This window comes from Rhizobium sp. Root274 (genome assembly GCF_001429245.1).
Lineage (GTDB): Bacteria > Pseudomonadota > Alphaproteobacteria > Rhizobiales > Rhizobiaceae > Allorhizobium.
Map to the genome: position 1 here is coordinate 398,530 of NZ_LMJE01000008.1, position 113,711 is coordinate 512,240.

Genomic DNA, 113,711 nt, shown 5'->3' on the forward strand with positions numbered 1-113,711 from the left:
CGCCTGCATCATTTTCCAGGCCTCGCCAAAAGCGGCGACGCTGCCACCCCAGGTGCGAAAGGTCTTGGCGGACAAGGAATGACCCGTGATCTGGGCGAGATAGGCGTTCAGCCGGCCGGAATCGATCCGGTGCAGGCTACCGTCCCGGTCTCGCCAGGAAAACAGGTCACGGCCAGGCAGGTCGGCGATTTCTTCAAGGATTTTCTGCAGGCGGGGATGGCGCAGCTTGCGGCGCACACGCTTGCCGCCCTTGGCGGTGAAGCTCAGGCGGATGCCGTCCTGTTCGAAGGTGAGGTGCCGCTTCTGCAGCGTCGTTGCGCCATAGGTCTTGTTTTCCTCGACATAGGTGCGATTGCCGACGCGCATATAGGTGACGTCGAGAAGGCTGACGAGCGCGGACAAGAGAAAGGGCGTTTCCTGTGTCCGGTCTTCGAGGTCGCGCAAGACCCGCCGGCGGATGATCGGCAAGGCGTGGCCGAAGGTGACGAGATCGCCGAATTTGCGGGTGCTGCGCCAGGAGGCCCAGTCTGCGTGGTAGCGATATTGCTTGCGACCCCGGGCATCGAGCCCGGTCGCCTGGAGGTGGCCCCTCGGCTCCAGCGAAATCCAGACCCGGTCATAAGCGGGGGGCAGGGCCAGGCGCCGAATCCTTTGGAGAATCGTATCGTCCGTAAGCCTTGTTCCATCCGGAAGATGGTAGGAAAATCCCGCGCCTCTGCGTCGGCGCGATATGCCCGGCATATTGTCTGTGGTGTAGACGAGGCCGATCTCTTCAAGTTCGGCCCGATCTTCGGGAAGCGGGTTTAACGGCTGCTCGTCGTCAGGGTTACGCATCAGCCGACCGGACTGTCGGTGCCCATTTCGCCGAGTTCGCGGCGAAGCTGCTGGCGCGCGCGGCTGAGACGACTTTTGACCGTTCCCACAGCGCAGCCGCAAATCTCGGCCGCATCTTCGTAACGCTCACCCAGCATGACGATCAAAACCAGCATTTCGCGGTGATGCTCGGGAAGACGATCGAGCGCACGGCGCACTTCATCGGCCTGGACAGTCCATTCCTGGGTTGCTTCCGTGGTCAGTCTGGCGCTGACCCCTTCGGGAAGGCCGATGGTTTCACGACTGCTCTTCTTGAAACGGGTGCAGAAGGTATTGCGCATGATGGTGAAGAGCCAGGATTTCAACCGCGTGCCCGGCTCGAATTTGTCGAGATTGGCGAGCGCTTTGGTCAGCGTTTCCTGGACGAGATCGTCGGCCTCTTCGGGCTTTGGGCAAAAGGTGCGCGCAAAGGCCCGCAGCGCCGGAATGAGTTCCACGACTTCGGACTGTGCGGCAAGCTCGGCTCTGCGTGTGCGGGTGTTCAAGTCACACTCCTCCAATGGTACTGGACGCCGCGGTGCCCGCCGAACCTTCTGAAATGGCCATCGGCCCAAACAGCAGGGGGGTGGACACGACCGGCAGGCATGGCGATCAGCTTCGGCTCACGAACTTGGAAAAACGGCTCAGTTTGCCGTCTGCCGTTCGATCCTGGTGCAGAAAGGCCAAGTCGCTCTTCTCAAACACCGAAAAGAAGTCATCCCATTCCATCGGCTCCAGGTTTTCCTCCTGTTCGCCGAAATCGACGCGAAGAATTCCGCCTTCGCCGCTATCCTTGACGCGTGACGGCGTACCCTCTCGCTCCTCGATCCAGCGGCGGATCTCCTCATGATCCGTAGTCTGGTTTGCGCTGCTCATGGTTGCCTCGTGCTGAAAACGCTCCTGAATTTTCGTCACATCAACGTGTGGTCGTGGCGACAGTTCCCTCAATGAGGTGCTTTTTCAAAGGGAACATCTCTCGTCAGGCGGTGTTTGCTTGTTCATTCGCGGAATGAAAGGACCTTGCATGGCGCATCTCGAGAACGCAGACGGACAGGGGCAGCTGCTGATAGGCGAGCGTCTTTCGCCGGTTTCCTATCATGTGACCGTAGAAGAAAGAGACGAGCAGCTGGTCGCCAAGGTAAACCTCCAGGCGCCTCGCGACTGGTTGATCAAACAAGGTTTCAAAAAACGGGCGACGCTTGTGCGGGCCTCGGGTGATCGCGTCGAAGTTCTGCACGACGGCGAAGTGGATGTTGCGGATAGCTTGAGCATCGTGCTTGAGGCCGATGATCTCGTCTATGCGCGTGCGGATGCATTGCTGGACGCCTTCCCCGAACTGGAACTGAGCAGCGACGCCGCGGAGCGCATAAAAAAGGTCGGGTCTAAAGATCCGGACAGCACCGATTGACGTAGAACCCGAGGACGCCGCAGTTCTATACTGCGCGCCCATCAGATGCATGCTTATCGGAGAAACAGATGTCACAATCAGCGGGAAGCTCTATCCCTGGCAGGCGCGACCGGACGGGCGGTATCGTGCGGGACAAGCTCGATCTGCTGATGATCGAGCTGGAGCGGGAGAAAGTCCCGCAAAACCTCGTCGACCTTGCGCAGGATCTGCAGAAGGCCCTGGACGAAAAGTTTCCGAAGGAAGATTAAGAGCCGGGAACCTTTCAGGCTACCGCCGGTTGGCAACGGTACAAGCCCTCTCACACTGAGCGAGGTGTTCCGATGACCGATCTGTTCTGGCTGATGGCGGTAACGCTGGGTCCTGTCATTCTCGCAGGTGCCATCATCTATGCGCTGATGCGGCAAAGGCGTCTTCGACCAGATGAACAAAGACGCAGTGATGCTGCGGCTAGAGAACTCTACCAGCAGGACGAAAATGCCGATACACGGCATCTCGGAGGACGCTCGTGACAAGGCCTCGATCAGGTAAATGTGCCGTCGGTCGGGTTATAACGCTTGCCCTTGGCAAGCATGGCGAGCTCAACAAGTTCGTCCTCGTCCCGCACCCCGTTCTCCACGAGATAGAACAACAGGGCCGTGGCGTTTTCCTGCCCAGGTCCTTCTAACACCACGGATGCGCCGTCATTGATGCGGCTGACAGCACGCTCGACGATATTGGCCGCATCAGCCTTCAAGCCGGAAGATCTTGGAGTCATCGCATTCCCTCCAAATATCTGCTGGCTCAATCGGCACGCGTTCGCCAGCATGGTAAACACATGCTCGACGTAAAGGGCAACGAATGCAACCCCAGATTCGCACAGGGAACTTTTTGCTGACGCAATGGTGATCCCGACGCGATTCGAACGCGTGACCCTCAGATTAGGAATCTGATGCTCTATCCTGCTGAGCTACGGGACCACTCCCTCCTCCATACAAAAGGCCGACGGGCAAGCCAAGCGGTTTTCCGCGCAAGGCTGCAGCCGTCTGGTTTTTGATCGGCGTCATCGGGGCAGGCGCTGTTCGGCGAGGCGCACCCAATAGGAGATACCGGCGGCCAGGATATCGTCGTTGAAATCGTAAGACGGGTTGTGCAGCCCCGCCGTGTCGCCATTGCCGATCATGATATAGGCGCCAGGGCGCGATTGCAGCATGAAGGCGAAGTCTTCGCCGGCCATGCTGGGGTCTACCTCGGTGTCGACTTCGTCGGCACCGACCACATCGATCGCAGCCCTGGCAGCATATTCGGTTTCCTTCGGATGGTTAACGGTCACCGGGCAGTTGCGCTCGTAGTCGTAGTCGACCTCAGCGCCATGTGCCGCGGCGATCCCAGCGGCCAATTCGCCGATCCGCCGTTCCGCAAGATCGCGAACCTTTTCGTCGAGTGACCGCACGGTGCCGGAGATGAAGGCCTCTTCGGGGATGATGTTGTGCGTGGTGCCGGCATGAAACTGGGTGACGGACACGACGACGGAGCGCAGCGGATTGGCGTTACGCGCCGCAATCGTCTGCAGCGCGGCAACGATCTGCGCGCCGATGACGATCGTATCGGTCGTGTTGTGTGGCTCAGCCGCGTGGCCGCCGCGGCCGGTGATCTTCAGGGAAAACTTGTCGGGGGCTGCCATGATGCCGCCCTTGCGAATGGCGAAGCTGCCGGCCTTCTTGCCCGGCATGTTGTGCATGCCATAGACTTCGGCGATGTCGAAGCGCTCCATCATGCCGTCTTCGACCATGGCAAGCGCTCCGCGCCCTCCTTCTTCGGCCGGCTGAAAGACGACCGCGACGCGGCCCGCGAAGTTCCGGGTTTCCGCCAGGTGTTTGGCTGCACCCAGAAGCATGGCCATATGTCCGTCATGGCCGCAGGCATGCATGCGACCTGGTGTTGTCGAGGCCCAGGGCTTCCCTGTAATCTCTTCGAGCGGCAGGGCGTCCATGTCGGCTCGCAGCCCGATGGTCGGGCCCTTGGCCGTGCCCTCGATGATCCCCACCACGCCAGTGCGACCAATGCCGGTGACGATTTCGTCGACGCCAAATTCGCGGAGCCTCGCCGCAACGAAAGCAGCGGTTTCTTCGACGTCATAGAGAATTTCGGGATTGGCATGCAGATGGCGACGCCACTCTGTGGCCTCCGACTGGAGTTCGGAGGCACGGTTCAGTATCGGCATTGTGTTGTCCTGGACGCTTTCGATCACATGATTGTCGGGCCCGAATGTGCGCCTTTCAATTGACGTATTCAATGGGCTTTGCCATTGCTTGCACTTCCATGGCATCGCAGTGCCAGCACCCCTCACCATCGAATATGAGGTTTCAACCGTGTCAACGAAGTGCCCGGGCAGGTTTTCCGCCAGAGCAGCCCTCGGTAAATTGGCCGTCGCCGCAGCCCTTGTCGCCATTGCCGTCCCGAGTGTCGCTGCCGCCAATCCGATCGTGGTGGTGGATGTGGCGAGCGGTCGGGTGATTGCGCATCAGGAAGCCTTCCGCAAATGGTATCCGGCTTCGCTCACCAAGCTGATGACGGCCTATGTGACCTTCCAGGCGATCCGCAGCGGAAAGGTATCGCTCGATACCGTCGTCGTGATGAGCAGACATGCCGCCGACCAGCCGGCCAGCAAGATGTATTTCAAGCCGGGCTCGAAGCTGACGCTCGACAGTGCCCTGAAGCTTTTGCTGGTGAAGTCGGCCAATGACATTGCTGTGGCGATCTCCGAGACCGTCGGCGGTACGGAAGGGGCATTCGTCGCGCGGATGAATGCCGAGGCGCAGCGGCTCGGCATGAGCTCCAGCCGTTTCATCAATCCAAACGGATTGCCGGGCAAGGGGCAGTACACGACCGCCCGGGATCTCGCGCTGCTTGCCGCCGCCATCCGCCGCGAATTCCCGGAGCATGCCGGGTATTTTTCGCTCGAGGGGGTGACGACCGGCAAGAAGGACTACCCGAACTACAATATGCTGATCGGCCGCTTCCCCGGGGCTGACGGAATGAAAACTGGCTTCATCTGCGCCTCCGGCTTCAACCAGGTTTCGTCTGCAACGCGGAACGGCCGCACGGTCATCTCCGTCGTGCTGGGTGCCGACAGTCTTGGCGCGCGTGCCGATATCTCTGCCGATCTCCTGCAGAAGGCCCTGACGACGAATACCGCCGGCAACCGGCTGGCTGCACTCGCCCCCTATGGCGAGGGCCAGGACCAGGTCGCCGATATCAGCGCCGACATCTGCAACCCGAAGGCGGCCGCCGTGCGCAGCGAAGGCCGCGATGAGGCGGGGCGGATGAAGCTTCTGTCCCCCTATATCCGAGAAATGGACCACCCGCCGGTCATGAGCTTTGCCGGATTGATCCCCGGCAGCACGCCGGTTGATTCGAAGAAAGTGCCAGTCGGGGAGATCGCCAATGTGCCAATCCCCAAGCCGCGACCGAATATGTAAAGTGATGTCATGACGCTTGAGCGCATCCCCGTCTCCATCCTCACCGGCTTTCTCGGAGCGGGTAAGTCGACCCTCTTGAACCGGCTCCTGAAGGATCCGGCGATGAAGGATGCCGCCGTCATCATCAACGAATTCGGCGAGGTCGGGATCGACCATCTGCTGGTCGAGGCCTCCAACGACGCCGTGGTGGAACTGGCCGACGGCTGCCTGTGCTGCACGGTGCGCGGCGAACTCGTGGATACGCTTGCTGAACTGATCGACGGCATGCAGACGGGGCGGCTGAAACCCTTGTCGCGGATTGTCATCGAAACCACCGGCCTTGCCGATCCGGCCCCCGTCATGCAGTCCGTCATGGGTCATCCGGCAATTGCCCAGCATTTTGATCTCGATGGCGTCGTCACGGTGGTCGACGCGGTCAACGGTCTGGCGACGATCGACAACTTTCCCGAGGCCTATCGTCAGGTGGCCGTTGCCGACCGGTTGATCCTGACCAAGAAAACGCTCGCCGATGCCGAGACGATCGACCGCGTCACGGCTCGGCTGAGGGCGCTCAATCCGCGCGCGCCGATCACCGATGGCGACGAGGAGGATGCGGCGCATGCCTCGATCCTGATTAACGGTCTCTACGACCCCGGCAGCAAGATACCGGACGTCGATCGCTGGCTGCGCGACGAGATGGCGGCGGCCGACGATCATCACGATCACCACCACCATGATCATGGGCACCACAACCACGACGCCCACGCCCATGATCATGGGCACGGGCATCACCATCACGCCCATGACGTGAACCGTCATGGCGATCAGATCCGTTCTTACTCCATCGTGCATGACCAGCCGATCGATCCGATGGCGATCAACATGTTCATCGACCTGTTGCGCTCGACCCACGGCGAGAAGCTCTTGAGAATGAAGGCGATCGTGGCGCTCACCGATCGGCCGGACCGGCCGCTCGTGCTGCATGGGGTGCAGTCGATCTTCCATCCGCCGGTCCGCTTGCCGGCCTGGCCCGAGGGCTCCGACCGCAAGACGCGACTGGTGTTGATCACCAAGGATCTGTCGGAAGATTATGTGCGGGATCTGTTCGGCGCCTTTACGGGCAAGGTCGCAATCGACCGTCCCGACCGCGCCGCCATGACCGACAATCCGCTGTCGGTGCCGGGCTTCAAGTTCTAGGCAATCTCTACCTTACCCTTGCGGATGTGGAAACGGTGACCGGTGTCGATCTTCTCCTGGGAGAGAAGGTCGTGGCCGTCCTCGTTGCAGAGATGCGGGATGTCGATGCCGGCGAGCGGATCGCTGGTTTCGATCAGCAGTTCCTCGCCCGGCTTCATGTTCGCCAGCCTGCGCCGGGTCTTGAGAACCGGCAGGGGGCATTTCAGCCCCTTGAGATCGTAAAGATCGGCGTCGGTCATTCCGACTGCCAGAGCATCCAGAAAGGTTTCTTCTTCGCCGGCGCCTCGGGGGCAGCAGCCGTCACCGGTGGCGGTGCCAGCGGGTTCGGCTGCGGCACAGGGATGTTGCTCGCCGTCTGGGTGCCAGTGGGCTCAGCGCCCGGGGTGGCCGTTGCCGCCGGAGCCGTTTGCGCCGTCATGGGCTGGTTCGTCACCGGTGCCGCATTGCCGGGCGTTGACATCGGGGCGGCTGCCGCATTGTCCGGCGTGTTATTGGCCATGCGGTTGATCGCAGCTGCGCCATCGGGCGCTGCCAGCGTGGCTGGATCGACGTCGTCGATGTCGAGCAGCTTGCCGGCCTTGAGCGCCGAGCCGGTCGGGGCAAAGGCGAGGTCCTTGGCGCGGGAGCGGCGGAGGTCCGCGACCAGCGCTTTGCGCTCGGCTTCGGTCGGGTCGTACCAGATCTTGCCGTCGAACTTCTTCATGGCCTTGTCATAGGCCTTGTCATAGGCGGCATTGTAGCCGGCCATGGCCATTTCGAGTGCCGGCGGCGTCGACATCGGCGGGCACGCGGCCTGGGCGTTGAAGCTCTTGCCGTCGGCAGGCATCTGGTTGAAGACGTATTTCTTCTCGCAGACATTCACTTCCGGCGGGCGCTTTGTCACTTCGAACTGGTCGTAGCCAACCTTCAGCATCTTCCAGAATTCGATATGCTGGCTGTGGCGGTGGCGCGCCATGTTCTCGGCCGTCATGCGGAAGGGGAAGGCCTGCAACTGGATCGAGGTCTGGCCACCCTTGAAGGCATCGCGGGCAAAGGCATAGATCTCGAGGATCTGCGCGTCCGTCATCGAATAGCAGCCGGACGACGAGCAGGCGCCATGGATCATCAGGTTCGTACCGCTGCGGCCATTGGCCTGATCGTAGCGGTTCGGGAAACCGGTGTTGATCGCGAGGAAATATTTCGAATTCGGGTTCAGGTGATAGGGCGTCAGGGGATAGAAGCCCTCGGGCGCCTGACGGTCGCCTTCCTTGACCTTCGGGCCAAGGCGGCCGGACCAGGCGCAGATGTCATAGGATGCAATCAGATCGAAGCGGTTGTTCGTCTTCGCCTTCCAGACCTCCAGCTTGCCCTCTTCCTTGAAGATGCGCAGCATGATCGGCGAATTGCGCTCCATGCCCTTCTTCTGGATCTCTGCCAGAATCCGGCCGGGCAGTGGCTGCTCGACCTTGTTGGCGACCTTGGGCGTATCGTAGGTCGCACTTTCCAGCGTGTCATTGCAGCCTGCCAGGGCAGCAGCGAAAACCAGGAGCAGGGCCGTTGATGTCAAGCGCATGCGCAAACGCTCTTTCCAGAACTGATGGACAGGCTCAAGGAGCCCGGGATCAATAGTTTATAATGTCTTTCTTCACAAATTATAAACCACCGGAAACCGGTAGGCCTCACCCGCCTTCTGCCGCTATGGCGGCAAAACGGCGGAGTGATGGCAAAAAGCCTGCAGCGTCAGAGATTTCGGCCGATATCGAGGAATTTCTGCCGGCGGTCGGTGCGCAGCTTGTCTCCCGATTGCGCGGAGAGTTCAGTGAGCGCCGTGAAGATCACGTCGCCCGTGGCGTTGATCACCTTTTCCGGGGCGCGATGGGCGCCGCCGACCGGCTCCTGAATGATGCCGTCGATGATGCCAAAGCCCTTCAGGTCTTCCGCCGTGATCTTCATGCTGGTCGCGGCTTCCTTGGCGCGGGTACTGTCGCGCCAGAGAATGGAGGCCGCCCCTTCGGGCGAGATGACGGAGTAGATTGCATGCTCCAGCATGTAGACGCGGTTACCGGTGGCAATCGCAATCGCGCCGCCCGAGCCGCCTTCGCCGATGACGACCGAGATCATCGGGACCTTGAGGCCGAGGCACATTTCGGTGGAGCGGGCGATGGCTTCCGCCTGGCCACGCTCTTCGGCACCAACGCCCGGATAGGCGCCTGCCGTGTCGATCAGCGAAATCACCGGCAGGCCGAAACGGTCGGCCATTTCCATGACGCGGATTGCCTTGCGATAGCCTTCAGGACGGGGGCTGCCGAAATTGTGCTTGATGCGCGACTTGGTGTCGTTGCCCTTTTCCTGGCCGATCACGGCGACAGGCTGACCACGGAAGCGGGCGAGGCCGGCCTGAATGGCGGCGTCCTCGGCAAACTTGCGGTCACCGGCGAGCGGCGTGAATTCGGTGAACAGCGCTTCGGCGTAATCGACGAAATGCGGACGCTGCGGATGGCGCGCGACCTGCGTCTTCTGCCATGCGTTCAGCTTCGAATAGATCTCCACCATCGCCTCGTCGACGCGGCTTTCCAGCCGGCTGATCTCTTCCGAGGTGTCGATGCTCTCGTCCTCTTCCGCGATCTTCTTCAGTTCGCGGATCTTGGCCTCGAGGTCGGAGATGGGTTTTTCGAAGTCGAGATAATTATGCATGAACTCCGTTCCGATCGTTCGTCCCTTAGCGCTTGCCGCCCGCAGGAACCGGCTTTGCCGGTCCTAATCGGGGTTTTTGGCCTGTTTTGCAAGGGGGTGATGTGTTTGCACCAGTTGCTGCAGCCGCTCATCCAGCACATGCGTGTAGATTTGTGTCGTGGAAATGTCGCTGTGGCCCAGCAGTTCCTGCACCACGCGCAGGTCCGCGCCGTTGCCGAGAAGATGGCTGGCAAAGGCGTGGCGCAGCACATGCGGCGAGACGGCTGCGGCCGATAATCCCGCCCGGATCGCCAGATCCTTCAGCTCGCGTGCAAAGACCTGGCGAGGCAGATGCCCTTCCTTTGACGCTGCCGGAAACAGGAAGGGGCTTGCGGCATGAACAGGATTTTCCGCCCGGGTCGCGCCATAACGGGCCAGTGCCTCGATTGCCGTGCGCGACAGCGGTACCAGCCGTTCCTTGTTGCCCTTGCCCTTCACCACAAGGAAGCGCCCCTCCTGCGTCAATACCTTGGCCGGCAGTGACACGAGCTCGCTCACGCGCATGCCGGTGGCATAAAGAAGCTCCAGCAGCGCCAGCCGGCGAATGCGGGCCGGCTGATCAGCCCCCTCCAGCCGGCTTTCCTCCTCGGCGAGCTTAAGCATGCCGCCTACATCCTCGACGGTCAGGACCTTCGGCAGGGAGCGTGCCTTCTTCGGCGCATCGAGGATCGCGGTCGGGTCGTCGCCGCGCAGATTTTCCGCATAGAGAAACTTGTAGAACTGCCGCATGGCTGACAGCCGGCGTGCCTGGGACGTCGGCTGGAAGCCGCGGCGGGAGAGATCGGCGAGATAGGCGACCAGATCGTCGCGGCTGGCATTTCCGACTGAAACCTTCCGTCCCGACAGGAAGGAGGCGAGGTCTTCCAGGTCGCGCTCATAGGAGGACAGCGTGTTGGCGGCCGCACCCCGCTCGGCGCTCAGCATTTCGAGAAAGGCGTCCACACGGGCCCGGCTCAGATCCGACACGCCTTCCTCCTTTTCGCTATTCGACGGGATTGATGCGCTCGGAAGGAATGCGCACCGTCACATCCCGTTCCCTCGGCTCGACAAAGACGGCGAAGGACCACATCGTGACATAGGCGATGCCGACGATCGTGGCGCAGAAGAAGAGAAATCGGAAGAGGGTTGGCATCGGCAGTCCTTCGGGCTCGCTTTGCCTAGATAGGGAGAAGCGAGCGCAAGATGCAAGGGCGGGACAGCATGGCCCGTTTGCGGCCTACGGCTTGACGCTCGCTCCCTATTTGTCAATAGGTCATGAAACAGTTGCGAATAGGCCGATGACCGATACGATCCTCCACCTAGCTCCCTCGCCCGGTGAGCGCGCCAAGGCAGCGCTCGGTCGCCGCAATCTGGTTCTCGTCGGGTTGATGGGGGCCGGCAAGTCGGCGATCGGGCGGATCGTCGCCCAGCAGCTCGGGCTTCCTTTCATCGATACCGACACCGAGATCGAGCGCGTCTCGCGCATGACGATCCCCGAACTCTTCGCCGCCTATGGCGAAGAAGAATTCCGGGCACTGGAAACCCGCGTCATCAAGCGGTTGATGCGTTCTGGTCCGCGCGTGGTCTCGACCGGCGGCGGCGCCTTCATCAACGACAAGACCCGCAAGCAGATCGAACGCGGCGGCCTGTCGGTCTGGCTGAACGCTGATCTCGAAGTGCTCTGGGAGCGCGTCAACAAGCGTGACCATCGGCCGCTCTTGAAGACGGAAAACCCGAAGCAGACACTCAAGGACCTGATGGACAAGCGATATCCCATCTATGCACTGGCCGATGTTACGGTGCAGTCGAGGGATGAGCGCAAGGAGGTGATTGCCGGCGAAGTGCTTGCCGCTGTCATCGATCATATCGGTAAGGACGAACGGAAATGACCAAGCTCGAAACCTCGGAACGCCTGGTGCATGTGCCGCTGGGCGAGCGCTCCTATGACATCCTGATCGGGCCGGGCCTGATGGCGCGGGCCGGTGGCGAGATCACGAGCCGCATTAAGGGCCGTCGTGCCGCCATCGTGACGGATGAGAATGTCGGCGCGCGTTATCTCGACGGTCTGATGGACAGCCTGCAGACTGACGGCATCGAGGCCGTCTCGGTGACGCTTCCCGCCGGCGAAAAGACCAAGAGCTTCGACAGCCTCACCAATGTCTGCGACGTGCTCTTGGAAGCGCGCATCGAGCGCAACGACACCGTGATTGCGCTCGGCGGCGGCGTCATCGGGGACCTCACCGGCTTTGCCGCCGGCATCGTGCGTCGCGGCGTGCGTTTCGTGCAGATCCCGACCTCGCTTTTGTCCCAGGTCGACAGCTCAGTCGGCGGCAAGACCGGCATCAATGCCCGCCAGGGCAAGAACCTGATCGGCATCTTCAACCAGCCGGATCTGGTGCTCGCCGATACCGATGTGCTCGACACGCTGTCCGAGCGCGAATTCCGCGCCGGCTATGCGGAAGTTGCCAAATATGGCCTGATCGACAAGCCCGACTTCTTCGAATGGCTGGAGGCCAACTGGCGTGAGGTCTTTGCCGGGGGCGCCGCCCGAATCGAGGCCATCGCGGTATCCTGCCAGGCAAAAGCCGATGTGGTGGCCGCTGACGAGCGGGAAAACGGGCGGCGCGCGCTGCTCAATCTCGGCCATACCTTCGGCCATGCGCTGGAAGCGGCGACGAAATATGACAGCAGCCGGCTGGTGCATGGCGAAGGCGTGTCGATCGGCATGGTGCTCGCTCACCGCTTCTCGGCCCGCATGAACCTCGCCAGCCCCGATCTCGCGGACCGTGTCGAGGCCCATCTGCGCGAAGTCGGCCTGCCGACCCGCATGGACGAGATCCCAGGCGAGTTGCCCCCGACCGAGGTGCTGATGGATGCCATTGCCCAGGACAAGAAGGTCAAGAGCGGCAAACTCACCTTCATCCTGACGCGCGGCCTCGGCCAATCCTTCGTCGCCGACGACGTTCCGGCCTCCGAGGTCGAGCGGTTCATCGAGGAGATGCGCACGTCATGATGGAATTCCAGGCATTCCTGTCGAACCTGTCGGATTACTGGCTGACGCTTCTCGCCATTCTGGCGCTGATCTGTGCCTCCGCTTTCTTCTCGGGTGCGGAGACGGCCCTCACCGCCACGTCCCGGGCCCGCATGCACGGGCTAGAGGTCAATGGCGATACGCGCGCCGGCCTGGTCAATTCGCTGATCGAACGGCGCGACCGGCTGATCGGGGCGCTGCTGATCGGCAACAACCTCGTCAACATCCTCGCGTCCTCGCTCACCACCAGTCTCTTCCTCGGCTTGCTCGGAGATTCCGGCGTGGCGATCGCCACGATTTTGATGACCGTGCTTCTGGTCATCTTTTCGGAAGTCCTGCCAAAGAGCTGGGCGATCTCGACGCCCGAAAGGTTCGCCCTGTTTGTCGCGCCTGTCGTCAGGCCTTACGTGGCGATCGTCGGCCCCCTGTCGAGCGTGGTCAACTGGATCGTGCGCAAGCTGCTCGGCATCTTCGGCGTCTCGATCTCGGGCGAAGCCTCGATGCTGTCGGCCCATGAGGAACTGCGCGGTGCGGTGGCCTTGCTCCACCGAGAGGGCAGTGTCGTCAAAGCCGACCGCGACCGGCTCGGTGGCGTTCTCGATCTCGGTGAACTTGAGGTCTCCGACATCATGATCCACCGCACGGCCATGCGGGCCGTCAATGCCGATGATGCGCCCGAGGTCGCCATCCGCACCATTCTTGAAAGCCCCTATACGCGCATGCCCGTCTGGCGCGGCACCACCGACAACATCATCGGTGTCGTGCATGCCAAGGACCTGATCCGGGCACTCGCCGAACCCAATGTCGAGCCGCAGGATCTAGATATCGTCAAGATCGCGCAAAAACCCTGGTTCGTGCCCGACACCACCAATCTCAAGGACCAGCTCAACGCCTTTCTGCGCCGCAAGACGCATTTCGCCGTCGTCGTCGACGAATATGGCGAAGTGCAGGGCGTGGTGACGCTGGAAGACATTTTGGAGGAGATCGTCGGCGACATCTCCGACGAGCACGATCTGGAAATCCAGGGCGTGCGCCAGGACAGCGACGGGTCGATCGTGGTGGATGGCGGTGTGCCGATCCGCGACCTCAACCGCGCCATGGACTGGCAGTTGCCGGATGAGGAGGCAACCACGATCGCCGGCCTGGTCATCCATGAATCGAAGACGATCCCGGAAGAGCGCCAGGCCTTCACCTTCTACGGCAAGCGTTTCATCGTGTTGAAGCGGGAGAAGAACCGGATCACGCGTCTGCGCATCCGGCCGCTTGAGACGGCCGAAACGCAGGCCTGAACCCGGTCCGGGCTGTTACCAACGGGTGGCTTCGCCGGGCGCCGCAGGCTCGATCGCCAGCGCATGCAGCCCGGCGTCGATTTCCGGCTTCAGCAGATCGTTGACGGCCCGGTGGCGTGCGAGCCGGGTCATTCCGGCGAAAGCATCCGAGACGATCCGCACGCGCATATGCGTCTCGCCGGTGCCGGTGATGTCGGGCTGATGGCCGGCGTGATGGGCGCTTTCGTCGATCACCACGAGCCGTTCCGGTGCAAAGGTCTCGGTGAGTTTTGCTTCGATCCGGTCGCGGAGGGACATGGGAAATTCTCCTGGGCACTGCTTCGGCCAAAGCCCCACAAAGCGCTGAACATTCCCGTTTGTCAATTCTTGCCGCGCCCCCGCCGGCGCCCCATAATTACGGCATGAAACTCGACTCGAAATACTTCGATCCGATCCGCACCAAACGTCGGCGTGCGGCGGAGCCGGAAAAATCCGATCCAACCTGTCAATGGGACGGCTGCAACAAGCCGGGGGCCCATCGCGCGCCCGTGGGTCGCCATGCGGAGGGGCAGTTCTTCCTGTTCTGCTTCGAGCATGTGAAGGAATACAACAAGGGCTATAACTACTTCTCCGGTCTCTCGGACAACGAGATCGCGCGCTACCAGAAGGAAGCGATTACCGGCCATCGGCCGACCTGGACCGTCGGCGTCAACAAGGCTGCCAAATCGAGCCCGATCCACTCCACGATGCGTTCCGGATCGGCTGCGTCACAGGCGCGCATCAAGGATCCTTTCGGCTTCGTGCAGCAGGGTCGGGGCGGAGCCTCGCGCTATCAGGCTGCGGACCGGAAACTGAAGACGCTTGAGGCAAAAGCGCTGGATACGCTTGGACTTACCGTCAGCTCCACGCCCACCGACATCAAGACCCGCTACAAGGAGCTTGTAAAAAAACACCATCCTGACGCAAATGGCGGAGACAGGGCTTCCGAAGAGCGTTTTCGCGCTGTCATTGAAGCCTACAAATTGTTAAAGCAGGCCGGTTTCTGTTAGTCCGAACACACAAGCAGCGATGAGATGCGGCCGGTCGGTGGCGCCCGGCATGGAGAAACGATGAGCAAAATTGAACTTGATATTACCAATCTCCCCGACACCACCGTGTCGGTGCGCGAGGTCTTTGGTATCGACAGCGACATCCGGGTGCCGGCCTATTCCAAGGGTGATGCCTATGTGCCGGACCTCGATCCGGACTATCTTTTCGACCGTGAAACCACGCTCGCCATTCTTGCAGGTTTTGCCCACAATCGCCGCGTCATGGTCTCCGGCTTCCACGGTACCGGCAAGTCCACGCATATCGAGCAGGTCGCTGCCCGCCTCAACTGGCCTTGTGTGCGCGTCAACCTCGACAGCCATGTCAGCCGTATCGATCTCGTCGGCAAGGACGCCATCGTTCTGAAAGACGGCAAGCAGATCACCGAATTCAAGGACGGCATCCTGCCTTGGGCCTATCAGCACAATGTGGCACTCGTCTTCGACGAATACGATGCCGGCCGTCCGGACGTGATGTTCGTCATCCAACGCGTTCTGGAATCCTCGGGCCGCCTGACTCTGCTCGACCAGAGCCGTGTCATCCGTCCTCATCCCGCCTTCCGCCTGTTTGCCACCGCCAACACGGTCGGCCTCGGCGATACCACCGGCCTCTATCACGGCACGCAGCAGATCAACCAGGCGCAGATGGACCGCTGGTCGATCGTGACCACGCTGAACTACCTGCCGCATGACAAGGAAGTCGATATCGTCTCGGCCAAGGTGAAGAGCTTCGGCGCCACGGCCGAAGGCCGCGACACGGTCTCGCGCATGGTGCGCCTTGCGGATCTGACGCGCGCCGCCTTCATCAATGGCGATCTCTCGACCGTCATGAGCCCGCGTACCGTCATCACCTGGGCCGAAAACGCCGAGATTTTCGGCGATGTCGCCTTCTCCTTCCGCGTCACCTTCCTCAACAAGTGTGACGAGTTGGAGCGCACGCTGGTGGCCGAGCAGTATCAACGCGCCTTTGGCGTGGAACTCAAGGAAAGTGCGGCCAATATCGTGCTTGGCGCATAAGGACTGAACAGCATGGCAGTGCGGGGCGACAATTCGAAGGCCAAGGCGGGCGGCGTGGTGGACATGGAGCCGATGCGCCGTGCCATCACGGGCTGCGTGCGCTCGATTGCGGGCGATCCGCAGGTCGAGGTCGCCTTTGCCAATGAACGCCCCGGTCTCGCTGGCGAACGCATCCGCCTGCCGGAACTGTCGAAGCGCCCGACCGCGCATGAACTCGCCGTCACCCGTGGCCTCGGCGATTCGATGGCGCTCCGGCTCGCCTGCCATGACCAGAAGGTGCATGCCACCATGGCGCCGCAGGGTGCCGATGCTCGAGCGATCTTCGATGCGGTCGAACAGGCCCGCGTCGAGTCTCTCGGCTCGCTGCGCATGCCGGGTGTGGCCTCCAACATCCAGTCGATGAACACCGAGAAATATGCGAAAGCCAATTTCTCGACGATCAGCCGCCAGGAAGATGCGCCGCTTGGCGAAGCCGTTGCTATGCTGGTGCGCGAGAAATTGACTGGTCAGAAGGCGCCGGAGAGCGCCGGCAAGGTGCTCGATCTCTGGCGCCCCTTCATCGAGGACAAGGCCGGTGCCGATCTGGACAACCTCGCCTCCGTCATCGAAGACCAGCAGGCCTTTTCCCGCGTGATCCGTCACATGCTCTCGTCCATGGAAATGGCCGAGGACATGGGCGACGAGGAGGAGCAAGGGGAAGACGATCAGTCGACCGACGAGGAGCAGCCGCGCAGCGGCGAGCAGGAGCAGGAAAGCGCCGAGGAAGAAGCCGGCCAGGATTCCGCACCTGCCGAAGACAGCGAAGCCTCGCAGGAGCAGCTTGAAGACGGCGAGATGGACGGCGCCGAAATCTCCGAAGAGGAGATGTCGGACGAAGGCGACGACGACAGCGAAACGCCCGGCGAAATGCGTCGTCCGGCGACCCCCTTCGACGATTTCAACGAGAAGGTCGACTACAAGATCTTCACGCAGGATTTCGACGAGGAAATCACCGCCGAAGAGCTTTGCGACGAGGCCGAGCTCGACCGTCTGCGCGCCTTCCTCGACAAGCAACTCGCGCATCTGCAGGGCGCCGTCGGCCGGCTTGCGAACCGCCTGCAGCGCCGCCTGATGGCGCAGCAGAACCGCTCCTGGGATTTCGACCTGGAAGAGGGCTATCTCGACCCGGCACGGCTCACCCGTCTGATCATCGACCCGATGCAGCCGCTCTCCTTCAAGAAGGAGAAGGATACCAAGTTCCGCGATACGGTCGTGACGCTGGTCATCGACAATTCCGGCTCGATGCGCGGCCGCCCGATCACGGTCGCCGCCTCCTGCGCCGATATTCTGGCACGCACGCTGGAGCGCTGCGGCGTCAAGGTCGAGATCCTGGGCTTCACCACCAAGGCCTGGAAGGGCGGCCAGAGCCGCGAATCCTGGCTGGCCGGTGGCAAGCCGCCGGCACCCGGTCGCCTCAACGACCTGCGCCATATCATCTACAAATCGGCGGACGCCCCCTGGCGCCGTTCCAGGCGCAATCTCGGCCTGATGATGCGCGAAGGCCTGCTCAAGGAAAACATCGACGGCGAGGCGCTGATGTGGGCGCATAACCGCCTGATCGGGCGGCGCGAGCAGCGCAAGATCCTGATGATGATCTCGGATGGTGCGCCGGTCGACGATTCGACGCTGTCGGTCAATCCGGGCAATTATCTCGAACGGCACCTGCGTGCGGTCATCGAGCAGATCGAGACGAAGTCGCCGGTCGAGCTTCTCGCCATCGGTATCGGCCACGACGTCACGCGCTACTATCGCCGCGCCGTCACCATCGTCGACGCCGACGAACTGGCAGGCGCGATGACCGAGCAGCTCGCCTCGCTGTTCGAGGACAAGGCATCGGGTGGCAGCGGGCGGCGCCTGCGTGCCTGAGCCGGGCCGCCTTCATCGTTTTACGCTTCGACTGGCAGCAAGCGCCTGTGTGATCCTGCTGGCAGCCTGCACCGCACCGGCGGAAATCTCTGCCGGTGATGTCCTCGCCATACCCGTCGACAGCACGGTTATCTCCAGTCTCGACGGCATGACGTCGGCGCTGGGTGGTGCGCCGCGTCTGGAGCAGGGGCTGACCTTCGTCGGCGGTCTCGAACTCTCTTCGCCCGAACCCCTGTTCGGAGCCTTCTCATCGATCCGCTTCCGCGACAGGGAACACTTTCTCGGCGTCTTCGATACCGGCTATTTCATCGAGGGGCGCATCACCCGCGATAGCGCTGGTCGCCTCTCCGGCGTCGCCGATGTCAGGCTTGCGCCCCTGCTCGACGAGGAGGGCCATGTCAGCCCGTCGAAATATCTGGTGGATGCCGAAAGCCTCGCACTCGATGGTGATCGCGCCTTTGTCGGCTTCGAGCAACGTCACCGCGTCGTCGCCTATTCCCCGCTCTCCGATCTCGGCAAGGCCCGTGCCTCGGCGCCCCTGCCGCTTCCCTTCGACGTCAGCAACCTGCGCAGCAATGGCGGCATCGAAGCGCTGGTGCTCTCGCCGCCCGCAAGCCCGTTTGCCGGCGCGATTCTCGCGCTCTCGGAGAAGAGCGTCGACGAGAATGGCAACAATTATGCCGGCATCCTCTCCGGTCCCCTTCAGGGCGAATTCCGGGTCAAGCCGCATGATGGCTTCGAGATCACCGACGGTGCCTTCCTGCCGAATGGCGACCTGCTGCTGCTGGAGCGCCGCTTTTCCATCGCCACTGGCGTCGGCATGCGCTTGCGGCGGATCGAAGGCGACACCATCCGCCCCGGCGCCGTGGTCGATGGAAAGGTCATCTTCGAGGCGGATAACCGCTCGCAGATCGACAATATGGAAGGCATGGACGCCGTTGTCGCCGAGGACGGCTCGGTGCATCTGATCGTCGTGTCGGATGACAATCATTCGATCCTGCAGCGCACGCTGATGCTCGAATTCCGGTTGGTGCAGTAAAACTGTCGCGCCAAATGCAGCCAAAGAAAAAGGCCAGGGCCATATCCCGGCACTGGCCTTTCTTCATGTCGATATGCCGTGTGCTTATGCCGCGCGCTCGACCTGCGGCATCGGCCGCAGCACGCTCATCAGAGCGCCATAGGGCAAGAGCATGACCACACCGATCAGCATCTTCACGCTGAAGTCAGCCATCGCCCAGGAGATCCAGCGCGGTGCTTCCGCGGTCATCACGCCGAGGATCGGGGCAGCTGCAATGGCGAAATCGTCATTCGGCCCAATGAAGCCAAAGACCGGGGCGAAGGAGAGCGAGAAGAAGATCACCGTGTCGAGAACCGAGCCGATCACCGAACCCATCAGCGGCGCCTTCCACCAGGACTGACGGCGCAGCCGGTTGAAGACGGAGATGTCGAGCAACTGGCCGACCAGAAAGGCCGAGCCGGAGGCGACAGCGATGCGCGGGGTTGCCAGCAGAACGGAGAGGATGACGCCAGCGATAAAGCCGACAAAGACCACCTTGCGGGCCGCCGTCGGGCCAAACTGACGGTTGGTGAGATCCGTGACGAGGAAGGCGACCGGATAGGTGAAGGCGCCGAAGGTCAGGAGATCGGCGAGATTGATGCCGGCGAGCGTTCCCTCGAGCGGAAACTGCACGAGGAAGTTCGAGGCGACGACGACGGCCGTCATGAGCAGGCTGTAGGCAAGGAAATAGCGTGCGTTCAGCATTTTTTATCCTGGGTGATGCCACCAGTTGGAGGGACAATACTGTTTGATCGGGAGGCATCTTAGCGGCCACTCGTGCCGCGCGTCATGCTCCCAAACGAAAAGGCTTGCCCGGATGCCCGGCCAAGCCTTGCTCGTTCATTGCCGATAAGCTGCTATTACGCGGCTTCGGCGGTCTTCTTGGCAATCTGGCGGCGCAGCAGACGGGCGCGCATGCTCAGTTCGTTTTCAGAAGCCTTGAGAAGGAAGGCGTCGAGGCCACCGCGATGCTCGACCGTGCGCAGGGCAGCAGCCGAAACGCGCAGACGGAAACGCTGGTTGAGCGCGTCCGAGATCAGCGTGACGTCGCACAGGTTCGGCAGGAACCGGCGCTTGGTCTTGTTGTTCGCGTGGCTTACATTGTTGCCCGACTGGACGCCCTTGCCGGTCAATTCGCAACTGCGGGACATGGTACACCTATTGTTTTTCTAGGCCATCGCATCGCTACCGGGCAAATGCCGGTGAGGCAATCCAACAGCGTCTGATTGGAAAGTTGCGGTTCTATAGTCAGTGAGAACCGGCCCGTCAAGCCAAACCTTGGATTTTCCGGACTGTCGCGCCGTCTTACGTTATTTTGTTGCCACAGTCCAACGGCAAGGATGTCCTTGTCCAATGCCCGAGCTTCGGCATTCCCCCCGACATGGAGATGGTGTCCTTGCGTCGATCCGGCCTCGTTGTCACAGCTGCCCTCGCCTTCGTCTCGCTCTTGCCTTTTGCACTTAAAGGAGAGGCGGCCGATTATCATTACGATACCGCCTACAGCGTGTCGCTCGGCATTCTGCCCATCGCGCGGCTGACATTCCGCACGGAGGTGAAGGACGATCGCTACGAGATTTCCGGCCGCTTCCGGTCCTCGGGCCTCGTCGATGTGGTGCGCGAGATCTCGGCCGACAGCAGTGTCTCGGGTCTCTTTGCGGGCAACCGATTCCAGCCGGAGCGGTATCGCCTCGACTACAGGAGTGGCAGCAAGAAAAGCCGCTACACCATCACCTATGCCGATGGCGCCGCCGTCGAGACCAAGGTGGAGCCGCCGCCGAAAGCGCGGCCAATATCCTGGGTGCCTGTTACCGATGCCAATCTGAAATCGGTGCTCGACCCGATCGGCGCGCTCCTGATCCCCGGCGATGCCGATGTCTGCTCGCGCACGCTGCCGATCTATGACGGTGAAAGCCGCATGGATCTCGTGCTCTCGCCCGGTGGCACCGCGCCCTTCAAGGCCGGCAAGGCAAGCGGCGATGCGGTCGTCTGCTCCGTCCGCTATGTGCCCATCGCCGGCTACAAGAAAGGCCGTAAGGATATCGAGTATCTGAAGTCGGTCGAGGGCATGGAGATCTGGTTTGCCAAGACGGCGACGTTGAAGCTATATGCTCCTGTTTATGCCAAGATCCCGACCCGGTACGGAACGGTGCATGTCTCGGCCGAAGCGTTCGACGGATAAGAGGGGGGCAGACCCCGCATATAGGGTATGTGCATGAAGGCCAGGGCGACGCTGATCGGTTTCACCGCCATCCTGATGTGGTCCATCCTCGCCTTGATGACAGCCGCTTCCGGAAAGATGCCGCCGTTCCAGCTCTCGGCCATCACCTTCGCGATCGGCAGCCTGCCCGGTATCCTTCTGTTCATCGTCAGGCCCGAACGCCTCAAGACCTTACGCCAGCCGCCTAAGGTCTGGCTTGCCGGTGTTGGCGGGCTGTTCGGCTATCACTTTCTCTATTTCACGGCCCTGCGGAATGCGCCGCCGGTCGAGGCGGGCCTGATCGCCTATCTCTGGCCGCTGCTCATCGTTGTCGGATCTGCCCTGCTGCCGGGTGAAAGGCTCGACTGGCATCATATCGTCGGTGCCATCGCCGGGCTCGCCGGGACGGTGTTGATCGTTTCCAAGGACGGCCTCGCCTTCGATCCGACCTATAGCCTGGGATACGCGGCCGCTTTCCTCTGCGCCTTCACCTGGGCTGCCTATTCGCTTGTCAGTCGCAAGTTCGAGGCCGTGTCGACCGATGTCGTCAGCGGCTTTTGTCTCGCCACCTCCATCCTGTCGCTCGCCTGCCACCTGGCGCTTGAGACGACCGTCTGGCCGGAAGGTCCATCGCAATGGGTCGCCGTTATCGGCCTGGGCCTGCTGCCGGTCGGGCTTGCCTTCTACACCTGGGACTATGGGGTGAAGAACGGCGACATCCAAATTCTCGGTGCCTCCAGCTATGCGGCGCCTCTGCTCTCGACCCTCAACCTGATCATTTTTGGGTTCGGCGAGTTTACGACCACTATTGGCCTCGCATGCGTGCTGATCACCGGTGGCGCCGTGCTCGCGGCCAAGGATATGGTCTTCCGCAAGAAGGACGCCAACAGCTAGACGGGAGACGCCATGGGTGGTGCGACCGGCATTCTTGCGCTTTCGGTCGCACTCGGCACCAGCTATCTCTGGATCCTGCCGCGCGAGAAGACGGTCGTGCGCGCAATCTGGAAAACACTGCCCGTCCTGCTTCTCTCGGTTTACGCGCTCGCGGTCGATGCTCCCGTGCTGCTCGCAGTTGCTCTTTTTCTCGGGGCGCTTGGCGATCTTTCACTCGCCTTTGATGGCGATCCCGCCTTCATCCGGGGCGTCGCCGCGTTTCTGCTGTCGCATGTCGCCTATGTCGGACTGCTCGCCGGTTTTACCCAGCCGGCCCTTGCCCTCTCCGAACCCTGGCGCATCCCGGCGGCCCTGGTCGTGGCCGGTTTCACCTGTGGTGTGCTGGCACGGATCTGGCGACCCGCCGGCCGCATGGCCATGCCGATCGGAGCTTATGTGCTCATCTTCATGGTGCTGGTGTGGCTCACTCTGGGGCTCCCCGATCCACTGGCCTTTGTCGGGGCCACCCTCTTTATCTTCTCGGACGTGATCCTCACCATCCGCAAATACTGGACGGGTCCGGATCATCCGATCGATCGGCTGGCGTCCTATGTGGTGTGGATCAGCTATTTCGCCGCCCAGGTGATCCTTACGGTCACCCTTTCCCGGCTCTGACGGCGATCAGCGACCGGGCGCCCAGCCGGGCGGGGCCATCTCGAAGACCGAAAAGTCGAAACCGGGCGCCACCGTACAGCCGACCAGCGTATAGTCGCCAAGGCTTTCCGCCGACTGCCATTCGTCCGCCTCGATAATCGCCTGCGGACGCTCGCCGGCGAGGAGGCCCGGACCGAGTATCACGGTCTCCTGCGTCACGCCGTCCTTCGAGCGATGGAGCGCCAGCGGCGCGCCGGCATAATAGTGCCAGGCTTCCGACGCGTCCTTGACCTTGTGCCAATGCGAGCGCTCGCCGGCCTCCAGCAGGTAGTAGATCGCTGTCGAATGGCCGCGTTGCCCGCCATTGGCATCGCGGAATGTCTCGACATACCATCCACCCTCGGGATGGCGCTGCATGCCGAGGGCTTCGATGATATCGGCTGCCTGCATCAGAAATTGTCCTTGCGCTTGCGGATCTCGGCAAAGACTTCGTCATTGGCCGCCGTTTCCATGCCGAGCGTCTTGCGGATGTCGGGATCTGCGGCGCGCAGGAAGGGATTGGTCTCTTTTTCCAATCCGATCGTCGTCGGAATGGTGAAGTCGCCGCGCATTCGCTGGGCCTCGATCACCTCCGCCCGGGTCTTCAGCCGCGTGTTATCGGGGTCGACGGTCAGTGCGAAGCGGGCGTTCGAGAGGGTATATTCGTGGCCAAAATAAACGATCGTCTCGTCGGGAAGCTCGGCGAGTTTCTGCAGCGAATGCCACATGTCCATGGCCGAACGCTCGAACAGTCGGCCGCAGCCCAGCGCGAAGAGCGTATCGGCGGCAAAGAGCAGCATGTCTTCGGGCAGGTAATAGCAGATATGCCCGGCGGTATGGCCCGGCGTCTCGATCACGCGCACGGGATGGGTGCCGAACATGAACTCGTCACCATCATCGACGGTACGGTCAATGCCGGGTATGGCAACCGCTTCGTTGCGCGGGCCGATGATCTCGCAGCCATAGGCTTCTTTCAGCGCAAGGTTCGCTTCGACATGGTCGCCGTGATGGTGGGTCGTGAAGATATGGGTGATCTTCCAGCCCCGTCTTTCCGCCGCGGCCTGGATCGGCGCCAGTTCCGGTGCGTCGATGCAGGCCGTGAGCCCGGATTCCGGGCAATGCAGGAGAACGCCAAAATTGTCGCTTCGGCACAGAAAGACCTCGATCTGTAGTGATTTCATTGTTGTACCGTTTCTTGTCCCGCCTCTTTGGCGCAAATGTACCTTGTTGCGCCTTGAGTTCCAATCGTCGGCTGTTAACAATACCGCTATGCATGCGGATATCGTCGAACTACGCCAGTTTTATTACACCATGCTCGGGCGTGTGGCGGAGCAATCGATTGCAATGGCACTGTCCTCCGTCTGGGCGCGGTTGCCGCAGGAGCGTCTGGTCGGCCTCGGCTATTGCATTCCCTTCCTCGAGCGCTTCCGTGGCGATACCGAACGCACCATGGCCTTCATGCCGGCAGGGCAGGGCGCCGTGAACTGGCCGGTCGGCGAGCCCTCGGCCACAACGCTCGTCTTTGAAGAAGAGCTTCCGCTGCCGGATAGTTCCGTCGATCGGGTGCTGATGGTGCATTCGCTGGAATTCGCCGAGAACCCGCGCGAGACGCTGAAGGAAATCTGGCGCGTGTTGGCGCCCGGAGGACGCCTCGTCATCGTCGTGCCGAACAGGCGTGGAGTCTGGGCTCGCATGGAGCACACGCCCTTTGGCTCGGGTCGGCCTTATTCGCGCGGCCAGCTCACGGCGCTCTTGCGCGAGACGAATTTCACGCCGGGTGCATCGGCCGAAGCGCTGTTCTTTCCGCCGTCCAAGATCCGCGCGATCCTTCGCCTGCGGCGTGGCTTCGAGCGCGTCGGTCGGATCCTGTGGCCCGCCTTTTCCGGCGTCATCGTCGTCGAGGCGCAGAAGCGGCTCTATCAGGGGCTGCCGGTTGCCTCGCGCGCCTCGCGTCGTGTCTTTGCACCGGTTCTCGCTCCACAGGGCATCCCGACGGCGCGGAGCCGCCCCGACCCGTCCTAATCGGCCCAACCGGAGCTCGACCGAACGGTCCGATCGCCTCGACAAACGGCCGTTTCCGTTTTATTGCCAGCCCAGTGAAGGGCGCAGGCTTCCTCTGTGTCCTCAACCGCGCATTCATGGAACTCCGCTGATGTCTGAAATCCTGTTCGATCGCATCGCTCTGATCGGTATCGGCCTGATCGGCTCCTCGATTGCCCGCGACATCAAGAAATATGGGTTGGCGCGCGATGTCGTCATTTCGACCCGCAGTGCCGAGACGCTGAAGCGGGCGGAAGAACTCGAACTCGGAACGGCCTATACGACATCCGCGGCGGAGGCGGTGAAGGACGCCGATCTCGTCATCGTGTCGGTCCCGGTCGGCGCCTCGGAAGCGGTCGCTGAGCAGATCGCGCCGCATCTGAAAGCGGGCGCTATTGTTACCGATGTCGGCTCGACCAAGGCCTCGGTCATCGCCCAGATGGCGCCGCACATGCCGGAAAATGTCCATTTCATTCCCGGCCATCCGCTCGCCGGCACCGAAAAGTCCGGCCCCGATGCCGGCTTCTCCGGCCTATTCAAGGGACGCTGGTGCATCTTCACGCCTCTGCCGGGAACGGATCAAACAGCCCTCGAGCGCCTCAGCACCTTCTGGAAGGCGCTGGGCTCGATGATCGACGAAATGGACCCCCAGCATCATGACAAGGTTCTGGCCATCGTTTCGCATCTACCGCACATCATTGCCTACAACATCGTCGGCACGGCGGATGATCTGGAAGCAGTGACGGAATCCGAAGTCATCAAATATTCGGCTTCGGGCTTCCGCGACTTCACCCGTCTTGCCGCCTCGGATCCGACCATGTGGCGCGATGTCTGCCTGCACAACAAGGATGCGATCCTCGAAATGCTGGCGCGCTTTTCTGAAGACCTTGCCTATCTGCAGCGGGCGATCCGCTGGGGCGAGGGCGACAAGCTCTTCGAACTTTTCTCGCGCACGCGCACCATTCGTCGTTCGATCGTCCAGGCGGGCCAGGACGTCGATTCGCCGGACTTCGGTCGCCACGCGCTCGACAAGTAAGCCGTTCAGAGCGGCGGGAGCTGGCCGAGCGGGATGAAGCCGAGCATGGCCACCCCGTTCTGGATGGTGACCTCGGCGGACCCGTCGTCGCGGCCAAGCGTCAGCACGCGCAGAACTTTGGCGATGTCATCAAAGGTGTCGCGCTTGTCCGGGAAGGCGGTCTTCAGCGCGTCGCGCCAGGCGCGGATCTTTTCGATTTCGATGCGGATCGAGCCGGAAATCAGACCGTCGTCGCCCACGGAGAATGGCCCGCTCAGCGTCAGCACACGCCCTTCGCCGAGGTCGACCACCATGCGGCGAAGTTCCCCCTTGGTGCCGTAAAGCTGCTGCCGGTGGGCAAGGCGGGGGTCGAGCAGCCCGCCGCGATCGACAAAGGTCGTATCGAAACTGGCTGAAACGGGCGGCAGCGCGATGGCGGTTCCGTCCACGGTCACGGCCGCGTCGCGGGTCAGGGCCGCATAGTCGAGATTGCCGTCATTCTGGCGCACATGGGTTTCCAGATGTGGCGTCACCACCTCGACCTGCTGGTTGGTTACGGTGGAGGTGACCCTGGTGCGAAGGTCGCTCCATTCCATCGAGCTGCGCTGCAGGCCGGTGAAGCCGGCACGGAAGCTTGAACGGAGGTCGCCCCATTCGAGCACAGCGTTGAAGCCGAGCGCGGAGCGGACTTCTGCCGGGCCATCCATCTCCCAGACCACATGGCCGGGATCGTAGACTTGTGCTGCGGCCCTGATGGGGCCTGACGAAGCGGAGATGCCCTGGAAGTTGTCGTCGAAGGACAGGCGGTCGCAGTTCAGCCGGAAGCGGAAGGGATAACCGCCCATGGTGGCATTGTCGCAATTGGCGGTCACGCCAGCCGGATTTCCGCCGGAAAAGAAGCCTGTGATGCGGGTTCGCAGAAATTCTGCGGCATAATACCAGGCGACGCTATAGACAGCGATGAACAGGACGATCAAAACGCCGAGCAGGAGCACCTTGCGACTGGTCGGGCTTTGCGGCGCTGTCGACGGCATGGCCATGGAAGTCTCCTCGCTGCGACGTTTCTATTTATGGATTGGCCTGGGATATGGACGAATTTTGGGTCTTTGGCTACGGCTCGCTGATGTGGAACCCGGGCTTTCCCTATGAGGAAAGACTGACGGCGCGTCTTGCCGGCTATCGGAGGTCTCTCTGCGTGCGCTCCTATGTCCACCGTGGCACGGAGGAGCGCCCCGGTCTAGTGCTCGGTCTTGACCGTGGCGGCTCGTGCAAAGGCGTGGCTTTCCGTGTGTCGGCGCCGAACTGGGAGGAGACCCTTGGCTATCTGCGCGAGCGGGAACTGGTCACCAGCGTCTATCTCGAACGCTCGGTGCGTCTCGTGCTCGGTGATGGACGCGAGGTTTCTGCGCTCACCTATGTGATCGATCGCACCCACCCGCAATATGCCGGCAATGTCAGCGTGGAAGAGGCTGCCCGCGTCGTCCACGGCGCCGTCGGTCGCTCGGGCGCCAATCCGGTCTATGTCGCCAATACGGTTGACCACCTGCGCGAACTGGGCATTCGCGACCAGTGGCTGGAAAGTGTCATTGCGGCCATCGCCACCCTCGACCGGGCCGACTGACAGCCTCAAACCTTTGGCGCGGCACCCAGTTCCTTCAGCCGCTGCACGGCCGTCGGCGGCAGGGGCAGGTCCGGATTGTCGCGCGCCGTCTGCACCAGGAGTTCGTCGCTCGCCTGTTCCAGATCGTGCATCAGCTTGTCATGGAAGGCGTCCGGATCCATCCCTGGCTGGATCGGCGGCAGGATGCGCACGGTGAAATGGCCGGGAAAGCGCAGGAACTTGCGGCGCGGCCAGAACAGGCCGGGATGCATGGCCACAGGCACGACCGGAACATTCAGGTCGCGGTAAAGCCTCGCGATGCCATACTTGTATTCGGGTGCTGCACCCGGCGGGCGACGTGTGCCTTCCGGATAGATGATCAGCTGGCGGCCGGTCGCCATTTCCATCTTGGTGCGCTCGATCACCTGGGCCATGACCTTGCCCTTGGCGCCGCGGTTGACCGGGATCATCCGCTGCTTGGCAATGTACCAGCCGAAGATCGGAATCCAGGTGAGCTCACGCTTGAGGATATAGACCGGATCGTCCAGCCAGGGCAGCAGCGCATAGGTGTCCCAAAAGGACTGATGCTTCGGCGCCAGGATGTAGCCGCCCTTCGGAATGTTCTCCAGCCCCTCCACGGTGAAGGTGGTGCCGACGATCGTCTTCATCAGCCAGTGGTTGGCTTTCGCCCAGCTCTTCGGAATGAAGTAGGCGCGCTTGCGCGGAAGCAGGAAGTAGATCGGCGACAGGACAATCATCCGAAGGATGAGGTTCGCATAAAAGGCAGTGTTGAACAGGATGGACCGGAAGGCAATCATGAAGGGGCTCTCTCGACGTGCAGGTCGTGCTTAGACCAAAAGCGTCGCTAGCAAAAGCCGCCTCACTGTCAGGAGTTGCGGCCAGATTCGGTTATTTCTCCGTCGGGCCGCAGTCCCTTGTCGCCACTCCAGCCGACAAGACCCCTGACATAGGCGATGATGGTCTTGCCATATTCGAACAGCATCGTGCGCATGGCATCCGGCTCGCTGTACCAGGCTTTGGTCTTGAGATCGGAGGCAACGACCGGATAGCCGACGAATTCCGTCCCCGGGTCGCTGCGGCGCAATTCCATCAGACTGCGGGCAAGGTGATAGTTGCTCGTCACCACCAGAACGGAGCGGTAGCCCTTGTCGCGGATCCACGATGCCGTTTCATTGGCATTGCCGATCGTGTCGATCGCCGAATAGCCGATGTCGACGCAGCACTCGAAAATGTCAGGCGAGGTTCGGGTTGCCCTGCGGATCTGCCCGGCTGTCGTCTGCGGATTGACGCCCGAGATCAGCAGCCGCTTGCCATAGCCGCGTTTCAACAGATCGATGGCCTGTTCGATGCGCTGATAGCCTCCGGTCAACACGACAATCGCATCGGCCTTTGCCACCTCCGGCGGTCGCAGGTTGGTGACCTGGTCGGCAAAGACGAGAAAGCCTGCAACGATCATCGCGATCCCCAGCAGGACGAGGATGCCGCCATAGCGCAGCACGCGCCGGATGATGCCGCGGCGCGCAAACAGGCCGGCGCTCGGGCCGGGGGCCGCGCCGTGGCTGAATGGCTCGTTCTGCGGCTCGTGTCGCGTCATCCGCTCCATGGTGTTCGTGCGTGAGTCGCCGGCATGTCCCACACCGAACAGGCGGCTTTAAGGCGAGTCAACATGTGAGATGTCATCAATCATCCAGCAACCCGTCGGTGCGGGATGGGTCGGACCGGATGAGGTCGATCTCGTAGATAGTCCGCATGACGGTGATCCGTGCCGTCACCGTCGTCAGAAGGGCAATGACGATCATGGTTGCAAAGATGCCGAGATAACCGGTCCAGCCGATGGTGAAGGTGCCGAAGAGAGCCGTTGCCTGATCGCTTTCCGGGGTGGCCAGCGACCGGCTCTGCCAGAAACTCGCGAGCGCGAACAGAGCGGCTGCCAGAATACCGCCGGCGGCCGCCCCCTTGAGGCTGATCTTCAGGAAATGCTTCTGGAACTCCTGCGCCACGAAACTGCCCTCGGCGCCGACGAAATGCAGCACCTCGATGATGTGGCGATTGCCCGAGAGTGCGCCGCGCGTGGCGAACACCACCGTCAGCACCATGGCTGTAAAGACGAGGATAAGCACGCCGGCGCCAATCAGCACCGTCGTGTGGGCCATCTGCACCAGTCGGTTCACCCAGGTGCGGTGGTCATCGAGGAAGGCCTGCGGGACCTCCTCCTTCAGAAGCGCCCGCATCGCCTCGAAATCAGGTGGGTTGGTCTCGTCGATCGTGACGACGATCAGCCGGGGCACCGGCAGGTCCTCAAGATTGAGGCCGGTGCCGAGCCAGGGCTCGAGCAGGCGGGCCGTTGCGCTGTCGTCCATGATCTGGCCGTCGCGCGTGCCGACGAAAGTGAGCGCTAGATCCCGCGCTTTGACAAGGGCTGCCCCCATGTCCAGCCCATCTTCCGGCTTGATCTGGATGGTGATCTCGCGGGAAATCTGGCTTTGCCACCCGGTCGCCGTGGCGCGTACCATCGAGACGGCGCCGAGCGTCAGGCAGGCGAGAAAGGCCATGATGGCGATCACCACCATCAGCGCATTGCCCTGAATGTTCGAGGGCGGCAGGATCGGCGCCGTCGGCCTCACCGTCATCTCGACGCGGCGCTTGGGCTGTTTCGGTTCCGGCTGTGCGCGCTCATTCATAGATGTCGAGCCGCCCGTCGGTGAGAATCATGCGCCGCGCATCGACCTGATCCATCAGGGCCAGATCATGGGTCGCGATGATCACGGCAGTGCCCAGCCGGTTGAGTTCCAGGAAGAGGCTGAGCAGGCGCCGCGCCATCGGCGGGTCGACATTGCCCGTCGGTTCGTCGGCGAGCAGGATTTCCGGCCGGTCGATCAGCGCACGGGCAATCGCCACGCGCTGCTTCTCGCCGCCCGAAAGCACCGGCGGCAGCACGTTGATGCGCTCGCCGAGCCCCACCCATTTCAAAAGTTCGATGACGTCCTGGCGGTAGCTCTGCTCCTCCTTGCCGCGAACCCTGAGCGGCAGCGCCACATTCTCGTAGGTCGTCAGGTGTTCTAGCAGACGAAAATCCTGAAAGACGATGCCAACACGCCGGCGCAGCATCGGAAGCTCGGCGCGGGGAATGCGGGTGATATCGCGGCCGAAGCTGCGGATCAGCCCGCGCGTCGGCTGCAGCGACATGAACAGTAGGCGCAGCAGCGTGGTCTTGCCCGCACCTGATGGCCCGGTCAGGAACTGGAACGACCCTTTCGGCACGTCGAAGGTGAGGTCGCGGAGGATCTCCGGTCCCATCCCATAACGCAGGCCGACATTTTCGAAGTGGATCAAACGCTGTGCCCAGTCTGCGATGTCTGAGGGTGGGGCTCGTAAACGAGGATCGTCAACGGCCGGTAAACGCATGCCAGGAAAGCGGCCCTGAAGGCCCGTCTTTTCGAAGCATTAACCATTTGAATTTACGTCTGGTGTGGATTCGTTTCAACCGCCGAGTTTCGGAGTGCCCGATTTTGGCTGTGCGAAAGGTCTGACCCATGCGTGCATTCCGTCAGCAGTCGCAGGCTGCCACTCCCGAGGCGGACCTCCTGCCGCCGGACCGCGCGCGACGGAAGTTCGATCGCAGCCCTGTCAGACCCTCGGGCGCCGATGTCATCGACGCCCAATTTATCGTGGTGCGGGATGTGCGCACATCGGCACCACGGCCCGTCATCAGCGAAAGCATCTCCCCTGTCGGCGATCTTCAGGCGCGGCTGCGCGCTGCCTTCGTCACTGTGGAAACGCGGCTGCAGCGGCTGTCCGAGGTTTCCTTTGCGCTCGTCGTAGCACTCGCCTTCGTCGCGATTTTCTCGCTTGCCGGTCATCTGGCCTTCGGCGGCTCGGGGCATCCGGACCTTGATGCCCGGCCGCTCGATCTCACCCATGTGAACCTCACGCCGCAGGACAGGAACGGCATGCGGGTGCTGCTGATCAGCGCGATTGTCGAGAACCGGACGGATCGCGAGGTTGCGCTGCCGCGTGTCCGGGCCGATCTGCTCGTCGGCGGCCAGATCATTGCCAGCACCTATATCGAGCCGCCCGTCGCCTCGCTCGAAGGCGGCCAGAGCCGCGGTCTTGCCGCAAGACTTCAGCATCCCGGGGGAAAAACCCCGGAACTGCGCCTTTCCTTCGAAGATGCGGGTGCCTGATCTATTCGACTGTGCTAAGTGCAGTGCCTTTCCGGCGGAGCTTGCCGGGTGAGGCCATTTCCGGCCCGGCATCAAGGAGACCGCCATGCCCGTCGTTCGCGGAAAGAACATCGAACCGCTTTTCACGCCCGAACAAATTGACGCCCGCAATCGCGAGCTGGCCACCGAGATCATGAAGGGTCCCTGTGATGACCTCCTGGTCATCTCGGTGCTCAAGGGCTCCTTCATCTTCGCCGCCGACCTCATTCGGGCGTTGCATCACGTGGGCCTGGCACCGGAAGTCGAATTTATCACCCTGTCCAGCTATGGCACAGGCACGGTGTCGCAGGGCGTGAAGATCATCAAGGACATCGACAGTGACGTGAAGGGTCGCAACGTCCTCCTGATCGACGATATTCTTGAGTCCGGCCGCACGCTCCTGTTCGCCAAGGAACTGATGTATGAACGGGGTGCCGCAAACGTCACCATCGCCGTGCTTCTCGACAAAAAAGTGAAGCGAAAAGAACAGTTTGAGGCCGATTATGTCGGTTTCGAATGCCCCGATTACTTTGTCGTCGGCTATGGTATGGACGTGGCCTATGCCTTCCGCGAACTGCCCTTCGTTGGCGTCGTTACCGGCGACGCCTGAGCGTCCCAAATGGACACGCTGCGCCTCGCGACCGAAGAGACTTGTTAACCATGGCGCCGGACAGAGGGTCCGGCGTTTACCACTCGACAAGGAAGATCTGGTGATTTGCCTGCCTGAACAATGAATCCATGACGGAGGCAGATCTCAACCATGGCGCGAATTCTCATCACCGAAGACGAAGACTCGCTTCGCTCCTTCGTCGCCCGTGCGCTCCGTCTGGACGGTCACGAGACCCATGAAGCCGCCGATGGCGCCGAAGGCTTGGAGAAGCTCTCCGAAGGTCCTTACGACCTGCTGCTTTCTGATATTCGCATGCCGGTCATGGACGGCATCGAGCTTGCCCATCGCGCCTCTTCCGATTTCCCCGACCTGAAGATCCTGCTGATGACCGGCTATGCCGAACAGCGCGAGCGCGCCGATGATCTCGCCTCGAAGATCATCGATGTCGTGTCGAAACCCTTTGCACTGCCGGAGATCCGCAGCGCCGTTGCTCGGGCGCTTGCTGGCTGAGGCCCTTCCCAGATCACCGACCACGGGATTGCCGCCTCGTTCAATAAAACGCAGGCGGCATTCTTTTGATGGGCACGGGGCAGGGCGCTCCGTTCTTCACCTTCACTGAATATCCAGCAACCGCTCGAGATACCGTCGCTCGATCTCGGGGCTGGAGTTTTGCCCAAGCTTCTCGCGGATCGCCTCCAGAATTTCGCGGGCGCGCTGCACGTCGATCTCGTCAGGCACTTTCACGCGCTCGCCGAAGTCAGGACCATTGGTGGCGCGCGGGCGGCCGAGGGGGTCGCGGTCGTTCTGGTTGCCCCGACCCTGACCCATCTGCTGTCCCTGACCCTGCTGGCCCTGCATCGCCTGCATCATCTGGTTCATCATGTCGCGCGCACCCTGGCGAAGTGCTTCCATGGCGCGGCCCTGGCCCTGCACGGCGCGGTCGCCCTGGCTCTTGCCGAGCGCGTCGCCCGCACCTTCCATTTCCTGCTGGGCCTGGCCAAACCCCTTGCCCGGTTTCATGCCGAGGCCTTTCAGCCCCTCCTGCAATTCGCCGAGCTGCTTGCCGAGCCCCTCCTGCTGTTCACGCAACTGCTTCAACGCCTCGCGCAACTGCTCTGCCGTCATGCCATAGAGATTGGGCTGCGCCCCCTGCTGTCCCTGTTGGCCTTCCTGCCCCTGTTGACCCTGCTGGCCCGGATCCTGCTGCTCTCCTTCGGCACCTTCTTCACCCTGCTGCGGGTCGCCGCGCTGCATGCGGTCGCGCAGTGCCTGGTCGAGGCGGAAGGTCTCGTCCATCAGCTGCTGCTGCTGCTGCATGATCTCGCCCAGCTTGTCGATCTGACGGCGGGCCTCGCTGTTTTCCTGCTGCTGGCCCTGTTGCGGTCGTCCGGCCTGGAGATTGTTCATCATGCGCTGCAGTTCGGAGAGCAGTTGCTGCGCCTGATCGCGATTGCCGGACCGCGCAAGGTTCTCCAACTGGTCGAGCAGGTTGTCGAGGTCTTTCTGGCGCAGCGTGTTCTGCGCGTTCTGCTGCTGCTCCCCGCTCTGGTTTTGCATGCGTTGGGCGAGTTCCGAGATGAAGTCGTTCATCGCGGCGCGCAGCTCGTCCATCAGCTTCTTGATCTCTTGATCAGTCGCCCCGTTCTCCAGCGCATCCGCCAGCGCCTGCTGGGCGTCGCGCAGCCGTTTTTCTGCAGTGGAGAGCTCGCCATCCTCGATGCCGAGCGCGATTTCCCAGAGATAGTCTGCCGTGTCCTTCAGCGATTCTTCGCCTTTGGCCTGAGCCATGCGGGCGCGGGCACTCTCGATCAGCAGGAAGTGACCGAGATTGGGGATGGTCTCGTCGGCGCGGATCACCAATGCTTCATTGAGCGCGATCGCCTGCGGTATCTCCCGGGTGTCGAGCGCAAAGGTCTGACGCTGTTCGGCCACGGCTGCTGCCAGCGGCTCGGCGAAATTGCGCGTGGGCAGCACCATTTCGACCGGTTCGCTGCGGCCCGTCTGCCCGGCACCATCCGTCGCCACCAGCGTGATCTTTACCTTGCTGCCAGCGAGAGGATGTTCGGTGATGTTGCGGCTGGCGACACTCTTCATGTCACGGGCATTGTGGCGCGGCAGATCAAGCTTGTAGTCCGGCAGCGGATAGAGCGGCTTTACGTCCGCCTTTGCCTCGACCGGCACGATCTCGGCATGGGCCTTCTGCAGGCCGTAATCATCCTTGGCCGTGAAGGCGATCTCGAGCGCCCCGTTCAGCGCCCGGCGCGGCTTGCCGTCAAAGGCGATTTCGGGCGCCTTGTCCGGCGTCACGCCGATCGTCCACTGGCGATCTGCCACGCGCAGCTGCCCGGCCTCGGCAAGGTCCAGCTCATGCGTGCGGGCTGCCTGGGGCGTAGTCGTGGTGCCAATCGGGGCAGAGGCAGCCTGAGGAGCTACCGGCGGTGTTGCCGGTGCTGTCACCGCGCCGGTCCCTGCCGCCTTCGGATCGCTCGCTGCAACCTCGACCACCGTGCCATCACTCTGCTTGACGAACAGCACCTTCTCATCCGTCGCGCCGCCGCTGATGCGCACGGTCATCTTGGAATTCTGCGGCACGACGATGCCGGATGTCTGCGTGCCCAGCCCCGACAGGAAAACCGGCGGCTGGCCGGTATAGGCCGGCGGCGTGATCCAGGCATCGATGCGGATCGCCGGCTGCTCCGTCACCGTCACATGGCGCCGGAAAGCATCGGCGATCGTGCCGGCTCCGTTCGAGCCGGAATAGGCAAGTGCCGTCACAAACAGCAGAGCCGGAATGGCGCGCAATGCATAGCGATCGTGGCGCGCGAGATCCGGCTGCGGCAGGCCGGCATCGAGAGCGGCGATCCGCTCGGCCATGCGCCGCTGGTGCTCCTGCCAGAGAGCCCGGGCAAAGGGCGTATCGGCGGCGAGCGCGTCGTCCTGCACCGCGACAGGCTGGTGCGGCAGTCCGTTGCGTTCCTCGAGCAGCCGGTCGGCTTCACGGGCCGTGGGCAAGGACAGGCGGAGAAAGGGCAGGAAGGAGGCAACAAAGGCAAAGATCAGCAGGAAGACCAGGCCGAGGCGCAGGATCTCAGGCAGTTCGCGGAACACGCCGAACCAGGCAAGCGAGACGAAAAGCGCTGCGATGCCGAGGATCGGCAGGAAGAGCGGCAGGATCCGTTCGGCGAGAAGCACACCCCGGGCCAGAACGCGTTTCACCCCGACGCGACGCGCGAGCGCCGGGTCGCGCTGCAACGCACCTTTCCGCTGGCTGGCCGGGCGGGAAAAGATCATCCGTCAGGTCTCCGAGAGCGCCGCCGATATGTTCGGGCTCGTGACACCAGAAGATAGCAGTCTTTGTGGCGAAGACGAGGGCGGGCAGGCGTCAGCGCCGCTTTTTCCCGCCCCATCGCTCAATTGTGAAGGATCAGGCCAGCCAGTCGGGCACGGAATCCAGCGCAATCAGATCCTCGTAGCTCGGGCGCTTGCGAATCACATGGAATTCGTCGCCCTTCACCAGCACCTCTGGAATGAGCCTGCGGGTGTTGTAGGTCCCGGCCTGGACCGCGCCATAGGCGCCGGCCGAACCTACGGCCATCAGGTCGCCCGGCTTCGGCTTCGACATTTCCCGGTCGAGCGCCAGGTAGTCGCCCGTCTCGCAGACGGGCCCGACGACATCCGCCTTGATGCGCGGCGCGCTTGCCGCCTGCAGCACCACCGGCTTCACTTCGTGATAGGCTTCGTAAAGCGTCGGGCGGATCAGGTCGTTCATGGCTGCGTCAACGATGACGAAGGTCTTGTCGCCGCCGTCCTTCACATAGATGACTTCCGTCACCAGAATGCCGGCATTGCCGACAATCAGGCGCCCGGGCTCGGTAACGATGCGGCAGTTCAGGCTCGACAGCTGGTCCTTGACGATCCGGGCATAGGCGTCCGGCTCCGGCGGCGGGTTGTTGTCGTCCTTGTAGGGAATGCCAAGGCCACCACCGACATCGACATGGTCAATCGAATGGCCATCGGCGCGCAGGTTCTCAACCAGCTCGCGCAGGAGGCGGAAAGCATCCTCGAAGGGCTGCAGATCGGTGATCTGGCTGCCGATATGCATGTCGATGCCGGAGACCTGGATGCCCTCCAGGGTCGCAGCGCGGGCATAAACGGCGCGGGCGCGCTCGTAGGAAATGCCGAACTTGTTTTCCTTCTTGCCGGTCGAGATCTTGGCGTGGGTCTTTGCATCGACATCCGGATTGATGCGGAAAGAGACATACGCCTTCTTCCCCGCCTTGATGGCGCGCTGGTTCAAGACTTCCAGTTCCGGCTCGCTCTCGACATTGAAGCAGTAGATGCCGACTTCGAGGCCCAAATCCATCTCGCTCAGCGTCTTGCCGACGCCGGAGAACATGATGCGGTTGGCCGGGATGCCGGCAGCCAGCGCCCGGCGCAGTTCACCTTCCGAGACCACGTCGACGCCTGCGCCCAGCTGCCCGAGCGTCTTCAGCACCGCTTGGTTGGAATTGGCCTTCATCGCATAGCAGACCAGCGCATCGACGCCGTCGAAGGCTTTGGCGAAGACCTTGTAGTGACGCTCCAAGGTGGCAGTCGAATAGCAGTAGAAGGGTGTGCCGACCGCACGTGCGATTTCGGGGATGGACACGTCTTCGGCGTGAAGAACGCCGTCGCGAAAGTCGAAATGGTTCACGGATTGAGCCCTGTCACAGAAGCGGGTCGAGGAGGAAGGGCTTGTCGGCCACAGGCGCTACCTTGCTGTCGCGCTTGTTCTGCTGGTCGACCGGCGTGCTCGGCAGGTCGAGGTCGCCTTTGCGGCCGCAGGCGGACAGAGCCAGCGAAGCGGCCAGCAGCAGAGAGAGCGTGAGCGTCGTGCGTTTCAGCGAATTCACCATGACCCGGTCCATGAAGATATTGTTGTGCTAGCGTGTACAGAAAAAAGGGGCGCTTGTGCACCCCTGATCTCGTGATGTGTCCTGCAAGTGCCGGTGATCGGTTGTCTTGACCGGTTGCCCGGATCAATTGCGCGCCCGCCACCAGGCAATCTGCTTTCTGACTTCCGACGGTGCCGTGCCGCCAAAGCTCTTGCGGCTGGCAACGGAGGCTTCGACAGTCAGAACGTTGAAGACGTCCGCCGTGATCGCGGCATTGATGCTCTGCAAGTCTTCCAGTGAAAGTTCTGCCAGATCGCAGCCCTTCTTCTCGGCCATGGCGACTGCATTGCCCGTCACATGGTGGGCGTCGCGGAAGGGTAGGCCTGCTTCCCGCACCAGCCAGTCGGCCAGATCCGTCGCCGTCGAGTAACCGGAGCCGGCAGCGGCCTTCATCTTGTCGGTACGGATCGTCATGTCGGTCACCATGCCGGTCATGGCGGCAATCGCAAGTTCCAGGCTTTCGGCGGCGTCGAAGACCTGCTCCTTGTCTTCCTGCATGTCCTTGGAATAGGCGAGCGGCAGGCCCTTCATGACGGTCAGAAGCGCGATGAGGGAGCCGTTGATGCGACCGGTCTTGGCGCGCACCAGCTCAGCTGCGTCAGGGTTCTTCTTCTGCGGCATGATCGAGGAGCCGGTGGAGAAGGCATCCGACAGGCGGATGAAGCCGAATTGCGGCGTCGACCAGATGACGATTTCTTCGGCGAGGCGCGACAGATGCACGGCAGCGATCGAAGCGATCGACAGGAATTCGAGCGCGAAGTCGCGGTCGGAGACGGTGTCGATCGAGTTGCGGGTCGGCTCGCGGAAGCCGAGTGCCTGTGCCGTCATGTGGCGATCGATCGGATAGCCGGTGCCGGCCAGCGCAGCCGCCCCGATCGGGCTTTCGTCCAAATGCTCGATCGCATGGCGCACGCGCTGCCGGTCACGGCCGAACATCTCGACATAGGCCATGCAGTGATGACCGAAGGTCACCGGCTGGGCCGTCTGGAGATGGGTGAAACCTGGCATCACGGTGTCGGCATGCTCTTCGGCGCGGTTGAGGAAGGCCGCAATCAGGCCCGACAGAGCAGTTTCCGTCTTCTGCAGCTCTTCCTTCACCCAGAGGCGGAAATCGAGCGCCACCTGATCGTTGCGCGAGCGGGCCGTGTGTAGGCGGCCTGCCGCCGGACCGATCAGCTCGGCAAGGCGTGCCTCGACGTTCATATGGATGTCTTCGAGCTTGCGCGAGAAGGTGAACTGACCGCTTTCAATCTCTGACAGGATCGTGTCCAGCCCGTGAAGGATCTTGTCTTTATCTTCGCTCGAGATGATGCCTTGGTGCGCCAGCATGGTCGCATGCGCCTTTGAGCCGCGGATATCCTGGGCGTAAAGCTTCTTGTCGAAACCGATGGAGGCATTTATCTCCTCCATGATCGCCGAAGGGCCGGAGGCAAAGCGTCCGCCCCACATCTGGTTGGAGGATTTGGTGTCGTTAGAGCCCTCGGCCATGGAATGCCCGTCCTGGAGAATGACATGACAGACAAAAGACGTAGCGGTCTCTTCTCTACCAAGCTGGTTGCGATCGCGGCGGTCGCCGGCATCGTCGCCGGCGCGGCTGCGGTATACGTGAGAGAGACCACGTCTGGCAATGCCGAGACCGCGCAGAATGCAGGGCCCTGCGCGGGTTCGCTCAACAAGGCGCGGGCGCTCGAACCCTTCTTCAAGGGCGATGTCGCGGCCATGGTGCCGATTGATGCCCCGCAGGCCATCGAGGGCCTCACCTTCACCGACGCGTCCGATAAGGCCATGAGCACCGCCGACTTTGCCGGCAAGACCGTTCTCGTCAACCTCTGGGCCACCTGGTGCGTGCCCTGCCGCGAAGAAATGCCGGCGTTGAACGGCCTGCAAAAGGACCTCGGCAGCGACCGCTTCCAGGTGGTCGCGATCAACATCGATACGGGCGACGCCGAAAAACCGAAGGCTTTCCTGGCAGAGACTGGCGTCGACGCGCTCGGCCTCTACCGCGACGCCTCGATGGGGGTGTTCAATACGCTCAAGAAACAAGGCCTCGCCTTCGGCCTGCCGGTCACCCTGCTTGTCGACGGCAAGGGCTGCCTGCTCGGCCACATGAACGGCCCGGCCGCCTGGGACAGCCCGGACGCCAACGCGCTGATAACGGCTGCGACCGGCGCCTGAGCGCACGCCTCTGGACTGAGCCCAAGGTTGCGATATTCTCTCTGTGGTTGTGCGGCATAAGCAGACGCGTTCTACCAGGCGCATCGGAGAGGATTGGCCACTCCGACCAGGGCGATGGCCTCGCGTGCAACTGGAGTGTGAGCTATGTGACCAAAACCATTTAGCGTCACGTTTACGATACGGAAAACCCGCACAGGCTGGCAGGCTTGCGTGCGGGTCATCTTCTTAAAGTAAACCAGAGGGGCGGGCGAAAGCTCGCCTCTCACTCCATCAATATACTCTTCAATGCCCTTTCGGCAAGCTATCCGCGCTTATCGCGTCGGCACCGGCACGTCGCCCCGATAGTCGTAGAAGCCGCGGCCGGACTTGCGACCCAGCCAGCCGGCCTCGACATATTTGACCAGCAGCGGGCAGGGGCGGTATTTCGAATCCGCCAGGCCGTCATGAAGCACTTGCATGATCGACAGACAGGTATCGAGGCCGATGAAATCGGCGAGCTGCAGCGGTCCCATCGGATGGTTGGCGCCGAGTTTCATAGCCGTATCAATCGCCTCGACCGAACCGACGCCTTCATACAGCGTATAGATCGCCTCGTTGATCATCGGCAGCAAGATGCGGTTGACGATGAAGGCGGGGAAGTCTTCGGCCACCGTAATCGTCTTGTCGAGTGAGGAGACGAAGGTTTTCGCCGTCTTGAAGGTCGTCTCGTCGGTCGCGATGCCGCGCACCAGTTCGACGAGCTTCATCACCGGCACCGGGTTCATGAAATGGATGCCCATGAAGCGCTCCGGTCGATCGGTCGCCGAGGCGAGCCGGGTAATGGAGAGCGACGAAGTGTTGGTTGCAATCAGCGCTTCTGGCTTCAATACCGGGCAGAGTGTCGCGAAAATCTTGCGTTTGACGGTTTCGTCCTCGGTCGCCGCCTCGATGACGAGGTCGGCTGCGGCGAGGTCGTTGACGTCGGACGAGCCGGAAATCAAGGCCAGCGCTGCCTTGCGGTCATCATCGGAAATCTTGCCATTGGTGACCTGGCGGGCAAGGTTGCCGTTGATGGTGGCAAGCCCCGCCTCGATCCGCTCCTTGGACAGGTCGTAGATCGTGACCTTGTAGCCGGCAGCGGCGGAGACCTGTGCGATGCCGCAGCCCATCTGGCCGGCACCCACGACACCCACATTGCTGATCCTGTCCGTCATCGCGTGTCTCCTCACCCGTTATCTGTGTCGCTGCCGACAAAAATGCCGGACCCGCTCATCGCGGACCCGGCTGATTGATAGACCGCAAAGGGTTCTTTGACCAGTCCTTTCGCAGCTGCGAGATGGCGCTCAGAGCGCCTTCTCGAGCTCCGGCAGAGCTTCGAAGATGTCTGCGACGAGGCCGTAATCCGCGACCTGGAAGATCGGCGCTTCCTCGTCCTTGTTGATCGCGACGATGACCTTCGAGTCCTTCATGCCGGCGAGGTGCTGGATGGCACCCGAGATGCCGCAGGCGATATAGAGCTGCGGGGCAACGACCTTGCCGGTCTGGCCAACCTGCCAGTCGTTCGGCGCATAGCCGGCGTCGACGGCGGCGCGCGATGCTCCGACGGCGGCACCCAGCTTGTCGGCGACGGGCAGGATCACTTCCTGGAACTTTTCCGAGGAGCCAAGCGCACGACCACCGGAGATGATGATCTTGGCGGAGGCCAGTTCCGGACGATCCGAGGAGGACAGGGCGTCTGAGACATGGCTGGAAACGCCAGGGTTCGCCGCAGCCGAGACGCTTTCGACGGCAGCAGATCCACCGTCACCGGCGGCCGTGAAGGAGGCCGTGCGGACCGTGATGACCTTCTTCGCATCCGTCGACTGGACGGTCTGGATGGCGTTGCCGGCATAGATCGGGCGCTTGAAGGTATCGGCCGACACCACTTCGATGATTTCCGACACCTGCATGACGTCGAGCAGCGCTGCCACACGCGGCATGACATTCTTGCCGACCGAGGTCGCTGGCGCGATGATGGTGTCATAGGAGCCGGCGAGCGAGACGATGAGCGCTGCCAGAGGTTCTGCGAGACTGTTGCCGAGCGACGCGTCGTCGGCGAGCAGAACCTTGGAGACGCCTGCAAGCTTGGCAGCAGCGTCGGCCGCAGCCTTGGCGCCAGCGCCGGCCACCAGCACATGCACATCGCCGCCAATCTTCGCGGCAGCCGTCAAGGTCTTTGCGGTCTGCTCGGAAACGGTCGCGTTGTCGTGTTCTGCGAGAAGAAGAATAGCCATTTTATGTTTCTCCTGTCCGTTCCGCTTACAATACGCCGGCTTCGTTTTTCAGCTTGTCGACCAGTTCGGCCACCGTCTTCACCTTGATGCCCGCCTTGCGGCCACCCGGCTCCTCTGTCTTCAGAACCTTGAGGCGCGGCGCGATATCGACGCCGAAGTCGGCAGGTGCCTTCTTGTCGAGCGGCTTCTTCTTCGCCTTCATGATGTTCGGCAGAGAGGCATAACGCGGCTCGTTCAGGCGCAGGTCCGTGGTCATGACCGCCGGCAGCTTCACATCGATGGTCTGCAAGCCGCCGTCGACTTCGCGGGTCACGGTTGCCTTGTCTGCGCCGAGCTCGAGCTTGGAAGCAAAGGTCGCCTGGCCCCAGCCCATCAGGGCTGCCAGCATCTGGCCGGTCTGGTTCGAATCGTCGTCTATCGCCTGCTTGCCGACGATGACGAGGCCCGGAGCCTCGGCCTCAACCACGCCCTTCAGGAGCTTGGCGACCGCAAGCGGCTCGACCGTTTCGTCCGTCTCAATAAGAATGCCGCGATCGGCGCCCATGGCGAGGGCGGTGCGGATGGTTTCCTCGGCCTTGGCAGGTCCGATCGACACGACGACCACTTCCTCTGCCTTGCCGGCCTCCTTCAGGCGCAGGGCTTCTTCGACGGAGATCTCGTCAAAGGGGTTCATGGACATCTTCACATTGGCGAGTTCGACGCCGGAACCGTCGGGCTTGACGCGGATCTTGACGTTGTAATCCACAACCCGCTTGACTGGGACGAGTATCTTCATGGGTTCCTTCCTTCAAATCTTCCGCCGGAAAATGCGCTCAAATGCGCTCCGCCGTTTGTCGATTGGCGACATCGATACGCATTTTTCGTCCAAACACAACGCTCGACACCGAATGCCAGTCTGTCGCGACAGGAATAATTGACGTTGACGTTCACGTCAATAAGTCTGGCGGCGATCGAAGGTCACCGTCCCCAATGCGTCACCTTGCGCGGTGCTTCTCCCGATGCCGTGCCAGCGCCCGCCTGAGGGGCTCCCTCCGGATCTGTGCCGGTGGTTTCGGCCTCGGTTGTCCCTCCGGGGCGCATGCGTGTCGGAAAGGCGGGTCTCTCGCCCCATGGGCCCGACACCCTGTTGTCGACCGGCCGCGCCACATGCTCCACGGCTCTCGGTGTGACAATGCTGCGGTCGAACAGCGGCACGCCCGGGCGTCGCAAAACGAGTACCAGCAAGGCGCCCGCCAGAATGCCGCCGACATGGGCGCCCCAGGAGACATTGCTGTCGCCGTCGACGACCAGCATGACGAATTGCTGGCCAATCCAGAACAGCAGCGGAATGAAGGCCGGTAGCGGCAGCGGAAAACGCATCAGCACCAGTACCCAGACCCGGACCTTCGGATGCAGCATCACATAGGCGGCCACAACGCCCGACACGGCTCCCGATGCTCCGATCAGTGGCGCTTGGCTCACAGGTGACACCAGCCCATGCACCAGCGCCCCCGCCGCCGCACAGGCGAGATAGAAGAACAGAAACTTGAAGTGCCCCATCGCGTCCTCGACATTGTCGCCGAAGACCCAGAGGAACAGCATGTTCGAGCCGAGATGCAGCCAGCTGCCATGCAGAAAGGCATAAGTGATGTAGGTCGCGCCTTCCGGCACCAGCACCAGCGACGGATCAAGCGTGGCGCCGCCGAGCAGGATCGCGGGAATGAAGCCCAGCCCGTAGACGCCAAGTTCATAGGCCGCATCCGGAACAATGCTTGCCAGCGCATAGGAGATCACATTCGCCGCGATCAGCCCCAGCGTCACATATTGCCGCCGGATGTGCTTCAGTGCGTTTCGGTCATGCAGGGGAATGAACATCGCGCCTCATCGGGTTGGGTCGGGAGAAGCTAGCGCAGGTTGGGGTGCGGGGACAGGGTTGGAACGCGAAGAGGTGACGCAGGTTGCAACAGAATTCACGGTTGGTGCATTTAGCGGAGGTTTCGGGTGTGCTGTCTCTCACCCACAGTCCTTACCTCAACTCGTAATACAAATCTCGCCCATCGGGATTGAACCCCCTCGATCAGAGCGATCTTCCATTGCCGACAGCCATACTTCGAAGCAAATCCCGGCGTCCGTGCCTCGCGATGCTCATAGATCCGCCGCTCGAGATCGGACGTCACACCGATATAGAGGGTGCCGCGCTTGTGGTTGGTGACGATGTAGACAGATCCCGCCATGCGTGCAGTGTGCTTGTGCCGGGATCCTCGGGTCAAGCCCGAGGATGACGGAGTGTGGGGGTAGCGACCGGTATCCTCTCCTACCGTCTTCATCCCACGACGCCTGGGGAGGATACCCTCATCTTCCCAAGAGGTCGTCATCCTCGGGCTTGACCCGAGGATCCAGACACATGCTTTCTCAGGCCAGACAGTCACGCCAGACTGCCCCACTTCCCGAAAGTGGGGATGAACTTTGCCATTTTTCGCAACAGATTCAACAAAACCCCACGAATCTCATCCCCCACCCTTTCCCCGCTCGTACACTTGTCCCCGTCCCGCCCTCGGATACACCTGACGATGCGATGTCAGGCGAGGCGGGGCCGGCGCCGGGGTGGAGCACTGTCGCAGGTGCAAGACCCCGGCCCGCTGCAACGGTCTCCCTCCGGACGTGGGGCTGGAACGAGGGGTTGGCGGTCGGATGCCGCCAAACCTGGATACCCCGATCGGAAGGACGTGCCTCAGAGGCACACAGACAAGGCGCCAATGCTGTCGCGAACATCCAGACAATCCGGCGGGAACCTCCCGGGCCACCGGCCAGGCTCTGGCAGAACACTCTTCGGAGCAGACTGCTGCAGCCGGACCCGCGCCCGGTCAATCCTGGAACGCAAGTTCCAAGGACCGTCGCCGCCTTGCCAGAGGGACGCATGCAGCGGGAAAAAACGCCGAACGAGGCGCCGGAAGGAGCCACATACAAATACTTAGACAGGTTGCTTCTGGCGCCTCGTCCGAGACAAGTTTGACCCACCCGGAGGGAGATGATCCCGACCGGCGGCGACGCTTGGGGTATTTGACAGTATCAATATGTCGGGTTGCCAGGCCCCGCGAGTTTGCCGACACGCTGGCAGATCCTCGGGACAAAGCCCGAGGATGACGATTGCGGAGAGGAAGGGTATCCTCCGCAAGCGTCGCAACACTCTGAAACGCCGGCGGGGGACACTGGGCCCACCCCACATGCCGTCATCCTCGGGCTTTGTCCCGAGGATCTGCCGAGGGTTCGTTCCGCACTTGGGTGATGGTGGACAGCTCAGCATGAGCCCGAGCGGAAGCCGCCGCATCCGCCTCTCCCCCCTTGCGGGGGCGAAAGCGAAATCGAGGAATTAGCCCGATCAGGGCTAAACCTCAAATTCCCAAGAGGGGGGCTCGGTGAGGGAGTGCCAACAAAACGCTGCCCCTCTCTTGGAAAATCTGAAGTTTAGGCGGCTTGCGCTCGCCTAAGCCTTCGATTTTCCGTTCTCCCCCGCAAGGGGGAGATAGGCCCTGCGCAAGGCGCTTAACTCTACCTATTCTTCCCAGGCACCCACAAAATATCCGCCCGGCCACCATCATTCGCATGCCGTGCCGCCACGAACAGGAAATCCGACAACCGGTTGACATATTTCAGCGCCGGCTCACCGACCTCTTCGCCGTCAAAGCGGGAGAGTTCGACCATGATGCGTTCGGCGCGGCGTGCGGTGGTGCGGGCAAGGTGCAGGTAGGCCGCCGCTGGCGTGCCGCCGGGCAGGATGAAGGATTTGAGCGGGTCGAGCTTTGCGTTCAGCTGGTCGATTTCCTTTTCGATCCGGTCGACCTGGGCTTCGATGACGCGGAGCGGCTCGTAGGAGAGAACCTCGCCCGTCTCCGGCGCGGCAAGATCGGCGCCGAGATCGAAGAGGTCGTTCTGGATGCGCAGAAGCATCGCGTCGAGCTCGGGCATCTCCGCCGTATGCAGCCTTGCAATGCCGATCGCCGAATTGGTTTCGTCGATCGTGCCATAGGCGTCGACGCGCAAATCATGCTTCAGGCGGCGCGGGCCGGTGACCAGCGCGGTGGTGCCGTCGTCGCCGGTGCGGGTATAGATTTTGTTGAGCTGGACCATGCTCAGCGTCCCCCGCCGGTCAGCCACAGCGTCAGCATGATCAGCGCAATCGCGATCGCCTGCAGCACGATGCGGGCCTGCATCAGCTTGTTGGAGGTGTTGCCGTCGCCGCCCTTCATCATGTTGAAGAGGCCTCTGATGAGGACGAGGGCGACAAGCCCCATGACGATGATGGCGAGGACATAGGTGAATGTGGACATGAGATCGGAATTGCCTTTGTTCGTCGCCGGTCAGTCCAGCGAGCGCATCAATCTGTAGAAGAGGTCGGCCGGCAGCCAGCGCTTGAGCAGGGCCCCCTGTTTTGCCGGCTTGGTCACGAGATAATGTGGGCGGGCACGCGTGGCGGTCAAGGCGTGGATCAGGACTTTGTAGACGGCGTCCGGCCCCAGTTTGTGGCGGTTCACGGGACCTGTGCCATCAAGTCGCGCCAGCTGGCGACGATAATCCTCGGCATGGACTGAGTTGTCGAGGTCAATCGCCTCTCGGATATGCGAGAGCGCATTGGCGGTGAAGCGGCTTTCGATCGGTCCGGGTTCGATCAGACTCACCTGCACGCCGGAGCCTTCAAGCTCCATTCTGAGCGTCAGCGACAGGCCTTCGAGCGCAAATTTCGAGGCCGTATAGGCGCCGCGCCAGCGATAGGGGACAATGCCGAGGATCGAGGAGCATTGCACGATCCGGCCTTGCCCTTGCATGCGCATTGCCGGGATGACCCGGCGCGTCAGCTCGTGCCAGCCAAAGAGATTGGTTTCGAACTGGGCTCTGAGCGCCTCTGTCGGCAGATCTTCGACGGCCCCCGGCTGGCCATAGGCGCCGTTGTTGAACAGCGCATCCAGTCGTCCGCCGGTGCGCTCGAAAACGGTGGCGACCACGGCTTCGATGCTGTCAGGATCGGTGTAATCCATGAGCAGCGCCTCAATGCCCTTTGCCTCAAGTGCGGCTAGATCCTCTGTCTTTCGCACCGTTGCAAAGACCCGCCAGCCGTCGCGCTTCAGGGCCTCTGCGCAATAGGCCCCGATGCCGGACGAGCAGCCCGTGACGATGATGCTTTTCACCTTCGACCTCGACTTTCCTGTACAAATGGCCCCCGGTTTCCCATATTCGCCCGCAGCTTACAATCGGAGCTGTTGCAATCGCACCTGGCCGTCAGAGGAGACTGGATGCCGACTTTCTTTCGCAGGCTCTACCACGTCACTTTCGATGCGCTCTGGCATTTTTCCCTGGATGACGGCTGGGCGATGGCGAGCCATGTGGCGCTGTCGGCGATCCTGGCGCTGTTTCCCTTCCTGATCTTCGGCACGGCGCTTGCCAGCTTCCTCGGCGCCGACCAGTTTGCCGAGACGGCGGTGCATCTGATCTTCGACACTTGGCCTGAAACGATTGCCAAGCCGTTGTCCGATCAGGTGGTGCAGGTGCTGACCATTCCGCGGGGTGGACTTTTGACGGTGTCGGTGCTGGCGGCCGCCTATTTCGCCTCCAACGGCGTGGAGGCATTGCGCATTTCGCTCAACCGCGCCTACCGCGTGACGGAGACGCGGCCCTGGTACGTGACCCGGCTGGTCAGCTTCGGTTTTGTACTCGGTGCCGTCATCGTGCTCGCCGTGATCAGCCTGCTTTTGGTCGCGGTGCCGGTCGCACTTGCCTTTGCCGAGCGCTATTTTCCGCTGCTCAAGAACTTCCTGCTGACGGTTGCAAACTGGCGCATCTACGGCACGGTCGCCTTTCTGGTGGTGGGCCTGATGGTCTTTCACCTCGGTCTTCCGGACGGTCGGCGACGGGTCATCGATGTGCTTCCGGGCGTGCTTCTGACCCTGGTGCTGTGGCTCGTCGGCGCGCTGGTCTTCGGTTATTACATCGGCACCTTTGCCAATTATGCCGCCACCTATGCCGGTCTCGCCTCGATCATGGTGGTGCTGGTGTTTCTCTACATGGTGAGCGCCATCTTCATCATCGGCGCGGAGTTCAACGCGGCGCTGATGAAATTCCAGGTAGTGCCGGTCAAGGGCCAGCCGGATGTCGGGATCTCAAATCCCGACCATGGCGCGGATATCTGAGGGTGTTTTTCCCTCGGCGCGAAGGCTCGCCAGCGCCGTGTCGCCGGCACTCTTCGACAGCTTGCGGCCGTCGGGTCCCAAGATCAGCCGGTGGTGGTGGTAGACGGGTTGGGGAAGGCCGAGCAGGTCCTGCAACAGGCGGTGCACCGAGGTCGCGTGGAAGAGGTCGAGGCCGCGCACCACGTGGGTGACCCCTTGTGCCGCGTCATCCACGGTGACGGCGAGGTGGTAGCTTGCCGGCGCATCCGAGCGCCAAAGCACCACATCGCCCCAGGCGGCGGGTTCGGCAGCGACTTCGCCCCGCTCGCTATCGCCGGTTTCCTGCCAGGTAAGCGGATGTCCGACGGCCGCAAGCGCCTTTTCCATGTCGAGGCGAAGCGCATGGCGCTCGGTGGTCGCGAACTTATGTGCCTGCTCTTTCGCCGATAGATGGCGTTCGTCGGTCGGATAAAGTGGCGCGCCATCCGGGTCGCGGGGCCATGCGGCACCCCGCGCTTCGACGTCCGCGACCCTCGCCTTCACCTCACCCCGCGTGAGGAAGGCCGGGTAGACGAGACCACGGGCGATCAACTGATCGAGGGCTGCGCGGTAGAGATCAAAATGCTCCGATTGCCGTCGCACCGGGCGTTCATAAACAAGGCCCAGCCAGTCGAGATCGGCGAGAACGCGTTGTTCCAGCTCCGGCGTGCAGCGCGTGAGATCGATGTCCTCGATGCGCAGCAGCAGCCGGCCGCCGGTTTCCGACGCCATCTGCGCATTCAGCAGGGCCGAGAGCGCGTGGCCGAGATGAAGCCGGCCGTTGGGGCTCGGCGCAAAGCGGAAGACGGGGATTTGACGCGGTGCTGCGGCCATGGTTTTCCTTCGCATGACGTGCAGATGAGGAAAAGGGGGGCGCGATGATCATTCGCAACGAGGCGGATCTGGCGGAAGGCCTCGGCATCCTGCTTGAGCGGGATCCTCGGCTGCTGCCGATCGCAAAGGGCTGCGGTGCGCTGCCGCTCCGGCTGTCGCCGCCGGGATTTGCCGGGCTCGCCTCGATCATCGTTTCGCAGATGGTATCGCGGGCGAGCGCCGATGCGATCTGGCGGCGGATGACGGCGGTGCTGGGCTTGAGGCCGACAGCGGAGGATTTTCTGGGGCTGCCGCCGGAGGTGATTGCGACCTTCGGCCTGTCCCGCGGCAAGCTCGTGGCGCTGGAGGCAGCGGCGAAGGCCGATCTCTGCGGACCGCTGAGGCTCGACGAACTGGCGGTTTTGCCGGCCGGGCAGGCGATGGCGACGCTGACGGCGCTGAAGGGGGTGGGGCCGTGGACTGCGGAGGTGTACCTGATGTTCTGCGGCGGCCATCCGGACATCTTTCCGGTCGGGGACGTGGCTCTCAGGATTGCCGTCGGGGCGGTGTTCTTTGGCGGCGCGCGGCCGCAGCCTGAAGCGGTCGCCACACTGGCGGAGGCGTGGGCGCCGGTGCGCTCGGTCGCGGCAAGGCTGTTCTGGGCGCATTATGCGGGGCTGACGGGCAGGGTTGCCCTGCCGCGCTGATTGGCCGACCGCCTCGATGTTCGCCAGCCGGAAAGCCTGGAAAACAAGGGGCCTCGACTTCCTGAACAGCCGCGATAAAGCGACGCGGCGCATCCTGAAAATTCAGGCTTCACAATGCTGTAACAACGGACCTAATATAGAAGGGCAGATGCCGAATCGATCAGGAGTACGCCTTGACGATTGCAGTTTCTCCCCAGGCCCTGCCGGCGCTCGTTCTGAATGCCGACTATAGGCCACTGAGTTATTATCCCTTGTCGCTCTGGTCCTGGCAGGACGCGATCAAGGCGGTCTTCCTCGACCGTGTGAACATCATCGCCGAGTATGAACATTCCGTCTGCTCTCCGAGCTTCTCGATGCGGCTGCCGAGCGTGGTCAGCCTCAAGACCTATGTTCAGCCGACGCGGAACCCGGCCTTTACCCGCTTCAATGTGTTCCTGCGCGACAAGTTCGAGTGCCAGTATTGCGGCTCGCCCGACGACCTGACCTTCGACCATGTCATCCCGCGCGCCCATGGCGGCGAGACGACCTGGGAAAATGTCGTGGCGGCCTGCTCGCCCTGCAATCTGCGAAAAGGGTCCAAGCTGCCGAAGCAGGCGCAGATGTTCCCGCACCAGAAGCCCTACCGGCCGACGGTGCAGGACCTGCACAACAACGGACGGCTTTTCCCGCCGAACTACCTGCATGAAAGCTGGGTCGACTATCTCTACTGGGATACCGAACTCCAGCCGTAAGAAACCGACAGCCTGGGCTTTGCCTCAAGGCCGGCCCCGTGACCGACCGGCAGCTTGCACCGCCGGCCGCGTTTGCCGCTTATGCCGCCCGCTTGCGGACAAGGCCCCAGATCGCCAGAGCGGCGAGCGCTGCACTCGTCAGAACGTTCCAGCCGGCGAAGGAGAGGCCAAGCACCCTGAGCGTCGCTTCCGTGCAGGACGGCGCCTTGGTGGCGTTCAGCGCATCGAGCACATTGACCGGCGTGTCGCCGCCGGTGGCGCCGATAGTGCAGCTTACGGGGCCTTCCCAGAACTTCCACTCGACGCCGGCGTGATAGATGCCCATGCCCATGCCGACCAGCATCAGGATCGCGATGGTGGCGATCAGCAGTTTCGTCACGATCGGCGGCAGGCGCAGGATCGAGGAGAGGACGGCGAGAACGCCGACGCCGATGCCGATGTAATAGGGATTGCGCTGCATCAGGCAGAGCGCGCAAGGGATATAGCCGCCGATGTGTTCGAAGCCGAGGGCCGAACCGACGACCAACGCCATGCCTGCCGTCAGCAGGATGGCAAGGGCGGTATCGGAGCGCAGGAAGGAGATGTTGCTGTTCATCGCGATGACTTTCAGAGGATGACCTTGACCAGATAGAAGCCGCCTAGCAGCAGAGCCATGAAGAGGGTGAAAAGAAGGCCTAAATATTTCTCGATGAAGATCCGGATCGGTTCGCCGTACAGCTTCAGGAGAAAGGCGACGAGGAAGAAGCGGGCGGCGCGGCCGATGATGCTGACCACGGTGAAGGTCAGGAAGTTCAGCCCGGTCGCGCCGGAAAAGATCGTCAGAACCTTGTAGGGAAAGGGGGTAACGGCGGCAAATAGCACGCCCCAGCCACCCCAGGTGTTGTACCACTGCGCCACCTGATCGAAGGCATCTTCCTTGCCATAGAAGGCAAGGATCGGCCGGCCGATCGTCTCGAAGAGAAACATGCCGATGGCATAGCCCAGAAAGGCGCCGAGCACGGATGACAGGGTGCAGACGACCGCAAGCCGCAGCCAGCGGTCACGCCTTGCGATCACCATGGGAATCAGCAGGACATCGGGGGGAATGGGAAAGACCGAGCTTTCGATGAAGGAGACGCCGGCAAGCGCTTTTTCGGCATGGCGCGTGCCCGCCAGTGACATGGTCCAGTCGTAGATTCGACGCAGCATGATGAATTCCGTGGCGAGATGTTCCGGCGTTTTATGGGACTGCGCTGCGGCTGTAAATGCTCCGGCTCCGCACGGCGCTCGGCCACGGGAACATTCGTGTGATGAGGGCTTTGCCAAAAAGGCGGTTGACCGAAGCCCAAGCCTTCGTATAGTCCGGCGCTGTCATCCGACGCTCATGTGCCCCGTTGGCGGAATTGGTAGACGCGCCTGACTCAAAATCAGGTTCCGAGAGGAGTGCTGGTTCGATTCCGGCACGGGGCACCACAAATTTTCAGCGTCCCGTTTCTTGATGGATGAATCCGTGATCTTCGATAACCGGTATTGCCAGGGTTTTGGCCATTCGATGTGCGGACATCCGCGCTTGGGGCTCTAAAGGGCCGGGTTCCTATTTCCAAGCGAAACAAACAGAACCGCCGGCGGTCACTGAGCGACAGCCGGCGGTTCTTTGCATTCTGCCATACGGTTTGTGGAAACGCGCTTAGACCAGCGTGGTATCCTCTACGACGAAGTCGAGATAGGTGATGGCGAGGCTTTTCGAGATCGTGGCGAACTGGACGGCGGCGAGGCCGCCTGCGCCGTCGGCATCGTAGAGCAGGGTGCCGGCGGTCTTGTCGTAGATGATGTGGTCATTGGCATCGAGCGCCTGCGTGCCGACGACGAATTCTGCGGCTGACAGCTGGCCTGTGGCAAGGGCGGAGAAGATCGTCTTGTCGAGCACGATCGTGTCATCCACCACCTTGAAATCCTTGATCGCGTCGACGTTCGATGACGAAAGCGCGGTGGAGAAGACGAAGCTGTCCTTGCCATTGCCGCCGGTCAGCGAATCCTTGCCGAGACCACCGTCCAGGCGGTCGTCGCCATTGTTGCCGGTCAAGGTGTTGGATGCAGAATTGCCGATCAACGTGTTGTTGAATTCATTGCCCTTCAGCGAGACGGAGGATGTGCCGGTCGCCTTTACATATTCCACCTCGGAGCCCGCCTGCAACGTGAAGGACGAGGTGGTCAGTACACGGTCATATCCCTCGCCGACAAGCTCGATCACCTTGTCGCCCGAAGCATCCACGTAATAGGTGTCGTTGCCGGCATGGCCATACATGGTGTCGGAGCCCTTCAGGCCGTCGATCGTGTCATTGCCGGTCCCGCCATGCAGGATATTGCTGCTGTTGTTGCCGGTGATGACCTGACCCGTGGGGGAGGTGACGGAGATGGTGAAGCTTTGGGCGGCACTGGCCGCTCCGAGCGCATCGACCACCTTGTACTGGAAGGTGAAATCGCCGGTCGCGCCGGAGGCCGGGGTGTAGGAGAAGGTACCATTGGGATTGAGCGTCAACCCACTGAGCCCGCTGACCAGCGCGTAGCTGATGGCATCGCCCTCGATATCCGTGCCGCTCGGCAGGGTTCCGGCGATAACGGTGTTCACCAAGCCGGAGGCGGCATTGCCGGCGGCCGCTGCCGTCGGCGCGTCGTTGACGGGAACCACGGTGATGACGAAGGCCTGTGTGGCGCTTGTCGCGCCCGAGGGATCACGGACGGCATAGTTGAAGGTGACGGTGCCATTGAAATTGGCGACCGGCACATAGGAGAAGGTGCCGTTGGCATTCAACGTCAGGCCAGGGACGGTGCCAATCTGTAGATAGGTCAGCGTATCACCGTCCACATCGGTGCCGGCCGGGATCGTGCCGGTGATCGTCGTGTCCTCGTTGCCCGAAGCGGCGTTGCCGGCGGCCGCTGCCGTCGGGGCGTCATTGACCGGATTGACGGTGATGGTGAAGGTTTGAGCAGCACTCTGCGCGCCCTTTGCATCCACGACCATATAATTGAAGGTGACCGGGCCGTTGGCATTGCTGCCGGGCTGATAGGAAAAACTACCATTGGCATTCAGTGTCAGGCCGGCCAGCGTCCCGACCTGGACATAGCTCAGCGCATCATTTTCGCCGTCGCTGCCGGCCGGTACGGAGCCGGTAATCAGCGTGTCCTCGTTGCCGCTTGCGGTGTTGCCGGTGGCGGATGCGACGGGCGCCGTGTTCTGCGGGATCACCACATCGGTGGCGAAGCCATAGTCCTGTGCCACAAAAGCGGATTCGCCGACCGGCGTCTTGATGCGGAAGGTTTCGGTATAGCTGCCGTCCTGGACCATCCAGTTGCCGCCGCCGAGATCAACCAGCACGGCTGACGACGAGAAGCCGGTGAAGACGATCGAATCCCCGAGCCCATCGCCCTTGCCCGTGAAGTCTTCGATGACGTCGCCGGCGAATTCGCCCTTGCGCAGAATGAAGGTGTCGTTGCCGCCATCGCCATAGAGCTGGTCGGCGCCTAGCCCGCCTTCGATGAAGTCGTCGCCATCCATGCCGTGGATCTTGTTGATCCCGTCATTGCCCTTCAGCACGTTGGACAGTTCGTTGCCGGTGGCATCGCGGCTGAGATTGCCGGTCAGTGTCAGGTTCTCGAGATTGGCGCCGAGAACATAGGTGAGCGAACTGACGACGGTGTCGAATCCCTGGTTTGCAAGCTCGTTGATCACGTCACCGGTGTGGTCAACGACATAGGTGTCGTTGCCCTTGCCGCCGATCATGGTATCGGCACCACCCTTGCCGTCCAGAATGTTGTTGCCATCATTGCCGATCAAGGTGTTGGCGGAGGCATTGCCGGTGCCGTCAAGATTGCCGGTGCCGAGCAGGACCAGCTTTTCTACCTCGGCCGAGAGGGTGTAGCTGACACTGCTGTAGACCGTGTCGTAGCCGCCGGCACCCGCGTGGTCCTTCTCGACGATCGTGTCGCCGACATTGTCAACGAAATAGGTGTCGTTCCCGTCACCACCCTGCATGATATCGGCGCCGAGGCCGCCGTCCAGGATGTCGGCGCCACCCAGACCTTCCAACTCGTTGTTCAGATTGTTGCCGACGATTTCGTTGCCGAGATCATTGCCGGTGCCGCGGATGGCATTGCCGGTCAGATAAAGATTTTCGACGTTGGCGCCGAGCGTATGGTTGAGTGAGGCAATGACCGTGTCGTTGCCGGCATTCAGCTGCTCGGTCACAACGTCGAGCGAATGGTTGACGATGTAGATGTCATCGCCGCCAAGACCGGCAAAGTTATCGCCGCTCGCCGTGCCGTAAAAGATATCGGCGCCTTCCGTGGCCGAGTGAGGCGGGATGAAGATATCGCCGCTGGCCTCGCCGGTCACTGTGTTACCGTAAACAATGGTGCCGGACGGATTGTCGGCGGTCGAATTGGTCGATTCCTCGCGTATGCCGTAGCGCGCGCGGATCAATCCGTCTGCATAGATTATATTGTCGTAGATCTTCGTGTCTTCGGAATAGTATATCCGGGGCGGGTTGACAGCATCGTCCACCCGCAGGCGAATGTTGATTTCGTCGTAGACGCCAGCGCTTTCCTGGGAGTTGTTGAAGATCGTGCTGTCGTGGATCGTCGTATTGGTCGCACCTTCAATCCGGATGCCTTGACGCATGTTGTCGTGAATGCTGGCACCGATCACGGTAACGCTGTCCGAGAGCTTGATAAGGATGCCTTCGCGCTCGTTGCTGTAATACTCGCCGCCGATGATGGTGATGTTCGCTGGCCAGGGAATATCATTCTGCCCCTCGGGAAAGATATCGGCTCGCTGAGTGACAAGGCCGGCGCCGGCATTGTCATAGGCAATATTGTTTTCCAGCAAGACGTCGTGGCTGCTGGTCGTGATGTTGAATCCATGACGATCATTGTTGTAGGCGATGTTGTCTCTGTAGATCCCGTTCACGACGTAATCGGCAACGAAACCATCCTTGCCGTTATCATGCGAGATGCAGTCTTCGACCAGCAAATCATACGTAATTTCATGCGGGTTGATGCCATAGGCATTGCAATTCATCACCTCAACACCGCGGATGGTGATGTCCTGGTGAATGAGGCCGGTCTCCTCCTTCACGCCCGTGATGATGCCAGCCTGATGCTCGATATTGTTCGCCCGGTTGCCGTCGATCGTCAGGTTCTCAATGACCACATTGCTGACGTTCTCATCGACGGGTGTGCGAACCATGCCGTTGATGCGGGTGTCGAAGTGGTCGACCAGCTTGAGTACGGTGTCACCAATGCCGGCGCCGCTCAGGGTGACGTTGGAGCGGACTTCGATGCAGCCGTCCGAGGAGTTATCGGGATTTCCGGTCATCAAGAAGGTGCCGGCGGGGATATAGACGGTGCCGCCGCCTGCCGCATAGGCCGCATCGATGGCTGCCTGAATGGCTGCACTGTCGACCGTGTCGTCGTCGGGGGTTGCGCCATAGTCCAAGACATTAAAAATTGCCATGTTTTCCCCATCGCCCTCAGGGCCGTTACCTCTCAATTCCTTCGAGTGTAAAAGCGGTAACTGGGAAAGGATATAAATGCAGATCAACGATGGCTGGTTTTATTTGGTCTACGCCGAGTATTATTTGATCCGCTTCAAGGTCAGGGATTTTCCACGCCGCCGGTTGTGCGCATATCGTTGAAATGGGGCGGAACGACCGCGGCTGCCTCCAGATGGCGGCGGGAGGGGGTGCGTTGGTGAAGCCCTGTGTGCGCCGCGAAATCACGGGCGCTGTCTTCCCCGCGAGAGACCAGACGGTAGAGCCTGTCGAGGTGGTCCTCGCAGGGCAGGGGGCTTGCACCCGCCGCAGAGAGGCGGATCGCGAGCCCTGCAAGGGCACCATAGGCATAGAGGTGATATTCATAGGCACGCTCGGCGCGGGCGAGTTCCAGCGGTAGATATCCCTGCTCGTCGATCTGGCAGGCGCCAATGACAAAGGCCTCCTCAGACCAGGACTGCATGTCCTTTTCGCCCAAGATCTCGGCGACCTCGGCGACGGCGATGCCCGCCCAATAGCGGTGGTTGTTGCGGCGAGCTGTCGGCCCGGCCCTGCCATCATAATAGGTCATGGTCTGGCGAGCGAGCGTCGCCAGCCATGTGCGGATTTCGTCTTCGCCACGCAGATCCCGGCCACGGGCCTGCAGCATCATAACGATACCGGCAATGTCAGAGGTGAAGCGGTCGCGGCTCAGATTGGCGTCCGACGTCGCCATCTCGGTCAGGGCGCCGGTTGCGGCCCAGTGGCGCAATGTGGCGATTGTGCAGGTGGCGGTTTCGGCGATCTGGTCGGGGCTGCCGTTGCGGCGCGTTGCGACCACAAGCGAGCGGATGGCACTTGCCACCGGCATCAGCTGGTCCTCCCGGCGTTGGCGGGCAGCCGGATCGATCACCGACTTGGAGGCGATTGCCTGATCAAATTTCGACGCGGTATCCAGTCGACGAGGCAGATCGGGCATTAAAGGGCAGCCACCATCAGGAGGGTTCACTGATGTTTGCCGCGCGATGCCGAACGGTTTCCCGGAGGTCGGAGGCGTCTCCACCGGTTGGCCAAAGGCCTGCCCAGCCATGACCAGCACGGCGCCGAGGCACACGGAGATTCGACGCGCGGTCTGCCTTGCCAACAGGAAACTCCAGAACGAATTTCATGCTGGTATAAAGATGAAGGCTTACCCCACACTTAATCTCATAGTGGAAGATAGACTATTCTTGCCGTTGCCAGATCCCGAAAGACTTAGTTTTTGGCTGTTTCGATCATCAAGCGAGCATCGGCGACAGTGAGCGGGCCGAATTGCTTTGCGGCCTGTGCGGCAAACTTGTTGCCGCCTGCTGCAGAAAGAACCAGGTAGGCCCTGGCGAGGTCATGCTGACCGGTGTCGCTGGCATCGCCGAGCAGGACCAGCGCCAACTGGTACTGTACTTCCGGATCGCCGGCGCGAGCGGCGACTTCCATAAAGGCCAGACCCTTTGCGCGCATTTCGTCCGACGCGCTTGCGCCGAAGACATAATGGGTGCCAAGCGCCAGGTTTGCGGAGGGGATACCAGCCTGCGCCTTTTCCTCAAGAAAGGCCAAAATGCGATCAGACAGCGGGGACTGGCTGATGGCGAGCAGACGCCCGAGTGCTTCATAGGCATCCGGATTGTTGGCGATCGCTGCTTTCTGGTAGAGATCGACAGCCTTTGCCCGTTCGGTCTCGGTCGCTTTCTCTTCGTAGTGCCGGGCTAGCAGGATCTGCGCGCGCACATTGCCTTTCGCGGCCAGTGGTTCAAGCCAAACTAGCAACTTCTCGTCGCCGTTCGCCATGGTGCCAGCAAGGGCCCGATAAGCGCCGGCGGCGTTCAACTGGCCGCTCTTATCAAGCGAGACGGCGCGTTCCAACCAATAGAGGGCCAGTTCCGGCTCTTCACGCCCGGGATGCATCAGAGCTTTGCTGATCTCCAGCATTTTGCGGCTGCGCTGGTCCGAAGGCAATTTGGCGAGCAGTTGGTTGGCATGCTTTGTGTTGCGCTGGACGCCCCAACCCAGCGCATAAGCGAGGGCTGCGTTTTTGGCGGCACTGAGATTGCCTCTGGCGCCCCCCTTTGCATACCAGCTTGCTGCTTCCTTGGGACTTTTAGGGCCGCCAATGCCATATTGGAGGAGGATGCCATAGGCGTTGGCCGCAGCGCTCGACCCGCGCAAGGCCTCGCTGCGCAAGAGGGGCCGAATCTGAGCCGCAGACTTGAACGAGCGCGGCCCGATGCGGACGATGGCGCGGGCAACTTCCCGCACGGCGACGCGGTCGCCGCGCAGGGCAGCCGGCAGGTTGTTCCGCAGTAAGGTCTCGGCACCGGCCGCAAAACTTGCGCTCGCCACTGGTGCGCCCAGTGCAACGGAGAAACCGAGGCCCAAGACCAGAACCATGCGTGCCAGGCGCGAGCCGGTGCGACGAAGGGGCTGTGACAGCATCGCGAACACAGCCTGAGACTTACTGAACGAAACCATTTTCAAGTGCCTTCTGATGCCAGGTTTTTGCGGATTTCGCATCGGACTCGACGCCGAAACCGAGGTCGAGGGCGAGGGCGTATTGGAACATGGCTTCCGCATCGCCTTCTTCTGCGGCCATGCGGGTCCACTGGGTGCTCTTGGCTGCGGAAACCTGCCCATCCAGACCGGACGCGTGGAAGCGGGCGAGAATCTTCATTGCCGCGACATCCTTCCGGGCGGCGGCTTCTTCAAGCAAATGAATTCCTTCTTCGCGATCGGCCCCGGTTCGGGTGGCGAGCAACATGCCGAGGCTGCGCAAGGCTGTGACATTGCCGGCTGTTGCCACAGATTTCAGCGCCTGCAGGGCCTGCGCATCGCCGCCGCCACTCGCAAGACGAGCCAGCTCCGGAACGGCGGTCTGCTCGTCCGCCAAAGCTGCGCGGCGATACCAGTCGATGGCCTCAAGGCGCCGGTCTCCGAGCTTGCCACCGTCGTAGAGCCGAGCGAGCGCCAGGCTCGCCTTTCCGTAGCCGGCTTCGGCACTCTTCAAAAGAAGGCGGGCGGCGCGTTCCGTATCATCGGTTGCCTGTGGCGTGATACCCATAACCGTCTGGGCAAGTGCAAAGATCTGCCGGGGCGAGCGGGCGGTGGCCATTCGCTCCGCCGTGGCCAGAGCGGCAGATGCCGCGTCTTCGTTGCCGAGCAGTCGGTAAAGCCGCGCCTTTTGCGCCAGCGCGTCGCGATCGCAGAGAAGGACGTTCTCCAGGCTGGCGGTAACGCGCGTCAACACCGCCCGATCCGTCGGCAGGGTGGAAAGAGCCTCGTAATTGCCTTGCTCGGCCGCACGGATCAGCCAATCGCTTGCCTGTGCGGCGGTGGCCTTATCCGTCGCCAGCAGGTGCGCGAGCATCAGCATGGCGTCGGCATTGCCGGCAGTTGCCGCACGCTCCAACCGCAGGCGCCCTTCCGGATCGATTGAGGTGATGCTGCCGGATTTCAGCCGGTCGCGCACGATCTCGACATCGGCCACCGGGTCGAAGCTCGCGGTGAGTGTCTGCAGGAGAGCAGCGCTGCGACCGGCATCCTCTCCGAGGCGACCGTTGCGAAGCGCCTGAACCAGCGCAAGACGCCCGGCAACCATGTTCTCACCAGGGGCGCCGGCTGCGTCTATCAGCTCTGCTGCGGTCTTGGTCTCCTTCTTCCCGGCTTTTTCAGCCTCGCCAAGCATAGCGGCGGCACGCTCGATCATGGCGATACGGTCGCCGAGACTGGCCGCCTTTTCGAACAGTGTGGCCGCCTGCGCCTTGTCGCCAGCATCGATGGACAGGCGGGCCAACTTGCGCAGGGCGAGCGGATTGCCTGCCGAGGCGGCCTTGCGCAGCAGTGCCGGCTGGTCGAGGCCGGTTTCCGGCCGGCAGGCGGCGATGTCGGCGAGCGTGGTCGTGACCAGCGTAGAACCAGTTGCCTCGGCCTTCTGAAGATGGGCGACGGCCGGCACGATCCCTGCACCCGATTTCAACAAATAGCGACCATAGAGGGCTTCGGCGTCCGCCGTTCCGTATGCCAGAATGCGCTCATAGATTGCCTTTGCCTTCTGCGGATCGGGTACGGTGCCCTGGCCCGACAGCAGCGCATTTCCGAAGATGTCCAGCGTGAAGATCGAAACATCCGACCGTGCGGTCGCTTGATCCAAGACCTGCTGCAGGGCGCTGAAATCAGCCTTGGCGTTGAAATCACCGCGATGGAGGCGAGCGGCCAACAGGAAGGCATTGGGATCGCCATTGGCCATGGCCAGTTGAAGCCGGTGGCGGACGTCCTGCGTATCAACGCCCGCGATGAGGTCCTGTTCGGCCAGGGCGGCAAGGCCGGCGACCGACCCGGCTTCGACCGCCTGGGACCAAAATCGGCGCGCAGCTTCGGGCTGTGCTTCCACGCCGCGCCCGGCGGCATAGGCTCGGGCAAGTTTGTCAAGGGCGTTGCGATGGCCAGCCTTTGCTGCGACTTCGAACCAGGCCATGGCGCGCCGGGGACCGTCCGGGAGGTTTTTGTCGACAAGAAACTGGCCGAATTCGGCCGCCACGGCACAATCGCCCGAAGCGAGCGCGGTCTGCAGGTTGATCGTCCCGAGATTGGCGAAATGTGCGGCGGCCTCCTCGAACGGGGCGGGCAGGGCGCCGCTTGCATAGAGCGCGGAGAGCTCGAAGGCGGCCATGGGCTCGCCAAATCCCGCGGCGATCCCCAGGTAACGGGGCGCGTCCTCAAGAGGAAGGCCCGGAAGGTCGCCCTTCGCAATCAAACGCCCGAGGGAGAGAGCAGCATCGGTTTCCTGAGACGCGGTGGCTTCGAGGAGCAGATCCGCAGCGCGTTTGCGATCTTGCGGCCCTGCCCGGTCATCGAGCAGCAGCAGAGCCAGTCGCCGCCGCGCCCCGAGTGCAGGGCCCGTGCCCTGGGAGACGAGCGTTTCCAACATGCGCCGCGCGAGAGGCAATTCGCGCGTGACTTCGCTGCCGCCGTCGATGAAGCGGATGGCATCGGCAAAGACCTGCTGTTGAGGAACCGGAACCGGGCCGCCGGTCCAGCCACGCCAGTCGAAGGCAAGCGGCGCCGGGACATCCGGTTCGCGGCAGATGCGCCCATAGTCGAGGGCCGGGGGCGTCGCCGGATAAAGGGCCTCTGCGGTAGGAGTTGCGGCATGGCTGCGCGCGCCAAGGCTGGCCGCCGCCAGCACTGCGGTCGTGAGCACCATTGCGAAGCGGCGGATACGAAACCCTTGCATATTCTGTCCTCCAGTCGCGTTGCTTGCATGCAGTCTTTTCGGCGCGGCAGCCCCTGCAGGGCCGCCATCTGTCCGGTCTTCAGTCTGCGGTGTCGGAGACGATCGCGGCATCCTCGGCCTTCGCGCCGTCACGAACCGCCTTCAGGGTGCGGGCAGCGAGCAGATTTCCGGATCGTGCCGAACGATCAAACCAAATCGATGCCTGTTCCACGTCCTTATCGACCCATTCGCCGGTCAGATATGCGAGGCCGAGCTGATAGGCGGCATTGGGATGATTGCGTTCCGCCGCCTTCTGAAGCCAGGCGATGGCCTGACGGGTATCGCTCTCTGCCTGGGGACGCAGAGCGAATACACGGGAGATCTCATACATTGCGGCGGTGTTGCCGGCATTGGCCGCGCGCTCCAGCCAGTCAAGGCCCGCCTCGCGCGACTGGTTCAGGCCATAGCCGTTCAACAGCATGTGGCCCAGCGCCGCCATGGCCTCCTTGTCTCCGGAATGGGCCGCCGCATACATGCGGCTGGCGGCGGCATCCGGCCGGATCGCCGGGCCGAACCCATTGAGATAATATTCGCCGAGGGCACGCTCGGCTGCTGAGGAACCGCGGGCTGCCTGGGCATTGAGAAGCGCTACGGCTTTGGCGGGATTGCGTCCAGCCGAGGAGAAGGCGAGCCAATCGGCCTCCAGCAATGTGGCTTTCGGCATGCGCATGCCATTCTCCCTGCGCACATCGGCGACCAGCGACGCGGCCTTGCGGGCATCACGCTCGACGCCGATGCCGAGCATATAGGCGCGGGCGAGCAAGAGGCGGGCTTCGGGGTCCTTGGGATTGTCATCGAGAATTTTCTGCAGCACCGCGATGGCGGCCGGCACCTTGTCGCGCTGCATGACCGAAGAAAGATAGCTCGCGGCGAGTGCCGTACGGGCATATTGGGAACCGCTCGCTGCAGCCTTTTCAAGCATCGAAATGGCTGCAGCCGTCTGTTCGGGCGTCACTGCGGTTGCCGATTCCAACCTTCCAAGAGCCACGAGGTCTGCGGGCTCCAGCTCATCTTCCCGAATGTCGGAGAGAAGCGCGTCGGCTTGCTGAAGATGGGCAGGAATGCCGCTGGAAATGAGGAGAGATGCGAGGGCAATCGTGTCAATCGGCGTCTGAATGGCGGATTTGGCCCGTTCCAGTGTGATCCCGTCCAAATTCTGCTGGCGCAGGCGTGCCTGGACCATGGCCAAACCGCCGCGGGGATCTCCGGCATCGATCTGGGCGAGATAGAAGCGATCTGCTTCTTCCCGTTCGCCAGGATCACGCGAGGCGGCCCGCATTTCGGCCAACTCCCAGTCTGCGCGTTCGACGGCGTGCTCACTTGCCTGGATGAACCAGCGTTTGGCAAAGCTGTCGCTGCGTGCCAGTTGATCGCCTTGGCGGTAGAGCTGGCCGAGCCGCAGCATGGCTTGACCGACATTGTCGTCCGTTGCCTTGAACAGCAGGCGTATTGCCTGATTGCGACTGAGCACTGCTTCCGACATCCGCCCATCCAGGGCCAGACTGGCAATGGTGAAATTGGAAAATCCGACGCTGACGAACGGGGTTTTTCGCAGGCTTTCAATAAGGGCGCGCGCGATAGCGTCTGGCAGGGGGCGTCCATTCGCTTCAAGCCACGCATTGTAGGCGAGCGCGGCGACGCTGCGACCGGCCAGCGCCTGTTTTTCCAACAGCGGCAGAAGAACCTTGCCAATTACCTCGGACTCGGCCGAGTGCCAGTTTTGGTTGGCGAGATTGGCCAAGGCGTCCGGATCGTCGGCAATGGGTTCGAGCGCTGCCATGATCAGCTTTTCACGCTCTTCGGGCGCTCCCTTGAAGGCCAGTGCAATCTTCAGGTCCAGGTTCGACAATTCGACCGAGGCCGTGCGCACATCGGCTTCACTTGCCCGCTGCAGCCACCAACGGGCTTCGGCGTTCGAGACGGGCATGTTCGTCTGGGCGATCACCGCGCGACCAAGTGCCAGGGCCGCATTGCGGCCGCCGGCGCGGGCGGCCTGGCGGAAGAGATCGGCGGCGCGGACCGGGTCTGCCTCGATATTGAGACCCAGAAGATACTGTTCCGCGAGTTGCTCGACGGCGCCCACCGGATCGTCTTGAGCCGCCCGTTCCAGCCATTTCATGGCCTTATGCGGATCACGGTCGGCCAGAAGACCATCTGCATAGAAATGGAACAGCGACTGGGCGGCCGGGGCCTGCCCCTCTTCGGCACGCTGGGTGAGACGGGTGAGGACCGCCTGTTTGAGCGTGTCACCCACCGGGACCCCAGCCGCGTCGAGATCCCTCACGGCTCCGGCGCTTCCGAGCATTGCAGCCGCTTCGAGCCTCGGGATTGCCTGCTCCAGAGGCATGTGGCGGTTGTCTATGGCATCGATGGCGAGCAGATAGGTCGCATCGCCGTTGCCCTCGAGTGCCAGGGACTGCAGCGCAGGTTCTATCGTGGAAAAACCTTGGCCGCCCGAGGTGCGCATCAACAGTCGTCCGAGAGAGACGATGACGGCGGGCGAGCCGTCACCAAGCTCGATCGCCCGGCGATAGGCGGCGATCGCTGCGTTGCGATCGGCCTTGCGGATCGGGTTGTCGGCGCTGAAGATGAGGCCGTCCCGGTAGAGGTCGCCCAGTTGCCGCTGATCCTGGGGTGTCATGCTGCGCGAAAGCGTCTCCACCAGAGCCTGCTCTGCGGCGAAGCGCTCGGCGAGACCCGTTTCCTCGGCTGCGACTGCGGACTGAAGCAGGCCGAGGAGCGCGAGACCGACGGCGAAGATTTTTGCAAGGCCTGTCATGGCTGCCCCCAGAAACAAGTCGAATTTCCACCAATGAATTCATCAATCAGAGGCCGTCGTGCCACGATCTGCCGCGAAAAGAGGTCCTTCAGCCGATCAAAGGCGAGGCCGTGACCTGAAAGAATGGCCGCTTCGGCCCAGCCCATGTAGTGCCGTCCGTGACCACGGGTCTCAAGGAAGCCGAGTTCCAATTGGTGGAAGTCCTTTTCAGGCCCCGGAATGTGGTTTTCGGCAGAATAGACGGCGACCAGGATCGGCGAGGCTATGCCGTTCAGAAGCGCACCGAGCAAGGTGGCGTAGGAGCGCCCTTCGGGCGAGGTGCGGCTGTAGAGATCAAAGCCCTGGCCGCGCGCCGTCTCCGCCATGACGGTCAGGCTTGAGAGTGTCTGGCGCTGATACCAAAGGGCACGGGCGCCCCGCCTTGCCTCAAGGGCCAGGGTTCCATCCGGTCTGACGTCGTGAAGAACCGTTTCGTACCTCGCCAGACCCTTTTCCATCATGGCCTTGTTGCCGGTCTGGGCGCCCCAGACGGCAAGCACACTGTCGGCGAGGACCCGGTGGTTGTTGTGGTCGACATCCCCATCGAACGTGTGGTCGATCTTGCGGACCAGGCCGTCGATCCAGGTGCGTAGGCGGCCTGCCTGTTCGGCCTCCAGGCCGGGCTCGAGAATGGCATAGGCGACGCTCAGCGGCAGCAATTGCCGTTTCAGTGCATAATAGGCATCGTTGATCTCTTCCGTTTCGGTGAAGGCTGCGGCGGCTGCCCAGCGGTCAAGCAGGTCACCCAGGCGGCTGCGGGCACCGGCGTCGCCGGCGAGAGCCCGACCGGAGAGCACCATCACGGCCCAGGAGAAATCCTCAGCCGAGGTGTCGGAGCCGTATCCTTCGGTGGTTGCCAGCTTGCGGATCGGTTTCAGCTTTTCCCAGGCGGGATCGATGGCGACCGCGAGGCAGAGCGCGCGAATGTCTCTGTAGGCGTCGGTCCGGAGGGTGTTGGCCCGGCTCTCGACATCGAAGAGGCCTGCCCAGCTTGCGGCCATGGCGGGAAGCGCGAGGCCCAGCGACAGGCAGGCCGCAGACATAAGTGAAAAGAGCCTAGCCATCCCGCGCTGCCTCGCCGATCGCGGCCGGTGTCGGGGACAGCATCATCCCGGTGCAGATGGTGCGCTTGCGCGGCGGATGCGGCCATTCGCCGAACCTGCAGCTTTGTACGGCCTCTTCCGGCTCACAGCTGTTGTCGGTAAGGAGCGCCGATGTCTCGCGCAGGCGCAGCAGGAAGGGGGAGAGCTGGCGCAGGTCTCCAGCGAAGATGTTGTCGCGCTGGCGACGATACATGTTGCCATCGAGCTGAAGCTGGGCAGCACCAGCCACATTGATGGCGTCCGCGTTCTCGGAGAAGGCATTGCCGCTGATGACGGCCGTGACCAGCGTCTGATAGGGATCGAGCTCGAAATTGCGGGTCTTGCCTTCCGGCGACTGGCGCAGGTCGGCGACATATATGTCGGCGCCGCTTTGTGTGTTGGCCTCAATGCGGTTGTCATACATGCCGACATCGGCGCTGTTGCGGATCTTGATGCCTGCGCGCCGGTTGCGGCTCAGATCATTGGCCGCAGCGATATTGCAGCCGCTTTCGTAGAAGGTGAGGCCGTCGCCCTCGTTGGCCACTGCCGTGTTGGCATAGACGATGTTGCGCACACTGGTGCGGTCGAGCATGATGCCCGAGCCTTTGTTGTGGACGGAAACATTGCCGACGATGAAACTGTCATCGACTTCGCGCGAGACGATGATGCCGTGCTTTTTCTGCGAGCCATAGGCGGTATTCAGTGCGATCAGCAGGTGACGCGACCGGTCATGCGGGTCGATGCCATAGATGATGTTGTCGCGATACTCGTTGCCAATCACGCGGACATGGTCGACTTCATAGCTGTAATAGCCATAGCGCAGGTTCTCGAAGCTGTTGTCGACGATGTTGCCGGTGGGCCGGTTGTCGTCGAAGGCATAGAGCGACTGGACGGCGGCGCCGCTGGACTGGGTGAGGCCGAAGGCCTTGCTGCTGTCGTAGCCCAACATGGCAAGGCGGCTGCCGGCGATCTGGATGTCGCTGCCGCCCCAGGCGGTGATGAATGGGCGGAAATTCGCGCGGGTCTTGTCGGTTGCGATGGCGGGGCGGGCGCCAATCTCGTCATAGCCGATGATTTCTGCATCCTGGACGACGAGGCGTCCGGCGACGGCGATGAAGGTGCCGGACTGGGCGCCGAGCTTGTACTGGCTGAATTCCGCGCCTGACATCAAAAGCGTCGCACCGGGCAGGACGATGATGGGCACGCGGACCAGAAGGGTATCGCCCTCAACGGAGAGGAGGCGGCGCGCGGTGGTTTCCGGGAGGTCGCGCAGGAGAGTGCCGAGCGTCACGACACCCTTTTCGACGGCGATGTAACGCGGCCAGGTCATCTGCTGGGAGATCTGGACCTGATGGATGGCAGCCTCGCCGCCGGTGCTGAGCTTGAAGGCCTCAAGGCTGAAGGGACTGAAGCCGAGGATTGCGAGGTGGCCGACGCCCCCGGCCGGGGCGGGAACGCGGCTCCGCAGCATGGCTGCGTCATGTTCGAAAATGTTCGGCATCTGAATGCCGGGGAGTGCCCTTGTCGAGGGTGCCGGGGCGACAATTTGATGGCGGCCGATCGCGAAATCGGCCGGTTGGCCCGCTGCCGCCGGCGTGGTCACCGCCAAGGGATCGATCTGGGGATCGTTCAGCCATCCCTTGACGTCGAGCGTTTTGGCGCGGGCCTCTGCCATCCGGCGCAGGGCGGGGATGCGGGCCTGCCAAGGGAGGTTGGCGATACTGGAGACGAAGGTCTCGACTTCTCCGGTTTTCTCGAAGGATGCATAGGCCAGATCCGCACGCAGGGTTGCAGCGAGATCGGCCGGCAGGCGGGGCAGTCGGCGTTCTGCCGGTTCTAGAGCGCCCTGCTTCACCAGGAGATCGGCAATTTCGCTTTCGGCCTCTCGGCGGGCGCCCGGATCGCCAATGGCGTCGAGCAGGCTGTCTGCACGGGCGAGCTCGCCGATCCGGGCGAAGGCAACGGCAATTTCGGCGCGGCTGTCATCGACGTCCTTGCCGTTGGCGAGGAGAGCAACCGCCTCGTCCAGGATCTCCCGGGCGGAGGCCTTACCCTCGGTGGCGAGCGCGATCTCGATCAGGATGCGGCAGCGGGTTTCGTCGCCGGCGGCCTGGATCAGAAAATCGCGGGCAAGGCCCATATCGCCCTTCTCGATGGCATGTTCGGCGAGCGCTTCGAGAACCCGGTCTCGATCCGCTCCCGGGTTGATCTTGGCGAGATTTGCAGTCGCCTCCTGCGTTTTGCCGCGTTTCACGAAGGCACGGGCAATGGCAGAGCGGGCATAGCTTTGATCTTCCTGACGCGAGATTTCCGCCAGCAGTTCGTTCGCATCGTCCAGCCGGTCGTCATCGGCGAAACCTTTGACCAGGCGGGATATTGCGAGGGACCGCTCATTGCCCTGCGGGAGCGCCCGGGCGAGGGTTTGCGCAGGCCCGAATTCCGCGAAGGCCGCCAGGGCCGCGACGAGGTTGGCCGTGGCATTGGGGTCATCGAGTTTCAGGGCGACATCCTGAAGCAGGATCTCGCGGCCGGCGTCGATATAACCCTGACGGCGGAGATCCTTGGCAATTGCGATATCGGCATCGACACGCGCCTTGGCTGTCAAAAGCAAGGGGACGATTTCGCGGGCGCGCAAGGCCTTGCTGCGTTCGATCCGGACATCGATCAGCTGGCGCAGTGCCTTGTTCTGATCGCGGTCACGCGACATGGATTTTGCCGTGCGCAGTGCGAGCGCATCGTCGCGCTTGTCGAGCGCCATGCGCAGGATGTTGTCGAGGAATTCGACGCGCACATCCTCATCACGGTCGAGTGCCTGGGCAAGCAAAAGGGCGCGTGCCGGGTCTTTGGCGGCGAGCGCTGCTTCGATGAGCGTCTTCAGCGCATCTCTGGACGGGTTGACCATGCCTTCGGCGGCCAGCGCATCGAGGGCGACCGTCTGATACATTTCGGCGCGGGTGCGGGCGAGGACAACGGAATTGGTGGCGATCTCAAGAATGCCTTCCGGCAGCTTGCCAGACGGAAAAACCAAGACTGCGGCCCGCAGGGCCCCGTCGCGTGTCGCATCCCGGTCGATCCCGCGTGCTTCCTCTATGGCGAGAGTCGCCAGGCGTTCGGCCTCCTCGCCCTGTCCGGTGCGGACATGGGCTGCGGCGAGCGCGCTCCACCCTGCCGAGCGGTAAGCCGGATCCCTGATGGCTTCCATTGCGGCCTTGGCGTCAAGGTCCGCCTGAAGGCCGGCATCGCCGGGGCCGATCAGCGCTGCTAAGGCCTCGACGAGGCTGAGGCGAAGGACATCGGGGAGGATGGCCTGGGCCGCGAGGTCCATCAAGGCTTTCTTCGCTCCGGCATCCGCCTGATCATTGCGGCCAAGCCCTTCCAGAACACCGATCGCATCCACCGCCTCGCTCAGCAGGCGGACCCGTGCCTGAGGGTCCCGCTCGGAATCCAGCTTCACAATGCCCTCGGTCACGATGGTGCGTGCCATGTCCACTTCACTCTCGATGGATGCGGAGGCTGGTGCGGCAAAGGCCAGGTAACCTGTGAGCAAAAGGAGGCACAGGCGGGTTCCGTCGGGGCGGAGGGATAGCGTGGCCATCAGCCCACCTTTCTTTGCTGGGCAAGGCTTCCTGCCTCTTCCACGGCACGCGTGACACTCAGCATCAGGATGGCAGCCTGTTCGCCGGGATTGCGCAGGATGAGTTTCTGGGCCGCCCGGAGATCGAGGCCAAAACCGTGAGCCAGGATCGTTTCGGCACCTGGCTCGCCGAACACAGCCTCGCCGGACAACATCACGATGCTGACCGAGGCAGGTGTTTCGTCCCGTTCCAGGTCCAGCGTGGCACCCGGCAGGATATCGATGCGTTCGACACGGAAACCCGGTCCCTCTTCGAGCAGACGGCGGCTTCCGCCCGACTGCTGGCGAACGAGGTGGCTGTCAGCCGCAGAATGGCCGAGCTTCGCCAGATGCTGGGCGACAAACTTCACATCCTGGGACTGGGCGCGCGAGGCGACGAGCAGGACATCATCCGTGTCGACGACGACGATGTTGGAGAGGCCGATAACGGAGATCAGGCGGCGCGAACCGCTGATATAGCTGCGGCGGACGTCGCGCAGCAGGACGTCGCCTTTGAGAACATTTTCCTCGCCATTGCGCTGGCCGGTTTCCCAGAGCGCTTCGAAGGAGCCGAGATCGTTCCATTCCGGCGAGACCGGAAGGACGCCGAGCCGGGACGAATGCTCCATCACAGCGTGGTCGATGGATATTTCCGGGGCTGCGGCAAAAGTTTGCGATAGGCTGAGGCTGTTGTCCGAGCGGTTTGCCTCGGCGATACTGGCGTCGACGGCGGCGAGGACCTCTGGCGCGTGGTCCGCCAATTCCGCAAGGATGGTATCGGCGCGGAACATGAAGATGCCGCTGTTCCAGGTGTGGCGGCCATCGGCGACGAGGCGGGAGGCAAGGTCAAAGTTCGGCTTTTCGACGAAGCTGAGGACCTTCATCACATCGCCTGCGCCGTCGGCCTCGGCTTCGATATAGCCGAAGCCCGTTTCGGGCGCGGTCGGCCGGATACCGAAAAGGGCGATGCCACCCTGCTGCACGAAGAGCAGGGCGGCACGATACGCATCCTGCAAACGGTCGGGACGACCGATGCGGTGGTCGCTCGGCACCACCAGCAGAACGGCGTCGGGATCTTCAGCCACAAGGACCCGTGCTGCGGCCGCAATGGCGGGTGCCGTGGAACGCATTGCGGGTTCGACGAGCACGAGCGGACGTCCAGCCGGATGGTCAATCTGCTGCAGTTCGAACTGGACGCGGGGTTCCTGCAGCGTGTTGACGAGCACCGTGGCGCGCCCGAACTCTTCATCACGGAAGCGGGCCAGCGTGTCCTGGAACAGCGAACGCTCACCCCCCAGGGTCTGGAACTGCTTGGGCTCCAGACGGCGGGAGAGGGGCCAAAGCCGCGTGCCCGAGCCGCCGCAGAGAATGACGGGACGGATTCGGGTCATGGCTTGATCTCCTCAGCCACCGCCTGCGCGGCTGTTTCAGCGCCGAATGCGGCGGCAGCGGTGTGGACGAGGCGGCCGATGGCGCTCTCGGAGAAGAGATCGAAGCGGACTTCGACCGGCTGGCCGATCATGTCGGTCGACAGGGTCTTTTTCGGTGCGATGAGCACGGTCAGCGGATCGCGCGGGAGATCCGACTGCGATCCGCCCTTGCCGGGAAGCCAGAGGATTTCGGCATCGTCGACATGGGTGCCGTCGGGATAGACGAGCGAGGCTGTCTTCACGCCGTAGAGGCTCATCAGCTTGTTATCGCTGACAGCTGCCGAAACGACGATCGGGGCATCGGCGCGCATCAGCCGGACGACCGGATCGCCGGTGCGGACAAAATCGCCGCTGGCAAAGCGCTGTTCGGTCTGCACGCAGTCGCAGGGGGATTCCACCGTGATGGGATCGCCGACAGCGGGATTGACCGTGATCAACGGTTCGCCGAAGGCGAGTTGCGCCTTCTCGTTGAGGAAAGTGATGCGGCCAACGGCCGGGGCGGCGACATTGACTGTCTTGGCGGCAATGCTCGCGCTTTCCGGGCGCACGACATAGAGTTCGTCATAGACATTCGCCGAGAGGAAGGCGACAAGGGCTGCACCTATGGCGGCAACACCTGCGGTGGCCGCCACGCGGCGGCCCAATTGAGCAATGCGGCCTCCAGTCGACAGGCGCGGCGGTGCGGGCACCTGTTTGGAGCGGACCATGTCGGTGCGGCGAGCGACATCCAGCACATCGCCGGCCCTCACAACTTCACCTGCGATGATGGCGTCGGTCATGTAGCTCAGGAGACTGATCTGGCTGTCCTCAAGAGCGCTGAAGACCAGACTGGTGCGGCCCTCGCCATCGGTTGCATACAGCACCTCGGAGGGGACGTGCGTCAGGCTGAAGTGATAGCCACTGAAAGGGATGGTAAGGTGCGCCATCACCTTCTTTCCGGCCGAGAAACCCTTGGCGTTGATGGCGAAGCCATTCATTGACCAGTCGTGCACGTCGTATTCCCGCCCGTCGATCGTGGCCTTCATGGGGAGCCTGTAGCGGGGGTGCTGACGCTGCAGTTCAGCTTCGTAAGATATGCCTCTCATGATCGAGACTCCGTTTCGTGTTCAAAGACGGGACATGGTGGTGATGCCGATCATCACGCTGCAGGCGGTGATCAGCGCGAGAATGCTGACCGACTGGTAGAGCTTGGATTCAAACTTGCGGTAGCTGACGAGCCAGCTGCGGTCTGCCTTGGCCAGTGTCGTGTTCTGGCGGGTCCACTTCTGCCGATCGAGGTGGAAGAAGATGAAGACCTTCATCGCCGACCCGAAGATCTGGTTGAAATAAAGCAGCAGTGGCGCAACGACGGATATCTGGCGGCGGGCGGTGAAGAGCGAAAGTGTGATCGCGTAGCGTGATGCCAGGATCCAGACGCCATAAACCAGGATGGTGAAGGGCGAGATCAGCAGGGTGGCAAGGATGGCGCTGGTCGCACCGATCAGGCAGGTCCACATCGACATTCGCTGATCGAGGATGGCCCACCAGACGAAGTAGCCGATCCGGCGCGGGCCGAGCGCGAGCGCGCGGCGGTTGGTGCGCAGCATATTGCCATACCAGCGAACCATCAGCATGGCGGCGGAACCGAAGAAACTTTCCGTCGGCGGATCCTCGATGGTCTTGACCATGACGTCGGGCAGATAGAGCATCTGGTAGCCGTTGCGCAGCAGCCAGAACCAGCTCGACTTGTCGTCGCCGGTCAAAAACTTGAAGCGTCCGAGCCTGGGGTGGTCGATAAAATCGACCTCGACCTGGGCGACAAAGTCGGGATTGCAGATGATCGAGGCGCGGAACATCGACATGCGCCCAGTGAGCGTCAGGACCCGGCGCGACAGGCCCATCGACGACATCAGGATGTGGCGCTGGGCAAAACGCAAGGCATACCACTGCTGGAAGATCCATTTGCCGCGCACCTCGGCGAATTCATCGGTGGTGAGCGCGCCGACCTTCGGATCGTGGAAGAAAGGGGCACATTTCTCGACGAGGTCGTCGGGGACGACGCTGTCGCCATCGATCACCGCGACCATTGCATCTGGGGCGGGGAAGAGGCGGGCGATGGCGCGAAATCCCGAGGCAAGTGCATCGCGCTTGCCGCTGCCATCGATCCGCACGATCACGAGATCGACCGGATCCGTGTCGGCCACCATCGCGGCATAAAGTTTCTTGATGATGCGCTGATCCGACAGATCGACGATCGATGCGACCACGGTCGCAGGCCCTGGCGCCTTGAGTGCGGCGGCGAAGGCGGCACGGTACACTTCGATCGTCGTTTCCGTTGGAATGCGGAAGCTGGTGACCAGGAAGTAGGAGGCAAAGCCCTCCCGCTTTTCGGCCATCGCCGCGCGCTTCATGCGTGGATAGACATAAGCGCGGTAGAGGGCGCCGCGCAGGAAGTGCAGGATGCCCCAGCCATAGCGCCAGGCGCCGATCAGGCCGATGGCCAGCCCGGTCTTGCTGTCAATGATGGCATAGGCCTGGCTGGGCAGCGATGTCGCTGCCACAGCTATGCCCAGCACCATCAGGACATGTGCGACCGGGCTGTAGGTGAAGTCACCAGCAGATGCCATGATAATTGCCTTCACTGCGCAGCGTCTTGTCGACGCGGACCAGGTCGATGATGTGGGTCTCGGGTTTGACCCGCTTCAGCGAACCATTCATTTCGGCCCGGTTTCCAACCACGATGACGTCGGAGTCCGACAGGACCGATTCGATGTCCTCGTTGAGCAGTTCGGCCAGATGCGGCAGGCGGGCACTGACGAAGCTCGCATTGGCACCGGTCAGACGGTTCATCCGGATGTTCGGATCGAAGATCTTGATCTGGTACCCGCGGCCGTAAAGGCGCTCAGCGAGCTCGACCAGCGGACTTTCGCGCAGGTCATCGGTATCCGGCTTGAAGCTCAGGCCGACGATGCCGACCTTGCGGCTGCCCTGGTTGGCGATCAGGCTGTAGGCGCGATTGATCTGTACCTCGTTGGCCGAGAGCGTTGCCTCAAGCAGCGGTGCCGGGGTGCCCTGGCGGCGCGACATGCTGATCAGGGCGCGCAGATCCTTGGGCAGGCAGGAGCCGCCGAAGGCGAAGCCGGGGGTAAGGTAGGCCTTGGAGATGTTCAGCCGGTCGTCCGCGCAGAGAATGTCGAGGGCGACGTGGCTGTCGATGCCGGCCTTGCTCAGGATGTTGCCGATCTCGTTGGAGAAGCTGATCTTGAGCGCATGCCAGGCATTGTTGGTGTATTTGATGCCCTCGGCAGTCTTAATATCGACGACGAATTTTGGCCGGTTGATCGGGGCATGGATTGCTTCGAGCCGGTCCAGTGTAAATTTGTCGGACGCGCCGAAGACGATGACGCCGGGATCGTAGTAATCCTTGATGGCTGTGCTTTCGCGCAAGAATTCCGGCAGATAAGCGATGCCAAAATCTTCGGAGGCCTTCATCCCGGAGGCGGCTTCAAGTGCTGGGATGACAACGCTTTCCGTGGTCCCGGGCAGGCAGGTTGAGCGCACGACAACCGAATGGAACGTGTTCTTCAGCTTGATTGCTGCGCCAATGTCTTCGGCGACGCGCTTGAGATATTCGGTGTTGAGGTTGCCATCGGGCAGGGATGGAGTGCCGACGCAGATCAGCGACAGGTCGGTCGCTGCGATAGCGGCTGCGGCGTCATGCGTCGCGGTCAGCCTGCCGGAGGCAACGCCATCGCGAATGATCTCCTCAAGGCCCGGTTCGATGATGGGCGACTTCCCCGCCATCAGCGGGCCGATCTTGTTGGGATCCGGATCGACCGCCGTAACGTGGTGGCCCTCCTTCACCAGGCATGCGGCTGACACTGCGCCGACATAGCCGGCACCAAATATACTGATCTTCATGCTCAGCTCCTTTGTATAGAGCCTGAGTTAAGCAAATATAAATGTTAATCACATCAACATTTGTTAAGTAAAACTCAAATTTATCGCCGCTTAATTTTACAGATGCAAATATTTACCCCGAGGAGCCGTTCCTCGCGGTAAATCTATTTTCAATAGCCAAGTTCGTCGAGATCGGCCCGCGCTGGAAGCGCTCGAATGAGATCCAGCCGAGCCATGAAGGCGTCAGGCGGCAGCGACCAACTCTTCGCCAAGCTTCTCCAGCTTGGAGATGCTGTTCACCAGAATTCCGCCTCGGCTGGTGGCGATGATGCCGCGTTTCCCCATGTCTCCGATGATGCGGTTGAAATGGATATGGGTGAGGCCGATCGCATCCGCCAAAAGGGATTGCGTCACGGGAATGAAGACGGGTCCGGCTTGACCGCCTGCGACCGACAGCCTGAGCGACAGCTCCTTGAGCAGCATGATGACGCGGGCGCGCGCATCGCTGCGCCCCAGGCTGGTGATATGATTGCGCATGATTGCGTTCTGCTCTTCCGCCAGGGTCCAAAGAGCCTGATTGAGGCCGACGACGCTGTTGCTGAGGCCGATCAGGCTCTCGCAGTCAAAGCGGTCGATGCGAACTGCTGTAACGGCAGCGATGCCATGATCCATCACGGTCGGATAAATATGCGGATTGCAGATGTCGCCCGCAGCAAGGAACATGATGACCTGCCTGCTGCCGTCAGGCAGAAGGCGGTAGCGCATGGCCAGGCCGTGTCCAATGGTCAGGACATGCCGCACCGTTTTGCCTGCGCCTAAGATTTCACTGCCCTTTTCCAGGCATGTCGAGCGAAATCCGACCGATTCCAAGACCGGGCTTGTCCGACCAGACGACGGCAGCAGTTGTCCCACGCGCCGCATAAAAGGTGATACATGATGCATTTTCTGACTTCCCCAACGCCAACATATCCCATTGAAAATCAATGCACTTTCATGATGTCCATTCGCCGCTGATCTCGGCGCACAAATACTCTCAGGTACAAAGCATGCTCAGTTATGAGCAAACTGTGTCCTGTTCTCTTGAATGTTTCCCCTGGGTCTTTTTATAGCATTCTCCGGTCAGAGACCGAAACTTCGCTGTCTATCGCAATAAGTAATTTTGTGCCTGCCGTCCGCACTGCTCGTGACTAGATGATACGAAATCTGGACATATGAACAAGTCCGTAAATAGAGTCTTTTCGAAATGTTTTTCTGTTTTCATTAACTCAGATAAACGACGGATCGATTAATTGATTGGTAACGATAAGCTCCTTCCGTATGGGTGGAGTGAGAGAATGCGCGGCAATTCAGCCTGGAATAGACTCAATTTCAATTCGAATGTTGATTTTACACTGACACTCGAAGACGCCGGCTTCCAATTCCGCCGAATGCTGTTCGAGGATATATTGCCTCTTTGGTCTACGGTCGGAATTGATCGGATGAGAGGCGGTTTTTGCGAAAGTATATCTCAAGAGGGCCGGATTCCGACTTCCGCCCGGCGGGTCCGGGTGACGGCCCGGCAGATCTATAGTTTCTGCGAGGCGGCCCGATTGGGCTGGAACAAGACCGCGGCTGCGGCGTGCCTGCGTCACGGCTATCGCTTCCTACTCAATTACAGTGCTCCAGACGGTCTGCTGTTCCATGGGCTCAGTGATGACGACAGCCTGGTCGACCAGGACCATCATCTTTACGATCAGGCCTTTCTGCTGTTTGCCTATGCCCATTCCTTCGCACATCTGCAGGACGAGGATTACCGGCGGCGGGCGCTCCTGACGCTGGCCAGTCTTAAGGAGCGGCTCGGGCATGACGCCGGCGGTTTTAAGGACCATACGGCGGCACCTTATCCTCTGCGTTCAAACCCCCATATGCACCTGCTTGAGGCCGCGCTGGCCTGGATGGAGCTGGACGCCAATCCGACGTGGCGGATGCTGGCGGACGAGATCGTTGCCCTGTTCAAAAGCCGCTTTTATGACCCCGACCACGGCGTCGTGCGTGAGTTTTTCCATGCCGACTGGAGCGTGATCGACGAGGACGGCCGGTCTCGGATCGAGCCAGGCCACAACTTCGAATGGGCCTGGCTCTTGATCCGCTGGTCTCAGGCGACCGGCGGGAAGATAGGTGACCGGGCGGAGCGCATGATCGCCTTTGCCGAACAGCATGGGGTCGACCCCGTCCGTCGGGTGGCGGTTAACGAGGTGTGGTCGGATGGTTTGATCGCGGACGGCAAGGCAAGGCTTTGGCCGCAGACAGAACGGCTGAAGGCTTGGCTTGCGCTTGCGGACGTGCGTGAAGGCCAAGGCCGTTGGTCGGCCGAGCAGAACGCGCTCGAGGCCTGCCGTGGCCTGTTCGCCTATCTCGATGTTGATGCCCGGGGGACCTGGCACGACGTGATGTTGGAGGATGGAAGCTTCAACGCAGGCCCCGCGCCGGCGAGTTCGCTTTATCACATCATCTGCGCCCTTGGAGAGCTCATGCGGTATCTGGAGCGGCAGACCGTTACAGGCGCGCTGGATCGATATGGCGACAAGGCTGAGGTGCCCTCGCCGATGCCGGCCGGTATCATCATGGGGATGTTGTGATGGGCGCCCTCTCGTTCCCCGCACTGTCTCCGTCACCAACCGTCGGCTTCGCTCCGGTCGGTCTTTCCACTTCACTTTCCGGGGATTTGAAATTCGGGACCTCTGGGCTGAGGGGGCTGGTTGCCGATCTGGTCGGCTTGCCCTCACGGGCCTACGCGCTCGGCTTCGTTCGTCACGCCATGGCGCTTGCGCCGCAGACGAGGGAGGTGCTGGTGGGCCGCGACCTACGGTCCAGCAGCCTGGCGATATCAGAGGACTGCCGTGCGGCCATCGGGTACACGGGATTGACGGCGGTGGATTGCGGCGCTGTGCCCACTCCGGCCCTTGCGCTTGAGGCCATCCGTCGCGGTTGCCCGGCCATCATGGTGACGGGGAGCCACATTCCCGATGATCGCAACGGGTTGAAATTCTATCTGCCGCATGGCGAGATCTCGAAGGCGGATGAGGCTGCGATTGCGGCACAGGTGGCGTCACTCGGCGACGCCGTTCTCGACAGTCTTTCACAGGCAGCGGTCGGGAAAGATCTCCAGACGCTATCGGTCAATGCTGCATATGTGGCGCGATATGTCGACGTCTTCGGTCCGCAAAGTTTCGCCGGTCGGCGGGTGGCGGTTTACCAACACAGTTCGGTTGCCCGTGACCTGATGGTGGACATTCTGCGTGGGCTTGGCGCCGAGGTTGCGGCTTTCGGCCGGGCTGCGCACTTCATTCCAGTGGATACGGAAGCGCACGAACCCGAGATGGTCGGGTACATCGCGGAGATCGCGCGTACGGGTCAATTCGATGCGGTCGTCTCGACGGATGGCGATGCAGACAGGCCGCTTGTCGCCGACGAAACGGGCGTGATCATGCGGGGTGACGTGCTTGGCTTGCTCACCGCCAAACTCCTGGAGCTGCAAACGATTGTCACTCCGGTGACGTCCGGGAGCGTGGTCGAGCGCGCCGGAGGGTCCGGCGAAGTGGTTCGCACCCGTGTCGGTTCGCCCTTCGTCATAGCCGCCATGGAGACTGCGGCCATCTCAGGGAAGGCCGGGATCATCGGTTTTGAGGCCAATGGCGGCGTCTTGCTGGGTTCGGATGCGATCTGGCAGGGGCGGGCGCTCACCCGCCTGCCGACGCGGGATGCGATGTTGCCGATCCTGGCCTGCCTGCTGGCGATCGCAAAGTGGGAAAAGCCACTTTCGGCCATCATCGGAGACTTGCCCGTGGGATATGCGCTGGCGGATCGTCTCAAGGACATACCGTCATCGTTGTCGCAGGATTTTCTCGACCAGATTTCGCAGGACGTGACCTTCTCGGACGCCTATTTCAAAACGGTGGGCGGCATCCGCGCCGTCGACCGCCTGGATGGCGTGCGGTTTAGTCTCAATGACGGCTCCGTCGTGCATTACCGGGCCTCTGGCAACGCACCGGAATTACGATGTTATGTTGAGGCACAGACGAAAGAGCGCGCGGTCAAACTGCTTTCTTGGGGCATCGAAGCCGCACGTACTCAACTCAACAGCAAGCAAACCTTGCACATTCAACGCTAATTCCGGGGCGGCAGAAATGCTGTGCGACAATGCAAAGAGATCTACTGCCGGAGGAGCTTCCCGAGGGAGCGGCCGAGGATGTTTCTCCGGCAAGTGCCGTGGCGCTGACCGTCAATCTGGTGCGAGCATATGTCACCAATCACATCGTGCCGCCTGCGCAGCTTGCCAGTCTCTTGGAACAGACCCACAGGACGGTGCTCGGGCTTTCCAACCTTAAGCCGGAGCCGCTGGGGAACACCGTTTCGATGGATGCGCAGGGGGGTGAACGGCTGGTCTGCCTGGAATGCGGCAAGGCTTTCCGGGCGCTGAAACGACATCTTTCGGCGCAGCATCAGCTCACCCCCGAGGCCTATCGCATGCGGTGGAATCTGCCGCCGGATTATCCGGTCACGTCCCCTGTCTATGCGGCGCAACGGTCGGACATGGCCAAGGCCACGGGGCTTGGCAAACGTCAGCGCGGTCGACCGCGCAAGCCCCGCCTGCAGACGGGAGAGGAGCAGACATGAGCCGGACCGGATCCCCGACAGTCGCTTTTTCCGCGGAAACCGGAGCCCGGCGACCCTGGCTTCTGGAGGCGCTTTCCCGTTGCCGGAGCGCCTTTTTTGGCGTTGCTCTGGTCAGTGCCCTGATCAACGTGCTCTTCCTCAGCGGTCCATTGTTCATGTTGGAAGTCTATGACCGGGTGCTGCCGAGCCGGAGCGTGCCAACCCTCGTTGCGCTGTTGGTCATCCTCAGTGGCCTTTATGCCTGCCAAGGCATGCTCGACCTCCTTCGCAACAGGATCCTGGCGCGGATTGGGGCCTATGTCGACAGCATGGCGAGCGAAGCCTGCTTCGCCATGACGGCCGAAAGCCCCCTTCGATCGCGCACGAGTGCCGAAGGGCTTCAGCCGCTACGCGACATGGACCAAATCCGCTCCTTCCTAGGCGGACCGGGACCGAGCGCCCTCTTCGATCTGCCCTGGATTCCCCTCTACATGCTGATCTGTTTCGTCTTCCATTTCTGGATCGGGGTGGCGGCGCTGACAGGTGCACTGGTCTTGTTGTGCCTGACATTGGCGACCGACCTGTCCTCCCGCCGCACGTCGCACGTGGCGACAGTGCTGTCGATCCAGAAATCGAGCATGGCGGAAGCAACCTCACGTAATGCAGAGGCCGTGCGGGTGCTGGGGATGATGCCACACTTGGCCCGCCGATGGTCCGGGCTTAATGGCGCCTTTGTCGACAGCCAGCTTTCCCTGAGCGATGTCGCTTCCGGTTTCGGGGCTATGTCCAAGGCATTCCGGATGTTTCTTCAATCCGCTATCCTGGCTCTGAGCGCCTTCCTGTTCATCAAGGGTGAAGTGAGTTCCGGCATGATCGTTGCCAGCGGCATATTGGTGTCGCGGGCGCTTGCACCGGTCGAGGTGTCGATCGCCCATTGGCGGACGTTCATTGCGGCAAGCCAGAGCTGGCGGCGCCTTTCGAAGGCCTTTGGCGGTCAAGTTCCTTCTGAAAGACTGGAATTGCCGGCGCCGGTGGCACGACTGGATGTCGAAAACCTGGCGATGGTGGCACCCGGCGGCTCCAGCCTCATTGTTCACAATGCGGGTTTCAGTTTGCAGGCGGGCTCGGCCCTGGCAGTGGTGGGGCCGAGTGCTGCGGGGAAGTCGACCCTGGCGCGTGTGCTGGTGCGTGCCTGGCCCGCCACCCGAGGCTCCATCCGGCTGGATGGAACTCTGCTCGAACACTTCGAGCCGCAGATGCTCTCTCGGCATATCGGTTACCTGCCCCAGGATCTCGAGCTTCTGTCAGGCAGTGTGGCGGAAAACATTGCCCGCTTCGATCCGGCTGCCACAAGCGAAGCGATCATCGCAGCGGCTAAGGCGGCCGGTGTGCACGAGTTGATCCTGCGCCTTTCCGACGGCTACGACACGCAGATCGGCGAAGGCGGCAATGTGCTTTCGACCGGACAGCGGCAACGTATCGGTCTTGCGCGGGCGCTGTACGGGGATCCTTTCCTGGTTGTGCTGGACGAGCCGAATTCCAACCTTGACCAGGCGGGTGAGGCGGCGCTGACATCGGCGATCCGCAGCGTGCGGGCCCGGGGCGGGATCGCCATCGTGATCGCCCACCGGGCAAGCGCGCTTGATGCTTGCGATCAGGTCATGCTGGTCAGTGATGGTCAGACACAGATGCTGGAGCGCAAGCGAGATCTCATTCGCCCGGTGCCGGCTTCGCCTCATCCGAGCCCGGACGTGTCCCCGAGAGCGGGACAGTCTGGCGGAGGCGCAGCTGAAGATAACCGCGAGGGGACGGGCCCGGATGCCGGGGGCATCGTCAAGCCGCTCAGTGCGATGGGAGAGCGTGCATGAGTTCGGACCGTTCGCATCGGCTTGTTCGGTCGATCCGCAGCAATCTCATGGTGGCAACGGCGGCATTGGCCTTGCTGACGGCTGGAGGCGGCGTTGCGGCCACCGTCGAAATCTCAGGGGCGGTGATTGCGGGCGGTACGGTCGTGGTCAATTCGGAGGTCAAGAAGGTCCAGCATCCGGCCGGGGGGACGGTGGCCGAGATTCTCGTCTCCAACGGGCAGAGGGTGCGGGCTGGAGATCTCGTGGCGCGGCTGGACGCAACGGTAGCCAAGGCCAATCTCGCAATCGTCAGCAATTCGCTGGACGAACTCGTGGCCAAGCGGGGGCGGCTTCTGGCGGAGCGAGACGGCCAAGACGCGATCGCATTTGATGCAGAGTTGCTGGCGCGCGCCGGAGACGAAAGTGTGCGTCATATTCTGACGAACGAGACCCGGGCCTTCTCGCTCCGCCGGGAGGCAAGGGATGGTCAGAAGGCTCAGCTACAGGAACGGATCGTCCAGCTCAGCGAACAGGTCACCGGGCTTCAAGAACAAGCGGTGGCGATGGACGTGCAGGTCGATCTGGCGCGAAAGGATCTCGCGCTGGCGCAAAAGATGTGGGCGCAGAAGCTGGTCCAGTATTCGCGGCTGAATATGGCACAGCGGGAAAAGGCCGATCTCGACGGAGAGCTGGCCGGCATCCGGGCCAATATCGCACAGGCGAAAGCGCGTATTTCCGAGACCAATCTTGAGATTTTCCAGATCGACCAACAGCTTCGGGGAGACGTGGCGAAGGAATTGAATGATGTCAGTTCCGCGCTGTCGGAACTGAAGGAGCGGAAGGTCGCGGCGGAAGATCAGTTGCGGCGACTGGATATTCGCGCACCACAAGACGGCACCATTCATCAGCTCAGCATCCATACGATCGGCGGGGTCATTCTCGCGCAGGAAACGCTCATGCTGATCGTGCCACAGTCGGACCTGCTGGTGGCGGACGTGCGGATCTCGCCGCAGGACATTGACCAGGTGCATATGGGACAGGGCGCCTTTCTGCGCTTTCCCGCCTTCAACCAGCGCCTGACGCCTGAGCTTCAAGGCACCATCGAGCGTATCTCGCCCGATCTCGTCATCGACCCGCAGAGCCGGGCGGCCTATTACGAGGCGCGGCTGACACTCGAGCATGATGGCGATGCGCTGGCGCTCAAGCCGGGTATGCCCGTGGAGGCCTTTTTGCGTACGAATGACCGTACCGTCGCATCCTATCTGACCAAGCCTTTCACGGACTTTTTCTCCAAAGCGTTCCGGTCCGAATAGGCGACTGACAGGCTGCGCCGATCTGCTGCCATCATCCGCGGCATACAGAGCGATCTGGCGTTGCGCGGCATTCCACGTCTCCCCTTTGCGTTTGCAAGGGTTGGGCTGGTGTGCCGGGATTTGGGGGACGATCGTCGGCAGCCACGGAGTTTCCGACTTGCCTCAGAGGGGGAAGGCATCATGGTACGGGCACTGCCGCTTGATGGTCTGTTTCCACCATCGCCAAGCCTTGAGTTGGGAGTGTCCATTGCGCTTTGGATCTGTCGATTGGTTGAAGAGCCGGTGACGAACTGGTAGTGCTCACTCCACACTAGCCCTGCGCCCGTGATGCGGAGTGTAGGCTTGAGCGTGTGGTCGCGCCCATCAAACGAATTCGACGGAAGGCAGAGACATGACGACGTCCGGCAAGAAGATCCGCATTTCGCAGCCCGTGAAGCAGGTGACGATCGATGCGGGATTGTTGCCCAAGGTCAAGCCCGGTGCTGCGGCAGCCTCGGGTGAGGCGAAGGTGAAGATCGTGGCGCCGATTGCGCCGAAGGCGGTGGCGCTGCGGCAGACGTTGAAGCAGCAGTCTGCCAAGGCAGCGATAGCACGGGTCGATGCAGCGATCGAAGCCAATGCGGTCTCGCCGACCGAGGCGAAGACGTTCGTTCTGTCGCTTGCTGCCCGATTCCTTGGTCGTGGTCCTGCCGCGGAAAAATGGTATCGCAGCCACCATATCGCCGAACTCGACGGCCGCACGCCGGCGCAGATGGTTCGGGCTGGCGAATTGCAGACACTGGTCGCGCATCTGCGGGCCGTTGCAGCGACTGCCAAGGCCTGATCAGGTCACCCGCTGCCCTGATGGGTGGGAGAAGCAAGCCTGGATCAACTGGACCAGGTCCTGGCGTAGAGCCTTGGTGCCTGCGCCATGCAACATAACTTCAATCAGCGTGATGACACGTCGGGTGCCCTGCCGAGGCGGAGATCTCTGCAATTCCGAAGTCGTGTGCACAATGCTCGTGTTTACGCTGTTGCAGCAGAAACATTGTGCGCTTGCGAGATGAATGTTAGCACAGCCGGCATGAGGACACGGACCCCTGGCCATGCTGCTTGCACCTCGCGATAGTTTCGACGATCTCCGCCGCGATTTCCGTTGGGAGATTCCTTCGGATTTCAACATCGGCCTGACGGTGGCGGACGACTGGGCGGCGAAGGCGCCGGATCGGGTTTGCCTCGAACACTTTTCTCCCGATGGCCAGCATCTCTCGATGACCTATGGCGCGCTTGCCGCGCAATCGGCGCAGTTTGCCCATGCCCTGTGCAGCCTCGGGGTCCGGCGCGGCGATCGGGTTGCACTGCTTCTGCCGCAGTGTTTCGAGACGGTCATCGCCCATGTGGCGATCTACAAGATGGGGGCGATCGCGCTGCCGCTGGCGCTTTTGTTCGGCGAAGAGGCGCTGGAATATCGGCTGAAGGATGCCGGCGCGAGCGTCGTTATGACCAATGCTTTCGGCCTGTCGCGGCTTGAGCCGATCCGAGCGCGGCTTACCGGCTTGCGCGCGATCGTCTCGATCGACGGGCCCGCGCAGGGTGTCGTGGGCTTTGCCGACCTTCTGGATGGGCAGCCTTCGGTCTTCGACGTGGTCGAGAGCGGTCCTGATGAGCCGGCCCTGATGATCTACACGTCCGGCACCACGGGGCCGCCTAAGGGGGCGCTGCATGGCCATCGAGTGCTGGCGGGACATATTCCCGGTTTCCAGCTGGCGCATGAATTTCTGCCGCAGCCGGGTGACAAGATCTGGACGCCGTCGGACTGGGCCTGGGCGGGCGGGCTGCTCAACGCGCTGCTGCCGGCCCTTATGCTGGGCGTGCCCGTCGTCTCGTCGCCCGCGCAGAAATTCGATCCGCATATGGCTTTCCGGATCATGGCCGAGATGAAGGTCAGGAACGCCTTCATTCCGCCGACCGCGCTCAGATTGCTGAAGGCGGTGGAGAACCCACGGGCGCGCTATGACCTTGTCCTGCGCAGCATCGGATCGGCGGGAGAATCGCTCGGGCGCGAGACCTATGAATGGGTGAAATCGGCGCTCGGCATCGTACCCAACGAATTCTACGGCCAGACGGAATGCAATTTCGTCCTGTCCTCGGCGGCGCATCTGGGTGTGACGAAGGGTGGTTTCATCGGCAAGGCGGTACCGGGGCATGAGGTGGCGATCATCGATGATCAGGGTCGGGTTCTGCCGGCTGGCGAGACGGGGCAGGTCGCGGTGCGGCGGCCGGATCCGGTGATGTTTCTCGGCTACTGGAACAATCCCGAGGCGACCGAGGCGAAATTCGTCGGCGACTGGATGAAGACCGGGGATCTCGGGCGGCAGGACGCGGAGGGCTATGTGCAGTTCTTCGGCCGTGACGACGATGTCATCACCTCGTCGGGTTACCGCATCGGGCCGGCGGAGATCGAGGACTGTTTGAGCGGCCATCCAGCCGTGCGGCTGGCGGCCGTCATCGGCAAGCCGGATGCCTTGAGGACCGAGATCGTCAAGGCCTTCGTCGTGCTGCAGCCGGGTTTTGCGCCAAGCGAGGTGCTGGCGTCCGAGATCCGGGACTGGGTAAAACACCGGCTGTCGATGCATGAATATCCGCGCGAGATCGAATTCGTCGGTGAGCTTCCGCTGACCACCAGCGGCAAGGTGATCCGGCGCTCTCTGCGCGATGGCGAGATCGCCAAGGCGAGCTAGAGCCGCTCGTTTTGAAATGGAGGCAGTTCGGCCGCCTGATCGACCGGCCGGCTTGGCCGTAGGCTGTGGCTACGACACGCGCCGGCCGGTCACCATCCGGCTCCGTTTCAGCCAACAGAACTGATCCCATTTACAAATGAACGGCTCTCATCAGCCGCCGAAGCGGCGGTTCAGCACCTTGTCGCGCAGGATGCGGGCGATGTTGCGGGTGTTGCGATACATGTGCAGCTGGGCGCCCACCTGGCGCACGTCGCGGTCGGTGTTGGAGCGCAGGCCAATCACCAGCGTGCCCATGGGTTCCCGCTCTTTCCAGAAGCGCGCCATGATCGGATGGTCCGGCATGGCGCAGCTGTCGGTGCGTCTGATATTGGCGTCGTCGAGATGCCATTCGGTGAGATCGGCGACCAGCAGCTTGCCCGGCGAGAAGCGGGCATAGGTCTCGTTAAAGGCCGTCTTCCAGGTATAGGCCTCGCCGGCCATGATGAAGACCACCATCGAGGCAATTGCCCGACCGTCAAGGTCAAGCGTGTGAATGCGGACCTGATCGGCTTCTGCAAGATTGGTGATGGCTTCGCGGGCGAAGGCAGCGCGCAGGCGGTCGTTGACCATGGCGGTGCGCTTGCGCCCCTTCCAGCCGCTCGCTTCAAGCGCGAGGAATTCTTCCATGCGCACGCGAATTTCCTCGGGCTGGCGGGCGACATTGTAGGTGACGGAGCCGATCTCGCAGAGCAGGCGGAACTGGCGGCGCATCTCGCGCAGGTGGTTCTTGTTGAGCAACGCGCGCAGATAGGTTTCGCCGTCGTCCAGGCTTTCCAGCATCGGGCGTTCATAGGTGGTGGTGACGGTCAGCGGCAGGTCGCGGCTGATGGCAACGGCGCGGGCGAGCTGGGCAAAACGGCCGTCGAGCCTGAGATCCGGCAGAACGAGCACACCGGGAAGCTTGACTTCCGGACGGCCGAGCACTTCCAGGAGGTTGTCCAGCGTCTCGGCTGCCCCTTCGGCATCGAGCAGCGGTGTGCCGAGGGGTCCGAAGGGGTTGGACCAGATGCGGATGATCGAGGGGCCGACGGAAAAACCGGGCTTTTCAACTGAGTAAGGAAAGAGCATGCGCAGCCGCGAGCGGCGCTCATCCTCGTCTCGGATGACGGCGAGGCGGACCTGCCGCTCTTCGAGACGTGGCATGGCGGGCGCCAGAAAACGCGGGGCGAAGAAGACATTGGCTTCCATGACGCGGTAGGTCAGGTGCTCCAGTTCGTCCTGTAGGTCGTATCCCATCTGGCCGGGATAGATGCTCAGGCGGCGGCCGGGGCGGCCGACCGCAATCTCGGCTTCCGCACCATGCCGCATGTCGCCGCCGGTCAGGCTGCCGATCAGGCGGTTGGCGCCGCTGTTCATGCTTTCGGTATAGAGACGATCGGTCATGTGGCTTTCGCCTCCATCCTGTGGATCAGGGCGAGCGGATCGGCAAAGGCGAAGACGACGACGCCGAGCGCGCGGCGTACGGCCAGATGCAGCAGCAGTGCTTCTACCGCCATGGCGCTGGCGGTTGCGGTTGCAGCGCCGGCCAGACCCAGATGCGGGATCAGGGACACGTTAAGGCTGATATTGGTGGTAAGCGCCAGCACATAGACGCCGACGCAAAGCTTTTGCCGCCCGGCCATGGTGAGCAGCATTTCGGCCGGACCCACCATGGCTTTCGCCATGTTGCCGGCAAAGAGGATCGCCATCAGCACGTAGCCGGCGGTGAAGGCGGGTCCGAACATGCCGAGCAGGAATTCGCCGAGGAGAAGGACAAGTGCGCCGACGGCAAGCGAAGGCCAGAATGTCCAGCGGGCGGCTGTCCCGGCGAAACCGGCGAGCCCCTTGCGATTGCCTTCGGCCATGAGTGCGGAGAAGCGCGGCGTGGCGCCGGCCTTGACGGCGAAGAAGACGAACTGGACGAGCGCCATGGTCTTGGCGGCGGCGAAATAGATCGCCACCTGATCTGGCGGCAGGTAGAGGCCGACGACGATGACGTCGGAATTGGTCAGCAGAAAGCCGAAGCCCTCGATCAGGAAGATCGGAAAGGCGACGCGGAACCAGGCAAGGAAATCGATCTTGCGGACACCCTTCTCGTAGCGACGCACAAGGCGGCGATCGACGGTGAGGAACTGCCCGATGGTGGTTAAATAGGTGGCGCCGAGGGCGGCCTGCATGGCGGTGGTGGCCGAGGCCGGCGCGCCGAGGCTGACGGCTGCCATCATGAAGACGAGGATCAGCGTTGGGCGGATGATATAGGTGGGGCTCATGGCGACCACCGGCCAGCGATTGGCGCGGGCCGTGCCGTCGAGCACGTCGCCGAGCGCGATCATCGGCAGGGCAAAGAGTGCGAGGAAGAGCGGGATCAGGTAGTAGCCTTCGATCCGGTCACCGAACAGATGAAGCGCTGCCATGCCGATCAGCACGAAGGTGCTGGCACTCAGCATGGCGAAGACGCGGGCGGTCATGGTGAGGCCGCGGATTTCGGCTTCCGCCTTGTCGAGATCGTATTGCGGCAGGAAGCGGATGACGGCCGTCGGGAAGCCGAGGCAGGAGAAATTGCCGGCCAGCACGACCAGAACCCAGACGAAGACGAAGATGCCGTATTCGAATTCGCCCATCAGGCGGGCCTGGATGATCTGCGAGACGAAAGCGATGGCGGCGCTCAATACCCGGATGGCAAAGGCGACTACGGCCATCAGCCGGGCGCGAGACTGGTCATCGTCAGCACGCAGCGCGCGGGCCAGAGCCGGGCCTGCGGGCAACCATTTCTCCGCTGCTTCCAGAACAGTCATCGTGACGAACGCAATACTTCTCACAGGGACGGGCGTGATGTGAGTGTTGACACATCAGGGTTAACGAAGTGTGCCCTCGACGGGGGCGGGCGGTGCCTTCGAAGCGATTTCGGACCGCAACGGAAGTCCGTTGAAAAGGAAGAGGGCGAGGCGGCTTTTTCGCAGGATGCGGTGTGCGCCGTAGGAGAGGCAAAGGGTCGCCATGCAGACCATTGCAAACTCGAGGACTGGAGGCCAGGCGACCAGGAGGAAGAGGGTCACCAAGGCGTAGATCAGGGGATGATGGAGGAGATAGATGGTGAAGGAGGCATCGACGACGCGGTCCACGGTCCGGCTAGGCCTGTTCCAGAAGCGGGTGGCGCATCCGATCAGGACGGCGCTCATCAGGATGGCAGCGATGGCATCGGCGGCATTGTAGAGAATTTCCAGAGCAAGACCCGTTCGGCCGCGCAGGAGCGAGGCGGCGATGGCAGAGGCGACAGCGATCGCGGGCAGGATAGAGCCGCCCTGCCAGACGAGATGGGACCGCAGGTCCGGCACGGCCCGCAGGACGACGCCGAGCAGGAAGAAGGGCAGGTATCGCAGATAGGGGTCCACGCCATGGGCGAGCAGGAAGGTAAGGCCCGACGGCATTGCGAGCAGCGAGACATGCGATAACGCGATGGCGACTTCCCAGAGCATGGCGAAGACCAGCACTGTCGGCAATGCGAAGCCGCCGTGGCGCCTGAGCAAATCCCCTGCCGACCGAAGCTGCGGGCTCCAGCCATTCGCCTGGACCAGCGCCAGCGTCAGCGCAATCAACGTGCTGTAGGCGAGCAGTGCCGGCAGGAACCAAAGATGCATGATCCAGCCGAAACCGGGATGGGTCACATCATAGACTGCCTTATCCATGGCGTGCGGCATGGTCATGACGCCGGTCAGGGCATCCTTCAGGTCGACAAAGAACAACTGCGGCGGTGCAAGGAGAACAAGTCCGGTCAAGAAGGGGACGCCGAGCCGGACGAAGCGGCCGCGCAGCCATTCCAAGGGCGGCCGGCGGGCGAGCAGCATGGCGGCGAAATAACCGGCGACCATGAAGAAAGCGGGCATGCGGAAGGTGACCAGAAAGCCGCTCAGGAAGGTCAATGCCTCGCTCTTTTCCAGCGACTGCACATCCCAGAGGACGCGCGTGTTATAGGCCATGGCGGCATGATAGGGGATGCCGAGCAGCATCAGGAGCGCCCGCAGAGAATCCCAGTGATGCTCGCGCCCTGGCGCAACTGACATGGCATCGCTCCCGTCTCGTGGAATTCGGAGGGAGGGGCCAATACCGCGTCCCGATCCTTGCACCAGTCTTGCAGTCAAAGGTTTAGAAACCTTCAAGCAGGACCTGCGAGGGGTGGGGTCGGGGCGGGTGGCGGCAGGACTGCCCTTTGTGCGCCCTCGTCGGCGCCTTCATGTTGAGCCCGCGCGATTTCGTTGTTTCAAAATGCAGAACGCCCGCGTTTTTAGCGCGGGCGTTCTAGGTTGGTTTGGTCGGTGTCTGCGCCTGGATCAGACGCTTTCGAAGGCGCCGTGGCAGTGTTTGTATTTCTTGCCGGAGCCGCAAGGGCAGGCCTCGTTTCGGCCGACGGTGCCCCAGGTCTTCGGGTCCTGCGGATTGCGATCCTGCGGGGGAACCTGGGCGCCTTCGGCGAAATCGTCTTCGCCGGTGGTGGCGTCGAGATGGTGGCCTTCCATCGGCGGCGGGGTCGGCGCCGGCGGAGCTTCGCGGACCAGTTCGACGCGCGACATCTGCATGGTCACGGCATCGCGCAGGTTGGCGAGCAGGGCCTGGAAGAGTTCGAAGGCTTCGGCCTTGTATTCCTGCAGCGGGTCACGCTGGGCGTAGCCGCGGAAGCCGACGACGGAGCGCAGGTGGTCGAGGTTGACGATGTGCTCACGCCACAGGTTGTCAATGGTCTGCAGCACGACCGAGCGTTCGACATAAGCCATCAGCTCTGCGCCGAAGCGCTCGGCCTTGTCTGCGGCGGCCTTGTCTGCAGCTTCGATCAGGCGGTTGTAGATATCGTCCTCGGCAATGCCTTCTTCGGCAGCCCAGGCTTCGATCGGCAGGTCGAGGTTGAGCGTGGTTGCGACCTTTTCCTTCAGGCCCTTCACATCCCACTGTTCGGCATAGGCGTTCGGGGGAACGTGGATGCCGACCATGGTCTCGATGACTTCGTGGCGCATGTCGGCGACGGTGCCCGACACATCGGTCGCGTCCATCAGCTCGATGCGCTGTTCGAAGATCACTTTGCGCTGGTCGTTGATGACGTCGTCATACTTCAGAAGGTTCTTGCGGATGTCGAAGTTGCGGGCTTCAACCTTCTTCTGGGCGCGTTCCAGCGCCTTGTTGATCCAGGGATGGACGATCGCTTCGCCATCCTTCAGACCAAGTTTCTGCAGCATGCCGTCCATGCGGTCGGAGCCGAAGATGCGCATCAGGTCGTCCTGGAGCGACAGGTAGAACTTCGAGCGGCCGGGGTCGCCCTGACGGCCGGAACGACCGCGCAGCTGGTTGTCGATGCGGCGGCTTTCGTGGCGTTCGGTGGCGATAACGTAGAGGCCACCGGCTTCCAGCGACTTCTGCTTCAAGGCAGCGATCTCGGCCTTGATGGCTTCGGCCTTGGCGTCGCGCTCCGGACCCGGCTCCATCTCGGCCAGTTCATGCTCGAGACGCATTTCGAGGTTGCCGCCGAGCTGAATGTCGGTACCACGACCGGCCATGTTGGTGGCGATCGTAACCGCACCGGGAACACCGGCCTGGGAGACGATATAGGCTTCCTGTTCGTGGTAGCGGGCGTTCAGGACCTTGAAGTCCTTGAAGCCGGACTGGCTCAGCATATTGGCGAGCAGTTCGGACTTTTCAATCGAGGTGGTGCCGACCAGAACCGGCTGGTTGCGCGCGTTGGCGGCCTTGATCTCTTCGATGATCGCCTTGAACTTCTCGTCAAAGGTCCGGTAGACCTCGTCGTCCTCGTCAATACGCTTGATCGGCAGGTTGGTCGGAACTTCGACCACTTCGAGGCCGTAGATATTGCCGAATTCTTCGGCTTCCGTTGCCGCCGTCCCGGTCATGCCGGCCAGCTTCTTGTACATGCGGAAGTAGTTCTGGAAGGTGATCGAGGCGAGGGTCTGGTTCTCGGGCTGGATTTGGACCTTTTCCTTGGCTTCGAGCGCCTGGTGCTGACCTTCCGAGTAACGACGGCCCGGCATCATGCGGCCGGTAAATTCGTCGATGATGACGATCTCGTCGTTGCGGACGATGTAGTCCTTGTCGCGCTGGAACAGCTTGTGGGCCTTCAGCGCGTTGTTGATGTGGTGGACGATCGCGACGTTTTCGACGTCGTAGAGGCTTTCGCCCTTCAGCAGACCGGCTTCGCGAAGCAGGTTTTCGAGCTTTTCCGTGCCGACTTCCGAGAAATTTGCCGAGCGCTGCTTCTCGTCGATTTCGTAGTCTTCTTCCGTGAGTGCCGGGATGAAGGCGTCGATCGTATTATAGAGCTCGGAGCGGTCATCGAGCGGGCCGGAGATGATCAGCGGCGTGCGGGCTTCGTCGACCAGGATGGAGTCCACTTCGTCGACGATCGCGAAGTTGTGGCCGCGCTGGACCATCTGGCCGCGCTCATACTTCATGTTGTCGCGCAGATAGTCGAAGCCGAGTTCGTTGTTCGTCGCGTAGGTGATGTCGCAGGCATAGGCCGCGCGGCGTTCGTCGTCGGACAGGCCATGGACGATGACGCCGGTAGTCAAGCCGAGGAAGCCGTACATCTTGGCCATGGTGGCGGCGTCGCGTCGGGCGAGGTAGTCGTTGACCGTGACGACGTGAACACCCTTGCCGGCGAGCGCGTTCAGATAAACAGCGAGCGTCGCGACCAGCGTCTTGCCTTCGCCGGTCTTCATTTCGGCGATCGAGTTGTCGTTGAGGATCATCGCGCCGATCAGCTGTACGTCAAAAGGACGCATGCCAAGCGCGCGGCGCGAACCTTCGCGGGCAACGGCGAAGGCCGGGACGAGGATGTCTTCAAGCGTCTTGCCGGCGGCGAGCTGAGCGCGGAATTCAACCGTCTTTGCCGCAAGTTCCGCGTCGGAGAGCGCCTTCATCTTCTCTTCAAGCGCGGCAATGGCGGCCACCTGAGGCTGATAGGAGCGAACCCGGCGTTCGTTCGACGAGCCGAAAATCTTTCGCGCAAGTCCACCAAGACTGACCATATCGATGGTCCTTTCTGACCTTCGTCATAACGTTGACCCAGTCTTCCGGCCCTTATGAGCACAGACGAATAGGCGCAAGGCGTCCCGAAACTACTCTGGACGCGAGGTTGCGTGACAGATAAGAGGGGGGTCGAATGATGTCAACGGCGCAGGGCCATGGGAAAGACCTGCTTTTGTGGGGCGTCTGACAATTTTTTGCCTGATTCGAACGGTCTTCAAACGGTTCACCATCCGAAAGGTCTTTCATGCTTCGCCTCAATAAATTCGTGCTTGCCGCCTGCGTTTCGCTCATCGCCTTCCAGGGCGTTGCCGCTGCCGAGGATGCCGTGGTCGCCAAGGTCGGCTCCCTGGAAATCAAGCAGTCCGAGCTCGACCTCGCTGTTGCCAATCTCGACCCGCAGCTCGCCCAGCTGCCCGACGAACAGAAGAAGGTGGCGGCCCTGTCCGGCGCTATCGACGTCAAGTTGCTGGCCTCCAATGCCGAAGCTGCCGGCATGAAGGACGATCCGGAATATCAGCGCCGCATGGCCTATATCGCCGAGCGCGAACTGCACAACGCCTTCTTCAAGAAGAACGTCGTTGATGCCGTGACCACGGAAGAGGTCAAGGCCCGCTACGACAAGGAAGTCGCCGGCCTTCCGAAGCAGGAAGAAATCCGCGCGCGCCACATCCTGGTGAAGACGGAAGAGGAAGCCAAGGCTGTTATCGCCGAACTCGACGCCGGCAAGAGCTTCGTTGATCTTGCCAAGGAAAAGTCCACCGACCCGAACAAGTCGGAAGGCGGCGATCTCGGCTACTTCACCAAGGGCCGCATGGTTCCGGAATTCGAAGAAGCAGCGTTCGCACTTGAGAAGGGTGCCTACACCAAGACCCCGGTCAAGACGCAGTTCGGCTTCCACGTCATCCTGCTCGAAGACAAGCGCGAAGCCGCCCCGCCGGCTTTTGAGGCCGTCGAGCAGCAGGTTCGCCAGCTCGTGATGCGTGACAAGTATCTGGCCCTGATCGAGAAGGCCAAGACCGAGCAGAAGGTCGAGATCGTCGACGAGACCCTGCGCAAGGGTTATGAAGAGGCGAACAAGCAGGAACAGCAGCAGCAGTAAGCTGCTGTACCTTCCATAGAGATCCCTAGAAAAAGGCCCGCAGTTTGCGGGCCTTCCATTACAGGCCAGGCACCATGTCTTCCAGCATTTCTCCGCTCGCTCCGAAATCCTATGCCGACATGCCTGTCATCCGCGGTGTGCGGATGGCGACGGCGGCTGCGGGCATCAAGTACAAGAACCGCACCGATGTGCTGTTGATGGCCTTCGAAATGCCGGCAGCTGTTGCCGGGGTCTTCACCAAGTCGAAGTGCCCATCGGCCCCGGTCGATTTCTGCCGGCAGAACCTCGGCCATGGCGTTGCCCGTGGCGTGGTGGTGAATTCCGGCAATGCCAATGCCTTTACCGGCATCAAAGGCAAAGCGGCGACGGACCTCACGGCCAAGTCTGCGGCGAAGGCGCTGGGCTGCGGCGAGAACGAGATCTATCTCGCTTCGACGGGGGTCATTGGCGAGCCGCTTGATGCGACCAAATTTGCCGGTGTGCTGGACCAGATGGCCTTGGAGGCCAAGGGTGATTTCTGGCTGGAAGCGGCCAAGGCGATCATGACCACGGATACCTATCCGAAGGTTGCGACGCGTTCGGCAAAGATCGACGGCGTCACCGTTACCATTAACGGGATCGCCAAGGGGGCGGGAATGATCGCGCCCGATATGGCGACCATGCTGTCCTTCGTCGTGACCGATGCCGCCATTGCTTCCTCCGCTTTGCAGGCGCTGCTGTCTGCCGGCGTCGAGCCGAGCTTTAACTCGATCACCGTCGACAGCGATACCTCGACCTCGGACACGCTGCTGCTGTTTGCGACTGGGGCTGCGGCCGCTGATGGCCAGGTGACTGTCGAGAGCGCCGACGACGCACGTCTCGCCGAGTTCAAGCTGGCGCTGAACGATCTGCTCAAGGATCTGGCGCTGCAAGTGGTTCGCGACGGCGAAGGTGCGCGCAAGATGGTCGAGGTGACCGTGAAGGGTGCCGAGAGCGATCTGGCCGCAAAGAAGATTGCGCTTTCGATTGCCAATTCGCCGCTGGTGAAGACGGCGGTTGCTGGCGAGGATGCAAACTGGGGTCGTATCGTCATGGCCGTCGGCAAGTCCGGCGAGATGGCGGACCGCGACCGGTTGGCGATCTGGTTTGGCGATATCCGTGTGGCCGTCAACGGCGAGCGCGATCCTGACTATTCGGAGGCCGCGACGACGGCCGTGATGGAGAAGCAGGATATCCCTGTGACCGTCGATATCGGGCTGGGCTCCGGCACGGCGACGGTCTGGACCTGCGACCTCACCAAGGAATATGTCGCCATCAATGGCGACTACCGGAGCTGATGGCCGGAATGCAGGTAAACGTGACCGATCCGAACCTGCCGCTCGTCCGGCGCCTGGAGGCTGTTGGCTTTCGCGCCTGGCCAGCGAGCAGCGTGGTCTATGACGGCAGCTGGCAGGTGCGGCTGACGGGCAGCCATCCGTCGAAGCGGCTGAACTGTGTGGTGGCGCTCGATCCGTCTGACCATCGCGACATCGCGCTGCGGATCGAGAAAGCGGCCCGCAGGTTCGAATCGCATGGCCGACCGCTGCTGTTTCGCCAGACGCCGCTGTCGCCGAAACTGTTGATCGAGCATCTGGCGGCGGAGGGCTGGGAGTGTTTCGAAGAGGTCGTGACCATGACCTGCGATCTGACGACGCTTGAGCTTCCAGACACCATGGATCATCTGCCGACGCATGACATCGGCCGTTTCGTCGATGCCGATATTGCCGTGCATGAGGCGGACCCGGCGCAGAAGCCGGCGCTGGCCGAGATCATCACCGGCATCAAGCCGCCGACCGGGCTGTTCGTCATCGAAGATCCGGAGACGGGGCCGGTGGCCGCGACGCTCTGTGTGCAGGACAATGATCTTGCCGGGTTGATGTCGCTCGCCGTGCGTCCGGACAAGCGCGGACAAGGCATCGGTGTCGAAATCCTGAGCACCGCGCTGCGCTGGGCGCGGATGCGCGGGGCCCGCACGGGCTGGCTGCAGGTCGTTGCAGACAATGAGGCAGCGCTGGCGCTTTATGCCAAGATGGGCTTCACCGAGGCCTATCGCTATCATTACTGGCGGAAAAAGGCCGAGGCATGAGCGACAAGAAGAAGCCGATCCTGCTGGTGGCGGCCTGCGCGCTGGTTGATACCGACAATCGCATCCTGCTTGCGCAGCGCCCTGAGGGCAAGTCGCTGGCCGGCCTTTGGGAGTTTCCCGGCGGCAAGGTGGAGGCCGGCGAGACGCCGGAAGAAACGCTGGTGCGTGAGCTGAACGAAGAACTGGGTATCGTTACCAAGGTGGCGTGTCTGGCACCTCTGACCTTCGCCAGTCACACCTATGATAGCTTCCACCTGCTCATGCCGCTCTATATCTGCCGGCGTTACGAGGGCATTCCGCAGGGACGGGAAGGCCAGGCGATCAAGTGGGTCAAATCCAAGGCCCTGCGCGACTATCCGATGCCGCCGGCCGACGAGCCGCTGATCCCGTTTCTCCAGGACCTTCTGTGAGCGCTCGCGAATTCTTGGCGCGTCGTTAATACAAAGTTTATACCCCGCACCGCAATATACCCTCTGTTCATGCGTCGTAAACGTGTGTGGAGCGTAACATGGTAAACGAGGATTTCTGGAAGGCCGCACGGTCGAGAGAGCGGTCTTCGATCAAGTCAGGCCGGACCGGTGTGCTGAATATCGCCTTGCTGTTCGGTACGGCTGCGATCGCGCTTTCGCTCGTCCTGACACCGATGCTTACTTCCAAGACGGACCGCAAGACGCTGGCTTTCGAGCCCGCCGACTACGACATGATGACCACCGGTTCGATTCCCAAGGGTGACCCGGGCAAGCGTTATACGATCCGTCGCAGCGTGCTCCAGGAGACGCCGGGATCCGTCTGCATCATCGATGGCTATGGTAACGGCCAGGCCTGTTAATTCACACCCTGCCCGGAGCGCTGCTTGGCAGGCTCCGGCTCGACCGCCAGGAGCCAGAATGCGTTTTTTGCGTCAGATGATTGCTGGTGAGAGTGGAGCGACCGCGATCGAATACGGATTGATTGCCGCAATCATGAGCGTGGCTCTGATCGCCGGCTTCGGCGCTTTGAGCACATCGGTTCAAGGGGTCTTCGAGACCGTGACGGCGACGATCACCGCCGCCTGGGGTTAATCCTTCCCATCCATGTTCGGTGGTATCGCCCGGTTCGGATCGAGCGCATCCGCAAGCCGCATCTTGGCAGAACCGGGCTTCAGCGGCTTTTGCTGGCTTTCATGCGGCGCCCAGCCGGACACGAAGATGATCGAGAAGGTGGCGCGGATGCGGCCATCGGGATCGGCGTAACGCTCGGCGTAAAGCTCGGCTGCCCGCATGAAGAAGCGGCGCGACACCGGCCGGCGGCTGCGACCGATCAGCGGATTGGCCATGCCCATCGCCTTCAGGTCGCGCATCAGCGCAAAGATGTGGTCGTAGCGGACGGTAAAACTCTCTTCATCGATGACGGGCAGGGCGAAGCCCGAGCGCTGCATGAGCGCGCCGATATCGCGGATATCGGCAAAGGGGATCACGCGGGGGCTTGCACCGCCATAGATCTCTGTCTCTGCCGCCAGGAGCACGTCGCGCAGTTCGGCGAGTGTGCCGGCACCCGGGATGGCTGCGAGCAGCAGTCCGTCGGGTTTGAGCGCACGGCGCATCTGGATCAGCATTCCCGGGGTATCGTTTGTCAGGTGGAGAGAAAGCGGCGAGAGGATCAGGTTGACCGACTGGGGGTCGAGCGGCACGCTTTCGAAGCGGGTGGTGCTGCCGGGGGTCCCACGCAGCATTTCAGCGTCTGTTTCTATGCGTTGCAAATCTCCGATCTTGCCGGTGGCAAGCGCTGCCTTTGCCACCACGCCCGTTGCGCCGAAAAGTTCGGCGGCCTTGTCGAAGCGACGCTCGACGAGGGCGAGGCGATCGGCCAGTTCGCGCGCCGTCAGTTCCAGAAGGAAATCGGCACCCTCCGCTCTTTTTCCCCAGGCACGGCTGCGGTTGTGGGCAATCAGGGCTTCATCGAAAATTTCGTTCATTGCGGCGTTCCTGGCTGAGGCGGATTGGCTGTGCGCCGCAGTGGGCGTAAAGTCATCGCATGCTGGCTCACTTAGTGCAGAAATCGCTCTCCGTCAGCCTGGATCGTTCCGGGATGATGCTGCGTGGGCTATTTCATCTGGTTTATCCGCCGACCTGTGCGCATTGCCATGTGCAGACCCTGTCCCACAATGCGCTTTGCAGTGACTGCTGGTCGACACTGCGGTTGATCGAGCGGCCGTTCTGCGAGGTGCTGGGTCTGCCGTTTGCCCATGATCCAGGGGAGGACATGCTTTCGCCCGAGGCGATTGCGCATCCCCCGGTCTTCGACCGCCTGCGATCGGTGGCGCTGCATGAGGGTGTGGCGCGCCATCTGGTGCATGGGCTGAAATATCGCGACCGGACGGATCTCGCGCCGATGATGGCGGCGTGGATGGTGCGGGCGGCGTCTGCCGAAATCGCGGCGGCTGATGGCATCGTTGCCGTGCCGCTGCACCGGATGCGGATGTTCCGGCGCATGTTCAACCAGTCGGCGGAGCTGGCGCGGCATGTGGGACGGCAGGCAGACAAGCCGTTTCTCGCCGAGGCACTGGTGCGCCGCAAGCGGACGCAGCAGCAGGTCGGGCTGACGGCCAACCAACGCGCACTCAACGTGCGCGGCGCCTTTGTGGTGCCGGAGGGGCTGGAAGATCTGGTCTTCGGGCGGCGCTTGGTGCTGATCGACGACGTTTACACCACCGGGGCGACGGTCGGTGCGGCGACCACTGCCCTGAAAAAGGCAGGGGCGGCGGATGTCACTGTTTTGACCTTTGCAAGGGCTTTATCCGCGCCTATATGAGAGACCCGGTCCTGCACAGCACCTTTCAGTGCCCCTCTCGTGAGGAGTTTTTCCATGGCTAATGTCACCGTTTATACCCGTCAGTTCTGCGGCTATTGCGCCAGCGCCAAGGCGCTGCTCGACAAGAAGGGAGTCGCCTATGTCGAACATGATGCGACAGGCAAGCCGGAGCTGCGCGAGGAGATGATTTCGAAATCGGGCCGCAATACCTTCCCGCAGATCTTCATTGGCGAACAGCATGTCGGCGGCTGTGACGACCTGCATGCCCTCGAGCGGGCCGGCAAGCTCGATCCGCTTCTCGCTCAGTAAGGAAAACGACCCATGGTGTTCAAGGCCGCTGCCGTCCAGATGTGTTCCGGGATCGACCCGGAGAAGAATGCGCAAGCCATGGCGCGCCTCGTGCGCGATGCTGCCGCCCAGGGCGCCATCTATGTGCAGACGCCGGAAATGACCGGTGCCGTACAGAAGGATCGCGCGGGACTTGCAGAGGTGCTGCGCGATGAGGAAAACGACCTGATCGTCAAGGCGGCATCAGATCTGGCGAAAGAGCTGAAGATCCACCTGCATGTCGGCTCGACGGCGATCAAGCTGTCCGATGGCAGAATTGCCAACCGCGCCTTCCTGTTCGGCCCAGACGGGCACAAGATCACGTCCTACGACAAGGTCCATATGTTCGATGTCGATCTCGACAATGGCGAGAGCTGGCGCGAAAGCGCCGTCTATCGTCCGGGCGAGCGGGCGGTCGTCGCGGATCTGCCCTTCGGCAAGCTCGGCTTCGGCATTTGCTACGACGTGCGTTTCCCGCATCTGTTCCGTGCCGAAGCCATGGCGGGAGCCGAAATCCTGACGACGCCGGCGGCCTTCACCAAGCAGACGGGCGAAGCGCATTGGGAGATCCTGCTTCGCGCTCGCGCGATCGAGAACGGCGCCTATGTGATCTCGGCGGCGCAAGCGGGTGTGCATGAGGACGGGCGCGAGACCTATGGTCACTCGATGATCATTGGCCCCTGGGGCAAGGTTCTGGCGTCTGCCGGCGGGTCGGGCGAGGCTGTGGTCATTGCAGATATCGATCTTGAGGCGGTCAAGGCTTGCCGGGCGAAGATCCCGAACCTGAAGAACGGCCGTGATTTCCAGCTCGATATCGCACCGGTGCTCGCCAAGGGAGGCGTCACGGTTTGATCCGCTACTCTCTCAGCTGCGAAAAGGCTCACGAGTTTGAAGGCTGGTTTTCGGAAAGTGCCGAATTCGACCGGCAGAAGGCCACCGGCTTTCTGACCTGTCCCGTCTGCGGGTCGGGCGAGGTGTCCAAGGTTCTGATGGCGCCTGCGGTTGCGACCGCGCGCCAGAAAGAGGGTACGCAGGCGCTGGCGGTTTCTGCGGCGCAGAAACTGGCGATGAGCAAGCTCAAGGAAGCGATCCAGGAGATCCGCGCCTCGAGCGAGGATGTCGGCGAACGCTTTCCCGACGAGGCGCGGAAGATTCACTACGGTGAAGCGGAAGCGCGCGGGATCATCGGCCAGGCGTCACCCGTCGAGGTGAAGTCGCTTATCGAGGAAGGCATCGAGATTGCGCCGCTGCCGGTCTTGCCGGACGAGGCAAATTGACGGCGCTCGTCCTCACCCCTTGAACCCATCGGCATCGAGATAGGCCTGCTCTTCCGGCGTCGTCTCTCGGCCAAGGGCCGGATTGCGATGCGGGAAGCGGCCGAAGCGGGCGATGATGTTCTGGTGGACTTCGGCATACCGCAGGCACTCTTCATCGCCGACACGCTCGTGATAGGCGGTAAACAGCGCCATGCTGTGTTCCTGCTCGGCCGGATCCTCCGAATGCTCGAAGGGCAGGTAGAAGAAGATTGTCATCGGCGGTTCTACCTGTTGGTCGAAACCCTTCGCGAGCGCCTGTTTGGCAAGCGACAGCGCCAGGGGATCGGTGGCGAAGGCGTGGCCTGAGCCCCGGAAGAGATTTCTTGGAAACTGGTCGAGCAGGATCAACAGGGCGAGTGTGCCTTTGGCGGTCGCGGACCAGTCGCTCAGCTCGCTGCGGGCGGCGCGGAAATGCAGGTCGAGAAAGCGCTCGCGGATCGCTAGATCCAGCGCCTCATCCTTGACGAACCACTTCTCCCGACCGGCTTCGCGCCAGAAGGCGATGACCGCCTCAGGCGAACTCATGCTGCCGTTCCCGGGCGGCTTGCGAGCACCATGTAGTTGACGTCGATGTCGGAGGACAGGTTCCACTGGTTCTGCAGCGGGTTGAAGAAGACCCCCTTCATCTCGACGACGCCCATGCCGCTCATGGCGAGCGGGCCTTCGATTTCCTCCGGGCGGACCAGCTTTTCATATTGATGCGTGCCGCGCGGCAGCCAGCGCAGGACATATTCGGCACCGATGATGGCGAGTGCTGCGGCCTTCATCGTGCGGTTGATGGTGGAGACCAGCATGAGGCCGCCGGGGCGGACCATGGAGGCGCAGGTCGAGAGGAAAAATTCGACATCGGCGACGTGTTCGACGACTTCCATGTTCAAGACGATGTCAAAGGTTTCGCCGGCGGCAGCCAGAGCTTCCGCGGTGACTGCTCGGTAGTCGACCTCGACGCCGCTTTGCGCGGAATGGGTCATGGCGATCTTGATGTTCTTTTCGGAGGCGTCCGCACCGAGCACGTTTGCGCCCATTCGGGCGACGGGTTCGGACAGGAGCCCGCCACCGCAGCCGATGTCGAGGACGCGCAGGCCTTCGAGCGGGCGGTGGCTTCTGGGGTCGCGGCCGTAATGGGCACAGACTATGTCCCGGATATAGGCGAGGCGCACGGGGTTGATCTTGTGCAGCGGCTTGAACTTGCCGGTCGGGTCCCACCACTCGGCCGCCATGGCGGAAAAGCGGTCGACCTCGGACTGATCGATGGTGGTGCGTGCGTCTGCACTCATGCTGAAAACCTCCTGCGGCGCCTGGGTCATCAACTCGTCCCGATAAGGCTCAAAGTCAAGGGTATCGGACGTCGCAGCGGCGCGCTCTGCTGCGGGAGACGGAACCCGGGCTCTGCGCCACGCGTTTGCTGCTCATGTCACGGTTCGCCGTTTCCAACATCAGGAGATCCACCATGAAGAAACTCTGGCTCATGGCCGCCGTCGCGGCCTCGACCGTCGGCCTGCCGGTCATTGCCGAGGCAGCGCCCGCATTTTCAACCGGCAACGTCAACATGCGCTCAGGGCCGAGCACGCAGTATCCGCCGGTGATTGTCATCCCGGTCGGCAGTCAGGTCGATATTCGCGGTTGCCTGTCCAGCGCCAACTGGTGCGATGTCGCCTATGCCGGTTATCGCGGCTGGGTATCGGGCTCATATCTCCAGGCAAGCTATTCGCAGCGTCGCGTCTATGTCGATCCGCAATACTATCGTCCGCTCGGCATTCCGACCGTGACTTTCAGCATCGGGAGCTACTGGGACGATCATTACCGCAATCGTTCGTTCTACCGAGATCGCGACCGCTGGCGGGACAATGACGGCTGGCGCGACCGCGACCGTCAGCGGGAACGGGACAGGGATCGGTATCGCCGCAGCAGCAGCGATATCCAGCAGTTCGACCGCAATGACGAGCCCCAGATGCATGAGGGGCGCCGCGACAATGACCCGCGCTGGAAGGCCGAACGGCCCCGTAGCCAAGATGCCGGCCGCGGCGACAATGTGAGGCGCGACAAAGACAATGCGAGGCGCAACAACGAGCGGCGTGACCAGTCCTGGCGCAATGGCAAAGACCAGAAGGACAACATTCGCCGGATTCCGCAACGCAAGAGAGGCGAAGCGCTTTGCAACCCGGCCCAGCAGCCTTGCCCCTGAGGCAGGTTGGTCGGACCAGATGTTCCGGGTGAAATTGTAAAGATAGACGAAGGGCCGCACGATGTGCGGCCCTTCGTGTTGAACGATCCTTATTGAGCGAGGCGCTTTGTCAGCCCGTCGGTAATCTGCTTGGCAAGAGCGGCGTAATCGCCATCGAAATGGTGGCCGCCGTCGAGTTGGACGGTCTCCACCGGCGTGCCGACGAGATTGCGGCAGGCATCGTCTTCCTCGTCGGCGCCGTAGAAGCACTGGACCCGCGAGGGATCGATCCGCTTGATATCGTCGAGCGGGTCGCCGGCACCCTTGCCGCCGCTGGCGCCCAGCCAGCCGGACACGGAAATCTCGTAATCGACCTGATGAGAGAGCGCGAGCAGGGTGAGTTGCGGTATGCGGGCCTTGAGCTTGTCCGAGAGGCCGTTATAGGCAGCTGGCAAAACGTCCGCTCCGAACGAATAACCGACCAGCAGCACATGCCGGACCTTCCAGCGCTTCTGGTAGGTCCGCATGATGGTGGCGAGATCGTTGCTCGTCTCTTCCGGCGTCCGTTCCGACCAGAAGTAGCGCAGTGAGTCCACGCCGACGACGGGGATGCCATGGGCCTGAAGGTTGGTGGCCACTTCGCTGTCGATGTCGCGCCAGCCGCCATCGCCGGAATAAATGACGGCCATAGTGTCGCGCGTGGGGGTGGTTTCAAGGATGTTCAGCGGCAGGCCGAGCGGGTTGTCGGCCGAATTGCCGAGGGCAATTAGTTCGTCGATCGCATCGGAATAGGCCTTGATGACATCGTCCTTGACGTCGCGCTGGTCGATATCGGGGTGGGCGGCGACTAGGCTTGCCACGTGACCACGGCCGTCGGCAGGAGCAGATGGGCTGAGGAGGACGGTGGCGGGGTCGGGGAGGTCGCCGTCGGTAAGGCCATAGACCATGCGGTCGCCGGTCAGCGTCTTGTTGGCGGGGGTGCAGAACTGCTTGGTGACGGGGATGCCGGCTTCGGGATCAAGCGCAAGGGTCTGGCCAATGGTGGCCTTGGGCGTCTGGGCGAGGATGGCCAAAGCCAGTGCACCGCCCTCGCCGCGGCCAGCAATGATCGGCGGCAGAAAGGCCGAGTTGCCGGCCTTGCGTTGCAGCTGATGGCCGAGCTCTTCGATGTCCGAGACGGTGTAGATGCAGTCGCCGGTGTCTTTTGCCAGCGATGCGAGATATTTCGGCGTGTCGATGCCAACGACAATCGCGCCGTTCTGCTGCAGACGCTCGGCCTGTTGCTGGTCGGTATCCTGCCAGCCAGCCTTATCAGAGAGCAGGACAATGAGAGCCTTCGGCGTGTCGTCCGGCAGCAATGTCAGAGGAGCCGGGATCATGCCGGTATCGAGCGGCGGGGTGTCGTCGGCAAAGGCAACGGTGGCCGTCGAGAGCGCGAGGAAAAGCCCGAAGGCTTTGAGGATCGAGGTCATTTCTTCACCACGCCTTTCAGTCCACCGCCGATCAGAAGCGTCGCGTCGAGAAGCGCGAGGACTGGGTTGAGACCACCGGCGACCGCGAGGTAACGCGGCTGCCAATCGGGATGGAACTTGGCCTTGAAGGCTCTGAGCCCCTTGAAGTTATAGAAGCGTTCGCCGTGTTCGTAAAAGGTGTTGGCGATGCGGTCCCAGACAGGGGCGACCTGGCGGCGCGACAGGCCGGAGAGCGGCGCCATTCCGAGGTTGAAGTGGCGGTAGCCCTGGTCGCGCAATTCGCTCATCAGGCGGACGAAAAGGAAATCCATCGAGCCCTTCGGCGCATCGGGGGCGAAGCGCATGAGGTCGATCGAGGCTTCCTCTTTGGTGGCCGTCAGCAGGATGTTGGCGAAGGCGACGATGCGGCCCTCGCAGCGGAGGATCGCGACCGGCTGGGCGGTCATATAGGCTTCAGTAAAGGCGCCGAGAGAGAAGCCTTTTTCCCGGGCGCGGTGGTGATCGAGCCAGCTGTCGGAGACGCGACGCAGATCATCCATGATGGCTGGAACCTGATCTGCCGGGATGGTCTCGAAGGTGAGGCCGTCGCGTTCGCCGCGGGTGGCGGTCTGGCGCAGGCTTGCCCAGCGTCCACCCTTCAGGTCGAAGCGGGAGAGGTCGACCATGGCGAGTTCGCCAAGCTTGAACGCCTTCATGCCGGCATCGGCAATGGCTGGCAGCAAAGCGGGCGAGGCCTGGTAGAAGACGGCGCGGCAGCCGGCGGCGCGGGCTGTCTCGACGAATTGCCAGACGAGTTCGTCGCGCGAGGCTTTCGGACCGACGGGATCGAGGAAGGCGATGAAGGAGCGGCCCTGCCGCGCATACATCAGGAAGGCCTGGCCATCGGGCGAAAACATCACGCTCTTGTCGCCGGTTCTGACGAGGTTGGCATCGGCGATGTCCTCACCGTCGAGGATCTGCACGGCCTTGTCGAGATCCGCCTCGCCGGCCGGTGGCATGGCGAAGGTTGCCGGCCGCAAAAGGCTGAACAGGCTGATTGCCATCGAGAAGATCGAGAGGCCAAGGACGGCACGCAGCGACCGGGGGGCTTCGGCGGAGAATTCGAACTGCCACCAGAGATCGTGGCTGTATTCGACGTCGCGGTAGACGAAGAGCATCACGGCGATGGCGCCGACGAGCAGGACGCCGACGGCCAGCAGCCAGGCGGAATTCAATGCCTGGAGCAGCGAGGCCGGGCGGCGGAACAGGCGGCGGCTTGCGACGAGACCAACCAGCAGCAGCGCCAGCATGGCGGCTTCATAGATCGCGACGGCCTTGGCAAGCGACAGGACGAGGGCGGCGAGCGCTACGAAGATGGCCGACCACCAAGCGCCGTCGAGGCGTTGGGCAAGGCCACGTGCGACGATGACGAGAAGCAGTCCGAGAATGCTGGCCAGAAAATGCGCGCCTTCGAGAACGGGCAGGGGCAGGATCTCGGACAGTCTGTCGAGATTGCCATCTGGCGCCGGGGTGACGCTGGAGAGGACCAGCATCACGCCAAGGAGAAGGGCGAGGGTCGCAAGCAGTGTCGGCGCGAGACGGCCGGCGGTGCGGGCAACGCCGGCGGAGAAGGGTGTGGCCGCGAGCTGGCGAAGCTCGGAGATCGTCACCAGGATGATCGCGACGATCAGCGGCAGCACGTAATAGATCAGGCGGTAGGCGACGAGAGAGGCGAGCACGGCGTCGGTGCCCAGCTGATTGCCGAGGGCAGCCACCATGACGGTCTCGAAGACGCCGATGCCGGCCGGGACGTGGCTGATCACGCCGATGCCGATCGCAACCGCATAGACAGTAAAAAAGGTGGGCCAGCTGATGTCGGCGCCAGCCGGCAGGAGAGCGTAGAGAACGGAGGCGGAGAAGGCGATATCGAAGACGGTGACGATAAACTGCCGCGACATGGTGCGGCTGTCGGCCAGCCGCAGGCGGCGACCGCCGATCGCGACACCGTTTCCGCTTGCGAGCAGGAGCACGATTGCAAGCACGGCAAGCAGCACGACGTCGCCGCCAACAAGTACGTTCTGGGAGAGGCCGATAAGCGGGGCGATTTCGCCTGCGACCGGCAGGAGGGCGAGAGCCGTGACGAGAACGAGGCCAACGGAGAAGGAAACCGTCACGAAGGCAATGACGCGGCCGATGTCATCCGGCGAGAGGCCGGCGCGGGAATAGGCGCGGTAGCGGATCGCACCACCGGAGAGAGCGCCGAAGCCCGCGACATTGCCAACCGCATAAGCGCTGAAGGCCGTCAGGGCCACTTCGGCCCAGGGGCGGCGGCGACCGATATGGGCAAGCGCGTTGATGTCGTAGAGACAGAGCGTTGCGAAGCTCAAGGCGGTGAAGAGGATGGCAAGCGCAACCGAACTCGGGCTGGTGGCCTGCAGGCCATTCACCACATCCGCATAGGTCACCTCCTCGGTGAGCCGGTAAATGGCGTAACCGACGGCTGCAAAGACAAAGAGGGCTGCGACGGCTGCCAGCGGGCGGGCATAGCGGTTGAGGAGCGAGGTGCGGACTTCTGGCTCTGCCTCGTCGCTTGGTGGGGAGAAATCTGCGCTGGATGTCATGCGACCCTATCCGGATGAAGGCTTACCCTGAGAACCGGCTCCCAGCCCGGTTGGGCGATGGTTGGCGCTCGAATTGGTTCCAAATTAAGGCAGCCGAAATGCCGTGGTTATCAGGCGAAATTCCCGGGCCTGGCGTACCGTTTCGACCCTATCTGGCCGTTGCGCCCCAGGAACATATTCGCTAAAAGCCCGGCAACCTGCAGGCTTCTGGCAGGGCGTCAGTTTCTTCGCCGCTGCCGCGGCGTGTTCTCAAGGGCATATGGTTCAAGTCTATGGCTCGCATCGTGATGAAATTCGGCGGGACCTCCGTCGCCAATCTGGAACGCATCCACAACGTGGCGCGCCATGTGAAACGGGAAGTGGATGCCGGCCATGAAGTGGCTGTGGTCGTCTCGGCCATGTCGGGCAAGACCAATGAGCTGGTCGACTGGGTGCAGACCATGCCGAAGGTGGCGGGTGCCGACTCGCCGTTCTACGATGCGCGCGAATATGATGCCGTCGTCGCTTCCGGCGAGCAGGTGACTTCCGGTCTGCTGGCGATCGCGCTGCAGTCGATGGGCATCAATGCCCGCTCCTGGCAGGGCTGGCAGATCCCGATCAAGACCGACAACGCCCATGGCGCAGCCCGCATCCAGGAAATCGACGGCACCGATATCGTTCGCCGCATGGGCGAAGGTCAGGTGGCGGTCGTTGCCGGGTTCCAGGGTATTGGCCCTGACAACCGCATCGCGACGCTCGGCCGTGGCGGATCTGACACCTCGGCCGTGGCGATCGCCGCCGGCCTGAAGGCCGATCGCTGCGACATCTATACCGACGTCGACGGCGTCTACACGACCGATCCGCGCATCGAGCCGAAGGCGCGTCGCCTGAAGAAGATCGCGTTCGAGGAAATGCTGGAAATGGCGTCGCTCGGCGCCAAGGTCCTGCAGGTCCGCTCGGTCGAACTTGCCATGGTACACAAGGTGCGCACCTTCGTGCGCTCCAGCTTTGAAGATCCCGATGCGCCGGGCATGGGCGATCTCTTGAACCCGCCCGGTACGTTGATTTGCGATGAGGAAGAGATCGTGGAACAGGAAGTCGTCACCGGTATCGCCTATGCCAAGGATGAAGCGCAGATCTCGCTTCGTCGTCTGTCCGACCGTCCGGGCGTTTCTGCCGCGATCTTCGGACCGCTGGCCGAGTCCCATATCAATGTCGACATGATCGTCCAGAACATCTCCGAAGATGGTTCGAAGACGGACATGACCTTCACCGTGCCTTCGGGCGATGTGGACAAGGCGCTGTCTGTTCTCGGTGCCAACAAGGACACGATCGGCTTCGACGTGGTCCAGAGCGAAAAGGGCCTGGTCAAGGTTTCGGTGATCGGGATCGGCATGCGCAGCCATGCCGGCGTTGCCGCGACGGCCTTCAAGGCGCTGGCCGAGAAGGGCATCAACATCAAGGCCATCACGACGTCCGAGATCAAGATTTCCATCCTGATTGACGGTCCCTATGCCGAGCTTGCGGTTCGGACTTTGCATTCCTGCTACGGTCTGGATAAGAATTGATTCCGTAGAGCGGAGAACCGTACCCGACCCCTAAAAAGGCAAGGGTAACAGCCCGCTGACCAATGGGAAGTGGAGCCAATACGCGATGAGAGACCTTTCTGCGGGTCCCCGCGTCCTGCTCAAGCGGCTGCGCGAAATGATGGCGGAGCCGCTCGAGCCGCAGGAGCGTCTTGATCGGATCGTTCGCCAGATTGCGAGCAACATGGTCGCGGAAGTGTGCTCCGTGTACGTGCTGCGCTCGGACGGTGTGCTGGAGCTCTATGCGACCGAAGGTCTGAACAAGGACGCGGTTCACCTCGCCCAATTGAAGATGGGCCAGGGTCTTGTCGGCACGATCGCCGCCTCGGCGCAGTCTCTCAATCTTTCCGATGCCCAGGCGCATCCGGCCTTCCGCTATCTTCCCGAGACGGGCGAAGAAATTTACCATTCCTTCCTCGGCGTGCCGATCCTCAGGGCTGGACGAAGCCTCGGCGTTCTTGTCGTGCAGAACAAGGCGCAGCGGAACTACCGCGAGGACGAGCTTGAAGCGCTCGAGACGACCGCCATGGTGCTGGCGGAAATGATCGCGACCGGCGAGCTGAAGAAGATCACCCGACCGGGTCTCGAACTCGACCTGACGCGGCCGGTCTCGATCGATGGCGACAGCTATTCCGAAGGCATCGGTCTCGGTTATGTGGTGCTGCACGAGCCGCGCATCGTCGTCACCAATCTGCTCAACGAAGATAGCGAGACGGAAATCCGGCGGCTCGCCGATGCGCTGGGGTCGCTCAGGATCTCGATCGACGACATGCTGTCGCGGCGTGAAATCTCCATGGAAGGCGAGCATCGCGACGTGCTTGAGACCTACCGCATGTTTGCCCATGACCAGGGCTGGGTGCGGCGCATGGAAGAAGCGATCCACAACGGCCTGACCGCGGAAGCCGCCGTTGAAAAGGTGCAGAGCGACACCAAGGCGCGCATGATTCGTCTTACGGATCCGTACCTGCGCGAACGCATGCACGACTTTGACGATCTGGCGAACCGCCTGCTCAGGCAGCTGACCGGCTTTTCGCCGCGCAGCACGGCTGAAGGCTTCCCGAACGATGCGATCGTCTTTGCCCGCGCCATGGGGGCGGCCGAACTGCTCGACTATCCGCGCGCCAATCTGCGCGGTCTTGTTCTGGAAGAGGGTGCGGTTACGAGCCATGTGGTCATCGTGGCGCGTGCCATGGGCATAGCGGTCGTCGGTCAGGCGACGGGGGCAGTCGCGCTTGCCGAAAACGGCGACCCTGTGATCATCGACGGCGATGACGGCAAGGTGCATGTACGCCCCGTCACCGATCTGCAGAAAGCCTATGAAGAGAAGGTCAAGCTCAGGGCCAAACGACAGGAACAGTTCCGGGCGCTGCGTGACGTGGAGCCGGTGACCAAGGACGGGCATCGGATCAAGCTGCAGATGAATGCCGGCCTTCTGGTCGACCTGCCGCAGCTTTCCGATTCCGGCGCCGATGGCATCGGGCTGTTCCGCACCGAGCTGCAGTTCATGATCTCTTCCACCATGCCGAAGGGCGAGGAGCAGGAGAGCTTTTATCGCAGCGTCCTGAAGCAGGCGGCCGGTCGGCCGGTAACCTTCCGCACGCTCGACATCGGAGGCGACAAGGTCGTGTCCTATTTCCGCTCTCAGGAAGAAGAAAATCCGGCGCTGGGCTGGCGGGCGATCCGCCTGTCGCTCGATCGGCCGGGCCTGTTGCGCACGCAGTTGCGGGCACTGCTGAAGGCCGCTTCCGGGGCAGAGCTGAAAATGATGCTGCCGATGGTGACCGAGGTTGCCGAAATCCGCGCCGTGCGCGAGCTGATGCAGAAGGAAGTGCAGCATCTTTCGAAGTTTGGCCACCAGCTGCCGAAGAAGCTGCAGTTCGGCGTCATGCTCGAAGTGCCGTCGCTGATGTGGCAGCTCGACGAGTTGATGGAGGAGGTCGACTTCGTTTCGGTCGGCTCCAATGACCTGTTCCAGTTTTCGATGGCGGTGGATCGCGGCAATGCAAGGGTGGCGGATCGCTTCGATGTGCTGGGCCGGCCGTTCCTGCGGATCCTCAGGGACATCGTGCGTGCGGGCGAGCGCAACACGACCCCGGTGACGCTGTGCGGCGAGATGGCGTCGAAGCCGCTTTCGGCCATGGCGCTGCTCGGGATCGGCTTCCGTTCGATCTCGATGTCGCCGACCTCGATCGGTCCTGTGAAGGCAATGTTGCTGGGTCTCGACGTTTCCCAGCTGTCCGATGTGTTGACGGCCGCGCTTGACGACAACACACCCGGCGTGTCAGTGCGCGAGCTGCTCGTTCGCTTTGCGGCCGAGAACAACATTCCCGTCTGACATTCGACGAAGAAACCGGAGTAAAGGGTGGCGAAGCTTCCTGTCGAGAAAATGCGCGAGCTTGAACGCCGTTTCGGCGAGATCGAGGCGCGAATGTCGGCAGGTCCGGCGGCCGACGTCTATGTGAAGCTCGCTTCGGAATATTCCGAGCTCGAGCCGGTTGTGAAGAAGATCCGCGAATATCAGTCGGCGATTGACGAGGCAGCGGATCTGCGCGGCATGCTCGCCGACAAGGCGACCGATCGCGACATGCGCGATCTCGCGGAGATGGAACTGCCCGAGCTGGAAAGTCGGATCGAGGGTCTCGAAGGCGAGATGCAGATCCTGCTGCTGCCGAAGGATGCCGCTGACGAGAAAAGCGCAATCCTCGAAATCCGGGCAGGGACCGGCGGGTCCGAGGCGGCACTTTTTGCCGGCGATCTGTTCCGGATGTATGAGCGCTTCGCGTCGACCAAGGGCTGGAAGGTCGAGGTTCTCTCGGCCAGCGAAGGGGAAGCGGGCGGCTACAAGGAAATCATCGCGACGATCAGCGGGCGAGGCGTGTTCTCCAAGCTGAAGTTCGAATCCGGCGTGCATCGGGTGCAGCGCGTGCCGGAGACCGAGGCGAGCGGGCGCATCCATACGTCGGCTGCCACCGTCGCTGTTCTGCCCGAAGCGGAAGAAATCGACATCGAGATCAAGGCCGAGGATATTCGCATCGATACCATGCGTTCTTCCGGTGCCGGCGGTCAGCACGTCAACACGACAGACTCGGCCGTGCGCATCACGCATCTGCCGACCGGGCTGATCGTCACGTCCTCGGAAAAGTCGCAGCACCAGAACCGCGCCAAGGCGATGCAGGTGCTGCGCTCGCGGCTCTATGACATCGAGCGGCAGAAGGTGGATAACGAGCGATCGGCGAACCGGAAGAGCCAGGTGGGGTCGGGCGACCGGTCGGAACGTATCCGCACCTATAATTTCCCGCAGGGCCGCGTGACCGATCACCGGATCAACCTCACGCTCTACAAGCTGGACAAGATGATCGAGGGCGATATCGACGAGATGGTCGATGCGCTGATTTCCGATTATCAGGCCGGGCAGTTGGCCCAGTTGGGCGACGTCCAGTGAGCGAACAACGGGCGACGGCGAGAGGGCTGATCCATGATGCCCGCCGGCGCTTCGGAGCGGCTGGGCTTGCCGATGCCGATCAGGATTCGCGGATCCTCGTGATGGAGCTGCTGGGGCTGTCCCATAGGGATCTCTTGCTCGATGGGGATCGGGCTGTTTCGGATGAAAAGGCGGCAGAGGTCGAGGCGGCCGTGCTGCGGCGGCTGGCGCGCGAGCCGGTCTACCGGATCCTCGGTTCGCGGGAGTTTTACGGGCTCGACCTCAAACTCAGCTCCGGAACGCTCGAGCCGCGTCCCGATACTGAAGTGCTGGTCGATGCGCTTCTGCCGCATCTTCGACAAAGGATTGCATTACAAGGGACGGCAGAGATCGTGGATCTCGGCACGGGGACGGGGGCAATCGCGCTTGCTCTTCTGGCCGAATGCCCCGAAGCCCGCGCCATCGGTGTCGACATTTCCGAGGATGCACTGGCGACGGCTAAGGCCAATGCACTGGCGCTCGGGCTCGGTGAACGGTTCTCGACACGGGTTGGTCCTTGGTTTGCAAACACGCCTGAGCGCTTCGATATGATCGTCTCGAACCCGCCCTATATCCGCACCGCCGTGATGGAGACACTGGAGCCGGAAGTGGCAAACCATGATCCTGCCGCGGCTCTCGATGGTGGTCCGGATGGTCTGGAAGCCTATCGGGCGATTGCTTCGCAAGCTGCACAGCACCTTCTTCCGGATGGCATCATCGGCCTGGAGATCGGCTTCGATCAGCATGACGAGGTTCGCCAAGTCTTTGAGCAAGCCGGATTTTCCTTGATCGAAGCGCGCCGGGACCATGGTGGTCGCGATCGTGTCCTGCTCTTCAATGCCAAGCAAGACTGACGGGTTTGCTGCGGCTGCTAAGGATAATTCCGGGGAATCGAGAAAAAGGCTTGGTTTTCCGGAGGAAGCGTAATAGTTTGCGGGCACGTAACGGGCGGCGGGGTAAAGAACGAGGATTCGTTCGTGTCTGGGCCGGCTTCGACCATGGTTCGCTATCGAACCCCGCGAAGCACAAAAGACCGTTTCGTAACTCAGTAAACTCGACTTTCACCAGCGGCGAGCAAGGCGAGAGCGCGGTCTGCCGGCGGCGCGTGGAGACTTGGTCCGGGCTAACCAGAACCAGCGGCTTTGCCCTTTTTCAGCACAACAGAGACATTCAGGTGAATCATCTATGAGGCCAGGACAGCAGAACAAGCGTGGTCGGGGGCGTAACAACAACAATGGCGGTGGTGGCGGCGGCGGCAATGGCGGCGGCAACTTCAACCGCAAGGGCCAGAACCCCCTGACCCGGACCTATGATAGCTCGGGTCCTGACGTCAAAATCCGCGGCACGGCGCAGCATATCGCTGAGAAGTATTCGACGCTGGCGCGCGATGCGCAAAGTGCCGGTGACCGCGTCATGGCGGAAAACTATTTGCAGCACGCCGAACACTATAACCGCATCATCGCAGCCGCCCAGGCGCAGATGCAGGAACGCTTCCAGCGCGACGATCGCGATGGCAACGACGACCGCGACGAGCGCCAAGACTATAACGAGCGCGACGGCGAGGACTTCGACGGTTCCGACGACAACAACGGTCATAGCGGCGAGCGTGGCAATGATCGAGGCGGTGAGCGCGGCAACCAGCAGGCCCCGCAGCAGCAGCGTCCGCAGCAGCAGAACCGCCCGCAGCAGCACAACCGCCCGCAGCGTCAGCCAGAGCCGCAGCCTCAGCTGCAGCCGCAGGCCGAGATTGCCGGTTCCGGTCCGCAGCCGGTCATCGAGGACATGCCTGCCGAAGTGGTCGCAGCCGTTGCCGAAAACGCCGAGGCCGGTGGCGAACGCCAGCCGCGTCGTCGCGCTGCTGGCAATCGTCCCCGCCGTCAGCCGCGCCGCAGCGCCGGTGCAGACGAGGGCGGTGAAGGTGGCGGCAATGGCGAAGGTGGCGACGCTCCGGCGCTTGCCTCAGTCGAGACCGAATGATCCGACCCTCGACAATTTGACGAATGCAAACTCCGGGTGAAAGCCCGGAGTTTTTCGTTTAAATGCCTCTTTAAAGGGCATAAAACCACTCCCATATCTCGATCGAAGGCGCGGTCATTCGCGCCAAGGGCCTGCCGGTTCCGGGGGCCTGATCCACAGCATCCGTTCTGTGCCGAATGCGGGCAGGGCGGGGAAACGGAGACAGACCATGAATATCGAGAGTTATTCCGAACGCGTGCGCGGCTTCCTGCAGTCGGCACAGACCTATGCCCTTTCGGAGGGCCACCAGCAGTTTACGCCCGAGCATGTGTTGAAAGTGCTGCTCGACGACGACCAAGGTATGGCGTCGTCGCTGATCAGCCGTGCGGGTGGTGACGCGAAGGCGGTACGCCTTGCCAATGATGCCGCCTTGGCCAAGCTGCCGAAGGTCTCCGGCGGCAATGGTCAGGTGTATCTGGCGCAGCCACTCGCCAAGGTCTTTTCAACGGCAGAGGACGCGGCGAAGAAGGCCGGTGACAGTTTCGTCACCGTCGAGCGCCTGTTGCTGGCGCTCGCCATCGAATCCTCGGCCTCGACATCCGCTTCCTTGAAGAAGGGCGGGGTGACGGCGGCTGCGCTCAACCAGGTGATCAACGAGATCCGCAAGGGTCGTACCGCCGACGGCGCCAATGCCGAAGCCGGTTTTGATGCGCTGAAGAAATATGCCCGTGATCTGACCGAGGAAGCCCGCGAAGGCCGGCTCGATCCGGTCATCGGCCGTGACGACGAGATCCGTCGCACGATCCAGGTTCTGTCGCGCCGGACCAAGAACAATCCGGTCCTGATCGGTGAGCCCGGCGTCGGCAAGACGGCGATCGCCGAAGGCTTGGCGCTGCGCATCGTCAATGGCGACGTGCCGGAAAGCCTCAAAGACAAGAAGCTGATGGCGCTCGACATGGGTGCGCTGATTGCCGGTGCGAAATATCGTGGTGAATTCGAGGAGCGGCTGAAGGCCGTGCTCTCCGAAGTGCAGTCGGAAAGCGGCGAGATCATCCTGTTCATCGATGAGATGCACACGCTGGTCGGTGCCGGCAAGGCGGATGGCGCCATGGATGCCTCGAACCTGCTCAAGCCGGCTCTTGCCCGCGGCGAGCTGCATTGCGTCGGTGCGACCACGCTCGACGAATACCGCAAGCATGTCGAGAAGGATGCGGCCCTTGCCCGGCGTTTCCAGCCGGTCATGGTCAATGAGCCGAATGTCGAGGACACGATCTCGATCCTGCGTGGCCTCAAGGAAAAATACGAGCAGCACCACAAGGTGCGGATCTCGGATTCGGCTCTGGTAGCGGCTGCGACCTTGTCGAACCGCTACATCACCGACCGCTTCCTGCCGGACAAGGCGATCGACCTGATGGACGAGGCCGCCTCGCGGCTGCGGATGCAGGTGGATTCGAAGCCGGAAGAACTGGACGAACTCGACCGCCGCATCATGCAGCTGAAGATCGAACGCGAGGCGCTGAAAAAGGAAACCGATGCGGCGTCTGCCGACCGGCTGAACCGGCTGGAAACCGAACTCGCCTCGCTTGAGGAGGAGGCGGATGCGCTCACCGCGCGCTGGCAGGCGGAAAAGCAGAAGCTTGGTCTCGCTGCCGATCTGAAGAAGCAGCTCGACGAA

The 113,711-nt window shown here is 62.2% G+C and carries 103 protein-coding genes, 2 tRNA genes and 2 pseudogenes (2 of these 107 only partly in view); 50 read left to right on the forward strand and 57 right to left on the reverse strand.

Annotated features, from left to right (window positions below; translation table 11 throughout):
• The 3 genes from ASE36_RS17050 to ASE36_RS17060 form a co-directional block, all read right to left on the reverse strand.
• Nucleotides 1-834, reverse strand: partial view of a DNA topoisomerase IB gene (locus ASE36_RS17050; protein WP_062282428.1) — the 5' portion only. 243 nt of this gene lie to the left of the window's left edge; the window shows 834 of its 1,077 coding nt (coding positions 1-834); it begins with the start codon at nt 832-834; its stop codon lies off the left edge, out of view.
• On the reverse strand, nt 834-1,358 hold the full coding sequence (locus ASE36_RS17055) for a sigma-70 family RNA polymerase sigma factor (protein ID WP_062282432.1): 525 nt from the start codon (nt 1,356-1,358) through the stop codon (nt 834-836). Before ASE36_RS17055 ends, ASE36_RS17050 begins: the two co-directional genes overlap by 1 nt.
• Before the next feature lie 106 nt (nt 1,359-1,464).
• Nucleotides 1,465-1,728, reverse strand: a complete 264-nt coding sequence (locus tag ASE36_RS17060; protein ID WP_062282435.1) for a hypothetical protein — start codon at nt 1,726-1,728, stop codon at nt 1,465-1,467.
• 148 nt (nt 1,729-1,876) lie between these two features.
• Between ASE36_RS17060 and ASE36_RS17065 the strand changes: the two genes are divergently transcribed.
• The 3 genes from ASE36_RS17065 (at nt 1,877) to ASE36_RS17075 (ending at nt 2,769) form a co-directional block, all read left to right on the forward strand.
• Complete coding sequence (locus ASE36_RS17065) at nt 1,877-2,260, forward strand: hypothetical protein (RefSeq protein ID WP_156378695.1); 384 nt, start codon at nt 1,877-1,879, stop codon at nt 2,258-2,260.
• A 68-nt stretch (nt 2,261-2,328) separates the two neighbouring features.
• A complete protein-coding gene (locus tag ASE36_RS17070; RefSeq protein ID WP_062282439.1) occupies nt 2,329-2,508 on the forward strand; it encodes a hypothetical protein in 180 nt (59 codons plus the stop codon).
• Nucleotides 2,509-2,580: 72 nt separating this feature from the next.
• A complete protein-coding gene (locus ASE36_RS17075; protein ID WP_062282442.1) occupies nt 2,581-2,769 on the forward strand; it encodes a hypothetical protein in 189 nt (62 codons plus the stop codon).
• Nucleotides 2,770-2,780: 11 nt separating this feature from the next.
• Here ASE36_RS17075 and ASE36_RS17080 read toward each other — a convergent pair whose 3' ends face one another.
• The 3 genes from ASE36_RS17080 to ASE36_RS17090 form a co-directional block, all read right to left on the reverse strand.
• Nucleotides 2,781-3,014: a hypothetical protein gene (locus ASE36_RS17080; protein WP_062282445.1), complete on the reverse strand. Its 234-nt coding sequence runs from the start codon at nt 3,012-3,014 to the stop codon at nt 2,781-2,783.
• 125 nt (nt 3,015-3,139) lie between these two features.
• A tRNA-Arg gene (locus ASE36_RS17085) sits at nt 3,140-3,216 on the reverse strand.
• Nucleotides 3,217-3,299: 83 nt separating this feature from the next.
• Complete coding sequence (locus tag ASE36_RS17090; protein WP_062282835.1) at nt 3,300-4,460, reverse strand: M20 aminoacylase family protein; 1,161 nt, start codon at nt 4,458-4,460, stop codon at nt 3,300-3,302.
• 148 nt (nt 4,461-4,608) lie between these two features.
• On the opposite strand from ASE36_RS17090, the gene ASE36_RS17095 reads away from it, so the two are divergent.
• Nucleotides 4,609-5,718 (forward strand): D-alanyl-D-alanine carboxypeptidase family protein, encoded by a 1,110-nt coding sequence (locus ASE36_RS17095; RefSeq protein WP_062282448.1) that lies wholly within the window; start codon nt 4,609-4,611, stop codon nt 5,716-5,718.
• 9 nt (nt 5,719-5,727) lie between these two features.
• Entirely contained in the window at nt 5,728-6,894 is a 1,167-nt protein-coding gene (locus tag ASE36_RS17100) for a CobW family GTP-binding protein (RefSeq protein WP_062282452.1), read from the forward strand.
• Here the strand turns inward: ASE36_RS17100 and ASE36_RS17105 are convergent.
• The 5 genes from ASE36_RS17105 to ASE36_RS22880 form a co-directional block, all read right to left on the reverse strand.
• On the reverse strand, nt 6,891-7,133 hold the full coding sequence (locus ASE36_RS17105) for a sulfurtransferase TusA family protein (RefSeq protein WP_062282455.1): 243 nt from the start codon (nt 7,131-7,133) through the stop codon (nt 6,891-6,893). The genes ASE36_RS17100 and ASE36_RS17105 overlap by 4 nt on opposite strands.
• Nucleotides 7,130-8,446 (reverse strand): L,D-transpeptidase family protein, encoded by a 1,317-nt coding sequence (locus ASE36_RS17110; protein WP_062282457.1) that lies wholly within the window; start codon nt 8,444-8,446, stop codon nt 7,130-7,132. Before ASE36_RS17110 ends, ASE36_RS17105 begins: the two co-directional genes overlap by 4 nt.
• Nucleotides 8,447-8,613: 167 nt before the next feature.
• Nucleotides 8,614-9,567 (reverse strand): acetyl-CoA carboxylase carboxyltransferase subunit alpha, encoded by a 954-nt coding sequence (locus tag ASE36_RS17115; RefSeq protein ID WP_062282460.1) that lies wholly within the window; start codon nt 9,565-9,567, stop codon nt 8,614-8,616.
• A 63-nt stretch (nt 9,568-9,630) separates the two neighbouring features.
• Nucleotides 9,631-10,572: a site-specific tyrosine recombinase XerD gene (gene xerD, locus ASE36_RS17120; RefSeq protein WP_156378696.1), complete on the reverse strand. Its 942-nt coding sequence runs from the start codon at nt 10,570-10,572 to the stop codon at nt 9,631-9,633.
• Between the two features lie 16 nt (nt 10,573-10,588).
• Nucleotides 10,589-10,738: a hypothetical protein gene (locus ASE36_RS22880; RefSeq protein ID WP_200945185.1), complete on the reverse strand. Its 150-nt coding sequence runs from the start codon at nt 10,736-10,738 to the stop codon at nt 10,589-10,591.
• 145 nt (nt 10,739-10,883) lie between these two features.
• On the opposite strand from ASE36_RS22880, the gene ASE36_RS17125 reads away from it, so the two are divergent.
• Genes ASE36_RS17125 through ASE36_RS17135 form a run of 3 tightly spaced genes read left to right on the forward strand, consistent with a single transcriptional unit; the run spans nt 10,884 to nt 13,905 of the window.
• Nucleotides 10,884-11,474: a shikimate kinase gene (locus ASE36_RS17125; protein WP_062282463.1), complete on the forward strand. Its 591-nt coding sequence runs from the start codon at nt 10,884-10,886 to the stop codon at nt 11,472-11,474.
• Nucleotides 11,471-12,598 (forward strand): 3-dehydroquinate synthase, encoded by a 1,128-nt coding sequence (gene aroB / locus ASE36_RS17130; protein ID WP_062282467.1) that lies wholly within the window; start codon nt 11,471-11,473, stop codon nt 12,596-12,598. Before ASE36_RS17125 ends, aroB begins: the two co-directional genes overlap by 4 nt.
• Entirely contained in the window at nt 12,598-13,905 is a 1,308-nt protein-coding gene (locus ASE36_RS17135) for an HlyC/CorC family transporter (RefSeq protein WP_062282844.1), read from the forward strand. Before aroB ends, ASE36_RS17135 begins: the two co-directional genes overlap by 1 nt.
• A gap of 15 nt (nt 13,906-13,920) precedes the next feature.
• On the opposite strand, the gene ASE36_RS17140 is transcribed toward ASE36_RS17135, so the two are convergent.
• Entirely contained in the window at nt 13,921-14,202 is a 282-nt protein-coding gene (locus ASE36_RS17140; RefSeq protein ID WP_062282470.1) for a BolA family protein, read from the reverse strand.
• 104 nt (nt 14,203-14,306) lie between these two features.
• On the opposite strand from ASE36_RS17140, the gene ASE36_RS17145 reads away from it, so the two are divergent.
• The 4 genes from ASE36_RS17145 to ASE36_RS17160 are packed head-to-tail and all read left to right on the forward strand — an operon-like array spanning nt 14,307 to nt 18,930.
• The gene (locus tag ASE36_RS17145) at nt 14,307-14,933 is read left to right on the forward strand and encodes a J domain-containing protein (RefSeq protein ID WP_062282472.1); all 627 of its coding nucleotides are present in this window, start codon (nt 14,307-14,309) and stop codon (nt 14,931-14,933) included.
• A gap of 60 nt (nt 14,934-14,993) precedes the next feature.
• A complete protein-coding gene (gene cobS, locus ASE36_RS17150) occupies nt 14,994-15,986 on the forward strand; it encodes a cobaltochelatase subunit CobS (protein ID WP_062282479.1) in 993 nt (330 codons plus the stop codon).
• A 12-nt stretch (nt 15,987-15,998) separates the two neighbouring features.
• On the forward strand, nt 15,999-17,891 hold the full coding sequence (gene cobT / locus ASE36_RS17155) for a cobaltochelatase subunit CobT (protein ID WP_062282482.1): 1,893 nt from the start codon (nt 15,999-16,001) through the stop codon (nt 17,889-17,891).
• 31 nt (nt 17,892-17,922) lie between these two features.
• Entirely contained in the window at nt 17,923-18,930 is a 1,008-nt protein-coding gene (locus ASE36_RS17160) for an esterase-like activity of phytase family protein (protein WP_062282847.1), read from the forward strand.
• A gap of 84 nt (nt 18,931-19,014) precedes the next feature.
• Here the strand turns inward: ASE36_RS17160 and ASE36_RS17165 are convergent, their stop codons facing one another.
• Both ASE36_RS17165 and rpmB read right to left on the reverse strand, forming a co-directional pair.
• Complete coding sequence (locus ASE36_RS17165; RefSeq protein WP_062282484.1) at nt 19,015-19,653, reverse strand: queuosine precursor transporter; 639 nt, start codon at nt 19,651-19,653, stop codon at nt 19,015-19,017.
• A 155-nt stretch (nt 19,654-19,808) separates the two neighbouring features.
• Entirely contained in the window at nt 19,809-20,099 is a 291-nt protein-coding gene (rpmB, locus tag ASE36_RS17170) for a 50S ribosomal protein L28 (RefSeq protein WP_062282487.1), read from the reverse strand.
• A gap of 167 nt (nt 20,100-20,266) precedes the next feature.
• Here rpmB and ASE36_RS17175 point away from each other — a divergent pair, with 167 nt between their 5' ends.
• Genes ASE36_RS17175 through ASE36_RS17185 form a run of 3 tightly spaced genes read left to right on the forward strand, consistent with a single transcriptional unit; the run spans nt 20,267 to nt 22,693 of the window.
• A complete protein-coding gene (locus ASE36_RS17175; RefSeq protein ID WP_244474783.1) occupies nt 20,267-21,127 on the forward strand; it encodes a DUF3108 domain-containing protein in 861 nt (286 codons plus the stop codon).
• Between the two features lie 33 nt (nt 21,128-21,160).
• Nucleotides 21,161-22,039, forward strand: coding sequence for a DMT family transporter (locus ASE36_RS17180; protein ID WP_062282853.1), 879 nt, complete (start codon nt 21,161-21,163; stop codon nt 22,037-22,039).
• Between the two features lie 12 nt (nt 22,040-22,051).
• Complete coding sequence (locus ASE36_RS17185; protein ID WP_062282490.1) at nt 22,052-22,693, forward strand: lysoplasmalogenase; 642 nt, start codon at nt 22,052-22,054, stop codon at nt 22,691-22,693.
• A 6-nt stretch (nt 22,694-22,699) separates the two neighbouring features.
• On the opposite strand, the gene ASE36_RS17190 is transcribed toward ASE36_RS17185, so the two are convergent.
• Together ASE36_RS17190 and gloB are read right to left on the reverse strand one after the other, a co-directional pair.
• On the reverse strand, nt 22,700-23,122 hold the full coding sequence (locus tag ASE36_RS17190; protein WP_062282493.1) for a cupin domain-containing protein: 423 nt from the start codon (nt 23,120-23,122) through the stop codon (nt 22,700-22,702).
• Entirely contained in the window at nt 23,122-23,892 is a 771-nt protein-coding gene (gene gloB / locus ASE36_RS17195) for a hydroxyacylglutathione hydrolase (RefSeq protein WP_062282496.1), read from the reverse strand. The genes ASE36_RS17190 and gloB overlap by 1 nt, the downstream gene beginning before the upstream one ends.
• 88 nt (nt 23,893-23,980) lie before the next feature.
• On the opposite strand from gloB, the gene ASE36_RS17200 reads away from it, so the two are divergent.
• Nucleotides 23,981-24,733 (forward strand): class I SAM-dependent methyltransferase, encoded by a 753-nt coding sequence (locus ASE36_RS17200; protein ID WP_062282499.1) that lies wholly within the window; start codon nt 23,981-23,983, stop codon nt 24,731-24,733.
• A 130-nt stretch (nt 24,734-24,863) separates the two neighbouring features.
• Entirely contained in the window at nt 24,864-25,787 is a 924-nt protein-coding gene (locus ASE36_RS17205) for a prephenate/arogenate dehydrogenase family protein (RefSeq protein ID WP_062282502.1), read from the forward strand.
• 5 nt (nt 25,788-25,792) lie between these two features.
• Here the strand turns inward: ASE36_RS17205 and ASE36_RS17210 are convergent, their stop codons facing one another.
• Nucleotides 25,793-26,806, reverse strand: coding sequence for a DUF2125 domain-containing protein (locus tag ASE36_RS17210; protein ID WP_062282504.1), 1,014 nt, complete (start codon nt 26,804-26,806; stop codon nt 25,793-25,795).
• A 47-nt stretch (nt 26,807-26,853) separates the two neighbouring features.
• Between ASE36_RS17210 and ASE36_RS17215 the strand changes: the two genes are divergently transcribed.
• On the forward strand, nt 26,854-27,387 hold the full coding sequence (locus tag ASE36_RS17215) for a gamma-glutamylcyclotransferase (RefSeq protein WP_062282507.1): 534 nt from the start codon (nt 26,854-26,856) through the stop codon (nt 27,385-27,387).
• Nucleotides 27,388-27,392: 5 nt separating this feature from the next.
• Here ASE36_RS17215 and ASE36_RS17220 read toward each other — a convergent pair whose 3' ends face one another.
• The 4 genes from ASE36_RS17220 to ftsE form a co-directional block, all read right to left on the reverse strand.
• Nucleotides 27,393-28,184: a lysophospholipid acyltransferase family protein gene (locus ASE36_RS17220; RefSeq protein ID WP_062282510.1), complete on the reverse strand. Its 792-nt coding sequence runs from the start codon at nt 28,182-28,184 to the stop codon at nt 27,393-27,395.
• Nucleotides 28,185-28,252: 68 nt separating this feature from the next.
• Nucleotides 28,253-28,981 (reverse strand): YdcF family protein, encoded by a 729-nt coding sequence (locus ASE36_RS17225; RefSeq protein WP_062282856.1) that lies wholly within the window; start codon nt 28,979-28,981, stop codon nt 28,253-28,255.
• A gap of 85 nt (nt 28,982-29,066) precedes the next feature.
• Complete coding sequence (locus tag ASE36_RS17230; protein WP_062282511.1) at nt 29,067-30,068, reverse strand: cell division protein FtsX; 1,002 nt, start codon at nt 30,066-30,068, stop codon at nt 29,067-29,069.
• Nucleotides 30,061-30,720, reverse strand: a complete 660-nt coding sequence (gene ftsE, locus ASE36_RS17235) for a cell division ATP-binding protein FtsE (RefSeq protein WP_062282514.1) — start codon at nt 30,718-30,720, stop codon at nt 30,061-30,063. Before ftsE ends, ASE36_RS17230 begins: the two co-directional genes overlap by 8 nt.
• Before the next feature lie 200 nt (nt 30,721-30,920).
• Between ftsE and ASE36_RS17240 the strand changes: the two genes are divergently transcribed.
• The 3 genes from ASE36_RS17240 (at nt 30,921) to ASE36_RS17250 (ending at nt 32,709) form a co-directional block, all read left to right on the forward strand.
• Nucleotides 30,921-31,571, forward strand: a complete 651-nt coding sequence (locus ASE36_RS17240; RefSeq protein WP_062282517.1) for a hypothetical protein — start codon at nt 30,921-30,923, stop codon at nt 31,569-31,571.
• A gap of 85 nt (nt 31,572-31,656) precedes the next feature.
• Nucleotides 31,657-32,199, forward strand: a complete 543-nt coding sequence (hpt, locus tag ASE36_RS17245; RefSeq protein WP_062282519.1) for a hypoxanthine phosphoribosyltransferase — start codon at nt 31,657-31,659, stop codon at nt 32,197-32,199.
• Nucleotides 32,200-32,349: 150 nt separating this feature from the next.
• Nucleotides 32,350-32,709 carry a response regulator gene (locus ASE36_RS17250; RefSeq protein WP_062282522.1) on the forward strand — a complete coding sequence of 120 codons (360 nt, stop codon included), beginning with the start codon at nt 32,350-32,352 and terminating at the stop codon, nt 32,707-32,709.
• Between the two features lie 102 nt (nt 32,710-32,811).
• On the opposite strand, the gene ASE36_RS17255 is transcribed toward ASE36_RS17250, so the two are convergent.
• The 4 genes from ASE36_RS17255 to argH all read right to left on the reverse strand — a co-directional run bounded on the left by ASE36_RS17255 (nt 32,812) and on the right by argH (nt 38,621).
• Nucleotides 32,812-35,490 (reverse strand): TIGR02302 family protein, encoded by a 2,679-nt coding sequence (locus tag ASE36_RS17255; protein WP_062282524.1) that lies wholly within the window; start codon nt 35,488-35,490, stop codon nt 32,812-32,814.
• 133 nt (nt 35,491-35,623) lie between these two features.
• The gene (gene lysA / locus ASE36_RS17260; protein WP_062282527.1) at nt 35,624-36,892 is read right to left on the reverse strand and encodes a diaminopimelate decarboxylase; all 1,269 of its coding nucleotides are present in this window, start codon (nt 36,890-36,892) and stop codon (nt 35,624-35,626) included.
• Nucleotides 36,893-36,905: 13 nt separating this feature from the next.
• Complete coding sequence (gene lptM, locus ASE36_RS17265) at nt 36,906-37,094, reverse strand: LPS translocon maturation chaperone LptM (RefSeq protein WP_244474784.1); 189 nt, start codon at nt 37,092-37,094, stop codon at nt 36,906-36,908.
• A 123-nt stretch (nt 37,095-37,217) separates the two neighbouring features.
• Complete coding sequence (gene argH / locus ASE36_RS17270) at nt 37,218-38,621, reverse strand: argininosuccinate lyase (protein ID WP_062282534.1); 1,404 nt, start codon at nt 38,619-38,621, stop codon at nt 37,218-37,220.
• 24 nt (nt 38,622-38,645) lie between these two features.
• Between argH and tlpA the strand changes: the two genes are divergently transcribed.
• Nucleotides 38,646-39,308, forward strand: coding sequence for a thiol:disulfide interchange protein TlpA (tlpA, locus tag ASE36_RS17275; RefSeq protein WP_062282537.1), 663 nt, complete (start codon nt 38,646-38,648; stop codon nt 39,306-39,308).
• A 311-nt stretch (nt 39,309-39,619) separates the two neighbouring features.
• Here the strand turns inward: tlpA and ASE36_RS17280 are convergent, their stop codons facing one another.
• The 8 genes and pseudogenes from ASE36_RS17280 to ASE36_RS17315 all read right to left on the reverse strand — a co-directional run bounded on the left by ASE36_RS17280 (nt 39,620) and on the right by ASE36_RS17315 (nt 46,722).
• Entirely contained in the window at nt 39,620-40,501 is an 882-nt protein-coding gene (locus tag ASE36_RS17280) for a 3-hydroxybutyryl-CoA dehydrogenase (protein WP_062282540.1), read from the reverse strand.
• Nucleotides 40,502-40,630: 129 nt separating this feature from the next.
• Entirely contained in the window at nt 40,631-41,560 is a 930-nt protein-coding gene (locus ASE36_RS17285) for an electron transfer flavoprotein subunit alpha/FixB family protein (RefSeq protein WP_062282542.1), read from the reverse strand.
• Nucleotides 41,561-41,585: 25 nt separating this feature from the next.
• A complete protein-coding gene (locus ASE36_RS17290; RefSeq protein WP_062282545.1) occupies nt 41,586-42,335 on the reverse strand; it encodes an electron transfer flavoprotein subunit beta/FixA family protein in 750 nt (249 codons plus the stop codon).
• Between the two features lie 182 nt (nt 42,336-42,517).
• Nucleotides 42,518-43,414 (reverse strand): rhomboid family intramembrane serine protease, encoded by an 897-nt coding sequence (locus tag ASE36_RS17295; protein WP_082511175.1) that lies wholly within the window; start codon nt 43,412-43,414, stop codon nt 42,518-42,520.
• Nucleotides 43,415-43,565: 151 nt separating this feature from the next.
• Nucleotides 43,566-43,773, reverse strand: a pseudogene (locus ASE36_RS17300) (GIY-YIG nuclease family protein).
• Nucleotides 43,774-45,088: 1,315 nt separating this feature from the next.
• The gene (locus ASE36_RS17305) at nt 45,089-45,667 is read right to left on the reverse strand and encodes a cob(I)yrinic acid a,c-diamide adenosyltransferase (RefSeq protein ID WP_062282547.1); all 579 of its coding nucleotides are present in this window, start codon (nt 45,665-45,667) and stop codon (nt 45,089-45,091) included.
• Nucleotides 45,668-45,669: 2 nt separating this feature from the next.
• A complete protein-coding gene (locus ASE36_RS17310; protein WP_062282550.1) occupies nt 45,670-45,867 on the reverse strand; it encodes a twin transmembrane helix small protein in 198 nt (65 codons plus the stop codon).
• 30 nt (nt 45,868-45,897) lie between these two features.
• Entirely contained in the window at nt 45,898-46,722 is an 825-nt protein-coding gene (locus tag ASE36_RS17315; RefSeq protein WP_062282553.1) for an SDR family oxidoreductase, read from the reverse strand.
• Between the two features lie 105 nt (nt 46,723-46,827).
• Here ASE36_RS17315 and ASE36_RS17320 point away from each other — a divergent pair, with 105 nt between their 5' ends.
• Nucleotides 46,828-47,721, forward strand: coding sequence for a YihY/virulence factor BrkB family protein (locus ASE36_RS17320; RefSeq protein WP_062282555.1), 894 nt, complete (start codon nt 46,828-46,830; stop codon nt 47,719-47,721).
• Here ASE36_RS17320 and gluQRS read toward each other — a convergent pair.
• Entirely contained in the window at nt 47,692-48,573 is an 882-nt protein-coding gene (gene gluQRS, locus ASE36_RS17325; RefSeq protein ID WP_062282557.1) for a tRNA glutamyl-Q(34) synthetase GluQRS, read from the reverse strand. The genes ASE36_RS17320 and gluQRS overlap by 30 nt on opposite strands.
• A 44-nt stretch (nt 48,574-48,617) precedes the next feature.
• Between gluQRS and ASE36_RS17330 the strand changes: the two genes are divergently transcribed.
• Together ASE36_RS17330 and ASE36_RS17335 are read left to right on the forward strand one after the other, a co-directional pair.
• A complete protein-coding gene (locus ASE36_RS17330; RefSeq protein ID WP_062282560.1) occupies nt 48,618-49,259 on the forward strand; it encodes a DNA-3-methyladenine glycosylase family protein in 642 nt (213 codons plus the stop codon).
• 173 nt (nt 49,260-49,432) lie between these two features.
• Nucleotides 49,433-49,990 carry an HNH endonuclease gene (locus tag ASE36_RS17335; protein WP_062282563.1) on the forward strand — a complete coding sequence of 186 codons (558 nt, stop codon included), beginning with the start codon at nt 49,433-49,435 and terminating at the stop codon, nt 49,988-49,990.
• A 79-nt stretch (nt 49,991-50,069) separates the two neighbouring features.
• On the opposite strand, the gene ASE36_RS17340 is transcribed toward ASE36_RS17335, so the two are convergent.
• Both ASE36_RS17340 and ASE36_RS17345 read right to left on the reverse strand, forming a co-directional pair.
• The gene (locus ASE36_RS17340; protein WP_062282566.1) at nt 50,070-50,585 is read right to left on the reverse strand and encodes a disulfide bond formation protein B; all 516 of its coding nucleotides are present in this window, start codon (nt 50,583-50,585) and stop codon (nt 50,070-50,072) included.
• A gap of 11 nt (nt 50,586-50,596) precedes the next feature.
• Nucleotides 50,597-51,178 (reverse strand): YqaA family protein, encoded by a 582-nt coding sequence (locus ASE36_RS17345; protein ID WP_062282569.1) that lies wholly within the window; start codon nt 51,176-51,178, stop codon nt 50,597-50,599.
• Between the two features lie 179 nt (nt 51,179-51,357).
• On the opposite strand from ASE36_RS17345, the gene ASE36_RS17350 reads away from it, so the two are divergent.
• A tRNA-Leu gene (locus ASE36_RS17350) sits at nt 51,358-51,442 on the forward strand.
• Between the two features lie 214 nt (nt 51,443-51,656).
• On the opposite strand, the gene ASE36_RS17355 is transcribed toward ASE36_RS17350, so the two are convergent.
• The 12 genes from ASE36_RS17355 to ASE36_RS17410 all read right to left on the reverse strand — a co-directional run bounded on the left by ASE36_RS17355 (nt 51,657) and on the right by ASE36_RS17410 (nt 74,386).
• Complete coding sequence (locus ASE36_RS17355; RefSeq protein WP_062282572.1) at nt 51,657-55,481, reverse strand: tandem-95 repeat protein; 3,825 nt, start codon at nt 55,479-55,481, stop codon at nt 51,657-51,659.
• Between the two features lie 140 nt (nt 55,482-55,621).
• Entirely contained in the window at nt 55,622-56,476 is an 855-nt protein-coding gene (locus ASE36_RS17360) for an alginate lyase family protein (RefSeq protein ID WP_062282575.1), read from the reverse strand.
• Between the two features lie 275 nt (nt 56,477-56,751).
• Nucleotides 56,752-57,966, reverse strand: coding sequence for a tetratricopeptide repeat protein (locus tag ASE36_RS17365; protein WP_156378698.1), 1,215 nt, complete (start codon nt 57,964-57,966; stop codon nt 56,752-56,754).
• A gap of 19 nt (nt 57,967-57,985) precedes the next feature.
• On the reverse strand, nt 57,986-60,760 hold the full coding sequence (locus tag ASE36_RS17370) for a tetratricopeptide repeat protein (protein WP_062282581.1): 2,775 nt from the start codon (nt 60,758-60,760) through the stop codon (nt 57,986-57,988).
• Nucleotides 60,761-60,839: 79 nt separating this feature from the next.
• Nucleotides 60,840-63,578, reverse strand: coding sequence for a tetratricopeptide repeat protein (locus tag ASE36_RS17375; protein WP_062282584.1), 2,739 nt, complete (start codon nt 63,576-63,578; stop codon nt 60,840-60,842).
• Nucleotides 63,575-64,681: an alginate lyase family protein gene (locus ASE36_RS17380; protein WP_062282587.1), complete on the reverse strand. Its 1,107-nt coding sequence runs from the start codon at nt 64,679-64,681 to the stop codon at nt 63,575-63,577. Before ASE36_RS17380 ends, ASE36_RS17375 begins: the two co-directional genes overlap by 4 nt.
• Nucleotides 64,674-68,294 carry a NosD domain-containing protein gene (locus ASE36_RS17385; protein WP_062282590.1) on the reverse strand — a complete coding sequence of 1,207 codons (3,621 nt, stop codon included), beginning with the start codon at nt 68,292-68,294 and terminating at the stop codon, nt 64,674-64,676. The genes ASE36_RS17380 and ASE36_RS17385 overlap by 8 nt, the downstream gene beginning before the upstream one ends.
• Nucleotides 68,294-69,703: a mannose-1-phosphate guanylyltransferase gene (locus ASE36_RS17390; RefSeq protein WP_062282592.1), complete on the reverse strand. Its 1,410-nt coding sequence runs from the start codon at nt 69,701-69,703 to the stop codon at nt 68,294-68,296. The genes ASE36_RS17385 and ASE36_RS17390 overlap by 1 nt, the downstream gene beginning before the upstream one ends.
• A complete protein-coding gene (locus tag ASE36_RS17395; RefSeq protein WP_156378700.1) occupies nt 69,700-70,827 on the reverse strand; it encodes a hypothetical protein in 1,128 nt (375 codons plus the stop codon). Before ASE36_RS17395 ends, ASE36_RS17390 begins: the two co-directional genes overlap by 4 nt.
• 21 nt (nt 70,828-70,848) lie before the next feature.
• Complete coding sequence (locus tag ASE36_RS17400) at nt 70,849-72,348, reverse strand: glycosyltransferase (RefSeq protein WP_062282599.1); 1,500 nt, start codon at nt 72,346-72,348, stop codon at nt 70,849-70,851.
• Nucleotides 72,332-73,642, reverse strand: a complete 1,311-nt coding sequence (locus tag ASE36_RS17405) for a nucleotide sugar dehydrogenase (RefSeq protein WP_062282602.1) — start codon at nt 73,640-73,642, stop codon at nt 72,332-72,334. Before ASE36_RS17405 ends, ASE36_RS17400 begins: the two co-directional genes overlap by 17 nt.
• A gap of 222 nt (nt 73,643-73,864) precedes the next feature.
• The gene (locus ASE36_RS17410) at nt 73,865-74,386 is read right to left on the reverse strand and encodes a Crp/Fnr family transcriptional regulator (RefSeq protein WP_161596988.1); all 522 of its coding nucleotides are present in this window, start codon (nt 74,384-74,386) and stop codon (nt 73,865-73,867) included.
• Between the two features lie 524 nt (nt 74,387-74,910).
• Between ASE36_RS17410 and ASE36_RS17415 the strand changes: the two genes are divergently transcribed.
• The 7 genes from ASE36_RS17415 (at nt 74,911) to ASE36_RS17445 (ending at nt 84,136) form a co-directional block, all read left to right on the forward strand.
• Nucleotides 74,911-76,239: an AGE family epimerase/isomerase gene (locus ASE36_RS17415; protein WP_162255305.1), complete on the forward strand. Its 1,329-nt coding sequence runs from the start codon at nt 74,911-74,913 to the stop codon at nt 76,237-76,239.
• A complete protein-coding gene (locus tag ASE36_RS17420) occupies nt 76,239-77,771 on the forward strand; it encodes a phosphomannomutase (RefSeq protein ID WP_082511181.1) in 1,533 nt (510 codons plus the stop codon). The genes ASE36_RS17415 and ASE36_RS17420 overlap by 1 nt, the downstream gene beginning before the upstream one ends.
• Before the next feature lie 29 nt (nt 77,772-77,800).
• Nucleotides 77,801-78,277 (forward strand): MucR family transcriptional regulator, encoded by a 477-nt coding sequence (locus tag ASE36_RS17425; RefSeq protein WP_062282612.1) that lies wholly within the window; start codon nt 77,801-77,803, stop codon nt 78,275-78,277.
• Nucleotides 78,274-80,124, forward strand: coding sequence for a type I secretion system permease/ATPase (locus tag ASE36_RS17430; protein ID WP_082511183.1), 1,851 nt, complete (start codon nt 78,274-78,276; stop codon nt 80,122-80,124). The genes ASE36_RS17425 and ASE36_RS17430 overlap by 4 nt, the downstream gene beginning before the upstream one ends.
• Complete coding sequence (locus tag ASE36_RS17435; protein ID WP_062282615.1) at nt 80,121-81,416, forward strand: HlyD family type I secretion periplasmic adaptor subunit; 1,296 nt, start codon at nt 80,121-80,123, stop codon at nt 81,414-81,416. The genes ASE36_RS17430 and ASE36_RS17435 overlap by 4 nt, the downstream gene beginning before the upstream one ends.
• A gap of 391 nt (nt 81,417-81,807) precedes the next feature.
• Complete coding sequence (locus ASE36_RS17440) at nt 81,808-82,239, forward strand: hypothetical protein (protein WP_062282618.1); 432 nt, start codon at nt 81,808-81,810, stop codon at nt 82,237-82,239.
• 262 nt (nt 82,240-82,501) lie between these two features.
• The gene (locus ASE36_RS17445; protein WP_062282622.1) at nt 82,502-84,136 is read left to right on the forward strand and encodes an AMP-binding protein; all 1,635 of its coding nucleotides are present in this window, start codon (nt 82,502-82,504) and stop codon (nt 84,134-84,136) included.
• Nucleotides 84,137-84,286: 150 nt separating this feature from the next.
• Here the strand turns inward: ASE36_RS17445 and ASE36_RS17450 are convergent, their stop codons facing one another.
• The 4 genes from ASE36_RS17450 to secA all read right to left on the reverse strand — a co-directional run bounded on the left by ASE36_RS17450 (nt 84,287) and on the right by secA (nt 91,182).
• The gene (locus tag ASE36_RS17450) at nt 84,287-85,558 is read right to left on the reverse strand and encodes a GNAT family N-acetyltransferase (protein WP_062282625.1); all 1,272 of its coding nucleotides are present in this window, start codon (nt 85,556-85,558) and stop codon (nt 84,287-84,289) included.
• On the reverse strand, nt 85,555-86,949 hold the full coding sequence (locus tag ASE36_RS17455) for a lipopolysaccharide biosynthesis protein (protein ID WP_062282628.1): 1,395 nt from the start codon (nt 86,947-86,949) through the stop codon (nt 85,555-85,557). Before ASE36_RS17455 ends, ASE36_RS17450 begins: the two co-directional genes overlap by 4 nt.
• Nucleotides 86,950-87,009: 60 nt before the next feature.
• Nucleotides 87,010-88,215 (reverse strand): acyltransferase family protein, encoded by a 1,206-nt coding sequence (locus tag ASE36_RS17460; protein WP_062282631.1) that lies wholly within the window; start codon nt 88,213-88,215, stop codon nt 87,010-87,012.
• A gap of 267 nt (nt 88,216-88,482) precedes the next feature.
• Nucleotides 88,483-91,182 carry a preprotein translocase subunit SecA gene (gene secA, locus ASE36_RS17465; RefSeq protein WP_062282633.1) on the reverse strand — a complete coding sequence of 900 codons (2,700 nt, stop codon included), beginning with the start codon at nt 91,180-91,182 and terminating at the stop codon, nt 88,483-88,485.
• A gap of 245 nt (nt 91,183-91,427) precedes the next feature.
• Here secA and ASE36_RS17470 point away from each other — a divergent pair, with 245 nt between their 5' ends.
• The 6 genes and pseudogenes from ASE36_RS17470 (at nt 91,428) to ASE36_RS17495 (ending at nt 95,447) form a co-directional block, all read left to right on the forward strand.
• Entirely contained in the window at nt 91,428-92,282 is an 855-nt protein-coding gene (locus tag ASE36_RS17470) for a peptidylprolyl isomerase (RefSeq protein ID WP_062282636.1), read from the forward strand.
• A 74-nt stretch (nt 92,283-92,356) separates the two neighbouring features.
• Nucleotides 92,357-93,598, forward strand: coding sequence for a bifunctional glutamate N-acetyltransferase/amino-acid acetyltransferase ArgJ (gene argJ, locus ASE36_RS17475; protein ID WP_062282640.1), 1,242 nt, complete (start codon nt 92,357-92,359; stop codon nt 93,596-93,598).
• Nucleotides 93,579-94,386 (forward strand): annotated as a pseudogene (locus tag ASE36_RS17480) (GNAT family N-acetyltransferase). The gene argJ and the pseudogene ASE36_RS17480 overlap by 20 nt, the downstream one beginning before the upstream one ends.
• Nucleotides 94,383-94,796 (forward strand): 8-oxo-dGTP diphosphatase MutT, encoded by a 414-nt coding sequence (mutT, locus tag ASE36_RS17485; RefSeq protein WP_062282643.1) that lies wholly within the window; start codon nt 94,383-94,385, stop codon nt 94,794-94,796. Before ASE36_RS17480 ends, mutT begins: the two are co-directional and overlap by 4 nt.
• Before the next feature lie 98 nt (nt 94,797-94,894).
• Nucleotides 94,895-95,215: a hypothetical protein gene (locus tag ASE36_RS17490; RefSeq protein WP_062282646.1), complete on the forward strand. Its 321-nt coding sequence runs from the start codon at nt 94,895-94,897 to the stop codon at nt 95,213-95,215.
• Nucleotides 95,216-95,273: 58 nt separating this feature from the next.
• On the forward strand, nt 95,274-95,447 hold the full coding sequence (locus tag ASE36_RS17495) for a Flp family type IVb pilin (protein WP_062282648.1): 174 nt from the start codon (nt 95,274-95,276) through the stop codon (nt 95,445-95,447).
• Here ASE36_RS17495 and ASE36_RS17500 read toward each other — a convergent pair.
• Nucleotides 95,444-96,340, reverse strand: coding sequence for a methyltransferase domain-containing protein (locus tag ASE36_RS17500; RefSeq protein ID WP_062282651.1), 897 nt, complete (start codon nt 96,338-96,340; stop codon nt 95,444-95,446). The genes ASE36_RS17495 and ASE36_RS17500 overlap by 4 nt on opposite strands.
• A gap of 113 nt (nt 96,341-96,453) precedes the next feature.
• Here ASE36_RS17500 and ASE36_RS17505 point away from each other — a divergent pair, with 113 nt between their 5' ends.
• Genes ASE36_RS17505 through ASE36_RS17520 form a run of 4 tightly spaced genes read left to right on the forward strand, consistent with a single transcriptional unit; the run spans nt 96,454 to nt 98,780 of the window.
• Nucleotides 96,454-97,176, forward strand: a complete 723-nt coding sequence (locus ASE36_RS17505) for a ComF family protein (RefSeq protein WP_244474793.1) — start codon at nt 96,454-96,456, stop codon at nt 97,174-97,176.
• A 54-nt stretch (nt 97,177-97,230) separates the two neighbouring features.
• Entirely contained in the window at nt 97,231-97,485 is a 255-nt protein-coding gene (gene grxC / locus ASE36_RS17510; protein ID WP_062282654.1) for a glutaredoxin 3, read from the forward strand.
• A gap of 12 nt (nt 97,486-97,497) precedes the next feature.
• Nucleotides 97,498-98,355: a carbon-nitrogen hydrolase family protein gene (locus ASE36_RS17515; RefSeq protein WP_062282657.1), complete on the forward strand. Its 858-nt coding sequence runs from the start codon at nt 97,498-97,500 to the stop codon at nt 98,353-98,355.
• Nucleotides 98,352-98,780: a DUF1178 family protein gene (locus tag ASE36_RS17520; protein WP_062282660.1), complete on the forward strand. Its 429-nt coding sequence runs from the start codon at nt 98,352-98,354 to the stop codon at nt 98,778-98,780. Before ASE36_RS17515 ends, ASE36_RS17520 begins: the two co-directional genes overlap by 4 nt.
• Before the next feature lie 12 nt (nt 98,781-98,792).
• Here ASE36_RS17520 and ASE36_RS17525 read toward each other — a convergent pair whose 3' ends face one another.
• Nucleotides 98,793-99,344, reverse strand: a complete 552-nt coding sequence (locus ASE36_RS17525) for a DUF924 family protein (RefSeq protein ID WP_062282663.1) — start codon at nt 99,342-99,344, stop codon at nt 98,793-98,795.
• The gene (gene ubiG / locus ASE36_RS17530) at nt 99,341-100,096 is read right to left on the reverse strand and encodes a bifunctional 2-polyprenyl-6-hydroxyphenol methylase/3-demethylubiquinol 3-O-methyltransferase UbiG (protein ID WP_062282867.1); all 756 of its coding nucleotides are present in this window, start codon (nt 100,094-100,096) and stop codon (nt 99,341-99,343) included. The genes ASE36_RS17525 and ubiG overlap by 4 nt, the downstream gene beginning before the upstream one ends.
• Before the next feature lie 173 nt (nt 100,097-100,269).
• Here ubiG and ASE36_RS17535 point away from each other — a divergent pair, with 173 nt between their 5' ends.
• A complete protein-coding gene (locus ASE36_RS17535) occupies nt 100,270-101,004 on the forward strand; it encodes an SH3 domain-containing protein (RefSeq protein ID WP_062282665.1) in 735 nt (244 codons plus the stop codon).
• Nucleotides 101,005-101,093: 89 nt separating this feature from the next.
• Here the strand turns inward: ASE36_RS17535 and ASE36_RS17540 are convergent, their stop codons facing one another.
• Both ASE36_RS17540 and mprF read right to left on the reverse strand, forming a co-directional pair.
• Nucleotides 101,094-102,455 (reverse strand): virulence factor family protein, encoded by a 1,362-nt coding sequence (locus ASE36_RS17540; protein WP_062282668.1) that lies wholly within the window; start codon nt 102,453-102,455, stop codon nt 101,094-101,096.
• Nucleotides 102,452-105,055 carry a bifunctional lysylphosphatidylglycerol flippase/synthetase MprF gene (gene mprF, locus ASE36_RS17545; protein ID WP_062282671.1) on the reverse strand — a complete coding sequence of 868 codons (2,604 nt, stop codon included), beginning with the start codon at nt 105,053-105,055 and terminating at the stop codon, nt 102,452-102,454. The genes ASE36_RS17540 and mprF overlap by 4 nt, the downstream gene beginning before the upstream one ends.
• A 272-nt stretch (nt 105,056-105,327) precedes the next feature.
• Here mprF and ASE36_RS17550 point away from each other — a divergent pair, with 272 nt between their 5' ends.
• The 6 genes from ASE36_RS17550 to clpB all read left to right on the forward strand — a co-directional run.
• A complete protein-coding gene (locus ASE36_RS17550) occupies nt 105,328-106,602 on the forward strand; it encodes an aspartate kinase (RefSeq protein ID WP_062282674.1) in 1,275 nt (424 codons plus the stop codon).
• An 85-nt stretch (nt 106,603-106,687) separates the two neighbouring features.
• On the forward strand, nt 106,688-108,955 hold the full coding sequence (gene ptsP / locus ASE36_RS17555; RefSeq protein ID WP_062282676.1) for a phosphoenolpyruvate--protein phosphotransferase: 2,268 nt from the start codon (nt 106,688-106,690) through the stop codon (nt 108,953-108,955).
• A 27-nt stretch (nt 108,956-108,982) separates the two neighbouring features.
• Nucleotides 108,983-110,062 (forward strand): peptide chain release factor 1, encoded by a 1,080-nt coding sequence (gene prfA, locus ASE36_RS17560; protein WP_062282679.1) that lies wholly within the window; start codon nt 108,983-108,985, stop codon nt 110,060-110,062.
• Nucleotides 110,059-110,934, forward strand: coding sequence for a peptide chain release factor N(5)-glutamine methyltransferase (gene prmC, locus ASE36_RS17565; RefSeq protein ID WP_062282682.1), 876 nt, complete (start codon nt 110,059-110,061; stop codon nt 110,932-110,934). The genes prfA and prmC overlap by 4 nt, the downstream gene beginning before the upstream one ends.
• Nucleotides 110,935-111,265: 331 nt before the next feature.
• Nucleotides 111,266-112,057 carry a DUF4167 domain-containing protein gene (locus ASE36_RS17570; protein ID WP_062282684.1) on the forward strand — a complete coding sequence of 264 codons (792 nt, stop codon included), beginning with the start codon at nt 111,266-111,268 and terminating at the stop codon, nt 112,055-112,057.
• Nucleotides 112,058-112,265: 208 nt separating this feature from the next.
• A protein-coding gene (gene clpB / locus ASE36_RS17575) for an ATP-dependent chaperone ClpB (protein ID WP_062282687.1) crosses the window boundary here: on the forward strand, nt 112,266-113,711 show its 5' portion. The gene runs 1,158 nt beyond the window's last position; only the first 1,446 of its 2,604 coding nucleotides appear in the window; the start codon lies at nt 112,266-112,268; its stop codon lies off the right edge, out of view.

Bases quoted from the DNA above. Each gene is read 5' to 3' on its own strand.
- ASE36_RS17430 (WP_082511183.1), top strand. From the start codon at position 78,274: ATGAGCCGGACCGGATCCCCGACAGTCGCTTTTTCCGCGGAAACCGGA.
- ASE36_RS17405 (WP_062282602.1), bottom strand. From the start codon at position 73,642: ATGAAGATCAGTATATTTGGTGCCGGCTATGTCGGCGCAGTGTCAGCC.
- ASE36_RS17215 (WP_062282507.1), top strand. From the start codon at position 26,854: ATGGACGAATTTTGGGTCTTTGGCTACGGCTCGCTGATGTGGAACCCG.
- ASE36_RS17515 (WP_062282657.1), top strand. From the start codon at position 97,498: ATGGTGTTCAAGGCCGCTGCCGTCCAGATGTGTTCCGGGATCGACCCG.
- ASE36_RS17090 (WP_062282835.1), bottom strand. From the start codon at position 4,460: ATGCCGATACTGAACCGTGCCTCCGAACTCCAGTCGGAGGCCACAGAG.
- ASE36_RS17370 (WP_062282581.1), bottom strand. From the start codon at position 60,760: ATGCAAGGGTTTCGTATCCGCCGCTTCGCAATGGTGCTCACGACCGCA.
- secA (WP_062282633.1), bottom strand. From the start codon at position 91,182: ATGGTCAGTCTTGGTGGACTTGCGCGAAAGATTTTCGGCTCGTCGAAC.
- ASE36_RS17340 (WP_062282566.1), bottom strand. From the start codon at position 50,585: ATGAACAGCAACATCTCCTTCCTGCGCTCCGATACCGCCCTTGCCATC.
- ASE36_RS17105 (WP_062282455.1), bottom strand. From the start codon at position 7,133: ATGACCGACGCCGATCTTTACGATCTCAAGGGGCTGAAATGCCCCCTG.
- ASE36_RS17210 (WP_062282504.1), bottom strand. From the start codon at position 26,806: ATGGCCATGCCGTCGACAGCGCCGCAAAGCCCGACCAGTCGCAAGGTG.
- ASE36_RS17070 (WP_062282439.1), top strand. From the start codon at position 2,329: ATGTCACAATCAGCGGGAAGCTCTATCCCTGGCAGGCGCGACCGGACG.
- ASE36_RS17220 (WP_062282510.1), bottom strand. From the start codon at position 28,184: ATGATTGCCTTCCGGTCCATCCTGTTCAACACTGCCTTTTATGCGAAC.
- ASE36_RS17060 (WP_062282435.1), bottom strand. From the start codon at position 1,728: ATGAGCAGCGCAAACCAGACTACGGATCATGAGGAGATCCGCCGCTGG.
- lptM (WP_244474784.1), bottom strand. From the start codon at position 37,094: ATGGTGAATTCGCTGAAACGCACGACGCTCACGCTCTCTCTGCTGCTG.
- ASE36_RS17230 (WP_062282511.1), bottom strand. From the start codon at position 30,068: ATGAATGAGCGCGCACAGCCGGAACCGAAACAGCCCAAGCGCCGCGTC.
- ASE36_RS17115 (WP_062282460.1), bottom strand. From the start codon at position 9,567: ATGCATAATTATCTCGACTTCGAAAAACCCATCTCCGACCTCGAGGCC.
- ASE36_RS17425 (WP_062282612.1), top strand. From the start codon at position 77,801: ATGCAAAGAGATCTACTGCCGGAGGAGCTTCCCGAGGGAGCGGCCGAG.
- ASE36_RS17495 (WP_062282648.1), top strand. From the start codon at position 95,274: ATGCGTTTTTTGCGTCAGATGATTGCTGGTGAGAGTGGAGCGACCGCG.
- ASE36_RS17385 (WP_062282590.1), bottom strand. From the start codon at position 68,294: ATGGCCACGCTATCCCTCCGCCCCGACGGAACCCGCCTGTGCCTCCTT.
- ASE36_RS17295 (WP_082511175.1), bottom strand. From the start codon at position 43,414: ATGTTCATTCCCCTGCATGACCGAAACGCACTGAAGCACATCCGGCGG.
- ASE36_RS17365 (WP_156378698.1), bottom strand. From the start codon at position 57,966: ATGCTGTCACAGCCCCTTCGTCGCACCGGCTCGCGCCTGGCACGCATG.
- ASE36_RS17345 (WP_062282569.1), bottom strand. From the start codon at position 51,178: ATGCTGCGTCGAATCTACGACTGGACCATGTCACTGGCGGGCACGCGC.
- ASE36_RS17400 (WP_062282599.1), bottom strand. From the start codon at position 72,348: ATGGCATCTGCTGGTGACTTCACCTACAGCCCGGTCGCACATGTCCTG.
- argJ (WP_062282640.1), top strand. From the start codon at position 92,357: ATGTCTTCCAGCATTTCTCCGCTCGCTCCGAAATCCTATGCCGACATG.
- ASE36_RS17375 (WP_062282584.1), bottom strand. From the start codon at position 63,578: ATGACAGGCCTTGCAAAAATCTTCGCCGTCGGTCTCGCGCTCCTCGGC.
- ASE36_RS17330 (WP_062282560.1), top strand. From the start codon at position 48,618: ATGATCATTCGCAACGAGGCGGATCTGGCGGAAGGCCTCGGCATCCTG.
- ASE36_RS17455 (WP_062282628.1), bottom strand. From the start codon at position 86,949: ATGACTGTTCTGGAAGCAGCGGAGAAATGGTTGCCCGCAGGCCCGGCT.
- mutT (WP_062282643.1), top strand. From the start codon at position 94,383: ATGAGCGACAAGAAGAAGCCGATCCTGCTGGTGGCGGCCTGCGCGCTG.
- ASE36_RS17380 (WP_062282587.1), bottom strand. From the start codon at position 64,681: ATGGCTAGGCTCTTTTCACTTATGTCTGCGGCCTGCCTGTCGCTGGGC.
- ASE36_RS17410 (WP_161596988.1), bottom strand. From the start codon at position 74,386: ATGCGCTACCGCCTTCTGCCTGACGGCAGCAGGCAGGTCATCATGTTC.
- ASE36_RS17355 (WP_062282572.1), bottom strand. From the start codon at position 55,481: ATGGCAATTTTTAATGTCTTGGACTATGGCGCAACCCCCGACGACGAC.
- ASE36_RS17390 (WP_062282592.1), bottom strand. From the start codon at position 69,703: ATGACCCGAATCCGTCCCGTCATTCTCTGCGGCGGCTCGGGCACGCGG.
- cobS (WP_062282479.1), top strand. From the start codon at position 14,994: ATGAGCAAAATTGAACTTGATATTACCAATCTCCCCGACACCACCGTG.
- ptsP (WP_062282676.1), top strand. From the start codon at position 106,688: ATGAGAGACCTTTCTGCGGGTCCCCGCGTCCTGCTCAAGCGGCTGCGC.
- ASE36_RS17080 (WP_062282445.1), bottom strand. From the start codon at position 3,014: ATGACTCCAAGATCTTCCGGCTTGAAGGCTGATGCGGCCAATATCGTC.
- gloB (WP_062282496.1), bottom strand. From the start codon at position 23,892: ATGAAATCACTACAGATCGAGGTCTTTCTGTGCCGAAGCGACAATTTT.
- ASE36_RS17205 (WP_062282502.1), top strand. From the start codon at position 24,864: ATGTCTGAAATCCTGTTCGATCGCATCGCTCTGATCGGTATCGGCCTG.
- ASE36_RS17255 (WP_062282524.1), bottom strand. From the start codon at position 35,490: ATGATCTTTTCCCGCCCGGCCAGCCAGCGGAAAGGTGCGTTGCAGCGC.
- mprF (WP_062282671.1), bottom strand. From the start codon at position 105,055: ATGACATCCAGCGCAGATTTCTCCCCACCAAGCGACGAGGCAGAGCCA.
- ASE36_RS17445 (WP_062282622.1), top strand. From the start codon at position 82,502: ATGCTGCTTGCACCTCGCGATAGTTTCGACGATCTCCGCCGCGATTTC.
- ASE36_RS17470 (WP_062282636.1), top strand. From the start codon at position 91,428: ATGCTTCGCCTCAATAAATTCGTGCTTGCCGCCTGCGTTTCGCTCATC.
- ASE36_RS17165 (WP_062282484.1), bottom strand. From the start codon at position 19,653: ATGCTGAACGCACGCTATTTCCTTGCCTACAGCCTGCTCATGACGGCC.
- ASE36_RS17310 (WP_062282550.1), bottom strand. From the start codon at position 45,867: ATGTCCACATTCACCTATGTCCTCGCCATCATCGTCATGGGGCTTGTC.
- hpt (WP_062282519.1), top strand. From the start codon at position 31,657: ATGCCCGTCGTTCGCGGAAAGAACATCGAACCGCTTTTCACGCCCGAA.
- ASE36_RS17360 (WP_062282575.1), bottom strand. From the start codon at position 56,476: ATGCCCGATCTGCCTCGTCGACTGGATACCGCGTCGAAATTTGATCAG.
- ASE36_RS17250 (WP_062282522.1), top strand. From the start codon at position 32,350: ATGGCGCGAATTCTCATCACCGAAGACGAAGACTCGCTTCGCTCCTTC.
- grxC (WP_062282654.1), top strand. From the start codon at position 97,231: ATGGCTAATGTCACCGTTTATACCCGTCAGTTCTGCGGCTATTGCGCC.
- ASE36_RS17320 (WP_062282555.1), top strand. From the start codon at position 46,828: ATGCCGACTTTCTTTCGCAGGCTCTACCACGTCACTTTCGATGCGCTC.
- ASE36_RS17500 (WP_062282651.1), bottom strand. From the start codon at position 96,340: ATGAACGAAATTTTCGATGAAGCCCTGATTGCCCACAACCGCAGCCGT.
- rpmB (WP_062282487.1), bottom strand. From the start codon at position 20,099: ATGTCCCGCAGTTGCGAATTGACCGGCAAGGGCGTCCAGTCGGGCAAC.
- ASE36_RS17110 (WP_062282457.1), bottom strand. From the start codon at position 8,446: ATGCGCTTGACATCAACGGCCCTGCTCCTGGTTTTCGCTGCTGCCCTG.
- ASE36_RS17535 (WP_062282665.1), top strand. From the start codon at position 100,270: ATGAAGAAACTCTGGCTCATGGCCGCCGTCGCGGCCTCGACCGTCGGC.
- ASE36_RS17395 (WP_156378700.1), bottom strand. From the start codon at position 70,827: ATGAGAGGCATATCTTACGAAGCTGAACTGCAGCGTCAGCACCCCCGC.
- ASE36_RS17135 (WP_062282844.1), top strand. From the start codon at position 12,598: ATGGAATTCCAGGCATTCCTGTCGAACCTGTCGGATTACTGGCTGACG.
- ASE36_RS17225 (WP_062282856.1), bottom strand. From the start codon at position 28,981: ATGACGCGACACGAGCCGCAGAACGAGCCATTCAGCCACGGCGCGGCC.
- ASE36_RS17290 (WP_062282545.1), bottom strand. From the start codon at position 42,335: ATGAAGATACTCGTCCCAGTCAAGCGGGTTGTGGATTACAACGTCAAG.
- ASE36_RS17065 (WP_156378695.1), top strand. From the start codon at position 1,877: ATGGCGCATCTCGAGAACGCAGACGGACAGGGGCAGCTGCTGATAGGC.
- ASE36_RS22880 (WP_200945185.1), bottom strand. From the start codon at position 10,738: ATGCCAACCCTCTTCCGATTTCTCTTCTTCTGCGCCACGATCGTCGGC.
- ASE36_RS17280 (WP_062282540.1), bottom strand. From the start codon at position 40,501: ATGACGGACAGGATCAGCAATGTGGGTGTCGTGGGTGCCGGCCAGATG.
- ASE36_RS17570 (WP_062282684.1), top strand. From the start codon at position 111,266: ATGAGGCCAGGACAGCAGAACAAGCGTGGTCGGGGGCGTAACAACAAC.
- ASE36_RS17145 (WP_062282472.1), top strand. From the start codon at position 14,307: ATGAAACTCGACTCGAAATACTTCGATCCGATCCGCACCAAACGTCGG.
- ASE36_RS17185 (WP_062282490.1), top strand. From the start codon at position 22,052: ATGGGTGGTGCGACCGGCATTCTTGCGCTTTCGGTCGCACTCGGCACC.
- ASE36_RS17460 (WP_062282631.1), bottom strand. From the start codon at position 88,215: ATGTCAGTTGCGCCAGGGCGCGAGCATCACTGGGATTCTCTGCGGGCG.
- ASE36_RS17525 (WP_062282663.1), bottom strand. From the start codon at position 99,344: ATGAGTTCGCCTGAGGCGGTCATCGCCTTCTGGCGCGAAGCCGGTCGG.
- ASE36_RS17420 (WP_082511181.1), top strand. From the start codon at position 76,239: ATGGGCGCCCTCTCGTTCCCCGCACTGTCTCCGTCACCAACCGTCGGC.
- ASE36_RS17285 (WP_062282542.1), bottom strand. From the start codon at position 41,560: ATGGCTATTCTTCTTCTCGCAGAACACGACAACGCGACCGTTTCCGAG.
- argH (WP_062282534.1), bottom strand. From the start codon at position 38,621: ATGGCCGAGGGCTCTAACGACACCAAATCCTCCAACCAGATGTGGGGC.
- ASE36_RS17550 (WP_062282674.1), top strand. From the start codon at position 105,328: ATGGCTCGCATCGTGATGAAATTCGGCGGGACCTCCGTCGCCAATCTG.
- ASE36_RS17200 (WP_062282499.1), top strand. From the start codon at position 23,981: ATGCATGCGGATATCGTCGAACTACGCCAGTTTTATTACACCATGCTC.
- ASE36_RS17505 (WP_244474793.1), top strand. From the start codon at position 96,454: ATGATGCTGCGTGGGCTATTTCATCTGGTTTATCCGCCGACCTGTGCG.
- ASE36_RS17305 (WP_062282547.1), bottom strand. From the start codon at position 45,667: ATGGTCCAGCTCAACAAAATCTATACCCGCACCGGCGACGACGGCACC.
- tlpA (WP_062282537.1), top strand. From the start codon at position 38,646: ATGACAGACAAAAGACGTAGCGGTCTCTTCTCTACCAAGCTGGTTGCG.
- ASE36_RS17240 (WP_062282517.1), top strand. From the start codon at position 30,921: ATGCGTGCATTCCGTCAGCAGTCGCAGGCTGCCACTCCCGAGGCGGAC.
- gluQRS (WP_062282557.1), bottom strand. From the start codon at position 48,573: ATGGCCGCAGCACCGCGTCAAATCCCCGTCTTCCGCTTTGCGCCGAGC.
- ASE36_RS17190 (WP_062282493.1), bottom strand. From the start codon at position 23,122: ATGCAGGCAGCCGATATCATCGAAGCCCTCGGCATGCAGCGCCATCCC.
- aroB (WP_062282467.1), top strand. From the start codon at position 11,471: ATGACCAAGCTCGAAACCTCGGAACGCCTGGTGCATGTGCCGCTGGGC.
- ASE36_RS17540 (WP_062282668.1), bottom strand. From the start codon at position 102,455: ATGACCTCGATCCTCAAAGCCTTCGGGCTTTTCCTCGCGCTCTCGACG.
- ASE36_RS17435 (WP_062282615.1), top strand. From the start codon at position 80,121: ATGAGTTCGGACCGTTCGCATCGGCTTGTTCGGTCGATCCGCAGCAAT.
- ASE36_RS17100 (WP_062282452.1), top strand. From the start codon at position 5,728: ATGACGCTTGAGCGCATCCCCGTCTCCATCCTCACCGGCTTTCTCGGA.
- ASE36_RS17440 (WP_062282618.1), top strand. From the start codon at position 81,808: ATGACGACGTCCGGCAAGAAGATCCGCATTTCGCAGCCCGTGAAGCAG.
- ASE36_RS17180 (WP_062282853.1), top strand. From the start codon at position 21,161: ATGAAGGCCAGGGCGACGCTGATCGGTTTCACCGCCATCCTGATGTGG.
- ASE36_RS17075 (WP_062282442.1), top strand. From the start codon at position 2,581: ATGACCGATCTGTTCTGGCTGATGGCGGTAACGCTGGGTCCTGTCATT.
- ubiG (WP_062282867.1), bottom strand. From the start codon at position 100,096: ATGAGTGCAGACGCACGCACCACCATCGATCAGTCCGAGGTCGACCGC.
- ASE36_RS17490 (WP_062282646.1), top strand. From the start codon at position 94,895: ATGGTAAACGAGGATTTCTGGAAGGCCGCACGGTCGAGAGAGCGGTCT.
- cobT (WP_062282482.1), top strand. From the start codon at position 15,999: ATGGCAGTGCGGGGCGACAATTCGAAGGCCAAGGCGGGCGGCGTGGTG.
- ASE36_RS17125 (WP_062282463.1), top strand. From the start codon at position 10,884: ATGACCGATACGATCCTCCACCTAGCTCCCTCGCCCGGTGAGCGCGCC.
- ASE36_RS17140 (WP_062282470.1), bottom strand. From the start codon at position 14,202: ATGTCCCTCCGCGACCGGATCGAAGCAAAACTCACCGAGACCTTTGCA.
- ASE36_RS17450 (WP_062282625.1), bottom strand. From the start codon at position 85,558: ATGACCGATCGTCTCTATACCGAAAGCATGAACAGCGGCGCCAACCGC.